Below are 101601 nucleotides of genomic sequence, written 5' to 3'. Positions count from 1 at the left end.
GTCGCCGTGACGCCCTCGAAGCCCTGTCCCGCCAACCCCGCCGCGACATCCGCCGGCAGCGGGACGACCTGGCGGGTGTTGCCCGCGCTGTCGAGCCGGACCAGCTTGTTGCCCGCGCCTGTCGTGCCCTCCACCGCGAGCCAGAAGCCGCCCTGCTTACGGGCGTGGATGCCCTCCGCGTCGTAACCGGTCGGTCGGCCGTCCGTCCCCTTGACCGTCAACGACCGTGCGACGACCGCCGGTTGGCGGGCCGCGTCGGGCCGGTTCTGGAAGACCGGGTAGGTGGCGGTGCGGTCGAAGGCGACCGGCCGCCGCGAATCCTGGTGTGCGCTCGCCGCGCCCGTCCCGGCCAGCAGACCGGCGGCGACCGCCACGGCTACGAGCGCGGCGCAGGTTCTCTTCGGGGGCATTGTTTCTCCGTTGCGGGACAGTGGGAGGCAGGATCGTCCCACCCGCGCGCGAGCACGGAACGGCGTCCGGATGAACAGCCGCGGAAGGTCATCGGGGGCGGTACGCGGCGAGCCGGCGGTCTTCGAGGACCGCCGCGACCACGTACGCGCCGCCGCCCGCGAGGGTGAGGACCCAGTAGAGGCCGGGGGTGCCGAGGAAGAGCGCAGCCGTCGAGGTCAGGGCCAGCCAGACACCGAGGGTGTAGTGGAGCGTGTTGCGGCGTACGGCGCCTTCGGCCAGATAGAGGAGGCCGACGACGAGACCGGAGCCGGTGGGCCAGAGCACCGATTGCAGGTCGGGCAGGTCGAGGCTGTTCGTCAGCCCGGTGATGGCGAGGAACAGCGCGGCGAACGCGACCACCCAGGACGCGCCGAGCAGCTTGCCGGAGAGTATGTCGGGCCCGGTCGCGGCGCGTTGGGCGCGGGCGGCGGCGAGGGTCGCGTTGACGGTGCCGGCCGCGAGCCCGATTCCGAGGAGCGTCATGGGCAGCCAGCCGGGCAGGGCGAGCAGGGGGTCGCTGCCACCGGAGACGGCCGCGGCGCCGTGGCCCAGTACGTAGGCGAGTCCGAAGCTGACGTATGTCGCACGGTTGTCGACCTCGCCCGTACGGGGCGCGCCTGCCGGGGACTTGGGCGTGGACGGTGCGACGGCAGTGGCAATGGACATGGTGGAGACCTCCGGAGTCGAAGTGCGGTGGGGTGCGGTGGGATGCGGTGGGTTTCTGTCCTGTCCACCGGACAGGACCTACGCAAGCGGCCCGCTTCCCAGCCGCCCGATGCGTGACAGCGAGGCCACGAAGGGCCGTACGAGATCGGCGGGCCACGGGAAGGCGTGGGCGATGCTGAGTTGGTGGGCGAGTCCGTGCAGGCCGAGCCAGAGCGCGAGCGCGTCGGCGCGGGGATCGGTGCTGGTGGAGTGCCCGGCGGTGACGCACTCGGCGAGGGTGTCGGCGAGGACGCGCAGCGCCGGCCCGCCCAGAGTGGCGGGGTCGTCGGTGGCCGGGAGTTCACCGGACATCGCGCGATAGCGCTCGGGATGGGCCGCGGCGAAGTCGAGATACGCGAGGCAGGCGGCGTAGAGCCGGTCGCGAGGATCGTCCCCCGCACGCGCCACCGCTGACCGGAGCCGGCCGGACAGTTCGGCGAAGGCTTCGCGGACGATCGCGAGCACGATGGCCGACCGGTCGGGGAAGTGCGGATAGATCGACGGGGCGGTGATCCCGGCCCGCCGGGCCACGGCCCTCAGCGTGACGGCCCGTTGGTCGCCGCGGTCGAGCAACTCGGTCGCGGCGGCCAGGATGTCCGTACGGAGGTTGCCGCCCTGTCCTCGGCGGTTCCGCGAGTGCGTCCGCGCCTTCGGCTCAGCGAGTGCGTCCGCGGGTTCCGCGAGTGGATCCGCGCCGGTGGAGTCGACGGCGCCGATGGCGTCACGCATCCGGGACGAGGATGACCTTGCCCGCGACGGTGTGGGACTCGGCGAGCGACAGCGCGGACGCGACCTCGCTCAGCGGGATCCGCGCGGCGATCTGCGGGGTGAGGACGCCCTCCGAGACCAGCCGCAGCACCTGGGTGAGGTCCTCGCGCAGCCGGGCACGGAAGGTCGCCGGGCGACGCCGGCCAGCCCAGAAGTTGTAGAAGTGCGCGCTCTTGCCGTTGGGCAGGTAGTTCCAGGCGAGGAGCCGCGCGAAGACCTTCAGTACGGGCAGCTGCGAGTTGCCCTCGTCGTCCTTCGTCGCCGCGCTGCCGTACGAGACCAGCGTCCCGCCCTTGCGCAGCAGCCGCCACGACCGCACCAGTCCGGCGCCGCCGACGTGGTCGAACACCGCGTCCACGCCGCCCGGGGCGAGCTCGGCGATCCGGCCGTACAGGTCGGGGTCGCGGTAGTCGACCGGGGTGGCTCCCAGCTCACGTACCGCCTCCTGGTGGCGGGCCGACGCCGTACCGATCACCGTGATCCCGGCGTGGCGGGCGAGCTGTACGAGCGTGGAGCCGACGCCGCCGTTGGCGCCCAGCACCACGATCGTGCCGCCGGAGCGGACCTTGGCCATCCGGTGCAGCATCTGCCAGGCGGTGATCCCGTTGACGACCACGGTCTCGGCGGCGACGGCGTCCACGTCGTCGGGTACCGGGAGCAGGTCATCGGCGTCGAGCAGCAGATGGCTGGCCCATGCGCCGGTCTTGGTGACGGCGGCGAAGCGGCGTCCGGGCAGGGCGGTGTCGACGCCAGGGCCGGTCGCCGTGACCGTACCGACCACGTCGTAGCCCGGTACGAAGGGGAAGGCCGGCTGGTCGTAGTACTTGCCGCGGCGCATCTGCTGCTCGGCGAAGGAGACGCCGGTCGCGTCCATCCGCAGGACGACCTGACCGGCGGCGGGGGGCGGCAGCTCACGGCTGTGGACCTTCAGACCGCTCGGCTCGACCTTGCCGGGCAGGACGATCTCGGTGACGTCGGTGGTGACGGTGCTGGTCATGGGGGGCTCCTCAGGGCTTCGCTCGTTTGCTTACGGTCGTAACACTACAAGCGTTAACTTGAGCCCGCAAGAGAATCCGACGATAAGCTTCGCGATGTAAGGTGACAGGGTGAAGAAGACGACAGCGGAAGCGGATACACCGGCGGAGGAGTCCGCTCCACCGAAACCCGCCCGCGCGCGCAACCGCCGCGGCGAGGGCGGGCGCCTGCGCGAGGACATCGTGGCCGCCGCGGTGGAACTGCTCGACGAGTCCGGCGACGAACGCGCGATCACGCTGCGCTCGGTCGCCCGCCGCGTCGGCATCGCCGCCCCGTCGATCTACCCGCACTTCCCCGACCAGCCGGCCATCATGCTGGCCGTCGTGCGAGGGGAGTTCGCCGACCTGCACAGAAATCTGCTGGCCGCCGTGGAAGCGGTCGGCGACGATCCGCGCGAACGGCTCTACGCCGCCTGCGACGCCTATCTCGACTTCGCGCGGCTTCATCCCGGGCGCTACCGCACCATGTTCGGCGGCCTCTGGCAGCCGACTCTCGGGGACAGCTCCCTGACCCACGACGATCTGGCGACGCTCGGCTCGGACACCATGCAGTTGATGGTCGACCTGTTCGGAGACTGTGTCGCCGCAGGAGAAGCCACCAGCACCGACGTGTCCAGCGACGCTGTGGCGCTCTGGCTGGGCCTGCACGGACTCGCACACCAACGCGCGGTCTCGCAGGCGTTCCCCTGGCCTGACGACATCGCCGACCGCATCATCACGACGCTCGCGCATCTGACCCCACGCACCTGACGCGCACCTGAACGACGGAGAACCGACGGGCCCAAGTCGCGGGTTGGGCCCGGAGCTGGGCCTTGGGGCCCATGCCCGGGAGGGTGTGCCGCCGTATGTTTCTCATGTCGCCAGCGAGACCGGCCAGGAGGAAGTCGGAAGCGCTGGGGACACCAAAGACTCGTACGAGTCGGCCGGAAGACGGCCGGCCGACACACAAGGGGAATCACATGTCGAACGTCACGCTGAAGGCCGCCACCAACGCCAAGCTCTACGTCGGCACCTGGGCGAACACCGCCGTCTCCGCGATGAAGCGTCGCAGCGACAAGGGCCAGGGCGCGGTCGAGTACGTCGGCGTCATCGTCCTGGTGGCCCTGATCATCGCCGCGATCGTCGGCTCCGGTGTCGCGGACGAGATCGCCGGCGGTCTGTCGGACAAGGTCGCCGAGATCCTGGGTGGCTGATCCTCGGCCGACCCCCACCGAGTAGGCGAGACAGGGCAGGCGCGGCACCATCCCCGGCCAGGGTGGTGACGACCCTGCCCCTCTCTCGTTTTCCGGACCACAGTGCCCCCCACCCTCTGCCCCGACCGCCCGAACGACCGGCGGTCGGGGCAGAGTCATGTGCGGGGGCAGAGTCATGTGGTCTTACGGGCGGGCCGCCGGCGCTACGACGTCGGGGGCCCGTCGGTCCCGTAGGGCCCTTTGGGCCCGCCCGGACCCTCAACTGACCGCCGGACAGGACCGACCCGCGATCAACGCGCGATCAACCCGCGACCGTGCCTCGAACGGCACCCCGGCGTCGCCGTCCGAGGCGGCGGAATGCCCGGTTCGGTAACTGCGGGCGTCGTCAAAGGTGTTGCCGGTCAACCAGAAGATGAACACCTCCCGGATCGGCCCTGAAGGAGCCACCGGTGGGTCCATGGACCCTGCCGAATGGGCCCTGACCAGTCCTTACGCTGCTCGCGCTCGGGGGCGGAGACGACAGCGCGAGGTGGGAGAACAGATGAAGAAGGGCCGCAGGTTCCAGTGGTGGCAGTCGCGCACGCACACACACAGATGGCGAGATCCGCGGCACCGTGACAGAGGGCAGAGCGGCGCCGAGTACGCCGCGGTGTTCGGAGTCGTGGCCGCGATCGTCGCCGCGATCGTCGGGCTCAGTGTGCCCGCCGAGACCGGGACCGGGCTGAAGAGCGCGGTGTGCCGGGTCATCCACCCGCTCAGCGACGCCAAGGCGTGCGCCACCGGCGACTTCGCGGACGGCGGTGAGGGCGGGGGCGAGGGCGGGGGCGGCGGCGGGGACGAATTCGTCCCGAACGGCGACCCGTTCGAGCCCACGAGGTGTCTGCTGGCCCAGGACCAGACGAAGACCACCGTCGTCGTCCAGATCTTCTTCATCAAGATCAGCAGTTCGGAGACGGTCAAGCTCCAGCAGTGGTCCGACGGCACCGTCACCCTGGAGCGGATCACCGAGACCGGCGGCGGTGTCACGGCCAGCATCTCCGCGGGCATTAAGGGCCTTGAGGACTGGGGCGGCAGCGCCAAACTGAGCGGCACCTATCTCGCGGGCAGCGGCAGCGGCGGACAGTGGCTCTTCTCCGGCAACAAGACCGGCGACACCCAGAAGGACCTTGAGCTCAACCTTGAGGACGCCAAGCAGTTCACCGAGTACCTCAAGGCCCAGGACGAGTGCAACAGCAGGCCCGCCGGCCCCCGTTCCTCCGAACTGGGCGCGATCTGCGGCTACCACGCGAACAAGAAGAAGCCCGACCTGCCGCCGGAGAAGGCACCGGACGTCGACATCACCAAGACCTCCATCGAGGCGTCGGGCAACGCGAACTTCGGCGGAAAGTTCAAGAGCAACGGCAAGAGCGGCAAGGACTCCAAGGATCTCGGCAAGATATCCGGCGAACTGGCCAACGGCACGATGACCGAGGACGTCGTCGTCATGCGGTCGCACAGCGGACCGAACGCCGGAAAGATCACCTTCGTCTACACCTTCAGCGTCAAGGGCGCGGCCGGCGCGGGCGGGATCGCCACCGGCGAGCGGATGCAGCAGGTGGCGGTCACCTACGACGCGGCGACGTACGACCAGGAGGAGGCGGACGGCAAGTCGCACCGCCCCGAGAAGCTGGTGGTCACCACCAGCCAGGAGGCCGGAGAGGGCGGCGGCGTCAAGGTCGAGGCAGGCGCCAACGCCGGTCCCGTGACCATCGATGTCGGTGGCGGCGGCGGATCCACCAACTCGCGTATCCACACCGAGACTTCGGAGCTCATCCTCGACAACGACGCCGACAGCACCGTCGTCGAGGACTGGCTGCGCGGAAACGGCGACCCGGCGAAGAACCCGCTGCCCTCGCCCACGGACTCGGCCAAGGTGCCCGGTCCCGACGCGAGCCCGCTCGAACGGCTCCTGCACGACAAGGCGAAGCTCAGCCGCCTCGACTACAACGCCAACACCGACTGGTGGAACGCCTCGCTGGGCATCGGATTCGGCATCTCCGCAGGGCAGTTCACCCTGGGGTTCAAGCTCTTCGGGATCGACATCACGCACGAGGAGAAGTCGCAGACGATCACCGGCAATCCCGAGTACGCCACCGGCCCCAAGAGCGGCGGCGCCCGCCCGTGGGTCGACTGGAAGAACTGCAGCAAGATCAAGCCCATCCCGACGTAACGGTGCCGGGTGACCGCCCCTCGACATCCGTCGGGGGGTGGCGCCCGTCGGCCTCGCGATCAGGCCCGCCGTCAGCCCCGCAGCTCGGCCAAGTCCCCCTCGCCGAGCGTGAGACCGTCCGCCCCGAGGTTCTCCTCCAGGTGATCGACATTGCCCGTCCCCGGGATCGCCAGCACCGTCGGCGAGGCCGCCAGCAGGGCGGCGAGCGCCACCTGCGGGGTGGTCGCGCCGATGCGGGCGGCGACTTTGTCCAGGCGCGTGGTGTCGAGCGGGTTGTGCCCACCGCCGAGCGGGAAGTACGGCACGTACGCGATGCCCGCCTCCTCGCACTCCGCGAGCAGCGCCAGATCGTCCAGATACTCGTTCTGCACCGCCGTGACGGGTGCGACGGCCCTCGCCTCCGCGAGCTGGGCGGCATCGACGTTGCTGACGCCCAGATGTCGGATCAGCCCCTCCTCACGGAGCTCGGCCAGTACCGCGAACCGTTCGGCGATCGACTCGCCACCCGGTCCGTGCGTCGCGCCCACCCGCAGATAGACCAGGTCGAGCCGGTCGAGACCGAGAGCGCGCAGATCCCCCTCGACCAGCCCGCGCAGCCGACCGGGCGTCGCCTGCTCGGTCGGCACACCGCTCGGCCCGAGCAGCGGGCCGACCTTCGTCGCGATCACCAGGTCGTCGGGGTACGGCGTCAGCGCCGTACGGATCATGTCATTGGCCCACACGTCCTGGCCGCCGTAGAAGCCGGCGGTGTCGATGTGGTTCACGCCCAGCTCGACGGCCCGCCGGAGCACGGTGACACCCGTCGCCGTGTCCCGCATCGGGCCCCCGAAGGTGCCCCTGGCCAGGCGCATCGCGCCGAAGCCGAGCCGGTTGATGGTCAGGTCCCCGCCCAGGGAGAAAGTCTTGATCGTCATGGCTTCATCGTGCCGCCGGCCACGGAGCCCGGCGAGTCCGTGGCAGCTTGCTGCCAGACTGGTGGAATGCGGAACGAACAAGTGTTTTCAGTACAGGGAGACGCCGAGCTCGTCGCTCGTGCCGGTCATCTCTTCGAATCCGCGCAGACCGAGTTCGTGTGCGCCGCGCGGGACCTCGACACCTGGTCGCAGCCGGAGGCGAGAGCGGGGATCGCGAGGCGGATGGGCGCCTCCGGCTCCCCCGGCCGCCTCACGGTCCGCAAGCTGCTCAGCCCGGTCGCGCTGGCCGACGAAGGGGCCAGGGCGCATCTTCGGGAGGTACGGAGCCAGGGCGCCCTCGTACGGATCAGCGGCTCGCTGCTTCCGCACGAGACGATCCTCATCGACCGGCGGGTGATGATCCTCGCCGGCCGGGAGACCCCCGCGTCGCCCACCGGCCGCGAGTACACGGTGACGACGTCGGAGACCCTGGTCGAGGGTGTCCACTCGATGTTCCGGGCGATCTGGGACACCGCCGTCGATCTCGACAGCTATCTGCGCGGCGATGTGCCGCACCTCGACGCCGAGGGCCGGGTGATCCTCGACGCGCTCGCCTCGGGGCTCACCGACGAATCGTCGGCCAGGCGGCTGGGGGTCTCCCTGCGTACGTACCGCCGGCGCGTGGCCGACCTGATGGCCGGGCTGGAGGCGGGCTCCCGCTTCCAGGCCGGGCTGCGGGCGGGCGAACTGGGGCTGGCCCGCCGGCCGTAACGGTCCGGTCCGGGGCGCTCAGGGGAGACGGCGGGCCGCGACGACCGCCGAACTCGCGGGCGTGGTCAGTACTTCGGTGGCTTCCAGCGCCGGATGCGTCAGATAGAAGACGCGGAGCTCGTCCACCCGGCCCTCGAAGCGGGGCGGCCAGTGGGGCGATGGGGTGAAGTCGTCCAGGATCAGCAGGCCACCGGGGGCGAGCAACTCGACGACTCTCCCGGGGTCGTCGCGCTTGCCGCCGCCGTCGCAGAAGAAGACGTCGAACGGGGCGTGCCGCTCAAGCAGCCGCCAGTCTCCGGTCATCACGCTGACGCGCTCGTCGTCCGCGAAGACGCCGGATGCCCGCCGGGCCAGTTCCTCGTCACGCTCCACGGTGACCAGGCGCGCGCCCGCGCCGAGGCCGCTGTGCAGCCAGGCGGTGCCCACTCCCGAGCCGGTGCCGCTCTCCGCGACGACCCCGTCGGGTTTCGACGCGGCGGCCAGCCTGAGCAGCCGGCCCACCTCGGGGAGGCAGCTCTTCGTGAACCCCGTCTCGGCGGCGATACGTTCCGCGGCCACGACGCGGGGCGGGACCGTACGCGCCGCCGACTTTCCGTCACTGATCACCACCGCACGGTAGCGCCGTACGCCCCGGAGCGCGACGGGCACTCCGGGGCGTACGGGCAGTCGTGGTCGGGCGGTGTCGTTGGGCCGGCGATCAGTCCACGATCATCGTGTTGAGCGGTACCGAGCCCGCCGTACGGGCGAACGCGCCGCCGAAGTAGCCCTCGACCTCGGCCTTTTCGGCCGCGTTCGGGTACGGGTTCTTGCACGAGGTGCCCGCGCTGGAGCCGGACATCAGGCTGGTGCACGGGCCGGGCTTACGGTCCGGGAGGCCCAGGATGTGGCCCAGTTCATGGGACGAGATACGGATCGTGTCGTGGCCCTCGTTCACCGCCTGGCGGCCGATCCAGACCGTTCCGTTGCCCAGCGACGTGGTGAGGGCGCGGGGCCAGCCGTTGTCCGCCAGGACCTGGATGTTGGCGCGCTGGCCGGCCGCGACCGGGCGCAGTTCGACGGCGTCGACGCTCTCGTTCCAGATCGCCGCCCCGCGGTCGACCGCGGACCTGAACTCCGCGGAACCGCCCGCGTCGTAGGTGACCACCCGCGCGGCGGCGACTCTGTCCTGGGCCGCGGCCGGAGCCGCCGTGGCCTGGCCACCCATCAGGGAAAACGTCACAGCCAGTGCGGCGACGAGCCCACCGGTCAGCTTACGGAAGTGCATGGTGTGCCTCCTTGGGGGGAGAGACAGTCGTGAACATGACACGAGTTCCCCTGCTCACTGCCCAGCGGCGCCCGGCATCAATCAGTCAATCCAACTGCCGTCCTACGCGGGCTACTTGGTGCGGCCCGCGCAGAGCTGCTTGTCGATGAGGTCGCTCGTCGCGTAGATGGAGCCCGGCATCGAGCCGTCGCCCGTGGCCTCCAGGATCACGACGCGGCGGCCGTCCGGGGTGGCGCCGGTGCGGGTCGCGTAGCCGGGGAGGTCTCCGGCGTGGCTGTAGTAGCCGCCGCCGCAGGTCAGCGGGAGCCGCATCAGGCCGAGACCGTAACGGGCGCCCGGCCAGGCCTCGTCCAGCTCGGTGGCCCGTACGGTCGTCTTCATCTCCTTCAGCTGGGCGGGCTTCAGCAGCCGGCCGCCCAGGAGCGCCTGGTAGAAGGTGGTCATGTCGCCGGTGGTGCTGATCATCGCGCCCGCCGCGCCGGCCGCGCTCGGGTTGAACTCGGTGATGTCGATAGCCGGAGCGGACTCACCGAAGGCGGAGTAGCCCTTCAGATGGGAGCCGGGGATACGGGAGGAGGTGGTGGGTGTACTGGTGTTGTGCAGGGCCAGGGGGCGCACGATGCGCTTGGTGACCTCCTGCTGCCAGGTGTGGCCGGTGACCTGCTTGATGATCATTCCGGCGAGGGTGTAATTGGTGTTGGAGTACGACCAGTTGGCGCCGGGCTCGAAGTTGGGCGCGTGGCGCATTGCGATGCCCACGAGCTGCTCGTCGGTCCAGGTGGTGTAGCGGCCGGCCTCGTAGGCGGCGATGCCGGTCAGTGCGGGGAAATCGGCGGTGTAGTTGAACAGGCCGCTGGTGTGGTTCAGCAGCTGCCGTACGGTGATCCCGCTGCCGTCGTTGCCGTTGCCGGACACGAGGCCGGGGAGATGGTCCTCGACGGTGTCGTCCAGCGAGAGCCGTCCCTCGCCGGCCAGTTGGAGCAGGACGGTGGAGACGTAGGTCTTCGTCGCGCTGGCGATACGGAACTTGTCACCCGGCCGCGCCTTCCGGCCCGTCTCGGCGTCCGCCACCCCGGCCGTCGCGTACTGGACTCCGCGCGGCCCCGTCGACCGCGCGAGCACACCCACGGTCCCGGTCTTCTGGACGGCGTCCACCTGCCGCTGAAGCGCCCCCTTCACCGACGAACCCCCCGACGACCCCGGCGTCGGGTCCGCCTGTTGCGCCGCGGTCGCCGCCGGCACCGCCACACCCAGCGCGGCGAGCGCGGTGACGAGCGTCGTGGTCAGCACACGGGAGGTGGTCCGGGTGAAGGTCTTGGTCGCCATGGTCCGCCGGCTCCTTGGGAGTTGATGGTGTCACCGCTCCGTGCGGTGTGATCACCAACCTAGAAAAACGGCCCGCCGGCCACGATCCGGCCAGCGGGCCACTCCGGGGTACAGCCAGCACCACCCCCGGGGTGCCCCCTCAGCCCTGCGACCCGGTCACCCGTACACCGTCACTCTCCCTGTCGGAGAGGAACAGCGCCAACTCCCGGCCCTGTTCGGCGACATCCGCGCGGTCCGCCCGGGAGAAACGGCGCAGCGGCGTGACCGTCACGGTGCCCGCCTCCACGGTCCATGTCGCGGCGACCCGGCCGTCGAGCAGGACCACGCGTGCGCCGGCGACCGACAGACCGCGGTGTCCGTCGTCGATGATCCGGCCGCGGTCGTGATAGCCGAGGATCGCGTTGTCGAACGCCGGCAGGTACCGGACCGGGGCCGGGGTGTCCGGGTCGGGGCGCGGGGCGCCGGGCAGGTCCAGCAGTTCCCGCCCGCGCTCGTCGCGGAAGGCGACCAGTTCCTCCCGCAGCGCGGCCACCGCCGCCGGCAGTCCGGCGAGCCCGCACCAGGCGCGCAGGTCGGCCGAAGCGGCGGGGCCGTACGCGGCCAGATAGCGCCGCAGCAGCGCCTGGCCCACCGGATCGGAACCGTCCGACGACAGCGGTGCGACCTCCCGGCCCAGCCAGGCGGTGAGCGGGACGCTGCGCACTCCCGCCCGCGTCCGCCACAGCCCGCGCGGCGGGAGCTGAACCGTCGGGATGAGCGCGGTGATCAGCATCTCCCCCAGCGCCCGTGTCCCGGCCGCCGGCCAGCGCTCGGCGACCGCCCGCGCCAGCTCGGTCATCGAGCGCGGCTCACCGTCCGCCAGCACCGCCCGGCCCGCCGCCGCGAGCTCTTCGAGGTCGGTCCCTTCGAGTTCACCGCGGTACACCCCCAGGACGCGCTGACGCAGCATGGCGTCGTGGCGGGACCGCCAGGCCAGGGCGTCCTCGGCGGTGACGAGATGGACCGTACGGCGCATGAGATGCGTACGAACCACGCGCCGCCCGGTCAACAGGTCGGCGAGCGCCCCGGGTTGGAACGCGCGCAGCCGCGAGAAGAGTCCGACGTACGGCTCCTGCGGTTCCTGCGCCTGGAGTCCGCCGAGGTGCGCGACGGCGTCGAGGACCGGCAGTGCGGAGCGGTCGAGCAGCAACTGCCGGGCGAGTGTGGCGCGGTTGAGCGCCCTGGTGCCGAGAACGGCCGTCATCAGGTCGACTTCTGCCCGTCGATCGACTCGCGCACGATGTCCGCGTGCCCGGCGTGCTGCGCGGTCTCGGCGATGACGTGCATCAGCACCGCGCGTACGCTGCGCACCGCTCCCGGCTCGTTCCAGGGCGCCTCCGGCAGGGGGTGGGTCACCGACAGGTCGGGGAGGGCGGCGACGATCTCCTCGGTGCGGGCGGCGACCTTCTCGTAACGGGCGAGGATCCCGGCCGACGTGTCGCCGGGCAGCATCCGGAAGTCGTTCTCCCGGTCGATCGCCCACCGCGGGTACTCCGTGGCGGTACCGGCGGCGAAGTCGGCCCAGGTGACACCGTCCGGCAGGGCGAAGCTCATCGCCGACGGGCCGTCGACCACGAAGCGCAGCCAGGCCTCCTCGGTGGAGGCGACGTGCTTGATCAGCCCGCCCAGGGACAGTTCACCGGCCGTCGGGCGCTCGCCGAGCTGCTCGTCGCTGAGGCCGCGCACCGTGGCGGTGAGGGCGGATCGCACGGTGGCGAGGGTGGCGAGCAGGTCGGAGCGCTCGGGGTCGGCGGCCGGGGAGGAGGAGGTGGCGTTCATCGTGGGCGGGCCCTTCCACTGGGTTCATCAGGCTGGTCGCCTGTCGTGGTCGTTCTGTCGTGCCGGCTTTCCGGCACAGGACAACCCTCCCAGGAGAAGAGGACAGGTTGTGACCGCTTCTCGGGCGACAATCGGCGTCATGCCGAAGACCTCAGCACGTCTGCTGTCGATGCTCTCGCTGCTCCAGGCCCGCCGGGACTGGCCTGGGGCGCTGCTGGCCGAGCGGCTGGACGTCAGCCCGCGCACCGTACGCCGCGATGTCGACCGGCTGCGCGAACTCGGCTACCCGGTGGTGGCCAGCAAGGGCCCGGAGGGCGGGTACCGGCTCGACGCCGGGACGGAGCTGCCCCCGTTGCTGTTCGACGACGAGCAGGCCGTCGCCCTGGCCGTGGCACTCCAGATCGCCGCCACCACCGGCGCGGGCATCGAGGAGGCCGCGGCACGCGCGCTGCACACCGTCCGGCAGGTGATGCCCGCGCGGCTGCGCCACCGTATCGACACCCTCCAGGTCACGGCCGTCGAGCCGCCCGCGGCGCGGGCCAACCCGCAGGCGGACAGCGGTGTGTTGATGGCGCTCAGCGCGGCGGTCCACGCGCGCGAGGAACTGCGCTTCGACTACACGAGAGCGGGTGACACGGGTGACGCCGGTGACGCCGACGTGCCACCGCCGCGCCGGACGCAGCCGCATCACCTCGTCACCTGGGGCGGGCGCTGGTATCTCGTCGCGTGGGACCTCGACCGGGAGGACTGGCGTACGTTCCGGGCGGACCGGATCTCCCCGCGTACGCCGACGGGCCCCCGTTTCACCCGGCGTGAACTGCCAGGAGGCGACGTGACGGCCTTCGTGACCAGCAGATTCCAGGGGATTTACGGCTCCGACGGCTCCGCCGGGTGGCCCTGCCGGGGCGAGGTGATCCTCGATCTGCCCGCCGCGGAGGTCTCCCGTTACCTCCGCGACGGACTGGTCGAGGAGTTGGGCCCGGACCGCTGCCGGCTGGTCACGGGCTCGTGGTCATGGGCGGGGCTGGCCGCCGGCGTCGGCAGGTTCGACGCGGACTTCGAGGTCGTCGGGCCGCCCGAACTCAGGGAAGCCTGCGCGCGGTTGGCCCGCCGGTACGCCGACGCCGCGGCCGGCCGGTGCCCTGACAGAACCTAGGTCCTGTCAGGGCGCCGGACCTACTTGACGGGCAGCAGGAAGTCGCCCGGCTTCAAGGCGCGGTCGACGATGCGGGTGTCGCCGATCCAGCCGTAGAAGCCCTGGCCGAACTGCTCGTTGAACTGGGTCCCGCCGATCGCGAACGGCTTGCCCAGCGTGGCGATGCCGGTGGCCCGCTGTGTCGGGTTACGGGCGATCTTCGACCCGTCCACGTACATCACCGTGCCACGACCGTCGTTGACGACCGCGATGTGCGTCCAGCGGCCCACGGGCAGGGCATGGCTCCACGAGGTGGGGTCGGCGTCCTGGACGTGCGGGTAGAGCACGAACTGGAGGAACCGCTCGGGCGTGATGTTGAGGCTGCACGTGGGCTCGTCCTTCGACCAGCCCGTCGTCTTGCCCGCGTCGCCGTTGCGCCCCTCCCAGCTGAGGATGCCCATCCAGGCGTGGTCGCCCTCGTAGGGGTCCGGCAGCTTGATGAACGTCTCGATGGTGAAACCGGACGTGAACCGGGCGCTGTTGAGCGGTGCCATGGCGCTCGTGGTGAGCACCGCGCCCCGGTCGGGTCCCTTGCCGCCGTCGAAGCGCAGGCTCGCGTGGGCCGGCTGGTGGGTGTGGTGGTCGGCGGACCGGGTGAGCACCTCCGCCGCGCTGTCGTGCAGGAGCTGTACCCGCAGGTCGTTGCCGTGGCCGGAGAGGTCGCGGGCGACGACGCCCTTGCCCACCGTGGACCCCGGTCCGCCGGGACCGGCGAGACCGTCGGAGTCGAACCGCCAGTACGCCACGGTGCCCCGTGGCATCACGCGGCCGGCCGGGCGCGGCTTCGGCGGGACGAGTCCGTCGAAGCCCTTGAAGCGCTCGGCGAAGTCGATGTCGAGGCTGAACCGGTCGACGTCGCCGGTCAGTTCGACCGTCTCGGCCTCCAGCGGCGTCCGCTTCTCGGGGTCGCGGCGCAGGAACCACGGCGAGAAGGTCTCGACGTCGACGACATCGCGCGCGGTGTCGAAGGCGTAGAGGCGGATCATGCCCGCGCCGCCGTAGTAGCGGTCCTGGTAGTTGGTGATGTGCACGTGCACGTCGTGACCGGCGTCGTTCTTGAGGACCGTACGGCCCGAGGGCCAGTAGTGCCCGCCCAGCGCGAGGAAGATCTGGTCGTTGCCCTTGATGAGGCGGTCCCAGAGGCGTTGGCCGTTGTCCGACAGATGCGCCTGGCCGTTGTCCTCGGCGTAGGCGATGTCATGGGTGGTCACCACGGCGGGCATGGTGGGGTGCTTGTCGAGGACGCTCTGGGCCCAGGCCAGGGCCTTGTCCGAGGCGCGCCAGTCGAGGGCGAAGATCAGCCAGCTCCGGCCGGCCGCCTTGATCACGTGGTACGTGTTGTAGCCGCCGGGGGACGCGCCGCCGAAGGTCGGCATGGCGCTGAACCGGGCGGGCCCGAAGGCCTTCAGGTAGGCGGAGTCGCCGCGCTGGTCGTCCTTGCTCCCGTCGATGTCGTGGTTGCCCGCCAGGACGCTGTACGGCACCTTGCCGTGGATGGTCCTGAAGGTCTTGGCGGCGAGGGTTATCTCCTCCTCAGTGCCGTGCTCGGTCACGTCACCGAGATGCGTCATGAAGGCGATGTTCGCCTCCTCGCGCTCCGACACGAGGTAGTCGAAGGTCTCCCGCAGGGGCTCCGGGTCGGCGCTGTCGGCGTCGAAGAGGTACTGCGTGTCCGGCAGCACCGCGAGCGCGAAGCGCGGGCTCTCCTCGTCGTAACGACCCCGTCCGGAGGCACCGGGCGTGCGGGACGTGGCATCCGCCGGCTGCGTGCCCAGGACCGAGGCGGCGGCTCCGACCGCGGGAACCGCTATCGCCGCTTGCAGCAGCGACCGGCGGTCCGGACCGGAAGTGATGGACTTGCTCATACGATCTCTCCCAGCTCTCGACACCTTGCGTGTCTGTGGGGATCGTGTGCCTCTCCGGCGACCGCCGGACAAAACCGCACTGAACGCCGGCCGTCGCGGACCCGTCCGAAGACCTGGCCCCTCGTCCCAAGAACTGAACATGTCTCCTGACCCGCCCACGTTGGAGTGACGTTTCGCCGCGACGGCTCCCACGTCGAGTAGTTCTTCACTGGTCCTGTCCGGCGCCACTCGACATCCCGGCGGAGAAACATCGTGTCTCGTCTGGCTCACTGGTGTTTCCGACGCCGCCGCTGGGTGGTGGCCGGCTGGCTGCTGGTCCTGGTCGGCACCGTCGCGCTCAGCCAGGTGTTCGGCAGCAGGTACAACGAGAGCGCGAGCCTGCCGGGCACCGACGCGCAGGCGGCCGTGACCCTCCTCGCCGAGAACTTCCCGCAGGCGTCGGGCGAGGGCGACCAGATCGTCGTCGAGGCCACCGGAGGCGCCACGGTCCGCTCGGACTCGGTGCGGAACCCGGTCACCGCGATGCTCGCGAAGGTCGCGGCGATCCCCGGCATCGCCTCGGTCGTCAGCCCGTACAGCGCGCGGGGCGCGAAGCAGATCAGCAGGGACGGCACCATCGCGTTCGCCGCCGTGAACTGGAGGATGCGGGCCGCCGACGTCACGAAGGCGGACGCCAGGACGCTGATCAACACCGCCAGGACCGCCGACGGCCCGAACGTCCATGTCTCGCTGGGCGGTCAGGCCATCACCGCCGAGGAGAGCTCGGGCCCCGGCCTTTCGGTGGCGGTGGGCGCGATCGCCGCGCTGGTCATCCTGCTGATCGTGTTCGGCGGAGCGCTGTTCGCCTCGCTGATGCCGCTGGTGACGGCGGGCGTCGCGCTGTTCATCGGCACCTCCCTCATCAGCCTGGTGTCCCACGTCATGGACACCCCGAGCGTCTCCAGCGACCTCGCCGTACTGATCGGGCTCGGCGTCGGCATCGACTACGGCCTGTTCATCATCAGCCGCCATCGAAGCGCGGTGAAGTCCGGGCTGCCGTACGAGGCGGCGGCGGTGCGGGCGGTCAACACCTCGGGGCGGACGGTGCTGTTCGCCGGGATCACCGTGTGCATCGCGCTGCTCGGGCAGTTCGCGCTCGGGATCGACTTCCTGTACGGGCTGTCGCTGGCGTCCGCGCTCACGGTCGCCCTGACGATGGCCACCTCGCTGACGTTCCTGCCCGCCATGCTCGGCTTCCTCGGTCCCAAGACCCTCTCCCGGCGCGAGCGCCGCGCGCACGAGGAGAAGGGGCCGGTCTCCGACGACGCCGCCGGATTCTGGCTGCACTGGGCGAGGTTCGTGGAGAGGGGCAGGATTCCGGTCGCGGCGCTCGCGCTGGCCCTGGTCGTCGTGGTCGCTCTGCCGCTGTTCTGGCTGCGCCTCGGGTCGTCCGGCGCCGCGAACGACCCCGCGGACTCCACCACCCACCAGGCGTACACCACCCTGGCCCGGGGGTTCGGGCCCGGCTTCAACGGGCCGTTCCAACTGGTGACCGAGATCAACTCACCGGCGGACGCGAGGGCGTTCGACACCTTCCTGGCCGCCGCGGCGAAGACGCCGGGGGTGGTGACCGTGACCCCGGCGACGCTCTCGCCCAACGGGAAGGTCGCGCTCGCGATCCTCTATCCGAGCACCGGTCCGGGCGCGGAGAAGACCGTGACCCTGGTGAGCACCATTCGCGACCTGGCGCCCGAGGCGGAGGGACCCGGTCATCCACCCGTCCATGTGGGCGGGGTGACACCGACGAACATCGACTTCTCACGGGTGCTGAGCGAGAAACTGCCGCTGTTCATCGCCGTCGTCGTGATCCTGGCGTTCCTGCTCCTGGTGGCGGTGTTCCGGAGTCTGCTGATCCCGCTGGTGGCGGCGGTGATGAACCTGCTGTCCGTCGGCGCCGCGCTCGGCGCGCTGAACGCCGTGTTCACCTGGGGCTGGGGTCTGTCGGTGCTCAACGTGCCGGTCGCCGGACCGGTCGACGCCTTCATCCCGGTCCTGCTGTTCTCGGTGCTCTTCGGGCTGTCGATGGACTACGAGGTGTATCTGGTCAGCCGTATGCAGGAGGAGTGGCACCACCGGCGGGCGGCCTCGACGCACGCGGACGAGGTCGAGGCCAACCACTGGGCGGTGACGCACGGTCAGGCGAAGACGGGCCGTGTCATCGCGGCGGCGGCCGGGATCATGATCCTGGTGTTCGGCTCGTTCCTGATCGGCGACAACCATGTGCTCCAGGAGTTCGGATTCGGGCTGGCCTTCGCCGTACTCGTCGACGCCCTGATCATCCGGGGACTGCTCGTCCCGGCCCTGATGCATCTGATGGGTCCGGCCAACTGGGCCCTGCCCGCGGGTCTGCGCCGGATCGTGCCGAACCTCTCCATCGAGCCGACGCGGAAGGACCCCCGCTGACGGGGAACGGACCGTTACTGAGGGGGAATCGGCGGACGGGGACCCGGCGGCTGCCGGTTCTCCTCCTTCATCGCGCGCGCCTCGCTCTTGAGGATCCGGGCCGACTTGCCCGCCGAACGGGCCAGATCCGGAAGCCTCTTGGCGCCGAGTACCAGAATCACGACGATCAGAATGATCGCCAGCTCACCAAGGCCGAACAACAGAACCTCCAGGCCGCGCGGGCGCGGCAGACGTTCGCACCGGAACGGGCCCGTACTGGTACGGGCCCGCGATCTACGCCAGAATCTACAGCACTGTAGAAGTTGACGGGAGACGGTGTGAGCGAGCGTGAGGGGCCGGACGAGCGTCGGCGCCGGGGGCAGGGAGAGCTGGAGTCGCAGGTGCTGGCCGCGCTCCGGGAGGCGCCGGGGCCGGTGAACGCCGGCTGGGTACGCGAACGGCTCGGCGGGGCTCTCGCGTACACCACGGTGATGACGATCCTGACCCGTCTCCAGGCCAAGAACGCGGTGACCAGGGAGCGTTCGGGCCGTTCCTTCGAGTGGCGCGCCGCCTCCGACGGGGCCGGCCTCGCCGCGCTGCGGATGCGCCGCGTGCTGGACGCGGAGTCGGACCGCGAGGCGGTGCTGGCGCGGTTCGTCACCGCTCTGTCGTACGACGACGAGCGGTTACTGCGCGACCTGCTGCACACCGCCGACGACGGGGCGGAGGGCTGACCGTGGGCGTCTTCGTCCTTCTGCCGCTGGTGCTGCCGCTCACGGCGGTGCCGGTCGCGCGGCTGGCCGAGCAGCATCTCCATCCCCGCCTGGCCACCCGCCTGTTGAGCGCGCTGGCCGTGGTGCTCGCGGTGTGCAGCACGCTGTGCCTGGGGCTGCTGGTGGTCGTCGGCACGGCCCAACTGCCGGGAAACCCGCTGCCCGACGGCTGGTCGGACGCGGAGGTGCGGGAGGCCGTCCCGTACGACGAGGTGGCCGGCAAGGCGGCGATCGTCGCCCTCGTCGTGGTGGCGGTGGGGTGCGGCGCGACAGGGCGGCGGCACCGGCGTGTACGGCGGGAGGCCTGGCGGGCGCTGCGAGGGCTGCCAGGTCAACGGCTCGTGGTCCTGCCGGACCCGGAGCCGTACGCGTACGCGCTGCCCGGACACGGGCGTCGAGGGGGCGAGGGGGCCGCTCAGGGGCGGATCGTCGTCTCCGGCGCGCTGCTGGGCCGCCTGACCCCGTCGGAGCGGAAGGCGCTTCTGGCGCACGAGGAGGCGCATCTGACGGGTCGTCACCATCGTTGCCTGCTCGCCGTACAGCTCGCGGCGCGGGCCAACCCGCTGCTGCGGCCCCTGCGGGCTGCCGTGGCCTACACCACCGAGCGCTGGGCCGACGAGGAAGCGGCCCGCACGACCGGCAGTCGCACAGTGGTCGCCCGCGCCATCGGCAAGGCGGCGCTCGTCTCACGAGGGGCCCCGACGCCGACGTTGGCCGGAATCGTCGGTGCGGGGCCCGTGCCGCGCCGGGTCGCCGCGCTGCTCGCGCCGGCGCCCACCGCGATGACCTGGCCCTCGGTCTTCACCACGGCGGGGCTGGCGGTCTGGGCGGCGACGGCGGGGACGGTCGGCTCGGCACTGTCCTCGGCGAACGCGACGGTGACGCTCTTCTTCGTGCTGAAGGCGGCGACTCCGCTGTAGTGGGCGCCGGGCCGGATCCGCCCGGCTTTCCTACTCCTCCTCGCCTTCCTCTTCTTCCTCGTCGCCCTCGAAGAAGTCGCCCACCTCGTCGACGACTTCGGCCGCCACCAGGCCGCCCGCCACGCCCACGGCCAGTCCGGCCGCACCGATGGCGACCGCCGTGCCCGTGCTGATGCCGGAGCCCGAGCCGGAGCCGTGCTTGGCACCGTGGCCGTGATCGTGATCGTGGTGACCGTGATCGTGGCCGTGGTAGCCGTGATCGTGATGGCCGTAACCCTGGTGAGCGGCGGCGAGTTGGTCGATCCAGCCCGTCACCACCGCGTTCCAGTCGGCGCGGGCCGGGTCGTCGAGCCCGACCGCGTGCCTGTTCATCGCGTCGTCCACGCCCGAGCCTCCGCGCCCGTCGGCCTCCAGGACGACCTCCGTCCCGCCGGGGTGGGCGAGGAAGGTCACCTCGACCTCGTTCAGACGGTGCGAGTACGCCGGCGCCGGGATCAGCTCGATCTCCTGGTAGAACGGCAACTGCTGGCCGCTCCCCCGGATGTGCCCGAGCTCCAGGTCCGCCGACCTGAAGGCGAAGCCGAGTTGTCCGAGCGCCTCAAGGACGGCCTCCTGCACCGGCAACGGCCGTACAGCGAACGGGTCGAAGTCGCCCTTGTCCCTGGCTCCGGCGACCTCCAGCTCCGTACGAACGCCCAGATGGATCCCGAGCGGTTCGCCGTGCAGCTCGGAGACGGGTGTCTCCCACGGCAGCGGCACCGCGAACGGCACCCTGTACGACTCCTCCTCACCCAGCCGGAAGCCGCCGCCGATGTCGTACCGCTCGAAGCCGACCAGCCCCTCGCTCTCCCCTTCCTCGTGCTCCGCCTCGACGCGGGCGACGAGTTCGAGGGTGAGCCGGTCGATGTCGTACGACGCGCTCCCGCCGGTGAGCCTGACCTCACCGCGCAAGGTGCCTCCCGGCAGAACCGCCCCGCCGTCCAGCACCGTCTCCACACTCGGCCCGCCGACACCGAGTGAACCGAGCAGCCGTTTGAACACCATCGAGGTGTTCCTCCTTCATTCCCGGACTTCTGATGCACGATTACTTCTACAGCCCTGTAGAAGCACGCACGATCATACGGAGCGCAGGGCGCCGTCACACGTTGACCGCGTCCTCGTCCTTCGCCGCGCGCTCGTTCTCGGCCACCGTGTGCTGCCGCGGCTCCGGCACAAGCGTGTGCCGAAGGCTCTCGCCCTCGATGTCGAGGTTGGGCAGGATCCGGTCGACGGGGCGCGGCAGCCACCAAGCGGCGCGTCCGAGCAGGGACATCACCGCCGGGACCAGCGCCATTCGCACGATGAAGGCGTCGACGAGCACGCCCACGGCCAGCGCGAATCCCATCGACTTGATGATCGGGTCCGGCATGAAGATGAACCCGCCGAAGACCGCCGTCATGATCAGGGCCGCGGCCGTCACGACACGGGCGTTGTGCCCCATGCCGCTGACGGTCGCCTCCTGTGCGCCGGCGCCGTGGACGAAGTCCTCACGCATCCGCGAGACGAGGAAGACCTCGTAGTCCATGGCCAGACCGAACAGGATGCCGATGAGCAGGATCGGCAGGAAGCTCACCAGCGGTCCCGGGACGTCGATGCCCAACAGGTCGGCGAAGTGGCCCTGTTGGAAGATCGCCACGGTGATTCCGAAGGTGGCGCCGATGGTGAGGAGGAAGCCGAGCGCGGCCTTCACCGGCACCAGGAACGACCGGAAGACGAGCATCAGCAGCAGGATCGACAGACCGACCACGAGCAGCAGATAGACCAGCATGGCGTCCGCGACCTTCTCGGAGACGTCGATGCCGACGGCCGTGGTGCCGGAGAGCCCGATCGTGGCGCCCTTCGCACCCGCGACACCCCCGTCCCCGATGTCGGCGACGCGGTCACGGACGGTGTGCACGACCTTCTCGGTGGCCTCGTCGGTGGGGCCTGCCTTGGGGATGACGGTGAGCAGTGCGGTGGTGCCCTGCTTGTTCAACAGGGGCGGGGCGACGGTGAGTACGTCCTTGGTGCCCTGGATCCGCGCGGCGGCCTCCTTCGCCGCGGCGGCGGTGGACGCGGCGTCGTCGCTGGAAACGACCGCGATCAGACGGCCGTTGAAGCCGGGGCCGAAGCCCTCGCTCGTCAGGTCGTACGCCTCGCGGGTGGCGGAACCTGCCGCCGCCGTGCCCGCGTCGGGGAGCGCCAGGCGCATGTCGGCGGCGGGGAGGGCGAGTACGCCGAGACCGAGGATGCCCACGAGGAGAACCGGGACGCGGAAGCGGGTGACCGTACGGCCCCAGCGGAAGCCGAAGCCCTCGCGGGGCTCCTTGGTGAGGTCGACGGCGGCAGCTGAGGGGTGGCCGGGGCGCTGCTTGCGGGGCAGTACACGGTGGCCGGCGAAGCCGAGCAGCGCCGGCAGCAGGGTGAGCGCGACCAGGACGGCGACGGCGACCGTACCCGCGGCGGCGAGGCCCATCACGCTCAGGAAGGGGATGTTGACGACGGTCAGCCCCGCGAGGGCGATGACGACGGTGGCGCCCGCGAAGACCACGGCCGAACCGGCGGTCCCGACGGCGCGGCCGGCCGCCTCTTCGGCGTCCATGCCGTCGGTCAGGTACTGCCGGTGCCGGGAGGTGATGAACAGCGAGTAGTCGATGCCGACGGCGAGACCCAGCATGAGCGCCAGGATCGGGGCGGTGCTGGTGAGTTCGACGGCGCCGCTCACGGCGAAGAGCCCGGCCATTCCCGCCGCGACGCCGACGAGCGCGTTCAGCAGCGTCATACCGGCGGCCACCATGGAGCCGAAGGTGACGACGAGGACGCCCGCGGCGATCAGGACACCGATCGCCTCGGTGGAGCCCACCTCGACCTCGGCGCTGAGGACTTCACCGCCGTGCTCGACCCGCAGCCCCTCCTCGGCGGCGCCCACCTTCTCGTACGCCGAGCGCTGCGCGTCGGTCACCTCTTCCTTGGCGGTGTCGAACTGCACCTGGACCAGGGCGTATCGGCCGTCCTTGGAGACCGTGCCGGCCTGGAACGGGTCCACCGCGCCGACCACACCGGGTACGGCGGCGGCGTCCCGTACGACCGGGGCGACCGCGGACTTGTCGAGCCTGTCGCCCTCGGGCGCGGCTATGACGATTGTGCCGGTCGTCCCGCTGGCCTGCGGGAACTGCTCCTTGAGGGAGTCCAGCGCACGCTGGGACTCGGTGCCGGGAATGGCGAACTTGTCGCTGGTGGGACCCATGAGGGTGGCGGCGGCTCCGCCCAACAGGGCGAGCAGGAGCAGCCATACGGCGACGACGCGCTTGCGCCGGCGGAAGGAGAACCGGCCGAGCCGGTACAGGAGGGAAGCCATGGCGGAGGTTTCTCTTCTCGGTGGTCGGCGGAGGCCGGGGTTGGGGGGCTTTCGGTACGAGGAGGTGCGATCAGCGGGTGGAGTGGGGCCCGGGGTCCCGGTCGGGCTCGGGGTCGGGCGTCAACTCCGGGTCGGGCTCGGGTCGTAGCGTGCGCAGAGCGCCGCGGATCAGCTCGGCGCGCAGTCGCTCGTCCGGTACGGCGATGTCGCTGGCGCCCGTGACGAAGACGGCCCCGAGGACCATGTGGGCCGCGACCACGTCCCGCGCTTCGGTGGACCGGCCCGTGAGCGCGTTCAGCAGGCCGTCGACGATGGCGGGGATGCTGCCGAGCGCCGGGTGCGTGGTCATGCCGGGGACGTCGGCGAAGAGGATCTTGACCTCGCGCCGGAAGCGCATCGCGAGATCGACGTATCCGGTGACGGCCGCCTCCACCGCCTCCTGCCCGTCGAGGGGGACGAGCCGGGCGTGCAGCGCGGCGAGTCCCTCGCCGGCGGGGGTCAGCAGCTCGGTGAGTATCGCGTCCTTGCTGGTGAAGTGGTACAGCAGCGACGCCTTCGAGCAGCCGACGGCCGTGGCGATGTCATGCAGTGACGTGCCTTCGTAGCCGCGCGTCGCGAACAGCTGCAACGCCGATTCCAGGATGTTTCCGCGCAGGGCGGAGGCGGGGCGTGCCATGCCCCCACCATAACTGTCCGATCGGTCAGCTATCGCGCGCGGGGGTCTCGACCACCCCGCGCAGGTGCGCCACTCCTGCACGGCGACGAGACGTCCGCGGAGTGGTCCGTCGTCCGCGGGGGACCTGGCCTCAGCCCTCCCACCGCCAGTCCGAGACCTCCGGCAGATCCACCCCGTGTTCGCGGATCCAGCTGTGGTGGCGGGTCCGGGTGTCCTCCATGACCTGGCGTACGTCGGCCGCCCGGACGCCGAGTCCCGGCACCCGGTCGATGACGTCCATCACCAGGCGGTAGCGGTCCAGGTCGTTGCGGACGACCATGTCGAAGGGCGTGGTCGTGGTGCCCATCTCCTTGTAGCCGCGGACATGCAGGTTCACATGGCCGGTGCGCCGGTAGGCGAGACGGTGGATGAGCCACGGGTAGCCGTGGTACGCGAAGATCACCGGCTTGTCCGTGGTGAACAGGTCGTCGTACTCGGCCTCCGTCATCCCGTGCGGATGCTCCTCGCGCGGCATCAGCCGGGTCATGTCGACCACGTTGACCACGCGGATCGTCAGCTCGGGCAGATGCCGGCGCAACAGACCCGCCGCGGCGATGACCTCCTGGGTCGGCACGTCCCCCGCGCAGGCCAGGACGGCGTCCGGCTCCCGGGTCCCGTCCTCCGTACCGGCCCACTTCCACAGCCCCGCGCCACGGGCGCAGTGCGCGCGGGCCTCGTCCATGGTGAGCCAGTCGAAGCCGGGCTGCTTGCCGGCGACCACGACGTTCACGTAGTCGCGGCTGCGCAGCACATGGTCGGCCACGGAGAGCAGGGTGTTGGCGTCCGGCGGCAGGTAGACCCGTACGACTTCGGGGCTCTTGTTGAGCACGTGATCGACGAAGCCCGGGTCCTGGTGCGAGAAACCGTTGTGGTCCTGGCGCCAGACATGCGAGGTCAGCAGGTAGTTGAGGGACGCCACCGGCCGCCGCCAGGCCAACTCCCTCGATGTCTTCAGCCACTTGATGTGCTGGTTGACCATCGAGTCCACGATGTGCACGAACGCCTCGTAGCAGGAGAACAGTCCATGACGGCCCGTCAGGAGGTAGCCCTCCAGCCAGCCTTGGCACAGGTGCTCCGAGAGGACCTCCATCACCCGGCCGTCGTGGGCCAGATGTTCGTCGGTGGGCAGGACGCGTGCCTGCCAGGCCTTGCCGGTGGCGTCGAAGAGGGCCTCCAGGCGGTTGGAGGCCGTCTCGTCCGGGCCGACGACCCGGAAGTCCCTGCGGTCGGCTGTGTCGGTCATGATCCGGGCGAGCATCGCGCCGAGAACTCGGGTGGGTTCGTGCAGAGCCAGGCCGGGCTTGTCCACCTGAACGGCGAAGTCGTCCAGCGGCGGGACCGGCAGATCGCGGACGAGCAGGCCACCGTTGGCGTGCGGGGTCGCGCCGAGCCGGCGGGTGCCGGCCGGGACGCAGGACAGGACCTGGGCGGAGGGGCGGCCGGCGCGGTCGAAGAGTTCCTCGGGGCGGTACGAGCGCAGCCACCTCTCCAACTGGGCGAGATGGTCCGGGTTCTCGCGTACCCCCGGGAGCGGGACCTGGTGGGAGCGCCACGTCTCCTCGACCGGCAGCCCGTCGACCTCGGCGGGACCGGTCCAGCCCTTGGGGGTGCGCAGCACGATCATGGGCCAGGCGGCCCGCTCGCGGGCGGCTCGGTTCCGGGGGCCGCCGTTCCGGCGGTCGCCGTCGTGGCCGGCGCCGTCCCGGGCGTTCCGCTGGATCGCGGCGATGCGGTCGGCCGCACGGTCGAGGGCCGCCGCCAGGGCACGGTGGACCTCGGCCGGGTCGCTGCCCGTCACGTACAGCGGCTCATGGCCGTATCCGCGCAGCAGAGCGTCCAGTTCGTCGTCGGGGACGCGGGCGAGGAGGGTGGGGTTGGCGATCTTGTAGCCGTTGAGGTGCAGGATCGGCAGGACAGCGCCGTCGTGGACCGGGTCAAGGAACTTGTTGGCGTGCCACGACCCGGCCAGCGGCCCGGTCTCGGCCTCGCCGTCGCCGATCACGCAGGCGACGAGCAGGTCGGGGTTGTCGAGGGCGGCGCCGTAGGCGTGCGCGAGGGAGTAGCCGAGTTCGCCGCCCTCGTGGATGGAGCCGGGCGTCTCCGGGGCGACATGGCTGGGGACTCCGCCGGGGAACGAGAACTGCCGGAAGAGCCGGTTCATGCCGGCCGCGTCCCGGGTCACGTCGGGATACGTCTCCGCGTACGAGCCCTCCAGCCAGGAGTTGGCGAGCACGGCCGGCCCGCCGTGCCCAGGGCCCCAGACGCAGAGGGCGGAGAGGTCCCGGTTCTTGATCAGCCGGTTGAGATGGGTGTGGACGAGGTTGAGGCCCGGGGATGTGCCCCAGTGGCCGAGAAGCCGAGGCTTGATGTGCTCGGGGCGCAGGGGCTCGGTGAGGAGCGCGTTGTCCATGAGGTAGATCTGGCCGACGGCGAGATAGTTCGCGGCCCGCCAGTGCGCGTCGAGTGCGGTCAGTTCTCCGTCGGTCAGGACGGTGGGACGCTCCGCACCCGACTTGCCCTTCCCGAACTTCGCCCTCGGCGTCCGCTTCTCCTGCCGCATGGTCTCTCTCCCGTCAGGTCGTCACTTTTCGTGCTCGTCCATTGCTCCCGGTCACCGTCGCACAGCGGGAGTGGGGTGGTGGTAGAGGCCGACCGGCCCGGTCGGGAGATGTTTGGCCCTTCGCCCGCGTACCCGGGACGCGCGGGCCCACGCGGCAGCGGTCAGCGGCAGACGAGTGGTGAGGGGTTCAAAGGCTTGGGTTCAACGGCTTGAGCGGTGAAGGTCTGAGCGGTGAAGGTCTGAGTGGCGAAGGGTTGAGCGGTGAAGGGTTGAGGCGGGCGAAGCCCTCCTGGCGCTCGTACGGGAAGTAGGGATACGGCGCCACCTTGGCGCTCGCCGCGTCGAGCCGGGCCACCTGCTCGGGCGCCAGCTCCCACCCCACGGCGCCGATGTTCTGGAGCAGTTGCGCCTCGTCGCGGGCGCCGATGATGACGGAGGAGACGGTCGGGCGGCGCAGCAGCCAGTTGATGGCCACCTGGGGAACGGTCCTGCCGGTCTCCTCCGCGATCCCTTCGATGGCATCGATCACGCGGAAGAGATGGTCGTCGTCCACGGGCGGCCCGAAGTCGGCGGTCCGGTGCAGACGGCTGCCATCGGGCAGCGGCCGGCCACGACGCAGTTTGCCCGTGAGCCGCCCCCACCCGAGCGGGCTCCAGACCAGCGCGCCGACGCCCTGGTCGAGGCCGAGGGGCAGCAGTTCCCACTCGTAGTCGCGGCCGACGAGGGAGTAGTAGACCTGGTGCGCGACATAGCGCGGGTAACCGTGCCGATCGGCGGCGGCCAGCGACTTCATCAGCTGCCAGCCGGAGAAGTTGGAGACGCCGACGTAACGGATCTTCCCGGACCGTACGAGCTGGTCGAGCGCCGACAGCACCTCGTCGACGGGCGTCCCGGCGTCGAACGCGTGCAGCTGGAAGAGGTCGATGTGGTCCGTGCCGAGACGGCGCAGCGCGTCCTCCGTCGCCCGGATCAGCCGCGAGCGCGAGGAGCCCGCGTCCGCCGGCCCGTCGCCCATGGGCAGGCTCGTCTTGGTCGACAGCAGCACCTCGTCGCGGCGCCCCTTGATCGCCTGGCCGAGGACGTCCTCCGACGCGCCCGCCGAGTACACGTCGGCCGTGTCGAACATCGAGATGCCCGCCTCCAGGCAGATGCCCACAAGCCGGCGCGCCTCCTGCGCGTCGGTGTTGCCCCACGCACCGAAGAGCGGGCCCTGCCCGCCGAACGTGCCCGCGCCGAAGCTGAGAGCCGGGACCTTGAGCCCGGACGCACCCAACTGCCTGTACTCCATGATCGACCCCTCCACGAGACCCTGAGATTACTAACGGGACTCACGTCCCTTTAAGATGGCCTCAACGTAACAGAGAAGCGCCACTAACGAAACCGGAGTCCCGTTATGAGTGAGCGGCGAGCCCATGAGTGCTGAAGAGATGGACGATGCCTGTGACGATCCGGGGACCGTCCGTCCCGGAGGCCGTACAGCAAGAGTGCGGGCAGCGGTGCTCCGCACCGCCGGGGACGCCCTCGCCGAACACGGCTTCGCCCGCCTCGACCTCGCCGACATCGCGCGGCGCGCGGACGTCGGCAAGTCGACGGTGTACCGGCGCTGGGGGACGGTGGCCGGCCTCGTCGCCGACCTGCTGAGCGACATGGCCGAGCAGTCGCTGCCCCGCGCGGAGACCGGTTCGCTGCTCGGCGACCTGCGGGCCAACGCCGAACTCGTACGGAGCACGCTCGCCGACCCGCGCCAGGGCGCGCTGTTCAAGGCGGTGATCGCGGCGGCGACGACGGACGCGAGGACCGCCGACGCACTGCACCGCTTCTACGAGATCCGGGTCGCCGAGTGGGCGCCGTGCGTCGAACAGGCGGTGCGGCGGGGCGAGTTGCCGGCGGGGACCGACCCGTACGAGGTGATCCGCGCGGTCTCGGCCCCGCTGTACTACCGCCTGCTGACCAGCGACGCTCCCCTGGACGAGGCGGCGGGGGTACGCGCGGCGGAGGCGGCTGCGGCGGCGGCGAGGGCGGGCGTGTACGCGTAGGGGGTGCGGCGGGGGCGGGCGGGGCCGGATCTGTACGGTCTCTCCTGAGGCGGCAGCCATCGGGCGTCAACAGGAGGTACGTGTCGTGATCGGCATCTCGGACATCGAAGCGGCGGCGCGACTGATCGCCGGACACGTCGTACGGACGCCGACGGTCGAGAGCCCCGGCCTTTCGGCGCTGCTCGGGGTCCCCGTCACCGCGAAGCTTGAGCTCTTGCAGCGCACGGGTTCCTTCAAGGCTCGCGGCGCGACGGCGAAGCTGCTGTCCCTGAACGAGGCCGACCGCGCGGCCGGGGTGGTGGCGGTGAGCGGCGGAAACCACGCCATCTCCGTCGCGGTCATGGCGGACGCGCTGGGTGTGAAGGCCACCGTCGTCATGCCGAAGTCCGCGCCCGCGCGCGCCGTCGAGATCGCGGAGGCGGCCGGGGCGACGGTGCGGCTGACGGACACGATGGACGGCGCTTTCGCGCTCATGTCGCAGCTCCAGGCCGACGGACTGAGCCTGGTCCATCCCTTCGACGACCCGGTCGTCGTGGCGGGCCAGGGCACGGTCGGGCTCGAATTCGCCGAGGATGTCTTGGGCAGCGGGAAGGGCTCCGAGGGTGAGGGTTCTGAGGGCGAGGGCCTGACCGACGTACTCGTCAGCATCGGCGGCGGCGCGCTGATCTCCGGCGTCGCGGCGGCTCTGCACGCGCGCATGCCCGGCGTCCGGATCTGGGGCGTCGAGACCGAGGGCGCGCAGGCCATGTCGGAGGCGCTGGCCGGCAAGGGTCCGCAGCCGGTGCGGCTGTCGTCGATCGTCTCCACGCTCAGCGCCCCCACGGTCTCGCGGCTCACCTACGACCATGTGTCGGCCCTGGTCGACGACGTACTCGTGGTCTCGGACGCCGAGGCCGTCCAGGGCACCCTCGACCTCGCGAACCACGCGAAGGTCTGGGCCGAACCGGCCGCCGGCTGCCTCCTCCCGGCCGCCCGCCTCGTACGGGAACGCGTCGACGGCGACATGCGCCTGGGCCTGGTCCTGTGCGGCGGCAACGCGACCACGACGGACGTTGTCTCCTGGGCCGAACGCTTCAACCTCCGCTGACCGAAGCCCCCTTGAACCCCCGCCCCGACCACGGGCGGGGGTTCTTTGCGTATCCGTATGTCGGCGTACCCGGATAGGCGGGCGGCGCGGGCGCACGTACTTTGCTGGCGATCCCCCCATGTACGGGGCCCGCGCGACGGGTCCAGGTCACACCCCCCACAAGGAGATATGTCATGCTCTCGTCACTCCGAAGAATCGCTGGGGCATCCGCCGTAACGGCCGCCCTTCTCTTCGCGCTCCCCATGTCGGCCAACGCCGTCGAGAACAGTGACACCGCCCGTCCCGCCGCCGTGACACAGGCCGCCCAGGCCTCCGTCGCCGACTCCACCCCCTCCCCCCGCTTCGAGACGGGCGACGTCTCGAACCTCCCGCCGGTGAGCGCCGCCAAGCGGGACGTCCGGGTACCGGCGTGGAGCTACCACATCACCTCGTCCTGCAGCGGCCGCGAAGGCGCGATACGCCAGGGCGCCAACTACTGGGGCAGCGCCACCGAAACGGCCTCCAGCGGCACCCCGGTCTCCTGCGTCGGCGGCTACATCCAGGGCTGCGGCGGCGGCAACGTCGTGGGCTGCAACTGGGGCGCGGGCCAGCGCATCGAACTCTCCACCCTGGTAGGCGACTTCGCCCTCCTGGCGGCCCACGAGTTCGGCCACAACTGGTACGGCCACTCGGGCACCGGCTGCGCCAGCTGGGCAAGCCAAGCGGACGTCATGCGCACCACGATGTGCAGCTGACCACCAAGCTGCCAAGGAGCGGGCCGACCACCGAATACGGTCGGCCCGCTCCTCGTTGCCCACCCGCTGGGCGGCACCGGGGCTGCGTTGACGCCGGCCCACCGCCCGCTGTGCGACCGACCCGCCCCGCTGCCCGCCGAACCCCAACAGACCAGCCCACCGGGGCCGTTCGGCCCTGGGCCCCGTACCGACAGGGACACCGCGGCGTTCGCGCCGACCAACGGGCCGCTGGCCCGACCGCCCGCCCCGCAGCTGGCTCGCCTGACCGCCAGGCCCCAACAGACCCGCCCACCCCGGCCGCTCGACCCTCGCCCCCGCACCCACAGGGATGCTCCCGGCGGCCGGCCCGCCCCGGCCGTTCGGCCCTGGGCCCCGTACCGACAGGGACACCGCGGAGTTCACGCCGACCCACCGGCCGTTGACCCGACCGACCCGCCCCCGGCTGGCTCGTCTGACCGCCAGGCCCCAACGCACCCATACCTCCGCACATTCAGACGACCCCGACCCCAACCGGCCAGCTCGCCCCGGCCCCGCCCCCAGCCGTCGCACCCCAACAGACCCGCCAGCCACGGCCGCTCGGCACCCGACCCCGTACCGACAGGGGACGCCCTGGCGGCCGGCCCGCCCCAGGCGCTCGGCGTGCTCGGCTTTGGCGTCCGGTCGTGGCCGGCCGCAGCGGCTCAAACGCCGTCGTCGCCCCGCCCCGCGCCTTCGCGGGCCCGTGAGACCTCGTGGGTCAAGCCCTGCCGGCTCGCGATGCCGAGCTTGCGCATCGCTCGGGCCACATGCTGTTCCACCGTGCGCGGGGAGAGATACAGGGTGGCCGCGATCTCGCGGTTCGTGAGGCCGGTGGCCGCCAGTTCCGCGACCTCACCCTCGCGTGGGGACATGCGCTCCGCGTAACCCGGCCGACCGGGAGGCCGGCGCGGCGCGGCAGGGCGGTACGCGCGGAGCGTCGCCCGTACGCGCGCCGCGTCCCAGACCGCTCCGAGGGCGGTCAACTCCCCAACGCAGCCCGTGAGTTCCCCGACGGCCTCGTCCACCTCCTCCCCACCGAGCAGGAGCCCGCAACGGCCCGCGCCCTCCGCCATGAGCGCACGCGCGTACGGGTGCGGCAGCCCGGCGTACGCCGCACCCGCCTCGCGGAAACGCGCCCGCGCCTCCGCCGGCTCGCCGTCCGCCTCCGCCAGCACCGCCCCGCACCAGAGGAGGGCCGCAGTCGCCGACGGGGCATCTCGTCCCGTCAGACCGGCCGCGAACTCCGCCACCACCCGCCGCGCCGACTCCCGCCGCCCCACGCGGGAATGGGCCTCCACCACCCAGGGAGCCAGTTCGGCCGCCCATACCCAGACACCCTTCCTGCCGAGCCACGCCCAGGCGGATGTCGCGGCTTCGGCGGCGGACTCCACCTCCTGCCGGGCCAGCAGGAGCCGGATATGTGCGCCCGCCGCAGTCGCCGCCACCGGGGCCTCGCAGGTCTCGTACGACGTGTCCGGCGGGTCGCCCGGCGGGAGCCAGTCCCGTACCGCCGCCCAGTCCCCCTTCGCCAGCGCCAGCAGGGCCAGCACCACCCGGGCATCGCTCGCGCTGCCGTCCTCGGCCACCAGGCCCGTGCACCGTTCCGCCAACCCCTCCCAACGCCCGGTCAGCCAGTCCCGGAACAGCGCCGTCCCCCGTCCCACCCGCTCCAGGAACGGCGCCCCGCTCCGCGCCGCCAGTTCGATGCCCTCCGTCAGCAGCTCGTCCGCCCGGCGGTGGTGGCCCAGATACACAGCGCCGCTCGCCGTGTTGCACAGGCCCCGCGCCACCTGCTGACGGGCGGCACGGTCCCTGCTGTCACGGGGCAGCCGTTCAACCAGCCGCCAGGCTTCCGGGTCGCCCGTGTTCATCAGCACGATCGCCCGGCAGGCGGCGGTCGCCGTCCGCGCCGCGCGGTCCCCCGACACCTCGGCCGCCGCCTCCGCCCGCTCCAGCCAGGCCACGTTCTCCGCCAGGGAGGCGCCGGGGAAGAACGGGTTCGCCAGCGCCGCCATCGCCAGCGCGGCAAGAGCCGGCCGCCCTGCCTCCGTCAACTCCTCGGCCGCCCCGCGCAGTTCCCCCCGCCCCTCCTCGAAGCGTCTCTTGCGGTTGTGGAGGAGCAGGCCCAGTTCGAGCCGTATCTCGCCCCGGTCGGCAGCGGGCAGCGCCGCGTCCTCGACTATCCCGCGCAGGACCCGTGCCGTCCCGTCCGACCGACGCCCCAGTACCGCACCACGGGCCAGCGTCAGCGCCAGCCGCCCCCGCTTCTCCGGCGGAAGGCCGCCCACCTCCAGCGCCTCTTCCAGCAGCGTCACCGCCGCCTCGTCGTCGTTCACCAGATGCTCCGCGGCCCGCAGCCAGTCCTCCGTCCGGCCCCCGCCACGCCAGTGGCGAGCGATACGGGCCCACGGCACCGGCTCCCGCGCCGCCAGCATCGCCGCGGCCCGGTCGTGCAGCCGCTCCCGCACCGGGCCGGGCAACTCCCCGTACACCGCCGACGCCGCCAGCGGTACGGCGAACCCGTACCGCCCCTCGCTCGTCTCCCACAGCGCCGAGCCCTCCAGCGCCGCGATCAGCGCCGCCCGGCCGGCCTCCCCGCCGAAGCCCGCCACCGCCGCCAGGTCCCCGGCGCCCGCCGGCTCGTCCAGCACCGCAGCCGCCCAGACGACCGGGCGGTACGGCTCCGGCAGCGCGGCGGTCCTGTCCAGCACCAACTCCGCCAGCCGGACCGGCACTCCGACCTCGTCCACGTCCCTGGCGGTGAAGCACTCCCGCCCGGTCCGCCCCGCGTCGCGGTCCCGGTCGGCGGCTGCGTCCCGCAGCATCCGCAACAGGTCCACGAGAACCTGCGGCACCCCGCCGGAACGCTGCCGCAGCCGCGCCACGAACTCCTGCGGACACCGCCGAGCCCCCAGCAACTCCCCCGCCACACCCCGCACCCGCCGCTCGTCCAACGGCTCCAGGCGCCACCGCACGGCCGACAGCCGCGCCGGATAATCAACCGCCGCCCCCAACGGCAGCCCGGCTCGGGGCAGTTGTGCTGGCCGGTAGGTCAGCACCGCCGCGAAGGGGGTCGGCGGCTCCCTCAGCAGACCACGCAGCAGGGCCAGACAGTCGTCGTCCGCGTGGTGGAGGTCCTCTGCGACCAGGAGAACGGGACGAGTTGAGGCAAGCAGCGTCTCCAGGGCCTGGTACGCGGTGATCCGCACCCCGATCGCAGCCGCGTCCGGCGCCGGCGCCTGTTCCGACCCCTCGCACGACTCGCGAGCCTCGTTCGCAGGCGACCGCACCCCGTCCACAACTCCCTGCTCGGCTCCGGCTACGGCTCCGCCCGAACCCGCACCGGTACCCGTGACACCCGGCCGTCTCCCAGACACCACCGAGCTGCCGGCGCGCGGCTCCGGACCGAGCGGATCGGCGACCACGAAGCCGCCCGACGCCTGAAAGGTCACCACCAGCCGCGCCGCCGCCCGCGCCTGCGGCAACTCCAGCAGACGGTGCACCAGTCTGCTCTTCCCCATACCGGCGTCGCCCTCGACCAGCACCAGCGTCGGCTCCCGCCCGGCACCGCCCCCCGCACCGGCACCACCGCAAGCACCGGGCAGCGCGGACATCAATCGCCGCTCCCACGCTTGTTCGTGCAAGGCCCACTCCTCACGGTCATCACGCACTGGTCGCCGAACCGGCCCGTCCGTGGACGGAATCGCGGACAACCTCCCTCCGGTCTTCGCTACCTATCACGCACCGACATGCACAGAACAGACAGCACCCGGCCAGCCCCGCCTACCGCAATCCCCCCTCGAACGACCACCCGCCACGGCCGGCCAACGGTGGGGCACCCGGCCGCATGACGCAGATGTGCGCGAATTTCTGGAACTCGTACGGGCGAATCCCGTTCCACTTTCTGCCCAAGACTCGTCCCCAGATGATTTCGTGGCGAGTTCTGGTCGTTGGTAGGAGCAGTGAAGCGGAAATGCTCCTGCTCGCTCGCGTCCGGATCCGGTGTGTCGCCACTGCGGGACGTGCAGAGCCACTTGCCGGACGGCGCCCCCCACCTCAGTCCTTGGAGCCACCCTGTGCCCGTGCCCACCGACGCGATCACCAGCTCACGCACCCCCCTCCCCGACGCCGCCCTCACCTTCCCGCCCCAGCCCACCGACGGAGGGACGGACGGCGGGGCAGACAACGCCGGTCAGCACACGGAGACGGAGACCGTCGAACACGAACTGACCTTCGGCGGGTTCCGCTACACCTGCCGCATCGCCCGCCAGGGCCGCCTCGACACCGAACCCATCGTCATCCTGGGCGGGTCCTCCCAGGACCGCCACTCGTGGCAACGCCACGAGAAGTGGCTCACCCCCCTCAGCTCCGTCATCACCGTCGACCTGCCCGGCTATGGGACCGCCGACTTCCTGCCCGCGAAGTACGGCGTCGACTTCCTCGCCGCCGCGGTACGCCATGTCGTCGACGAACTCCGCATCCCCCGCCTCAATCTGGTGGCCGCCTGCTACGGCGGAGCCATCGGCGTCCGGTTCGCCCAGCACTACCCTCACCTCCTCGAACGGTTGATGCTCGTCGGAATGACCACCGTCATTCCCGCCGACTACGCGATGGCCATGGAGCGTTGGGACGGCATGATCCGGCGTGGTGAGACGGAGCCCATCGCCCGTGAGCTCGCCGACCGGTTCATGTCGCCTCCCGGCACCGGTCATGTGCGCAAGAAGGCCGCCGTCGCCCGACTCGTCTACCAGCAGATCGCGGCGCAGAACCCCGAACAGTTGCGTATGTCCGCGGAGCACAACTCCCGGCTGATGCGCCACGAGTGGTATCGCCCGGAGCCGACCCCTGCCATCCCCAGCCTGGTCGTCACGGGTGAGCACGACACCCTGACCACACCCGCCATGGGCCGCACGATGGCCGCCTGCCTGCCGTCGGCCCGGTTCATGACCATCGAGGAGACGGACCACCTCGCCCCGGTGGAACGCATCGCCGACTTCGCGGACCTCATGGCTCGCTTCTGCACCGACCGCCCGTTGGAGGGCCTGCCCTACGCCACCGAGCCGGAGGTATTCGGCGCCCCCCAGCCGGCCTGACCGGCCAAAGGTCCGGCTCCACCACGCCCCGTCCGCTTCCCGGCCCGCTCCTTCCACCCATGTCCCTCACCCCTCCTGTCCGCCGACACCCGGCACGATCAGGCCCGATTCGTACGCCGCGACCACCGCCTGCGTGCGATCACGCAGGCCGAGCTTGTTGAGCACACGGCTCACGTGCGACTTGACCGTCTCCTCGCTGACGATCAGCCGGGCCGCGATCTCCGGGTTGGACAGGCCCTCGGCGATCAGCCGCAGCACATCCGTCTCGCGCGGGGTGAGCGCGTCGAGCCGCGGAGCGGGGGCCGCGGCCGGCTTTCGGCGCTGCCGAGCGAACTCACCGATGAGACGACGGGTGATCGCCGGCGCGAGCAGCGCGTCCCCCGCGGCGACCACCCGCACCGCGTCGAACAGCCGCTCAGCGGCGACGTCCTTGAGGAGGAAGCCGCTCGCGCCCGCGCCCAGGGCGTCGTAGACGTGCTCGTCCAGGTCGAAGGTGGTCAGGATGATGATGCGTGGCCCCGCACCTTCCCCTGCCTCGGCCACGACTCGCTCGGTCGCCTCGATGCCGTCCATGACCGGCATCCTGACGTCCATGAGCACGACGTCGGGGCGCTGTTCGCGGCAGACCCGTACCCCCTCGGCCCCGTCGCAGGCGGTGCCGGACACCGTGAAGTCGCTCTGTGTGGTGAGCAGTCCGGCGAAGCCGGCCCGCACCAGCTCGTGATCGTCCACGATGACGATGCGCGTACTCATCGGACTGCCTCCGGCACCGGTAGCGGCAGCCTCGCCTCCACCAGGAAGCCCCCACCGGGTGCCGCGCCCGCGCGAAGCTCGCCCCCGACCGCGGCGACCCGCTCGCGCATGCCCAGCAGCCCGTGCCCCGGGGACCGGCCGCCCGCTCCCGGCGCCGGTCCCGGCCCGTTGTCCCTGATACGCACTTCGAGCACCTCCGGGTGGTAGCGCAGTTCGACGTCGACGGCTGCCCCCGGAGCATGCCGACGGGCGTTGGTGAGGGCTTCCTGGACTATGCGGTACGTGGTGAGCTCGATGCCCGGGTCGAGCGTCGCCACCGGCCCACTGACGATCAGCCGCGTGGCGGCGCCGGTCGCCTCACGCGCGTCGTCCAGCAATTCGTTGAGCTGCGTGAGCCCCGGCTGCGGTCTTCGGGTGACGGGCGGGGTGCCCGCGTCCTCACGGAGCACGCCGAGCAGCCGGCGCATCTCCGTCAGCGCGGCGCGCGCCGTGTCACCGATGTCCAGCAACCGCTTCGCCCCGGCCTCGGGCATGCCGGCCGTCGTCAGCCGGGCGGTCTCCGCCTGCACGGAAATCATCGAGATGTGGTGCGCGACCACGTCATGCAACTCGCGTGCGATGCGTGCTCGTTCGCCACGCGCCACATGTTCGTGGAGCGTGTCGGCCATGGCCCTCTCGGTGGCATCGCGCGCCACCTCCTCGGCGCGCGACCGACGGCCTGTCGCGTCCGCGACGGCCGCCGCCGCGAGCACTGCCGTCACCACCCCGTACACCCGTATCCCGTTGATCTGCGGGCCCGCGAGCGCGGTCGCGACGTAGGGGAGCACCAGCAGCACGGCGAGCCGGCGGGAGCCGCGACCGCCGAGCCAGTGCAGGGCGAGCAGCTGCGCGACAAGCCCGGCGACGGTCAGCACATGGAAACTCACGAGCGACACGACACTCGCGGCCGTGAGGCAGAGTGTGGACGCGGTAGCCAGCTTCGTGCGCAGCAGGCCGACCGGTGTCGTGGTGCTGATCGCGAGCGTGAGCGCGAACGAGAGATCGGTGTCGATACTTCCCCCGCGCACCGCGGTTTCTCCGCACGCGAGCAGCGCGAGCACCGCCCCGACCGCCGCCTGCCGGTCGGGCGAGTCGGCGATTCGCTTCGCCACGCGCTTGATTTCTTCGCTCACGTCCACCATTGTCCCGGCGCCGAGACCAGTTGGCGTCCCCCTGACCAGCCCTCTTGGCATCCCCCACACGAGCGATAACGACGGCGGTTCCTCCCCCGTGCCAGGGGTGCCGAAGTGCGCTCTCTCGCGTGACGACCCGGGGCACCCTCGCTCCCTAGCCTTTCGAGCATGCAGGCAACCATCGAAATTCAGGGGCTGCGAAAGCAGTTCGGGCAGACGGTCGCGGTTGACGATCTGTCCTTCATCGTGCGACCGGGTCAGGTCACCGGCTTCGTCGGGCCCAACGGCGCGGGCAAGTCCACGACCATGCGTATGCTCCTGGGCCTCGACGCGCCCGATTCCGGGCAGGCGTTGATCGGCGGCCAGCGGTACGCGACGCTGCGTCGGCCGCTGACCGAGGTGGGGGCGCTGCTGGACGCTGGGGCCGTGCACCCGAGCCGGCGCGGCCGCGACCATCTGCTGTGGCTCGCGCACTCGCACGGTTTCGCGGCCTCGCGCGTCGACGAGCTGCTGGAGCGGGTGGGCCTCGCGTCTGTGGGCCGGCGCCGGGCGGGGAACTACTCGCTGGGCATGCGGCAGCGGCTGGGGATAGCGGCCGCGCTGCTCGGCGATCCGCCGGTGCTGGTGCTGGACGAGCCGGTCAACGGTCTTGATCCGGAGGGGATCCGGTGGATCCGTGGCTTTCTGCGCGGGCTGGCGCGCGAGGGACGCGCGGTGCTGGTGTCGAGTCATCTGATGAGTGAGCTGGAGGACTCCGCCGACCATCTCGTGGTCGTCGGGCGGGGCCGGCTCATCGCCGACACCTCCGTCGCCGAGCTGCTGGCCGCCGCCTCGGGCGAACGGGTCTCGTTGCGTACGTCCGCGCGCACGGAAGCCATGAGGGTGCTGGCCCGCGAAGGGGCGACGGTCACGGCGGACGGGCCGCGGTCGCTCACCGTCAGCGGCCTGCCTGCGGAGCGGATCGTCGCACTGCTGACCACGGGCGGGGTGCCGTTCTCGGAGATCGGAGCCCACCGGGCCACGCTGGAGGAGGCGTATATGGAACTGACCCGTGACGCGGCCGAGTTCCGCACGGTCGAGGCGGGCGCGGACACGGCGTCCGGCCCCGCACCGGCCACGGCGGCGGCGAATGAGGCGGAGGGGACGCGCTCATGACCACTCCCCCCACTGTCACCCCCTACCGCTCCGAACTCCCGCCCGCGCGTGACGGGTTCCCCCAGTTGCTGCACGCCGAGTGGACCAAGCTGCGCACCGTGCGCCGGTGGAGCTTGACGCTGCTCGCCTGCGTGGTGATCACGGTTCTGGTCTCGCTGCTCTCGGCCTACAGCGGCAGCAGCGATGTCTCCGGAGACCGCACTCCACCCCCCGTAGGGCCGCACGGAGGCGTCGTGTCCGACAGCTTCCCCTTCGTCCACCGGCCGTTGACCGGCGACGGCAGTATCACCGCCCGGGTCTCTCCGCTCACCGGCCGGGAGGAGCGACCGGCCGAGCCCTGGGCCAAGGCCGGAGTGGTGATCAAGGAGAGTACGAAGGCGGGATCCCCCTACGCGGCGGTCATGATCACGCCGGGGCACGGGGTCCGGCTCCAGTCGGGCTTCACCCATGACACCGCCGGTGGCACCGTCGCCCGTGACCGGCCGCACTGGCTGCGGCTGACCCGCTCGGGCGAGGAGTTCACCGCGTACGAGTCGGCCGACGGCTCGTCGTGGGAGAAGGTCGGCACGACGCGAGTGAATGGGCTGCCGGAGACCGCCCAGGCAGGTCTTTTCGTGGCCACCCCCGAAGAGACCATGGTGCAGAGGCAGTTCGGCTCCAACTCGGTCGGAGGGCGTCCCGCGCGGGTCACCGCAGCCTTCGACCACGTGACGGTGGACGGCGGACAGGGCGCCTGGCGCCAGGACACCGTCGGGGGCGGCGCCGGCGGAGGCCTCAGGGGACCACAGGACAGTTCCACGGAGAAGTCCGGCACCTGGACGCTGACGGGCTCGGGCAACGTGGCGCCCTACACACCGGATGTCGACATCACCCAGCAGTCCCTCGCGGGAGCACAGATAGGGCTGATTCCGCTGGTGGCCTTGGGCGTGCTGTTCATCACCGCCGAGTACCGGCGCGGCATGATCCTGACGACACTGACGGCAAGTCCGCGCCGGGGCAGGGTGCTGGTCGCGAAGGCCGTCGTCCTGGCCGGTGTCTCCTTCGTGGCCGGTCTTGTCGCAGCCATGCTGTCGTTCCTGCTCAGCGAGCCCGAGTTGCGCGACCGTATGCCCAATCCCCTCTTCCATCCCGATGTGGCCCTCACCGACACACCCGTGCTGCGCGCGGTTGTCGGCACCGCCGTCCTGCTGGCCGCCGTCGCCGTGCTGGCCCTGGCACTGGGCGCGATCCTGCGGAACACAGCCGTGGCCGTGACGTTGATCGTGGTCGCGCTCGTCCTGCCGCTCGTCCTTCTCTCGGGGCTGCCGATCGGCACCGCGCACTGGGTGATGAAGCTGACCCCGCTCGCCGGCTTCGCGGTGCAGCGGACGCTGCCCCAGTACGAGCACGTTGACGCGGTCTGCCTCCCCGAGAACGGCTGCTATCCGCAAGGCCCCTGGGCAGGGCTCTCGATGCTGTGCCTGTGGGCGGTCGCGCTCCTCGCGGTGGCGGTCTGGCGACTGGGCAGGAGGGACGCATGAGGGGCGCACTCCGCGCGGAGTGGACGAAACTCCGTACGGTGCCGAGCACATGGTGGCTGCTGTCCGCCGTGTCCGCGCTGACATGGGCGCTGGGTGCGGTGGCCACCGGGGCCGTGTCGGCGGACCAGTGTCCGTCGCCGCAGGAGTGCCACGAGGACACCGTCAAGCTCAGCCTTACCGGCATCTGGCTCGGCCAGGCAGCCGTGGCCGCGTTCGGGGTGCTGGCGATGAGCAGCGAGTACGGGACGGGGACCATCCAGGCCACGCTGGCAGCCGTACCGGGCCGAGGTCGTGTTCTCGCCGCAAAGGCGGCGGTCGTCACCGGTGCGGCACTGGCGGCGGGGATGCTCGCCGTCCTCGGGTCCCTGCTCGCCGGCCGGTTCATCCTGTCCGGCAACGGCTTCAGCTCGGCGTCGCTCTCCTTCTTTGAGGGACCGGTCCTGCGTGCCGCCGTGGGCACGGTTCTCTACTTGGGCCTGATAGCGCTGCTCTCGCTGGGCGTGGCTACGGTTGTCCGGGACACGGCCGGTGCGATCACGACGGTGCTCGGGTTGCTCTACGCGCTGCCCGCCCTGGTCGAGTTGGTGGGCGACGAGAAGTGGCAGGAGCGAATACGTGAGTGGGCCCCCGCCTCGGCGGGGCTGGCCGTTCAGGCCACCAAGAACCTGGACAGCGTGCCGATCGGCCCCTGGTCCGGCCTCGCGGTTCTGGGGGCGTGGGCGGGAGCGGGGCTGCTGGCGGGGGCCGCAGTGTTCAAACTCCGCGACGCGTGAATCCGCAGTGGACACCGACGGCCCCAGCTACAGCTCTGCTACGGCTCCGCTACGGGTCTACGGCGGGCTTCCCAACCCCGGCCCCCACAGCCCTACAGTACGAAGATCGTGCAAGCTGGATGAATCGGGGAATTCATGGCGCTTTTCGGGAACGCACACACCATCAATCCGGCCTCCGCCCAGCAGGACTACGCGCGGCTGCTGGGACAGGGTGAACAGGTGCATGCCGCCTACCAGTTGATCCGGGACAGCATCCTCTTCACCGACCGGAGGCTGATCCTCGTCGACAAGCAGGGGATAACCGGGAAGAAGACCGAGTACCACTCCATTCCGTACCGGAGCATCACGCACTTCGCCGTGGAGACGGCCGGCACCTTCGATCTCGACGCCGAGCTGAAGATCTGGCTCTCCGGTGCCTCGCTGCCGATCCAGAAGACCTTCACCAAGGGTGTCGACATCTACGAAGTGCAGGCCATCCTCACGCAGTTCGTCGCACGGTAGTAAGCGGCCGAGGGCGGGCGGCTCCGTCAGCGGGCGGCAGGTGGCTCCTTCGGGGTGATCAGCAGCGTCACGGTGCGGTTCCGGGGCGCGTTCGCCTCCGTCGCCGGGAAGGGGCCCCGCCGCTGGTCGGCGCTGACCAGCCGGAAATCCGTCAGCCGCAGGTCGCTGTCCTCCGCCAGATACCACGCCGCGACCCGGGCGCGTTCCAGCGCGACCACGGAGCCACCGCTCGGCGCCCCGCCGGGCACGGCGACCGAGTGGCCCACCACGGTGGTCTCCACCCCGGCCACCGCCCCCTCCCCGGACCCGGACTCCAGGTCGGCCAGCCTGCGGCCGATCTCCGTCAGGGCCGTGGCGCCCTCCCGGCTGATCACGGTGTCGTACGGGAACACCCCCGTACTGAAGACCAGTTGGATGTCGTCGGCGTGCCGCCGGAGCTCGACGCCCGGCATCACGAGGCTCTTCGCGACCTCGTCGAGCGTGCTGTGGCGGCGCTCCGCGTCCGCCTTGCTGTCGGATTCGAGTGAGGCCAGGCGCTCCTTGAGCTCGTCGGCGCGTTGCGACTCGGCCCGCAGCCGCTCCGACCCGGTGTCCGCCTCGGTCACCGATCCCGAGGCACGGCCGCCGTTGTCGTCGCCGTTCGAGACCAGCCGGACGGCGCCGCCGACCAGCGCGACTCCCGCCACCGTGGCGGCCAGGGCTCCGGCGATCACCGCGACCCGGCCGGTGTGGACGACCGGGCGGGCGTGCCGGCGGCCCGCGGTGATCTTGGCGAGCGTACGGCGGCCCGCGGCGGCGTCCGGATCGTCGGGCGCGAGCGCCTCCACCCGGGTCCAGCACGCGTCCGCCTCGGGCAGCTCACCGAGTTGGGCGTGCACCTTCGCCCGCAGGTTGAGGGCGGCCACCACGGTCGCCCGCTCAACTCCGGACACACCGCCGGACGCACCGCCCGAATCACCCCCGGAGCCGGGCTTCGCGAAGCTGACCCGCGCCGTGTCCAGGTGGCCGCCCGTGTCCAGTTCGTCCAGCAGCCGGGCGGCCTGGCCGAGGTCGCCCGCGCGCGCCGCCGAGTGCGCCCGGTTCACGGTCAGTTGAAGGCTCATGGCCCGTGCCCGCACCGAATCGGTCATCTCGCTCACGCCCTGCCCAGCCAGACGACCTTGTCCTGCTCATCCTTCGGAAGCAGCCGGTACAGCCGCTGGTTCACCGCGTCCAGGCCCTGCCGGTCGTTCGCCGCGATGGCCCGGTGCCCTTCCTGGATGAGCGGCCCGGCCTGCCCGGAAGCCCGCAGCATCTCCTGAAGGGTGTAGAAGAGCTTCACGGACCAGTCGGGGCTTCGCCGCTCCAGTTCGAACAGCAGCGACCCCGTCCGGTCGATGAGCCCGCGAACCGCCACCGAGTCCTGCGCGTTGATCGCCTCCTCCGCGCGGCTCTGGATCGCGGCCAGCTCCTGCCGGTCGGCCGTCTCGCCGTGCTGACGCACGAGTTCCTCGGCCTCGGCGAGCGCCGACCGCAGGTCCCGTACGAGACCGGGCAGCCCCACCGCGTCCGCGATGTCGTCCAACTCCGCCTGGAGATCGCGCAGTCGCTCCTCCGCCGTGGCCGCGGCGCCGTTGTCCACGGCCGACGCGTCCACCTGGTCGCGGGCGGTGCCGACGGACCGCTCCTCGTCCAGCTTCCGCAGCCGGCGCTCCGCGTCGGCCGAGCCCGCGTCCGCCACGTATCCGCGCAGCGTCGCCAGCCGTCCCTCCGCCTCGTCCAGGATGTCGCGCAGTTCCTCGGGCTCCTTGGCCCGGATGTCGTCCAGGTTGATCTCGGCCTCGAACTGCGCCTGCACCAGCGGCACATCGGCGACCACCGTGACCATGCTGGACGCGTCGACCTCGACGGTCACCTCGACCTCGCTGCCCGCCGGCAGGTCGATCCGGATGTCACGCGGCCGGATCTCCAGCATGCCCACGCCACGGTTACGGTCGGCCCGGCTGCGTTCGCCCTGGATGACCGGGATCCGGATCGTCGCGTCGCCCTCGGAGCGGCTCAGGGCCGCCGACGTACGGAACACCTCACGCACGGACGTCGGCAGAGTCGCGCCCTTGCGCAGCATCGGCGCGAAGACCTGCTCGGCGAGCTGGATGCCCAGCGAGTGCGCGAGCCGTACGCCGCCGAACTCCACGTCCCCGTGAGTGATCGACAGGGTGTTGGAGGCGAGTTCGCACCGGGTCCCCGACGGGTCGGTCAGCTCGACGGAGAACTTCGACGTCGTGTGCGGGGTGAGGACCACCTCGGTGATGAAGACGCCCTCCGCGTTCAGCGAGATGGCGCCGGAGTGGAACGGCGGCTGGCCGTCCGGGTTGTTCACGGTCACCGTGTAGCCCGTGAAGTCCGGCCCCGCTCCCGACTCCGCCCCCGACGAGCCGCGCACGCGCCCGCCGACGGTGGGCTGGAGGTTGGTGACGCTGGGCTCGTACGACAGCTCGACGGCGAACTGCCCGGCCGGGACCGGCGCCTTCGACCGCGGGATCCGGACCGTGCTGGCGAAGATCGCCGCGCCACGGGCGACGACCGTCGTCGGGTCGAGGCTGACGTCGAGTTCGATGCCGAGGCCGTGGCGCGGGTCGGCCAGCCGTTCGCGCAGTCCGGGAGAGAGCGTGACACCGCCGACGAGCAGCAGACGGTCGATGTCGTCAGGACCGAGGGCCGCTTCGGCGATGGCGTCACGGCACAGGTTGATGGCCCGGACGTAGAACGGCTCGGCGATCGCGTCGAGTTCGCCGCGTGTCAGCGTGTGTTCGAGGGTGAGGGGGTTCCCGTCGGCGTCGTTGAGGTCGATCAGCATCTCGACCTGGTCCTGCCGGGAAAGATGGATCTTCGCGTCCTCGGCCGCGCGCTTGAGCTTCGCGAAGTTCCTGCGCCACTGCGGGTTGTCCCTGCGCATGTCCGCCAGGCCGAGTTCGGCGGCGGCGGCGGGCACCAGCAGCCGCTCGATCAGCGCCCAGTCGATCAGTTTTCCGCCGAGGAACGGGTCCCCGGCGTGGTTGAGCACCCGCAGGTCGCCGTCGCGCTTGCTGACGAGAGCGGCGTCGAAGGTGCCGCCGCCGAAGTCGAACACCATCCAGTACGCGCGGTCGGTCGCGTCCTGGAAGCCGTACGCGAAGGCCGCTGCCGTCGGCTCCTGAACCAGCGGGCACGCGGAGGTGAATCCGGCCAGCTCGGCGGCCTCGATGGTCGCCTTGTTCTGGTTCAGCGCGAAGGCGGCGGGGACGGTGATCACCGCCGACTCGGGCGGGGTGCCGGTGTGGTGCGCGGCGTCCGCGCGCAGCGACCGCAGGACCTCGGCGGACAGCTGCGGCGGGCTGAGGGAGGCACCGGCCGTGGCGAAGGTCTTCCGCGAGTCGGCGAGGCCCATCTCCAGCTTGAACTCGGCCGTGGCGTTGGCCGGATCGTGCTCCACGCGGTCCCGCGCCTGGCGGCCGACGTGGACCCTGCCCTCCTTGGGGATCCACACCGCCGAGGGGGTGATGTCCCAGCCGTCGTTGTTCTTGATGACGGACACATTGCCGCCCTCGACGACGGCGATGGCGCTGTTGGTCGTACCCAGGTCGATACCGAAGTCGACGGTGTCACGCATGATCGGTCCTCTCGTGGTCCGAGCTGGACGGTGCTTCTGAGGCACGGGCAGGGGCGGATGTGGGGGCGGATACGGAAGGAGCAGTCGCGGGGACGGAGTCCTCGGGCGCCGGCACGGCGTCGGCAGGTTCAGGCGCGGGCCCCGGCGCCGACTCGGACACCGGCTCCGCCTCGGGTACGGGATCGGGTACGGGATCGGGCGCGGGCGCGGGCGCGGGCGCGGGCGGAGAGCCGACGATCACCTGGCCCATCTGGATACGGCGGCCGTTGAGATAGATCGTCGGCCTGATCGTCTCCAGGACCGTCTCGGCCGTCAGCGAGGGATCTTCCTCGAAGGTCAGCGCCTCCAAGGACAGCCCGGCGTGGAACGCGTCGCCCTCGTGTTCCTGTACGAGCAGACCGGCCTCGTCCAGCGCCTCGCGGCACGACCGCAGATAGCGGCTGGTCTGCCGCGAGCGCGAAGTCGCCGCCTCGCCCTGGCGGTTGAGCCTGCGCTGGGCGCGCCACAGATTCGTCGCGGCGTCGGCGAGCGCCTTCGCGTCCAGGGATTGCTCCTCGGCCGGACCGGCCGACTCGCCCGCGGTTACGGAACCGGCGCCGCCCTCCGAGACGCCCCCCGAGTCGGCCCCCGTATCCGCAGCCGTATCCACGGCCGCGGCCGACGCCGCCACCGACGCGAGCAACCGTTCCAGCTCCTCGCGCGACGGTTCGTCCCAGGGCAGCGGCGCGATACGGAAAGCCCGGTGGTGCCGGCGCTGCGCGAGGTCCGCCCTGAGCCGGGAGAGCCGCCCGCTCACATCATCACCCCCCGGCGCCACAGCGTGAGCTTGGACAGATAGCGGTCACGCAGGTATGGCGACAAGTTGACGGCCTCCTCCATGAGGTCGGCGGCGCGGTCGAGTTCCCCCGGCGAGCGGGCCAGTGCGAGTGCTTCTTCGGCCAGCCGCCGGGCACGTTCCGTGGGCGGCCTGTTGGGACGTTTGGTGGTGGCTTTGGGCGGCGGCCCGGTGGTCGAAGATGTCTCGCCGCCACCGGAGTTGGGGCCCGTCGCCCCCTCCCCCTTCCCGCGTCGCGCCGCCTCCGCCGCCTCGGCCGCCGCGCCGGCCATGGACTCCGCGCGCTCGCGCAGCGCGTCCGCGAGGAACTGGGCAGTGGCCGGCCGGTTCTGCGGATCGATCTCCAGGGTGGCGAGCACGATGCGGTCCAGGTCCGCGTCGACCTCGTCGTTGTAACTGCTCGGCGGCAGCAGCGACCGGTTGAACCGCCCGAAGGAGAACGACGAGAACTCCTCCCCGCCCCCGTGGAACGGAAAGCGGTTGGTCAGCAGCAGATACGCGATCACGCCGACCGACCACACGTCGCTGGCGCACGAATAGCCCTGGTTACGCATCACTTCGGGTGCCATGAAGGCGTACGTCCCCTGGGCACTGGCCAGATGAGTGAACGGATCGGCGCGCTTGGCCAGCCCGAAGTCGCTCACCCGCACGCGCATGCCCGAACCGTCGTAGCCGATCAGTACGTTGGCCAGAGTCACGTCCCGGTGCACGATCGGCGGGTCCTGGGCGTGCGCGACGGCGAGACCGCTCGCGATCTGGGTCATCACCTCGGCGACGAGATCCCTCGGGACCATCGACTTGTGTGCCGCGGCGAGGCGTTCAAGGCTGCCGCCCGCGACGTACTCCATTGTGAAGAAGCCCCGCAGTCCCTCGCGGGTGCGCACGGTGTTGGCGTCGAAGAGCCGGACGATGTTGGGGTGCCCGAGAGTCGACAGCAGCCGGGCCTCGTCCAGCATCCGCCGCGTCTCCTCCAGGGACGCGACCCGCTTGAACAGCTTCATCGCCTGCCAGCCGAGATACTCGTGGCGCACCCGGTGGACCTCGGCAAACGCCCCCTCACCCAAAGGGCGGTCGATCACGAGGGTGTCGCTGACCCTGTCACCACTGACGAGGAGTGTCATGCGGGGTCCGCCTTCCGACCGCCCGAGCCCGAACCGGGGCCGGAGCCCGAACCACGCCCACCAGACCCGGAGCCCGAGCCCGACCCGGCCCCGGAGCCCGAACCATCCCCGCCCGCGAGCACGTTGAGCCGGTACCCGATCCCCGTCACCGTCTCCAGAATCTTCGGATTCGACGGATCCGCCTCGATACAGCGCCGTACCGCCCGTACGACACCCGCGATGTCGGCCCTGCTGTACGACCGGTGCGGCGCCCACTCCTCGTTCGAGCCCCACAACGCCGTGATCAGCTCGGCGTGTTCACACGCGACGGCCGCGCCGCTCGTGCTGCGCCCCGCCATGTACCGCAGCAACTGATGCCCCTGCGGCCGCAGTCCGGTGATCAGCGTCTCCTCGCCGTCCTCGTTGCGGTACGCCCTCGCGGCGACCCAGTCGTACCGCAGGCACGGCCCCGTGTGGCGTACGTCCGAAGGCGAACCGAACGGCGCAGGCCGGGTGGTGTGCGGGTCCAGGAAGGTCAACTCCCAGTACACCGGCTCCCCTTCGGGATCCATGTCGCCCAGGATCAGCACCGTGTCCCCGTGCTGTATGCGCTTGCGCGCCTGGAGCCGCTCTATGGTGTCGCCGTGTCTCAGCAGCGTCCCGTTGACGCTCGCGTTGTCCGTCACCGACCACATGCCGTCGGCGAAGTCGAGGGTGCAGTGCAGCCGTCCGACCCAGCGCTGCGGATCGGGCCCGAGCCCGACGTCGGGGGCCCGCTCGGGCACCGCGCGCCCGACGGTGACCGACACGCCGCTCAGCTCGAAGACGGTCTGCGTGCCCTCCGGTGAACTCACCCGCAGAGCAGCCCCCTTGACCCCCACCACCCGTCTCTCCTCCATGGTCATCATCGGTAGTCTCCGGTCGGACGGGCGTGTCGTCACAGCCCGCCGCCCCAGAGGTTGTCACCCACGTAGGACACGGCGCACATCGCGTAGATCTGGGTGCTCAGACCGCTCCACCAGTCCTGGGCGGGATAGACGACGTGCAGCCGCATGGTGCTCGACACGCCTTTCGTCAGATCCTCGCACGCTGCCTCGGCCCGTGCGTAGACAGCTTCGTTGCCCGGCCACGGGGGGCGGTCGTCGACCTCGTACAGAACGGGATATCCCACGATCTCGGCCCAGTGGGACTCCTCGCAGGGCACGATGGGGAGATCGACCGACTCGGCGGAGAGATCCTTCTTGGACTTGACGCACGACCCCACCGGCGCGTTGTCCCGGACGAACTGGCTGAACGTGTCCATGAGCGCCGGTGCCTCCGTCACCCCCGCGTTCAGCGGTACCCGGTCCTCCTCCGTCATGGCCCCGTTGTCCGCCCGGTGCACCACACACGTCGTGTATTCGGCGCCCAGTTGGGATCTGACCGCCATTCCCCAGGCCTCCTTGCCGGGCACCGTGTGCGTCACCGCCAGTCCCGCCCCCTCCGTGCCGAGCCGGGCCAGCACGAGTTCGCACCGGAAGCGGGAGAGCGCCACCGCCTGGTCCGCTCCCGGGTACTTGCGCGTCAGATACGTGGAGTCCCTGCCGAGCAGCGGCTGGTAGGCCACCACCTCACCCCAGTGGGCGTCGTCGCACGGGACCGTATCCACCTCGCGTGCGCCTACCTCCCAGTCCGACTCCCGCTCTATGCACCCGCCCACCGGATCGTTCTCCTCGGCGTCGGCCGCCGACAGGACGAACGTGCCGGTCCCCGGCCGGGCTCCGCTGTCGCCGCTGTCGTCGTTGTCGAACACCCCCGTGAGCGCTCGCGCGAGGAGGATCAGCAGTACGACGGCCATGACCAGGGCGAACACCTTCCGGCTACGGCCGGGGGTGCCCGGGGTGCCGTAACTGCCCGAGCCGCTCCTTCTGTACGAGCCCGGCCAGTTGCGGAGATCGTCCATCATGCGGTCGATTTCCTCAGTGCCCGCGCCGCCCGCCAACTGGCGTTTGACGTTGAGCAGAAGGCTTCTGGCGAGGCTGATGCGGCCGGCCGCGACCAGTTGGTCGACCTGCGTCCTGATCTGGTTGAAGGTCTCCATCATGTTGCGCAGACCGTCGCGGTTCGTCCTGATGGTCTGCTGGGTGACCGGGTCCGTCGCCAACTCACCCGCCGTACGGAACCATTTGGACGCCTTCAGATTCGCCCCCGGGCCGAGCGCGTCCGTGGCGGCGGTGGCGCAGTTGTTGAGCAGGACCGCGACGTCGTTGCGGGCGGTCGAGGTGCGGCGGTGCCTGGCGTGGGGGACCAGGGCCTCCAGCTGTTTCAGCGCGGGCAGGGCGTGTTCGTACACCTGTGCCGCGGCGCCGTCCCAGTCCCCCCCTTCCAACTGGGACGACGCCCGTTTCGCGGTCGCACGGAGCGACTCGTAGTGAGGCGCGGCGGCCTCTTCCAGCTGGTCCTCGACCAGGCTGGAGGGTACGAGTGGCCAGCCGTGCGCCAGTTTGGTGAGCAGCAGGCGGTCGGCGGTGTTCGGCGCCGTCGACGCGAGCTCGATCAGTGGTTTGACCAGGGTGGCCGGCAGGGCGTCGCGGAGCGTGTCGATCACGGAGTCGTCGAGCTGCCGGTCGTCGAGGACGGCGATACGGTGCCGCACGTGGTCCCAGAAGACTGCGCGGCGCAGCACCTGGCCCCACAACCGCGAGGCGTCGGTCCACAGTTGGGTCGCCTCGGAGTCGCCCCACCCCGCGGACAGGTCGTCGACCGTCAGGTCGAGCGCCGCGCTGTGCGCGCGTACGGCGGCGTCGTGGTCGGTGTGCAGCGACTTGGGGCACTGGCAGGTGGGACCCTGCCCGCTCCCATTCCCGCTTCCGCTCCCGTTCACCGCTCCTTCGGCGTCCCAGAGCCAGAACAGCTCGTCGACCAGCCGGCGGCGCGGGTCGCCGAGTATCCGGTCGAAGGCGCCGCGGACGTCGTCGAGACCGACGGGGAGCGAGTGCCCGAGGTCGACGTCGGCGCCGAGTTCGAGCGCGGGCGTGATGCGCTGTTGCCGCTGTCGTACCGTCCGCCGGTCCGCGTAGGTGGGCAGCCCGGTGATACGGAAAGCGTTCCGCCGGTACATCTGCGGGCCTGCCGCCTCCAGCAGCCCCGCTGTCGTCTCGTCGATCACAGCACGCTCCGAATCGACCATGTCGAGGGTGGTTGTCCCTCTGGAAAGTATGGCGACCCCGGCTGCCGTGCTCCATGGCAACTGAATGGAATTCACATGGGCAACGCCCGCTGTGGCACGCTCAGTCGTCGTGTACGTGCGTGGACGAGGTGTCCTCCGGCGGCACCGTACGCCCGCCGTCGCGTCCCGAGGCGATCACCGCGACGAGTACGCCGATGATGGCCACGGCCGCCACACGACCCGTCAGCCGCAGGGTCCAGCCGGTCTTCGACCCGCGGTGCGCGCTCGGCGACGCGAGGCGTTCGGAGCGGCGGGCGGGGCGGAGGAGACGGAGCAGGAAGAGTGCGGCGATGGGGAGTTGGAGGAGCCATACGGTGTTGCGGAAGGCTCCGTCGTACCAGACGTTCGTGCCGTACAGCAGCGTGTGCCACACACTCAGGACGTAGACGACGAGCACGAAGCGGTGCAGGATCCGCCAGGTCTTCGGGCCGATGCGGTGGCGTACGTAGAAGAGCAGGCCGAGCGGGATCGCGAGATAGAGGGCCGCCTGGCCGATCGGCATGGCCCAGACGCCGGTGCCGGAGTTGTAGCCGCCGGGGATGAACGTCTCCAGGACGGCCCTGCCCAGGCGCGAGGGCCAGGAGTCGGTGTCCTGGTAGACCAACTCGGCGGCGAACAGCAGCGCGTGGGCGACGATGAGCGCGATCGTGTTGAGGCTGGTGGTGCGGTGCAGACGCTCCAGGCGGGGGCCGGAGAGCGGCAGACGGGCCGGGCGCGGGCCGGAGAGGAGCAGGCCGATGATGACGGTGCCCCAGGCCCAGAGGAGCGCGGCCCAGCCGAACGCCTGGCTGAGGTAGTACATCCAGAACTCGCTCGTGTCCGCCATGAACGGCATGACCGTCAGGGTGGACGATGCCTCCGACTCGATCCGTACGTAGAGGATGACGAAGACGGCGGCCGTCACCAGGAGGGCGACCGTGCCGTCGAGCCAGCTCGCCCGGAGGTCCGAGCGGAGGGTGACCCGGGGCGTGGTGGCGGCGGGGGCGGTGGCGGCGGGCGAGGCCGGGGTCGTCGTCTCTGCGTCGGGCGCGCCGGGCGTCGCGGGCGCGGGGGAGGCTTGGGGCGCGTCCTTCGCGTCGGGCGTCGCGGGCTCTGGGGGCGGATTCATCGGGCGGTCTCCGGTTCCGTCATCTGCCGTCGTACGGATTGGTGCACGGTCGTACAGTTGGAGGTGTCGGTGAACCGGGCCGAGAAGTTCCCGAGCACTTCATGTGAGCTGGATCACACCAACTCCTTGTCCGCGCAAAGCGCCTGAACATCCGATGTATACCCATCAGGTGGCCTTTCGCGACAGCCGTGTCACGCTGGCACCATGACGGCCATGGGAGCCGGACCCGCACTCCGCCTCGCGCGCACCGCAGTCTTCGCCGCCGTGTGCGTCCTGGTGTCCGGGCTCGGCCACGCCCTGTCGTCCGGTGGCCCGCTGCCACCGCGCGTGCTCGCCCTCGCCTTCCTGCCGGTGTGCGGCGCGGGCTGGCTGCTGTCCGGGAAGGAACGCGGCGGCGCCGTGATCGTCGGCGCGAGTGCCGCCGGCCAGTTGCTGCTGCACGCGGTGTTCAGCGGTCTGCATCCCGGTCCGCGCGGCGACCACGCCGGACATGGCAGCCATAAGGACGGCGGGACGGCCGGGGGCGGCGGCGAGCTGTCGCACGATGCCTTCGGTGAACTCCTCAGTCTGAACGGGCTGACCGGGCTGCTCGACAGCTCCGGCCTCACCTCGGGCATGCTCGGCGCGCACCTGCTCGCCGGCCTCGTCTGCGGCCTGTGGCTGTGGCGCGGCGACCGCGCCTTCGTACAACTGGTGGGCGTTCTTGAGCTGTTCGTGTACGACGTCCGCGACGTGTACGAGCGGCTCCGCTTCGCCCACGCGGTACTCAGCGGCGGGCGGCCGGCGGATCAGCCGTTGCTCGCGGCCCCCGTCGCATACCAGCCGGTCCGGCCACCGGCCCAACTCCCGGCCCTGCACGTCGTGTCGCGGCGCGGGCCGCCACTCCTCGCGTTCTGAGCGTTTCTCCGCTCTCCACCTTCACCGCTCTGACTCCACGGGCCGCCCACACGGCCCGGACGCGAAGGACTTCCCGTGATACCTGCTGCCCTGCGCACACCTGTGCCCGGACACATCACCCCCAGACCGGTCACTCCCAGACCGGTCGCCCCCGGACGCACAACACCCGGACTCACAACGTCCAAACACATACCCCCCACCCGCATACATCCGACGACCGGCAGAAGCGCACGCGCCGACGATTCCGAGATCACGGCGTGGGCCCTGGCCGCCGGTCTCGGTGACCGGCGGGCGGCCGAACTCTTCGTACGGGCCACGTATGACGACGTACGCCGCTTCGTCGCGCACCTCAGCGCCGACGTGCGCGGAGCGGACGACCTCACGCAGGAGACGTATCTGCGGGCGCTGGCGAGCCTCGCGCGGTTCGCGGGGCGGTCCTGCGCGCGTGTGTGGCTGCTGGCCATCGCGCGCCGGGTGGTCGTCGACCGGTACCGGCGGGCGGCCGTACGGCCCCGGATCGCCGACACCACGGACTGGGTGACCGTCGCGGACCGGGCTCAGCCACGGCATCTGCCGGGTTTCGAGGAGTCGGTGGCGCTCGCGGACGCCCTGGGCACGATGGAGCCGGGGCGGCGGCAGGCGTTCGTACTGACCCGGCTCGTCGGGCTCTCGTACGCGGAGGCCGCAGACGCCCTGGGCTGCCCCGTCGGGACGATACGGTCCCGCGTCGCCCGCGCCCGGCGGGATCTCGCGGAGGTGTGGCAGCCGGAGGGCGGGGACGCGGCGGTCACGGCCGTCCCCGTGTGACCCGGCCGTAGCCGCACATCAGCGCGGGGGGCGAGCATCGGCGAGCTCGCCGCCCGCGCGGCGGCGCGCGGTCCCGGCCACGTACATCACCAACAGCGCGGGCAGCAGCACCGCCTGCGCGGCGACGACCAGCCAGAACACCGGTACGGCCGAGGCCCGTTCGGCCGCCCCGTACAGTTGCCCGCCGACCACGGCCGCCGCGAACGCCCCGAGGCCCGCCGCCAGCCGCTGTCTGCCGAAGACGGTCGCGGACGGGGCGGTCGACCGGTCGAGCGCCTCCAGGTCGTTCTTCAGGAAGAGGACGATCTCGCCGAGGCAGAGCAGTACCGCGCCGGCCGCGATCCCCGCCCGGCCGCCGAGCGCGAGCACCGCCATTCCGGCCGCCATAGCGCCGAAGCCCACCCGCAGCGCCGCCGCGTACGGCAACGCCGCGAGCCGGCGGGCGAAGAGCGGCTGGGCGACGACGAGGAGGATCGCGTAGCCCATGAGGACGGTTCCGTAGAAGGCGGTGGAGGTGCGGGGCACGGCGTAGAGGGCGAGGTAGTGCTGGAAGAACATGAAGATGTAGACGGCGAGCACGGTGAACGCGAACGGGGGAAGGGTGAACGCGGGTGTAGTGAGGAGGAGTTGACGCCCGGAGGCCCCGGCGGTGTCCTCGCCCGTCCCCGCCTCGTCCGCGACCGCCTGGTCCGCCACCGACGGCAGCAGCGCGTGCCCCACCCCCACCAGCGCGAACAGCACGGCGACCGAAGTGAACAGCCCCGCCGGCGACGTCAGTACGAAGGGGGCGGCGGCCGGGGGCCCCAGCGCGATACCCGCGTTGAAGGCCGAACCGCTCGCCGCGAGCAACCCCGGCCGCCGCTCCTGCCCACAACCCGCCACCAGATAAGCCTTGTTGGCGGGCAGGTAGAGCGCGGCGCCGCACGACACCAGGAACAGCGCGCCCACCGCGACGACCGGCCGGGTCAGCCCCGGTACGAAGGCGGCGAAGCCCGCCGTACGTACGGCGAGTGCCACCAGCATCGTGGCCCGCAGTCCGATCCGGGCCGCCAGCGCCGCCCCGACGACACCGCCGGAGAACTGCACCAGCGACGCGACCGCCAGGACCGCGCCCACCACCCCGAGTCCGAGCCCGAAGCGGTCGTGGAGGAGTACCGACATGTACGGGAGTACGGCGAAGCTCCCGAGCGTGATGAGGAACGAGGCGCCGAGGAGGAAGAGTTGAGCCCACGTCAGGGCGCTGCCCAGGCCAAGCCGCCCCCTCACCTCCCCTTGCCCAGTCATCTCCCCTCGTGCCCTCACCTCCCCTCGGCCGTCTTCATCACCGGCCGCACCGTAGTCGCCGCGCTCCACGCCCGGTGCTGCGCCAGCTCCGCCGTCGCCGCCTCCGCGAGCACCATGCCCGTGCAGCCGCGCTGGTCGCCCACGTGCTGCACGGCGTCGCCCGGAGCCCGCACCGGATACCAACTCACCTTGCCCGGGAAGGCGTTGAGACCGTCGAGCCCGACCCACCCGTCGAGGACGCCGGGCTCGTCCGCGTACACGAGCACGAACGCGACGGCCGGCCCGGTCGGTCGCAGCGGCGCGTCCAGCAGGCGCGGGCGGCGTCCCAGCGTGACGTCGACCAGCGCCTCGTAGACGTCGACCTCCAGCGCCCGGCACATGGTCTCGGCGACGAGGGCGCCGCCGATCCTGCGGTTGATCTCGACCAGTTCCGGTCCGCGCCGGGTGAGGACGAACTCAACATGCGCGAAGCCCTGGTCGTGCCCTGCCGCCCCGAGGACGTCGCCCACCCACCGTTCGATCGCGGCCAGTTGACCGGTCGGCAAGGCCACCGGGAAGGCGGCGGCCTCCTCGCGTACGGCGGGACGGCGCGACGTCTGCCGGCTCAGCACACCCAGCAGCCTCGTGCGCCCCTCCCAACTCAGGGTCTCGGCGCTGTAGAGGGGCCCGGCGAGGAAGGGCTCGGCGAACAGGCTTCCGTTCAGCCCGCCCGGTCGCCGCGCCCCCTCCTCGGCCTCCGCGAGCGCCGCGCGCAGCGCCTCGTCGTCGTGCACGATCCACACGTCACGCGACGACGTCCCGGCGGACACCTTCAGCACGGCGGGCAGCCCGACGGCCTCGCGCACCAACTCGGCGCTGTCCGCCCGGGGTTCGACCACCAGGGATGTCCCGGCGCTCAACCCCGCCCGGTGCAGCGTCTGCCGCACGCGCGCCTTGTCACGAAGAAGTTTTACGGCCTCCGGATCCGGACCCGGCAATCCGAGTTCCTGTGCGAGGTCGGCCGCGGGCCCGCTCCAGGTGTCCGTCGTGTTGATCAGCCCGGCGAGGTCGGGCACGCTCGCGAGCGCGCGGCGTACGGCGTCCGGGTCGAAGGTGTCGACGTCGATGACCTCGATGGCATCGGCGCCGTCGGCACCGCCGTCCGCGCCGCCCGCCGTGGCCAGTTCGTGGCGGTAGACGCTCCGGTCGCCGGTCAGCAGGACGAACCGGTGCCCTGCCGCGCGGCAGGCCCGCGCCGTACGCCCGAGTCCGAAGGAGAGTGCTTCCAGAGCGGCGATCGTCATCGGCCGGCATCGCTCTCGGACGTGGCGTCGGCGCCCGGGGGCGCCGGCCGGCCCGCCCACTCCATCACGGCCCAGGGCGGGCGGAGTTCGGCCAGTTCATCGATACGCTCGGGTTTCAGCGCGCTCGGCTCGGACGCCTCGGTGTGCCGGGCGAACACCCGCTCGGCGTAGCGATGTCCGGTGTCGGCGCCGAGGACGAGATGCGTGCGGCGCGGATCGCGCGCCGCCTCCCAGCCGGCGACGAGATGCGCGGCGCCGGTGGACAGCCCCGCGAACACCGCGTGTTCCTTCAGCAGCGCGACGGAGCCGGCCATGGCGTGCCGGAAGTCGAGCCAGTGCACGGTGTCGTACAGCTCGTGCCGCACATTCCCGAAGGGGATGGAGCTGCCGATGCCCGCGATGATCGCGTCCGGATCGCTGAAGCCCTCGCTGCCGAACGTGACGCTGCCGAAAGGCTGGATGCCCACCAGCCGTACCGGGCGCCCGGCCGCGCGCAGCGCCCGTGTGAGTCCGCCTGTCGACGCGCCCGTGCCGACGGTGCCGACCACGGTCAGGTCGGCCCCGGGCAGCGCGGCGGCGGCGAGGTCGGCCAGCTCGTGGTAGCCGGTGTGGTGGACGCCGTCGTGGTACTGCCGCATCCAGTGGAAGTCCGGCCGGGAGTCGAGGAGTTGGCGTACGTGGCGGACCCGTCGTTCCTGGTCGAGCCGGAGGCTCTGCGAGGGCGGCATCTGGTCGACGGTCGCGCCCAGTACCTCCAACTGGGCGCGCATCGTGGCGTCCACGGTGGTCGAGGCCACGATGTGGCAGCGCAGGCCGTATCGATGGCAGGCCATGGCGAGCGCGAGGGCGTAGATACCGCTCGAACTGTCCACGAGGGTCTGGCCCGGTACGATCCGGCCGCGTTCGAGCAGCTCGCGCACGGCGCCGAGCGCCGCGTACACCTTCATGGTCTCGAAGCGGGCCAGCACCACGTTCTCGGAGAGCCGGAGGAACGCCGGGGCTTTCATGGCGTCGGTGATGTGGTCGTGCACGGGGACCGACAGGCGGGGGGTGGCGGGGCTGAGCTGGGGCATGGCGTACGGGTCCTCCGGGGAAGTGGAGCGTGGCGTACGGGAATCGGGGCGGGGCGGTCCGGGGCGGACCGCGCGGGCCCCTGACGCGGGGGTCGCCGGGTGTCACTTCTTCAGGCCCCGGACGATCAGTCGGCGCGAACTCTGGTCGTACGGGCCGCCGTCGAAGTCCCCGAAGCACTCGACGTCCGCGAACCCGGCAGCCACGAAGAGGTCGTGCAGTTCGGCCGCGCTGTAGAGGAAGGACCTGATGGACGCGGTGCGGGCGGTCTCGTCGCGTACGAGCGTCCAGTCGGTGCGCAGCCTGCGCCAGCTGTCCAGAACGGTGTCGCGCTGCACGACGTACGAACCGTCCGGCAGATCCACAGCCTGTGGACGGCCGATCCAGCCCGCGAGCACCTCCTTGCCCATCACGTCGACCAGCAGCCGGCCGCCGGGGGCGAGGCTCCGCCACGCGTTGCGCAGCACCTGGAAGTTGTCGGCGGCGTCCTCGAAGTAGCCGAAGGAGGTGAAGACGTTGAGGATCACGTCGTACGCCTCGGGGGCGGTGTACGTGAGCATGTCCTCGCGTACGAGGCGGACGTCGTCCTCGGCCGCCTCGCGGCAGGCGGCTTCGGCGCGTGCCAGCATGGCGGGACTCAGATCGACGCCGGTGACGCGGTAGCCGCGCGCGGCGAGGGGGACGAGGAAGAGGCCGGGGCCGCAGCAGAGGTCGAGGACGCGGGAGCCGGGCGGGAAGCCCAGCAGCGGGGCGGTCCTGACCAGTTCGGCGACGGTCTCGGCGCGGGCGCCGGAGAACATGGCCGGGGCGAAGTCGACCCACAGGCTGTCGTCGTCGTACCAGTCGTCGCGTGTCACATCGCCTCCACGTGTCGTCGTCCGCAGCGTCCTCATGAGTTGTCGCGGCGTGGCGGGTCCGAGTTCCCGGCGGATACGAAATGGCGAGAGGTAGCCACGACGGGCAGTGCGGGAACCCCGCGTCTCGCACCCGCCGTTCTCTCTTCGAAGCGGACAGGGTCGGAAAGGGGAGAGGCGCATGCTCGACTTGATCTCAGGCGGGAACGTTTCGCTGCCCGGCGGCGCGCTCGCGATCCGGGTGCCGGGGCCCTTCGACCTGTCCGTGCTGGTCACGGGAGAGGACGGCAAGGTCTCGGGCGACGGGGACTTCGTCTTCTACAACCAGCCGTCGGCGCCCGGCGCGCGGCTGCGGGACGACACGGTCACGCTGGATGTGGGGCGGCTGCGCGCGGGGGCGAGCCGGGTCACAGTGGTGGTGAGCGCGGCGGACCCGGCGGTCCCGCTCGGCCGGCTGCCGGTGCCGACGCTGACCGTGACGGGAATCGGCGGCCGGGGCCTCGCCCGGTTCACACCACCGCGCCCGACGCACGAGAGTGTGCTGCTGCTCGCGGAGATATACCGGCGGGGCGGCGGCTGGAAACTACGGGCCCTGGGCCAGGGTTACGTGGACGGGCTGGCCGGGATAGCCCGCGACTTCGGCATCGAGGTGGCCGAGGACGACCCCACGCCCGACGACGGTTTCACCGCCCTGGTCAACGCCGAACGCGCACGGTCCGGCGCGCCGCCCGTCACGGCCGACGCCCGTCTCACGGCAGCGGCCCAGGCGCACTGCACCGCCATGGCGGCCGACGGGCGACTCGGGTCCGCGCCCGGCCGGCTGGGAATGTCCCTCCACCAGCGGGTCACGGCCCAGGGGTACGCGTACCTGACGGTCGCCGAGCAACTGGTCTCCGGTCCTCGTACGGAGGCCGACTTCCTCTCGTACAGCCTCTCCGACGCGCGCATGGGCCGTACGGTGCGCGACCCCGCCCTCTCGGACGTAGGTGTCGCCCATGCCCCGGCTCCCGGTGGCGACATCTTCTGGACGGCGGTGTGGGCCGGCCCGCTGACCCCGCACGGCCTCGCGTCCTTCGTGTCCGACGTCGTCGCGCTCACGAACGCGGAGCGCGGGTCCGCCGGCCTGCGCCCGCTGGCCGGCGACCCCCGGCTGACCGCCGCCGCGCAGGCGCACAGCGACGACATGGTCGCGCGGGGCTTCTACTCCCACACCGGCCTCGACGGTCGGCAGCCGTGGGACCGGGCGGTCGCCGCCGGCTGCACGCACCGGGTCATAGGCGAGAACATCGCCTGCGGTCAGCGGTCACCGGCCGAGGTGGTCCGGGGCTGGATGGACAGCCCCGGCCACCGGGCCAACATCCTCAAGCCGGACTTCACACACATAGGCGTCGGCTTCCGCGGAGGCGGCGAGAGGGGGACGTACTGGACGCAGCTGTTCGGCATGGCGGGGTAGCACCGGGCGGCCCTGGGCACGGGGGCATTCAGAGGCTGCGGTATACATCCCGGCGGTTGCCGACAGTCATGACCCACACGATCAGTTGGCCGTCCTCTACGGTGTAGACGACGCGATAGTCCCCCACCCTCAGCCGCCAGCGGGCGTTGTGCCCCTGAAGGGCCTTGATGTCGAGGGCCGCAGTGCCTCCCGTATCCATCGCCTTCTGGAGTTCGGTGAGGCGGTGGAGGATCCGCAGAGCATCGGGGCGAGGGATCTTGAGCATGTCCCTTTGGGCGTGAGGGGTGAACCGCGTGACGTACCCCATGGGATCAGTCCTTGTGGGTACGGAGCCGGGCGGCCATCTCTTCGAGCGAGATCGCCCCTTCCACGCCTTCGGATTCCGCCTCATCAGCGAGGCGGTTGAGCCAGGACTCCTCCGCCCGCTCCGCCAGATCGCGCAGGCGCTGGTACTCCTCGATGTCGATCACGACGGCTTCCTGCTTGCCGCGCCGAGTGATGATCGTCGGGGTGTCCTCGCGTCGGGCACGGTCGATCACGTCAGCAAGGTGGCTTCTGACGTCCGCCATGGATTCGATCACCGGCTCACTCATACAGCCAACGTAACAGATGTACATTTACTACACCTGTCGCATCAGGGGATCTACCGGCCCGGCGCCCGGCCGAACCTCACGCAACCGGACGCCCGCACGTACCGGACTCTCGGGAGGGCGAGCAATCCTTCGGCACGACCGCCACCGGCTTCGAGCCGGTCCAGAGCCCCGCGCTTCCCGGCGTCGTACGGATCAAGCCGGGTGAGCGTGCCGAGGGATGCCTTGTCATCGAAATCAGCCAACAGGGCACGGTCATCGGCACGCTGACGTACTCGCCCGGCCGCAGCGGGGACATCGTCTGGAAGGTCGACTGACCAACCTGGGCGCCGTCACCAATCGCGTTCGGCGATCACCTCCTCCAGATCCGCGTCCGCGAACTCGTAGGCCGAAACCACAAACGCGAAGTCCCCGGCTATCTCTTCACGGGCCATGGTCTCGATCTCACTCCCGGCCGCCCAGAACTCTTCCTGAAGCAGGTTGAACTCCTCAGTCGCGACCGCGCTGAGCGCGTACAGCGCCGCCAGATCGGCCGGCCGCTCCGCCTCGATCCGCTCGCACAGGCGCAGCAGGATGTCCCGCCCCTTGTCGAGGAGCGGATCCGGGAAGTACTCGTCCGGATACAGCGCCCTCAGAAACGCATGCCCCGCCACCTGCTGGTTGGTGATCGACATGGACTTCCCATTCCCCTCGGAGTACCGATGCGCCGATCCTGCACCACGGGTCTGACATCGGGGCGTGAGCAGGGAGTTCAGCGGCGCGGCACCCGCGGTTCGGCCGGGAAGTGGATCAGTTGGGCCAACACGCCGCAAGAAGGCCAACAGAGCGATAATGTCGCGGCTTCAACCAATTGTCGCTTCTGGGGCGCCCGCGGGCGTGCCGGGGAGGAGCCGGAACTCAATGAGCCGCCGTTCTCACGGACTGATAGGTACCTGGGCGGAGATCCAGCAGCAACAACGGCGACAGGAAGAGGCACAGCGACGGTCGTGGGCGCAGGCGCAACGGGAGCAGGAGCGTCAGCAACGGGCCGCCGAGCGGGCCGCGTCGCGCAACCGGCGTGAGCAGCAGGCCGCCTACCGGCAGCGGCGGGAGGCGGACGCCCGGCAGCGTACCGAGGAGCTCGACCGGCGGGTCCAGGTCCTGGAGAACCTGCTGGCCACCGGGTGCGCGGCGGCGGCGTTCACGCCCGCGGCGCTGGCGAGACCCGAGGAGGTCGAGCCGTTCGCGCCGGGACAGCTCGGCGTGCCCGTACAGATGCCGGACCCGAACAACTACCCGCCTCAGCAGGGCGGTTGGGGGTTCGGGGCGAACCGGCAGGCGCAGGACGAAGCCCGTGCCCGGTTCGAGTACGACTGGCGGGCCGCGCAGGACGCGGAGGCGAGACGGCAGCAGCAACTCGCCGCGTACCGCGCGCAGTACCAGCGGTGGGCGGACGAGCAGCTGGCCGCGATACGGCGCCACAACGCGGGCATCACGGAGCTGGTCGCCACACTGAACCGGGGCGAACCGGGCGCCGTCGTCGACTACTTCACCGCCGCGCTGTACGCCTCGCAGGGCTGGCCGGAGGACATACCCCGGCAGGTCGCCGCCTCGTTCGACGCCCCGGCCCGACAGCTCATCCTGAACTGGGAGTTACCCGCGCTGTCGATCGTTCCCGACGCGTCACTGGTGCGGTACATGCCGGGTGCCGACCGGGACAAGGAGGTACGCCGTCCCGCCACCGAGCGCCGTACGCTCTACCGCGACGTCCTGGCGCAGTGCGTGCTCCTCGCGCTGCACGACCTGTTCTCGGCCGACCGGTTCGGCGTGCTCGACTCGGTGGTCCTGAACGGGTTCGTGGACGACACCGACCCCGCGACCGGCCATCGGGCGCAGAAGTTCCTGGCCACGGTGACGGTCTCGCGCGCGGCGTTCGACCAGGTGAATCTGGCCCAGGTCAGCCCCCCCGACTGTCTCGTGGACGGGTTGCGGGGCCAGCTCTCCGACCGTCCTGACCGGGGCACCGCCGTACGGCCGGGCCGGCTGCCCGGCGAGGCCGGGCGCAATGTGGTCACGCACGGCGGTGACGAGGAGCCCGATCTCTACGAGATGGATCCCCTGGAGTTCGAGGAGCTGGTCGCCGAGCTCTTCCGCGCGATGGGCATGCAGGCCGTCACGACGCAACGCTCGGGCGACGGCGGCGTGGACGTCGACGCGCTGGATCCCGAGCCGATCCGGGGCGGCAAGATCATCGTGCAGGTGAAGCGGTACCGCAACACGGTTCCGCCGAGCGCGGTGCGCGATCTGTACGGCACGGTGCAGGACGCCGGAGCCAACAAGGGCGTACTGATCACGACATCGGCCTTCGGTCCCGGTTCGCACGCGTTCGCCGTGGCGAAGCCGCTGACGCTGATCGCGGGCTCCGAACTGGTCGACCTGCTGCACCGCCACGGTCTGGGCGGGCGGCTCGGTGGACCCCCTCAGCAGGCGGTACGCGCGGATCCGGCCCCCGACGCCGACACCGGCGGCGGAAGCGACCCGGATCCCGAAGCCGACCTCGAACCCGAGCTCGATGACGCCAGCGTCCTCGGTCTTGCCTGGTCCGGGTCCGTCGCGCTGGACGTCTGCGCGCTCGTCTGCAAGGGCGGCCGGGTCCTCGCCGAGGACCAGTTCGTCTTCTTCAACAACCCTCGCACCCCCGACGACAGCGTGCAGATGATGCCGGGCTTCGGTGAGGACAAGGCCGCCGTCTGGGTGCGCTTCGAGCAGCTTCCCCAGGAGGCCGACCGGCTGGTGCTCGTCGCCGCCGTCGACCCCGAGGCCAACCCCGACGCCGACCTGTCCGGCCTCACCAACGCCCGTATCCGGCTCTCGGACCCGTCGGGAACGGGCATCGACGAGCTGCCCGTGTCCGACGGCAGGCCCGGCGAGACCGCGCTCGTCCTCGGCTCGTTCCGCAAACGGGCGGGCGGCGACTGGGACTTCGTCCCCGGCGGGAAGGGGTACCCGGGCGGGCTGGTCGCTCTCGTGGAGGAGTACGGGATAGACGTCGAGTAGATCCAGCAACAGCCCTGGGGGGCCGGGGGCCGGCGGTCAGGGAGAGCAGCAGTCGTCCGCCGGGGCCGCCGTGTCGAGGCGGCAGAAGCACGACGCGTCGACCGGTACGTCCGCGAGCGCCGTGGCGACCGTGAGCTGGTGGGCCACGATCTGCGCCTCGCCCGTCTTGCCGAGCCGTACGAGGCATTCGTGGAACCCGTGCAGCGCCCACACGTTCCCCGGGTGCCGGGAGGGTCTCGGGAGCGTGTTGTCGAGCCCGAGATCCGCCCGGTACACGGCTTCGGCCTCCGCGACGCGGCCCTGTTCGAGGAGCAGCGCCCCGTACGCGTGCCGGGTCGGCTGCATCCAGCCCCAGGGCTCGTCGAAGGGCAGGCTGTCGTCGAGCTCGATCGAGTGCTCCAGCGAGGCGAAGGCCTGGTCGTACTCGCCCTTGCGGTAGTGCAGTTCGCCGTCGAGCATCGCCGAGGCGACGGCGAGGATGTCCTGGCAGGTGTTGTTGAAGAGCATCCGGCTCTCGGGCACCCGCCCGACGGCGAGGCGGAAGGCCCCGCGCTCGGCCTCGGCCTCGGGGATCCGGCCGGTCGCCGAGTACGCCACGCCCCGGGCGTAACGGAGCATCGCGGTGGTGACGCGGTACAGATCGGCGTCGGCCGGCAGCGGCAGAGCGAGGATGTCCGCCCACCGGCCGAACCGGATCAGCACATGCACGCGCATGGCCAGGAAGGCTTCGAGCCAGTCCGCCATGGGCGGGCTCTGCACGCGCAGCAGTTCATCGGGGATGGAGGCTTCGAGCTGGGCGGCGGTCTCCAGGGCGGTCCCCGACTGTCCCAGGAACATCGCGCCGTAGATCTTGAAGTGGTAGTTGTGCGAGCGGTAGAGCGTGTAGAAGTTCATCGCGCCCGCCCGCAGCCGGTACTTCTCGTCGGCCCTGATGGCTTCGCTGTTGGCCGACACGACCCGCCGGTAGTCGCCGCACAGCACGTCGAGATGCGACGGCATGTGGTGCAGGTGCCCCGCGTCGGGCATCGATCCGCGCAGCCGGTCGGCCACCACCAGAGCGTCCTCCGGCGTCGGCGACATCTCCATCAGATGGATGTACAGATGCAGGGCGCCCGGGTGGTCGGCCCCTGCGTCGCTCAGCAGCGTCCGGTCGAGGACCGCCTTCGCCTCCAGCGTGCGGGCGCCGGCGGCGGGCTCGCCCGTGCGCAGGTCCCAGAGCCGCCAGGGGGTGAGGTTCATCAGCGCGTCGGCGTAGAGCGTGGCGATGTCGACGTCGTCGGGCGCGAGTTCATGGACGCCGCGCATGGCCTCGGCGTACGGGAGGTTCCAGACCGTGCAGTCCGCCGGGGCATCCGGCTGCGGGTAGCGGGCGAGCAGCGCCTCGATCAGGGCGCGCTCGGTCGGTGTCGCGTCGGCGTCGGCGCAGGCGCGCGCCCGCTCCACGGCGGCATGGGTCCTGCGGACGGTCCGCTCCAGGTCGAGCGGGTCGAACGAGTCCCACGGCTTGTTGTAGTTGGGCCCCAGCGCGTACGCGATCCCCCAGTGCGCCATCGCGCAGCCGGGATCGGCGGCCACCGCTTCCTCGAAGCAGCTGACGGCCTCTTCGTGGTTGAACGCGTACGTCCACGCCAGCCCCCGGTCGAACCAGCGCTGCGCGTCGGACGAACGCGTCGACACGGGCCGCGTGAGAGTCCCGAGGTCGAAGTACTCCGTCTCCGTGTGCCCCGTGTGCTCCATGGATGTCTCCTTCGAAGGGTGGGTGGGTGCGGCTTCCGGCGACGGCGGCGCGACGCGACGCGACGGCGCGCGCGTGATCTTACGGTCCCGTGACATGCCGTGCTTGGTCCTGACCGCTCCGTGATCGCGCGCCTAGCGTGGGCTCCATGCGTGTACTTGTCACCGGCGGAGCCGGGTTCATCGGGTCGGAGATCGCGGGCACCCTCGTCTCACGCGGCCATGAAGTGGTCGTGTACGACGCGCTGCTGCCCTCCGCGCACGGCGGGGCCCCGGCCCGGCCGACGCGGGACGGGGAACGGCTGGTCGTCGGGGACGTACGGGACCGGGACGCGGTCGGCGGCGCGCTCGACGGGGTCGACGCCGTGTGCCATCAGGCCGCGATGGTCGGGCTCGGCAAGGACTTCGCCGACGCGCCCGCGTACGTGGGGTGCAACGACCTCGGTACGGCGGTGCTGCTCGCCGCCATGGCCGACGCGGGCGTGCGTTCGCTGGTGCTCGCAGGGTCCATGGTCGTGTACGGCGAGGGGCGTTACGACTGCCCGCGCCATGGTGTGGTCCGGCCGGGGCCGCGGGCCGCCGCCGATCTCGACGCGGGACGGTTCGAACCCAACTGCCCTGTGTGCGGCGCGGAGTTGAGGCCCGGCCTGGTGGCGGAGGACGCGCCCGCCGACCCCCGTAACGTGTACGCCGCGACGAAGCTCACGCAGGAGCACCTGGCGTCGTCGTGGGCCCGCGCCACGGGCGGATGCGCGGTGTCCCTTCGGTACCACAACGTCTACGGGCCGGGGATGCCCCGCGACACCCCGTACGCGGGGGTCGCCTCCTTCTTCCGCTCCGCGCTGGCGCGCGGCGAGGCACCGCGGGTGTACGAGGACGGCGGCCAGCGCCGGGACTTCGTGCATGTACGGGACGTGGCCGCGGCCAACGCGGCGGCGCTCGACGCGGTGTCGGAGGCCGAGTGCTCCGGCTTCGCCGCGTACAACACCGGCAGCGGCGAGCCGCACACCATCGGCGAGATGGCCGCCGCGCTGGCGTCGGCGCACGGCGGTCCCGCGCCGGTCGTCACGGGGGAGTACCGGCTCGGGGACGTACGCCATGTCACCGCCGATTCAAGGGCGTTGCGCGAGGAACTGGACTGGAAGCCGGAGGTGGGCTTCGCCGAGGGCATGACGGAGTTCGCAACAGCACCGCTGCGTGAGCCTGCTTCTAGTGCCTGCCCGGCGGACAGGACCTAGCCCCGCCGGGACGCGTAGTCGATGAGCCGCGCCTGTAGCTCCGGATATGGCGTCGCCTCGGGAACCGTGCCGGTGCCCCGTACCGCTTCCGCGACCCGCACCGCCGCGTGGAGCGCGGCGCGGTAGGGCAGGGAGCCCGTACTCACGCGGCGTACGCCCAGCTCCCCCAGGTCCGCGGCGGAAAGCGCGGGGATCGGGAGGACGTTGAGGGGGACGGGGACGGCCGCGGCCAGTTCGCGCAGCACGGCCGGGTCCGTCGCGCCGGGGACGAACACGCCGTCCGCGCCCGCGTCGACGTACCGCGCGGCGCGGTCCAGGGTGGGGGCGATGCCGGCGTCCTGGTCCAGCCAGTACGTGTCGATACGCGCGTTGACGAACACCTCCGGGCAACGGGCCTTCACCGCCGCGACCTTCGCGGCGTGCGTGGCGGGGTCGACCAGGGTCTCGGCGGTGCTGTCCTCGATGTTGACCCCGGCGACGCCCGTGCCGGTCTGTGAGCCGTCGCGTGAGGCCGCGAGCGCCCAGACGTACGCGGCGACCTCGTCCGGATCGTCGGAGTACCCGTCCTCGATGTCCACGCTGACGTGCACGGGCAGCGGAGCCAGCGCACGGGCCAGGGCGAGATTCGCCCCGCGCGTCGCCCCGCCGCCGTCCGGGCGCCCGAGCCCGGAGGCGACCCCGAAACTGGTCGTGCCGACAGCGGCGAACCCGGCGTCGGCGAACGCGAGGGCCGAGGGGACGTCCCAGGCGTTGGGGAGGACCAGGGGCAGGCGCTGATGGTGCAGTTCACGGAAGCCGGGCCGGCCGGTGGGGGAAGTCGCGGAGGTCATACAGGCACGGTACGGAGCGCTCCCGCCCCTCCGCGTCTTCTGCGAGCCCGGGGCGATGGAGGAATGTTTCTTCTGCGCGGATCCGGTGGACGCCGGGCAGGTGTACGGCGTCGAGCGCGCCCCGGCTGCCTCAGACCGCGGGGAGCGTCACCTCGAAGCAGCAGCCGCCCGTGACGTTGCGGACAGCCGCGCGGCCCGCGTGCGCCTCCACGATGCCGCGCACGATCGCGAGGCCCAGGCCGGCCCCGGCCGGTGGCGTACGCGCGTCGCTGCCGCGCCAGCCCGTGTCGAACACGCGCGGCAGGTCCTCCTCCGGGATTCCGCCGCAGCCGTCGGTCACCGAGAGCACCACCCCGCCCTCGGAGTGACGCGCGGCGACGGCGACCGTACCGTCGGCCGGGGTCCGGCGGATGGCGTTGACCAGCAGATTGCCCAGGACGCGGCTCATCTCCCTGCTGTCGACCTCCACCGGCACGGCGTCTATCCGCTCCCCCACGAGCCGTACGCCCAACTCGCGCGCGAGGGGGTCGGCACCGGCCAAGGCGTCGCCGACCAGGTCGTACACGGAGATCCGGGTCGGGGTCAGGGTGAGGGATCCCGCGTGGATCCGGGAGAGTTCGAAGAGGTCGCCGACCATGTCGTTCATGCGCTCGACCTCGGTACGTATCTGCCGCAGATAGCGCGGGGAGTCGACGGCCATGCCGTCCTCCAGCGCCTCCGACATGGCGCGGAGACCGGCGAGGGGGGTCCGCAGGTCGTGCGAGATCCACGCGACGAGCTCACGCCGCGAGGTCTCCAGCGCGCGCTCACGCTCACGCGAACTGTCGAGCTTGGCGCTGGTGGCGGCCAACTCGCGGGTGAGTGCGGCGAGTTCGGCGGTGGCGGGCTCGACGGGCGCGGCGAAGACCCCGCCGTCGCCGAACGACCGGGCGGCCAGGGTCAGATCCTTGCTGCGGGCGACCATCCACCGCCCGAGGACGACGGCGGTGAGGAGGGAGACGACGGCGGCCATCGCGACGACGGTGGTCACGACGCTCAGATCGTGCGGAGACAGGAACATGGCCCAGGCGACGGCGAGGGTCCCGGCCAGCATGGCGGTCACGCCGACGCCCGCGACGACGGCGACGGACACGACGAGCGACCGCCGCCGGAGGATCCGCAGAACGAGCGCCCCGAGAAGCCCGGCGACGGCGGCCCCGAGAAACGCGAAGAGGGCGATGAGCAGCATGTCACTCATGGCAGCGGGGTTCTTGGGTGTGGGAGGGGGTGGTCGGCCCGGGGGCGATTGCCCCCGAGGGCGACGTGACCAGCCCGCCCGGCTCGGTGGGCGCGACCGGAAGGCCCGGGACGGCGCCTGCCGCTCCCGCGCCCGAAGTCCCCGACGTCGCGGGTCCGCCGGGCCGGATGGCGGCATCCGGAAGGCCCCGGACGGCGCGCCCACCGGCGCCCGGGTCGGCGGCGGCCGGGCCGAAAGCCGTCGGCCCGGGGGCGATTGCCCCCGACGGCGACGTGACCAGCCCGCCCGGCCCGGTGGGCGCGACCGGAAGGCCCCGGACAGCGCCTGCCGCTCCCGCGCCCGAAGTCCCCGAAGTCGCCGACGGCCCGAGGCCCTCGCCCGCTCCGGTGGCCGCGCCCGGCTCCGACATGCGGTAGCCCACCCCCCACACCGTCTGGATCAGGCTCGGGCGGGCCGGGTCCGGTTCGATTTTGGCGCGGAGGCGGCGGACATGGACCGTGACCGTGGAGAGGTCGCCGAAGTCCCAGCCCCAGACCTCGCTCATCAGCTCCTCCCGCGAGAACGCCCGCCCCGGGTGCCGCAGAAAGAACGCCAGTAGGTCGAACTCGCGCAACGTCAGGGGGAGTTCGGCGCCCTCGCGGGTGGCGCGGCGGGCCGTCGGGTCCAGGGTGAGCGTCGCCGTGCGCAGCACCTCCGCCGCCGGGGACGAACCCGGCGCGGGCGGCGCGAGGCGCGCCCGGCGCAGTACCGACTCCACCCGCAGCACCAACTCCCGCGGGCTGAACGGCTTGGTGACGTAGTCATCCGCGCCCGTCTCAAGACCGAGCACGCGGTCCTCCTCGTCCCCGCGCGCCGTCAGCATGATCACCGGTACAGGCCCGCCCTGTTCACGCATCCGGCGGCAGACCTCGAAACCGTCCATACCTGGCAGCATCAGGTCCAGGACGACCAGGTCCGGGCGCCGGTGTGCGAAGTGCGCGAGCGCGGACGGGCCGTCGGCCGCGCGTCCGACGTCATGGCCGGCCCGTTGGAGATAGCCGGCGACGACCTCCGCCACGGTCGGGTCGTCGTCGACCACGAGCACGTGGGCCGGCCCCAGAGGATTGTTCTGCATACGTCCACCTTCGCACTCCGCCGCCCGCACCGGTCCCGGCGAGCGCCCTCGACGGCTGGACGTCCGTGTTTCGTAAGGTCCAGAAGTCCGGAATGCCGCTTTACGATCCGTAGGGTGAGCGCCGTGACCCACTTCGCTGACCTCACCGCCGACGTCGTCCTGCCCTGCCTCGACGAGGCGGACGCCCTGCCCTGGGTGCTGGAACACATCCCCGTCGGCTGGCGCGCGATCGTCGTCGACAACGGCTCCACGGACGGTTCGGCGGACATCGCGCGCTCGCTCGGCGCGACCGTCGTGCACGAGGAGCGGCGCGGGTTCGGTGCCGCCTGCCACGCGGGCCTTCTCGCGGCGGACGCCGAGTACGTCTGCTTCTGCGACTGCGACGGTTCCCTCGACCCCGGTCTCCTGCCCCGCCTTGTACGCCAAGTCGCCCTCGGGCAGACCGACTTGATGCTCGGCCGACGTCGCCCGCAGGGCCGCGGCGCCTGGCCCGCGCACGCCCGCGCAGGGAATCTCGCCCTGTCCCGGATGCTGCGCCGCCGTACCGGAGTACGGCTGCGCGACCTCGGCCCCCTGCGTGCCGCCCGCCGCGCGGACCTGCTGGCGCTCGGCCTTACCGACCGGCGCAGCGGCTACCCGCTGGAGATGGTGGTGCGCGCCGCCGACGTCGGACTGAGGGTGGCCGAGACCGACGTGCCGTACCGGCCGCGTACGGGGAAGTCCAAGGTCACCGGCACCTGGCGGGGCACCTGGCACGCCGTACGCGACATGCGCGCCGTCCTGCGGCAGCCGCCCATCCATGCGAAGAACACGGCCCACGCGGAGGCCGCCAAGTGAGCTCACCGGCCACCACCACCCTCCTCGTCATCGCCAAGGAACCCCTCCCCGGCCGCGTCAAGACCCGTCTCACCCCGCCCTTCAGCCCCACCGAGGCCGCCCTCCTCGCCGAAGCCGCGCTCGCCGACACCCTGCGGACCGTTCTCGCTGTCCCCGCCCGCCGCCGCGTCCTCGTCCTCGAAGGCCGCCCGGGGCCCTGGCTGCCGCCCGGTATCGAGGTGGTGCCGCAGAGCGCGGGCGGGCTGGACGAGCGGCTGGCCGCGGCCTTCGAGCGGTGTACGGGGCCGACGCTCCTCGTCGGCATGGACACCCCGCAACTCACCCCCGCCCTCCTCGCCCCCGCTCTCGGCCTCACCCCTTCACCCCGCTGCGACGCCTGGTTCGGGCCCGCCAACGACGGCGGCTTCTGGGCGCTCGGCCTCGCCGCGCCCGAATCCGCCCCGCCGGACCTGATCCGCGGAGTGCCCATGTCCGTACCGGAGACCGGCGCCGTACAGCGCCGCCGGCTTGCCGACGCCGGGCTCACCGTGCGCGATCTGCCACCGCTGCGCGACGTGGACACGGCGGCCGACGCGGAGTACGTCGCGGCGCTCGCCCCGCACGGACGGTTCGCCGCCACGCTCCGCCGACTGACCCCGGTGGGCGCCCGATGAGTATGACGCGGACGACGACCGGCACCGCCGCGAGCACCAATCCGAGCACCGGCCCGAGCACCGACACCGAGTCCGCCGCCTGGAGCGACGACCCCTACTCCGACGCCCTCCGCGCCGGCCGCGGCCCGCTCTTCCTGCGCCGTACGGACGGCTGGCTGCTGCCCCTCGACGTCGAACGCTGGTGCTCACGCGCCGACGCCGCCGACCTCTCCGCCCTGCACCGCTGCGAAGGCTCCGTCCTGGACATCGGCTGCGGCCCCGGCCGCCTCGTCGCCGCCCTCGCGGCCCGCGGACAGCGCGCGCTCGGCGTCGACCTCAGCGCGGCGGCCGTCGAACGTACGCTGCGCCACGGCGGCACCGCCCTGCGCCGCTCCGTCTTTGATCCCCTTCCCGGCGAGGGGCGTTGGGGCACCGTCCTGCTCGTCGACGGCAACATCGGCATCGGCGGCGACCCGGCCGGTCTGCTCCGCCGGGCCGCCGCACTGCTCGCGCACGGCGGGCTGATCATCGCCGAGACCGCGCCCGTGGACATCGACGAGCGCGTCCACGTACGGGTGGACGACGGACGCCGGACCCAACCGGGGGCCCCGGGCTCGCACTTCCCGTGGGCCCGCCTCGGCACCCCCGCCCTGCTCCGTCACGCGCGGACCCTCGGCTGGCTCCCCGTCGATCAGTGGGAGGCCGACGGCCGCCCCTTCGTGGCCCTGCGCCGCAGCAGCGCCCGCGTCACCAGGCAGAGCGCCGAGCACACGAACAGCGCGGCGGTGACCAGCAGCCAGCGCTCCAGGAACCCGTCGGACGACAGGCCCGCGTACAGCTCGTAGCGCCGCCGTACCCGCCCCGTGATCAGCGGGAACCACACCAGCAGGAGCAGCAGGGACAGGAAGGCCGGTACGCGTACGAAGTTCACGAGCCGGCGCCGGGACGGCCCGAGCGCGGCGATCACCGCACGGTCGGCCGCGCCGTAGACCGGCAGCAGGACGAGGTCGTGCACGAGGGCGGCGCCGACGAACCACACCACGATCATGAACGTGTCGCCCTTCAGGAGCCGTACGCCCACATAGCCCGCGAACGCGAGGGTGCCGAGCAGCAGCACGATCTGGAACGGACTGCCCACCAGGGACCGGTACTTGGGGGCGAGACCGCCCCGTTCACTCATACGCATCAGACCGCTCCGAACGTCAGCTTGGCGACCCACTTCGTGTTGAGCACCCCGGGCGCGGCCGGGACGATGATCCGCGCCGGGAAACCGTGATCGAGCGACAGGTCCGCGCCGTTGACGCGCAGCGCCAGCAGTGAGCGCCCGTCCCGCACCTGGTTGTCGCGCAGCGCACCCGAGCGGAAGGCGCCTGCGCGCTGGAGGGACTCCACGAACACCCCCGGCGGACTGTCCGGATATCCGGCGAGCGCGGCAAGGTCGCGCAGGCGTACGCCGCGCCAGGACTGGTTCGACGTCGACCAGCCCTCCACGCAGGCGATCGGCAGCTCCGAGGTGTGCTGGGTCATGGCGAGGAGCTGCGCGCGCGAGAGATGGACGTCTCCGGCGGGACCGCTGACGGTCAGTCGCCAGGTGCCCGTAGCGTCGGCCGCCCTGACCCCGACGGATGCGGCGGTCTTATTGATCTGGAAGCCGTTCGGGCCGCCGCCCGGGTCCTCCCAGCCGTGCGGGGCGAGCAGCGCGGTACGGCGCAGCGGGCCGTCGATGCTCCGGCCCGCCGTCGTGAGCAGCATGAAGAGCGAGCCCGTGCCGACGAGGGCGAAGGCTCCGCGCCGGGAGATGGTCGGCGCGGCGGGCGTCGGCGATGCCAGATCGTCGTCGGCGAAGGAGACGGCGGCACGCGCACCCGCCCCACCACCGGCACCGGCACCGGCACCGGCACCAGGACGCGCACCCCCCGAGCGAAGCTCCCCGCTCCGGATCACCCGCAGCGCCTTCGGCATCTTCAGCACCGCATGGGCCACGAACCCCCCGAAGAACACCCACGCCCCGTAGAAGTGCAGCCGGTAGAAGGACCCCGGGAAGATGTAGTCCAACTGGACGTTGAGCACCCCGGTGACGAACTCGAACAGCGCACCCCCCACCAGCAGCACCAGCGAAAGCCGCTCCAGCGCGTGCGCGAGCGATTTGACCGGTGGCAGCGCGAAGAACCTCGGGATCACCGACCAGAGCTTCGCCAGCAGCACCGGGATCAGCGCGACGCCGACGGTGACATGGAAGCCCTGCGTGAGGCGGTAGAGCCAGTACGGGTGCGTGGGCCAGTCGAAGAGGTAGAAGCCCAGCCACCCCCGGTCCGGCGTCTTGTCGTTGACGGACGCGAGATCCGGGTTGTACGCCGCGTACGACAGCAGGCCCGTCACGAACAGCAGCGTGAGCCCGACCAGCAGGACGAGCCCGAGCGCCGCCGTGAACCGGACCCCGCGCACGGGGCTGCGCCAGAAACCCGGATCCGACGGCAGCGGAGGCAGACGACGCGGTGACCGCGCCGAAGACGGCTTCGAGGGCGGTGGGGGTTGATCCATGCGGCGACCGTAAGCCCGCGCACCCGTCCCGGACGTGGTACGACTTCTGACGAAACGGTGACGTGGCCCCGCCGTACCAACGAAACCCGACGCCCGCTGCTTACCGTGCCGGAGTGAAGACCGACGAACGCGGACAGCCCACCGACGAACGCCCGCACGCCCCCGGACAGCCGGGCGAGGTCCCCGGCGCACGCACGGGCCGCCCCCACCGCCGGGATCTCCTCGCTGCCTCCGCCGGCGCCGCCCTCGTCATCACCGCCGCGCTCGTCGGTACCTCGATCCAGCGCTCCGACGGCAGCCTCCGCGTCAACTGGCCGCCCCTGCTCGGCACCTGGGACCCCCGGACCGGCCCCGGCACCCCCGGCGCGCTCGTCGTCGCCGTCCTGATCATCGCGTACGGCCCCGGCCTCGCCGCCCGGCTGCCGTGGCGCGCGCTCCTCGTCACCACCTGGGCCGCCGCGCTGGCGTGGACGTTCTCACTGGCGCTCATCGACGGCTGGCACTGGGGCGTGGCGCGCCGGCTCACCACCAAGAACGAGTACCTCACCGTCATCGACCGCTTCTCCGACATCGGAGCGACGCTGCGCGGCTTCTCCGACCACATCGTGATCGGTGACCCCGGCAACTGGCCCGCCCATGTCGCGGGCCATCCGCCGGGCGCCACCCTCACCTTCGTCTGGCTCGACCGGATCGGCCTCGGCGGCGGTTCGTGGGCCGGGGTCTGGTGCGTCGTGATCGGCGGCTCGGCCGTGGCCGCCGTACTCGTCACGCTCCGCGCCCTCACCGACGAGCGGACGGCGCGCCGCGCGGTGCCGTTCCTGGCGCTGGCCCCGGCCGCCGTCTGGATGGGCACATCGGCCGACGGCTACTTCGCGGGCGTGGCCGCCTGGTCGCTCGCCCTGCTCGCACTCGCCGCGACCCGTACGGTGCGCTTCCCTGCGGCGGCGGCCCTGGGCGCCGGGCTGCTGTACGGGTTCACCTGCTACCTCTCCTACGGCCTGACCCTGATGGCGCTCCCCGGCCTCGGGGTCCTCGTGCTGGCCCGCACCGCACGCCCGCTGCCGCTGGTGCTGCTCGGCACGCTGGTGGTGCCGGTGGCGTTCACGCTCGCGGGGTTCAACTGGTGGGAGGCGTACCAGGAGTTGGTGGTGCGCTACTACCAGGGCGCCGGTGGCATTCGCCCGTACTGGTACTGGGTCTGGGCGAACCTCGCCGCGACAACCCTGGCTGTCGGTCTCGCCACGGTCGCCGGCCTCGGCCGGGTCCTGGCGCTCGCGCCCCGCGCCGTACGGGAACTGCTCCCCGGCCGGACACCGTCAACTCCCGCTCTCCGCCTCGCCGTTCTGGTCCTCGCGGCGCTGCTCGCGATCATCGCGGCCGACCTGTCCGGCATGAGCAAGGCGGAGACGGAACGCATCTGGCTGCCGTTCATGCTGTGGCTGCTCCCCGCCACCGCCCTGCTGCCCGGCCACCGGCGGGGCTGGCTGGCCGGGCAGGCGGCCGTCGCACTGCTGGTCAACCACCTTGTCTTCACCGGCTGGTGAGTACGCGTCAGACGACTTCCTGTCGACTACAGAACAGTCGTCGTCACCACCGTCACCACGACGATCGCCGTCAGCGCGTCCTCCGCCGCCTTGACCGCCCGGCGCACCGCCGATCCCGCCCACTGTCCGTGCGCGATCTTCTCCATGTTCGTCCTGGCGGTCGCCAACTGCGGCTTCTGGTACAGCAGTCCGTGCAGCTTCGCCCCGTGCAGCAGCGCCACCAGACTCGCCGTACGCTCGTCCGGATCAGCCCCGCGCATCACGACCTCGTCCAGCCGCTGCCGCAGCGCCGCCTCCACGGAGCCGTCGGCCTCCGGGTAGCGGCGTACGGGAAAGAGGCCGAGCACCTTCTTCTTCTCCTCGCGGAGCAGGCCCTTGCCCACGAGACTCTTGGTCGTCCCGGCCACCGCGCCCTTCTTCAGGTGCTCGATCCACTCCTTCGTCCTGCGCGGCTTGCGCTTCTGATCACCGGAGAGGTCGGCCAGCGCCGCGTCCAGGGTGGGATCGCCGAGCGGAGCCGCGTCACGGACGGTGACCTGGTCGTCGTGCACCTCGACGCGGCCCGCCAGCGCCAGTTCGACCAGTGACGCGGCCGCGATGGCGTACGAGACGTTCGCCGCCTGCTTCTCGACCCCGGACTCGTCGTCCAGCGACAGAAGGAGCAGTTGTTCTCCCAGTGTGGTCTCGACCGGCGTATTCAGGGCGAAGTTCATGACGCTCGTCTCTCCTCGAACCGTGGGGGTAATCGCACGTCTTCCCCGAAGGGACGCGTGAGGAACGTGAATGGCTCCCGGGCTCTCGATCGGTCCGGTTCATCGGTCCGGTTCATCGGCCTGGCCTATCGGTCTGGTTTTTCCGTCGGCGATCGGACCGGTACACCGTGCCGATCGGCGCCTAGCGTGAAGCCCGGAACACGGAGACACACACCTGGATCACAAGGAGTCACGTCATGCGACGACGCCGTATCGGCGGGCCGACCGGGCCCCTGGCCAGCGAACTGTGCCTGGGCGCCCTGCCCTTCGGCAGCAGCGTGGACGAGAAGACGTCCTTCGCGATCCTCGACCGGTTCGTCGAGGCCGGCGGCAATCTGATCGACACCTCCAACAACTACGTCTTCTGGGTCCCCGGCGCGACCGGCGACGAGAGCGAGACCGCCGTCGGCCGCTGGACGGCGAGCCGGGGCGTCCGCGACGAGGTGCTGATCTCGACCAAGGCCGGGGCTCGCCCCACCGTGCCCGGCACCGGTCTGGAGACGGCCGAAGGGCTGTCGGCCGCCGCGATCGAGAAGGCCGCCGCCGACAGCCTGCGGCGGCTGGGCACCGACCGGATCGACCTGTACTGGACCCATATCGAGGACCGTTCCGTCCCGCTGGAAGAGACGCTCGGCGCGCTCGACGGCCTGGTCACCAGCGGTCGGGTGGGCCTCATCGGCGCCTCCAACCACACCGCGTGGCGCACCGCGCAGGCGCGGGACATCTCGCGCGCCAACGGGTGGGCGGCGTACACCTGCGTACAGCAGCGCCACTCCTACCTCCAGCCGCGCTTCGACACGGGCCTGCCGGAGTCGGGTCATGTGCATGTGACCCCGGAGCTGCTGGACTACGTGCGCAGCGAGCCCGAGCTGACGCTCATGACCTATTCGGCGCTGATCTCGGGCGCCTACACCCGCGCGGACAAGCCGCTGCCCGCCGCGTACGACCACCCCGGCACCGCCGCGCGTCTCGCCGTACTGCGGGAGGTGGCCGACGAGTTGGGGGCGAGCCCCAACCAGGTGGTTCTCTCCTGGCTGATGGGGGCGGATCCGGCGGCGCTGCCGATCGTGGGGGTCAGCTCGGTGGCGCAACTGGACGAGGTGCTCGGCGCGTTGGAGCTACGGCTGCCGGCCGAGGTACGGGCGCGGCTGGACGCGGCGGGGGTGCCGGCGGAGCGGGGCTGACGTGCCGGAGCAGGGCTGATCAGCCGGCCGGGCCGCCGGCCTCGCGGATCGCGTCCGCCAGCCGCCGTACGGCTTCCGGCACCGACCGGTCGGCGAGATTGCCGTACCCGATCACAAGAACGCAGCCCCGGCCCGCCGCCTCTCCCGCCGCCGCCTCTCCCGCCGTGTACTCGGCCAGGTCCACGAGCCGCACCCCGCGCCGGGCGGCACCGCGGACCACGTCCCCGGCCGCGCACCCCGTGAGATGGAGCAGCAGATGGAATCCGGCGGCGGCCCCCGACACCCGGTGCACGGGCAGCCGTTCGGCGATCTCCGTGAGGAGGCTGTCGCGGCGCCGCCGGTAGCGGAGCCTGGACGCGCGCAGATGCCTGTCGTACGACCCCGACTCCAGGAACCGGGAGAACGCCGCCTGGTCGATCACGGGCGGCGGCGACCCGACGGCGTCCGCCGCGTACAGCCCGTCCAGCAGGTCCGGCGGCACGACAGCCCAGCCGATCCGCATCGCGGGCGACAGCGTCTTGCTGAGCGAGCCCATCAGGGCGACCCGTTCCGGCGCCATGCCCTGGAGGGTGCCGACGGGGTGGCGGTCGTAGCGGAACTCGGCGTCGTAGTCGTCCTCCATGATCAGCCCGTCCGACTCCCGTGCCCAGGCGATGAGTTCGGCCCGGCGGGGCGGGGTCAGCACAACGCCGGTGGGGAACTGGTGCGCGGGCGCCACGATCACCGCCCGTACGCGCGGCTCGCGTCGCAGCAGGTCGACGCGGAGTCCTTCGTCGTCCACGGGGACGGCGACGGCCGTCAGCCCCGCCGCCGTGACGGCGGTCCGCAGGCGCGACCAGCCCGGATCCTCCAGGGCCACATGGGTGTGCCCGGCGGCACGCAGGGCGCGGCTCAGCCGGAGCACACCGTCCAGCGTGCCGCCGCAGACGACGAGTTGTCCGGCGTCGAGCGCGGCACCCCGACCGCGTACCAGATAGGCGGCGACGTGCTGCCGCAGCCCGGGGTGGCCCGCCGGGTCGGGATGGCCGAAGTCGGCCGGGGTGAGGGTGCCGGTCGCCTCCCGTACGGCGTCGGCCCACCGTTTACGGGGGAACTCACGGAGGTCGGGTATCCCGGGCGCCATGTCGAACTCCGGCTGCCAGGAAGCCTGTTGGGGCGGTCGCCCGGACCCGGCCGCACGCCCGGCCGCCGCCCGGCGGACACGCGTCGCTGATCCGCCGCGCGCCTCGAAGTACCCCTCGGCGACCAGCTGCCCGTACGCCTCGGTCACCACCCAACGGGAGCAGCCGAGATCAGCGGCGAGCGCCCGGCTGGGCGGCAGGGCGCTCCCGGGAGCGATCCGCCCGTCGACGACGGCCGCCCGGAGGGCCCGGACAAGCCGCAGGTGCAGGGGCCCTGCGGCCCGTTCGCCCAGGTCGAGAAGGGTGCCCCAGGCGGGGTCGGTGCGTGGGTGCGCCATGGGGCGATGGTACGTACGCGCCCCGCGAGCCCCCTCACGCCTTGGGCTCGGGCCCCTTCACCGGCTCCGAGTCCGTCACCGGCTCCGGCTCCTTCAGCGACTCCGGGTTCTTCGCCAGCTCCGAACGCCGGTAGGAGTACGTGAAGTACACGACGAGCCCGATCGCGAACCAGACCCCGAACCGCACCCACGTCTGCCACTGCAAGTACGTGATCAGCCACAGCGACGCCACCACACCGATCGCGGGCACCACCGGCATCCCCGGACAGCGGAACCCGCGCGGCAGGTCCGGCTGCCGGTAACGCAGCACGATCACCGCCGTACAGACCACCGCGAACGCCAACAGGATCCCGATGTTGGTCAGTTCGGCGGCCTCACCGATCTTCACGAACCCGGCGATCCCCGCCGAAGCGAACCCGACGATCCAGGTCACCCGGGTCGGGACCTTCCGCGTCGGATGCGTCTTGGCGAACCACTTCGGCAGCAGCCCGTCGCGGCTCATCGAGAACCAGACCCGGGTGACTCCCAACATAAATGTGAACATGACAGTAAGAATCCCGATGATCGCCCCAACCGCGATGATGTCGGCGATCCCGTCAAGTCCGACCGAGGCGAAGGCGGTCGAGAAGCCGCTCTCCTTGTCGACGTCCTTGAAGTTCTGCATGCCGGTCAGCACCAGGCAGGCCAGCACGTACAGCACCATCGAGATCGCCAGCGAGTAGATGATCGCCTTCGGCATATGGCGCTGCGAGTCCTTGGACTCCTCGGCGGCGGTGCTCATCGCGTCGTACCCGAAGACCGCGAAGAAGACGGTCGCCGCGCCGGTGAACGCGCCGCCGACGCCGTACGGGAAGAACGGGTTGTAGTTGCTCGTATCGATGTGGAAGACGCCGACCGCGATGACGAGCAGCACCACCAGCACCTTCAGCACCACGACGACCATCTCGAAGCGGGCCGCGCTGCGCATGCCGAGCGTCAGCAGATACGCGATGAACAGGCAGAGCACAACGGCGAACAGGTCGACCTTGTGGCCCTCGCCCGTGCCGGGCGCGCCCAGCATCCACGCGGGCAGATTGCCGCCCATCGACTCGACGAGGAAGCTGAAGTACCCGGAGATGCCGATCGCGACGACGGCGACGATCGCCGTGTATTCGAGCAGCAGGTCCCAGCCGATGAACCAGCCGGCGAGCTCGCCGAGTACCGCGTAGCCGTACGTGTACGCGGACCCGGCCTTCGGGATGAGCCCGGCGAACTCCGCGTACGACAGGGCCGCCGCCGCGCTCGCGACGCCGGCGATCAGGAACGAGACGAGGACGGCGGGGCCCGCCGTGCCGTTCGCGATCGTCCCGGCGAGCGTGAAGATCCCGGCGCCGATGATGCCGCCGACGCCGATGGCGGTGAGCTGCCAGAGCCCTAGGGTGCGGGTGAGCTGTTCGCCCTCCGCGCCTTCGGAGTCCTGGATGGTGTGGATGGGTTTACGGCGCATGACGCCTTCGCCCGCACGGAAACCTGCCATGTCGCGACTCCTCTCGCTGCGGCAACGCGCCATCGTCGCGGATGCCCGGCGGCGGGCGGAAGGATGTGACATGGGCGGGCCCTGTGACTGGACCGTGATGTCCGGAGCTTGTTGGCCCGGTGCTGCGGAGATTAGGTTCGCCTTAGTTGCGTCCGGGCAGACTCCGGGCGGCTCTCAGGGAGGCTTCCGCGCTGTGTCGACACACCTCACTCGCCGTATCACCATGGCCGCGGCGGTCACCGCGTTCGCCGTCTCGCTCTCCGCGTGCGGCGGCAGCGACGGCGACGAGCCGTCGGACCAGGCCGGGGGCAAGAGCGGGTCGGGAGCGACGCACTCCGTGCAAACCGCCATGGGCGAGGTGAAGGTCAAGAACGACCCCGAGCGCGTCGTCGTCCTCGACACGGACGCGCTCGACTCCGCGGTCACGCTCGGGATCACCCCGGTCGGCGCCACGACCGCTGTCGCGGACACGCCGTTCTCCACGTACCTCCCCGAGGACAAGCTCAAGGACATCAAGCCCGTCGGCCTGATCGCGGAGCCGAATCTCGAAGCCATCGCCGCCCTGAAGCCCGACCTGATCCTGAGCAGCAAGGTCCGCGACGAGAAGAACTACAAGTCGCTCTCCGAGATCGCCCCGACCGTCTTCTCCGACACCACGGGCCCCAACTGGCGCGCCAACTTCGAGCTGCACGCCGACGCGCTGGGCAAGACCGCTGAGGCGAAGACGATCGCCGCCGGGTACGACACCCGGGTGAAGACCCTGACCACGGCCCTCGGCGGCCCGGCGGAGGCGAAGAAGACGACGTTCGGCTTCGTCCGCTTCGTGGAGGGCGCCGACACGCGCCTCTATCTCAACGACACGTTCGTCGGCTCGGTCTTCGGCGACCTCGCCGTGGGCCGCCCTGCCAACCAGGACAAGGACGGCTTCTCGCTCGACGTCAGCCCGGAGAAGATGGACGAGGCGGAGGCGGACGTCATCTTCTACTCCACCTACGGCGACGCGAAGAAGGCCAAGGAGACCGAGATCCTCGGCGGCCCGCTCTGGAAGAACCTGACGGCGGTGAAGGAGAAGACGGCCTTCAAGGTCGACGACAACCTCTGGATGCTGGGCATCGGTTACACGGGCGCGGGCCTGGTGCTGGACGAGATCGAGAAGAACTACGGCGGGGCCGCGGGCTGATCGGGGAATTCACGGAGGCACCACCGCCGAGCCGGGGTCCGGGTCCGGGTCCGGGGCGCCGAAGGTCGTCCAGGCCGAGCGGGGCGGGAGCCGCAGGACCCGGCGGTCCGCCACCGCGTTGAGGATTGTCGCCGCGCGCCAGGCGCCCAGGGTCAGGTCGGGGGCGCCGACACCATGGGTGTGGAGTTCCGCGTTCTGGACGTACAGGCGGCCCGGGACCCGCGGGTCCAGTGCGACGCGGTAGTCGGCGTCTATCCGGTAGCGGCCCTTGTCGTCCCAGTCCACCAGGGCGCCTAATCCGCCCCGGCCGCCGAGGAAGGCCGGGCGGGACGCCGTGTAGCCGGTGGCGGAGACGATCGCGGACGTGCGGATCTCGAAGAGCGCGTCCTGCTGGGTGTGACGGCACGTCAGTACGTATTCGTCGCCGGACACTTCGGCGGCGACGACGGCAACTCCCGGATGCAGAGCGGCCCTTGGCTCCGCCCCGCCGATCGTGCGCTCGTACAGCTCGTCGTGCAGCTCGCCCAGTGTCTGCTCGCTGACGCCCTTGTAGAGCTGCCACTGCTCGCTGACGAGCTGTTCGCGGCGGGCCTCGGGGAGGGCGCGGAAATAGCGTATGTAGTCGGGCGTGAAGTGTTCGAGCCCGATCTTGGAGTACTCCATGGGCGCGAACGCGCTCGTGCGGGCCAGCCAGCGGACGTACGGTCCGCCCGCGCCGTCGCCGTCCTGGTGACGCAGCAGATCCAGCGCGACCTCCGCGCCCGACTGCCCGGCGCCGATCACGGTCACGTCGTCGCGAGCGGCGAGCCGGGCGCGGTGGGTGCGGTAGTCGGCGCTGTGCAGGACGCGGCCCGCGTGGGCGCTCTGCGCGATCAGCGGGCGCAGCGGCTCGGGCACGACCGGGTGCGTCCCGACGCCGAGGACGACCTGGCGGGCGAGCACCCGTGTGAGGGTTCCGTCGGACGCGCGGTGGGTGACGACGAACGCCTCCCGTTCCTCGTCCCAGCCCAACTCCTCGACGTGCGCGTCGAATTGGCAGGACCCCAGCGACTCGGCGACCCAGCGGCAGTAGGCGTCGTACTCGCGGCGCGGTATGTGGAAGCGCTCGGAGAAGAAGAAGGGGAACATCCGGTCGTGTTGGCGCAGGTAGTTGAGGTACGACCACGGGCTCGTGGGGTCGACCATCGTCACCAGGTCGGCCAGGAAGGGGACTTGGAGAGTCGTGCCTTCCATCAGCAGACCGGGGTGCCAGGAGAACGCGGGCTTCGCGTCGAGGAACAGCGTGCGCAGTTCGGGCGCGCCGTCGGCCAGCGCTGCCAGCGAGAGGTTGAACGGGCCGATCCCCACACCGACCAGGTCGTACATATGGGCCACAGCCGACTCGGACTCGGTCACCGCTTCTCCTCCGCCTCACCCGCCGCCACCACCGCGTGCAGCAGCCGCTCCACCTCCGCCACCGTCGTATGCGGATTCAGCAGCGTCAGCTTCAGCCGGACGCGCCCCGGACCCTCGCCCGGCAGTTCGGTACGCCCCACCACCGCACCCCCCTCGCGCAGCAACCGCCGTCGCAGCGAGGCGTTCACCTCGTCGGTGCGTGCCCCGTCCGCCGGCCTCTCGGGGACGTAGCGGAACAGGAACGCCGTCAGCGCCGGGTCCCCGGCCTCCTCCCCGTGCAGTTCAAGTCGCGGGTGCGCGGACACCGCCCGTGCCCCCGCCACCGCGAGTTCGTGGCACGCGTCGACCAGCCGCCCGAGGCCCTCGCGGCCCAGCGTCCGCAGCGTCACCGCGATCTTGAAGGCGTCCGCGCGCCGCGTCGTACGCAGCGAGAGACCCAGCAGGCTCGGATAGCCCGCGTCCTCGTCGTCCGCCGGGTTCAGATAGACCGCGCGGCGGGCGAGTGAGGCGTACGTCTCCGACTTCCGCACCAGGAAGACGCCCGCGGCGGCCGGCTGCCAGCCCAGCTTGTGCCAGTCCAGGGAGACGGAGTCGGCCAGTTCGATGCCGTCGAGCAGCGGCGCCAGCCGGTCGGACAGCAGCGCGCCGCCGCCGTACGCGGCGTCCACGTGGAGCCACGCCCCGTACTGTGCCGCCAGCTCCGCGCATTCCCGCAGCGGGTCGATCGCACCGGTGTCGGTCGTGCCGGCGGTGGCGACGATCGCGACCGGCAGCTGCCCGCGTTCGACGCACGCCTCCAGGGTCGCCGCCAACGCGCTTGGTTTCATACCGAGTTGGGTGTCCACCGGCACCGGGATCACCGCGTCCTCGCCGAGACCCAGCAGAGCTGCCGCCCGCTGCACCGAGAAGTGCGCGGCGGCCGACGTCAGGATCCTCGGCCGCGCGCCCGCGCCTGCGCCCACACCGGCCCTCGGCACCCCGGTCAGCTCGATCTGCCGGCCGCTCGCGGCGCCCAGCACTCGGTCCCTGGCCAGCATCAGACCCATCAGGTTCGACTCCGTGCCACCCGAGGTCAGCACGCCGGCCGCCTCGGTGGGGTCGTACCCGAGCATGCCGGCCAGTTCCTCAAGGAGCAGTGTTTCCAGGGCAGTCGCGGCTGGCGCCTGGTCCCACGAGTCCTGGGAGGGGTTCAGCGCGGACACCGCCAGGTCGGCGGCGACGGCGACGGCCAGCGGCGGGCAGTGCAGATGGGCCGCGCACGCGGGGTCGGCCGGGTCCGCGCTGCCGTACGCGAGGAGTTCGGTGAGCCGGCCGAGCGCGGCGGGACCGCGCGCGGTGCGCAGGGCATCGGCGACGGCCGCCGTGATCTCGGCGGGCGCACCGGGCGGGACGGGTCCGCCGCGCCGGGCGGCGCCCTCGGTGAGCGCGCCCAACACCTCGCGTACCAGGGGCTCCAGGGCTGCGGCTCCGCCCGTCCCGCCCGACAGGCCCGTACCGGTCGCGGGTCGGAGCGCTTCGTCCACGGCGGCGCCCAACGCGTCGGTGGTCACGCCGCACGCCCCGAAACGCCGGTGGAGTCCGACGCCTTCGACGTCTGCTGCGCCTGCGGCGCGTGCGACGCCTCCGTGATCGCGTCCGTCAGCCGCTCCAGTACGGATTCGGCCTCCTCGTCCGTGATCACCAGCGGTGGCAGCAGCCGCACCGTCGACCCGAACCTGCCGCCCAGCTCCAGGATCAACCCCCGTTCCAGGCAGGCCTCCTGGACCCGCGCCGCCACCTCGGGCGCCACCGGCCGGGCCCCGCACGAGTCCAACGGCCCCTCGGGGTCGACGATTTCGACGCCGATCATCAGCCCGCGTCCGCGTACGTCGCCGATCACCGGCAGTTCGGACCGAAGCCCCTCCAGCCGTGCGGTCATCCGCGCGCCGACCGTCGCCGCCCGCTCCGCGAGCCCCTCGCGCGTGACGTACCTGAGCGTCGCCGCGCCCGCCGCCATCGCCAGCGTGTTGCCCCGGAAGGTCCCGGTGTGCGCGCCGGGCAGCCACCCGTCGTACTCCTGGTCGTACACGATCACGGCCAGCGGCAGCCCGCCGCCGATCGCCTTCGACATCACCATCGCGTCGGGCACGATGCCGCTGTGCTCGACCGCCCAGTAGGCGCCGGTGCGCCCGACGCCGGTCTGCACCTCGTCCACGATCAGCGGGATGCCGCGCCAGCTCGTGATGCGCCGCATCTCCCGCAGCCACCCGTCCGGCGCGGGCACGGCCCCGCCCTCGCCCTGGACGGCCTCCACGATCATCGCCGCCGGCCGTACGACCCCGCCCGACGGATCGTCCAGGAGCCGTTCTGTGTACGTCGCGGCCAGCTCCGCGCCGCGCTCGCCGCCGACGCCGAACGGGCAGCGGTACGCGTACGGATACGGCAGCCGCGTCACCTCACCACCGGCCGCGCCCCCGCCCGGCACCGGCTCCTTGACGGCCACGCTGCCGGTCGCGGCCAGCGCGCCCGCCGTCATCCCGTGGTACGCGCCGGTGAACGCGAGCACCCCGCGCCGCCCGGTCGCCGTCTGCATCAGCTTCAGCGCGGCCTCGACCGCGTCCGTCCCGGCGGGTCCGCAGAAGTGCACGCGGGCCCGGTCTGCGAACTCCGCCGGCAGCGTCTCGAAGAGCGCGTCCGTGAAGTCGTCCTTCTCGGGGGTCGCGAGGTCGAGTACATGCAGCGGGGCGCCGCTGTCGAGCGTGCGCTGGAGGGCTTCGCGCACGACGGGGTGGTTGTGGCCGAGCGCGAGCGTTCCGGCGCCGGAGAGGCAGTCGAGATAGCGGCGTCCGTCGGTGCCCTCGATCGTCATGCCGTGGGCACGGGCCGGGACGATCGGGAAGGAGCGGGCGTACGTACGCGCGGACGACTCCCTGGCACGCTGGCGCTCCAGGATGGAGTCGGCGGCGCTCGCGGTGGCGGGAACGGTCATGGAACGGCTCCGGAAGTAAGAGGACAGGGAGAGGAGGCTCAGTGCGGGTGGCGGAACCGCCCGGGTGCCGGCACCGGCTTCACCCCCACGGGTGGCCCGTCGGACGCGGCGAGTTCACCGAAGCGGGCCCGTTCCGGCGGTCGCCGGCTGTCGGCGCCGGATCGGGTCCGGCAGGACGCCCGCGGGAGGGGCCCCGGGCGGCGCTGCGGATGGCGGGAACTGGACGGACACGGCGGCCTCGACCTCGGTTGGGTGGCGGGGAATCGACCCGGTTGCGGCATCAGCGTATGAGGGCCCGCGCGATCATCGCGTGCGGGCGCGGGCCCGGGAGCCCGGCGGTCGACTGCCGTGCCGGGCGGGCGGGTTCGCGGGCCGCTTGGGGCGTCGGCATGGGTCAACTCCGGATCAGGACACAACGGCCGACAGTGTCGGCGCACACCACCAGAACGGCCAAAATGACTTAGGCGAGCCTAACCTAATGGTTCACCGAGGGGACACCAAAGCCCCCCGCCCACGGGGGAGGATTTCCGGACACGGAATCCATGATCACGCGGGTCCCGGATCACGCCGGCTCCCGCCGCTCCGTGACCTCGATGTAGTCGCACAGGGTCCGACGGGTGCGGACGAGCATGTCGATGTGATCGTCCAGCCCCCGCAGCCGCGCCCGCAGCATGTCCAGCAGACCGGGGCAGGGTTCGAGATCGGGCGCGTCACCGGAGGCGCAGGGCAGCAGGATCGCGATCTCCTCCGTCGAGAGACCGGCGTCGAGCAGCTTCCTGATCTGGGTCACGGTCGTGACGGCATCGCCGCCGTACTCGCGGTAGCCGTTCGCGCCACGACCGGGTTCGAGCAGGCCCTGCGACTCGTAGTAGCGCAACTGATGCGCGTTGACGCTCGTACGCCGGCTCAACTCCCCGATCAACACGTCAGCTTCCTCATCTCCCCTTGACCTTCATACCGGTATGAACGTTGAGGCTACGTGAAGCCGATCGAGCAGTTCCGCACGCCCCGACGATTTGGAGCCGGACATGACCACGACCCCACCGTTCAACCCGCGCACGCTGCTCGCGGAGAGCCGCCTGGCCGTCCTCGCCACGATCAAGTCGAACGGCCTGCCCCAGCTCTCCCCGGTGATGCCCTTCTACGACGAGGAGGCCGACGTCCTGTACGTATCGATGACGGAGGGCCGCGCCAAGACGACAAATCTCCGCCGCGATCCCCGCGCGGCCCTGGAGGTCACCAGCCAGGACGGCTGGTCCTGGGCAACGGCTGAGGGGCCGGTCACCCTCACGGGCCCCGGCACGGACCCCGCGGGCCCTGAGGTCGAGGCCCTGGTCACCTACTACCGCCGCGCGGCCGGCGAACACCCGAACTGGGCCGAGTACCGCTCGGTGATGGTCTCGGACCGCCGGGTCCTGATGACGATGCGGGTGACCCGTGTCTACGGCGAAAGGATCGCCTGACACCGGCCCCACTCCCCGCCCGCCCGGCTCGGGCGGGCGGATACGGTCAGCGCCCCTGGTACGACGCGCCCTCCGCCCATGCCGGGCCGCGCGTCGGGATCGCGCCGAGGACCTCGACCGGGATCACCGCGCCCGTGTCCGTGGCCTCCGGCCTCGTCAGATGGATCGCGAGGTCCGCGATCTGCTGGGCCCGTTGCGCGCGGGCCAGGCGGGAGCCGCTCTGCGCCGCCCCGTACGTGATCACGTTGACCGTCACGTCCGAGCCCCGGCACTCGTGGACCAGGTGCCAGGCCAGGCTCATCAGGTCCGCGTGCGGGGCGCCGCCCGCCAGGGTGGAGCCGCGGCCGAGGCCCTTCGTGGACGCGATCAGGACGATCCGCCCGTGCCCGGCCTCGCGCATGCCCGGCAGCGTGCGCCCGATGATCGCGTTCGCCCTGGCCCGGGTCCCGGCGGCGGTTGAGACGGAGGATTCATCGGTGTGGTGCTCGTGCCGGTCCGCGTCCACGACCAGGACGTCGACCGTTCCGTGCCCGGTCTCGAACTCGGATACGGCGGCGTCCAGTTGGAGTGCGTCGCTCACATCGCACCGTACGTTGTAGAGCTCGTCGGGAGGCGTCCCGCGCTCGTAGAGGAACCCGACCCAGTCGTCCTGGCGGGCATACGCGGCGGCCACGCTCTCCGCGCTCCCGCTCGCCCCGCTGACGACCAGCACCGAACGGCTCACGTCTGCCACTCCCCCACTGCGCGTGACGTCACGGTCGCGTACCGACACCCGCGGCTCCGCGTTCGTCGGCCGGTACCAGGCTGTCCACCTGCGGGCGCGCGAGGAGCGCGGGAGGCGGTGCCCCGCGCCAAGTGTTCTGTCCCCGTGGCGCGCGCCGGCCAATGCCGGGACCGTCTCGTGCGCGGGCTCTCGCGCGGGCTCATCGGATGCGGTGCTCCTCAATGCGTCCACTACAGCCTCTCCAAGACGGGTTGGTCAGCGCCCATCGGGCCGTGCCCACCAGACAGCGATCCAAGAGTTGGTCGTACGGTCACGTCTGCGCGCCGAGGCAGGGCGCCTCGGCGGGAAGGGTGGCCGAGGCCGCCCAACTGCCCTGTTGCGCGACAATGTTGACCTGGGCTCCGCACCGTTGTGTCAGAACCTCCGCCAGGCTCGGGCCGCCGTCGTCCGGCCCCTCGTCCGGTCCTTCGGCCGGACGCCCCGAAGGTCCCCCGATCAGCTCGTCCGAACGGCTCTGCGCCGGCACCGTCACCGTCTCGGTGGGCGCGTCCAGGATCGTGACACTGACCTTTATGGCGACGGCGTCCTCCGGTCCGGTGCGCTTCGTCACCCCGAGGTAGTAACCGCTGACGCCCACGACACCGATCGCGTGCCTGGCCAGCTGCGCCGCCACCTCTTCGCAGGCGGCGATTTTCGCCGGTGGCCAGCCGAGACCGGCCAGTTCCTTGCGCACGATGCGCCGTGCGACCTGTATCTGCTCCGGAACGGCCGGTAGTGAGACGTGCATGGCATCGGTTCTCCGTGACCCCCCGCCCCTCACACCTCGGCAGCGTGTCGGCGGGGTCGGTACCCGGCCCTGGCGCGGCTGGCTGGGGGGTGCCGCGTAGGGGAACTCCGGCCTCCATCGTAGCCACGACGCGGACACTCTGCAACGTGACAGAGTTCGATACGACGGTATCGTGGTCCGCTGAACGGAGAGGTGAACGGAGAGGAAGAGACCCTCCCCATCCGCGGACGCGAGGAGGGCCCGGTGAGCCAGCCAAGATCCGGCCCCACCGTCGCCCTGCGTTGCTTCGGGGCCGATCTGCGCCGTCGCCGCGAAGCCGCGGGCATGACCCTCCAGGGCGTGGCGGACGTGATCAAGAAGGACCGGGCGACGCCGGCCCGCTGGGAGAACGCCGAAACCGTGCCGAATCCGCGCATGGTCGCCGTGCTGCTCGACCTCTACAAGACGCCCGTCGCCGAGCGGGGCGAGGTCCTTCACGCGCTGGAGGAGGCGAAGAAGCCCGGGTGGTGGCACCCCTGGCGCGAGGTCGCCGAGGTCGGTGTCATCGATCTGGAGTCAGCGGCGACCGGCATCCGTTCGTACGCCCCGGGCGTGCTGCCGGATCTGCTCCAGACCACGGAGTACGCGGAAGCCCTGATGAGTCTGCGCAACCCCTACGAGGACCCCGCCGTACGGCGCCTGCGGCTGGAACTGCTGGAGGCTCGCAAGGAGCACACCATCGAGGGCAAGGCGAGCACCGGCAACGGCGACCGGGCCGGGCTCTGGGTGCTGCTGGAGGAAGGGACACTGCGGCGCCGTGTCGGCGGAGCCGGGGTGATGGCCCGTCAACTGGACTACCTTGAAGCCCATATCGCCGATGTCGGGTCGTCGGTGGCCATCCAGGTCATTCCACCCGGCGTACCGCACCCGCTGGCCATCAGTCTCTGTGGCCATATCGAGATCCTCCGCTTCAAGGAGTTCGGCATGGGAGAGAGACTGATCCAGATCGGCCTCCACCCGGCCATGACGCTCATCACCGACGACTCCGACGCGGTGGAGAACTACCGGATGGCGGTGGACGTGACCAGTGGGTTCGCACCGCCTCGTTTCACCCCCCTGCCCCTGACGAGTAAGGACTTCGGATGAGCGACTCCGTACGCCCCGGAACCAATGTGATGCCCACTGTCCCCAACTCCGCGCGGATCTGGAACTACGCCCAGGGCGGCCAGGACAACTACCAGCTCGACCGCGATCTCGCCGACGTGATGATGGGCGACTTCCCGGAGATCAAGACCGCGGCCATGGAGTCACGGGCCTTCCAGGAGCGGGTGGCGGACCATGTCGTCCGCGAGGGCGGGATCCGCCAGCTCCTGGACCTGGGCACGGGCATTCCCACCGGGCGCGGCACCCACGGCATGGCGCAGCGGGCGGCTCCCGAGTCGCGCGTCGTGTACGTCGACAACGACCCGGTCGTCCTCAACCACGCGAGCTCGCTGCGGAGTTCGCCCGAGGGCAAGATCCACTATCTCCAACAGGACTTCCGGCTGGTGGACAAGGTCCTTGACGACGCCGCGCAGACGCTGAATCTGGACGAGCCTGTCGCCCTTCTGGTGCTCTCCACGCTCGGGCACTTCCCGCCCGCCGAGGCTGCCGACCTGGTCGAGCGGTACACGAGCCGGCTCGCCTCCGGCTCGTACCTGGCGGTGTGCGACACGATCGAGACGCCGGGCGTGCTCAGGATGCAGGAGCACTACCGGGCGGCCGACCCCGAGGGCGCCTACCTCGCCCGTACGCCGGACCAGATCGCGGACTGCGCCCGTGGGCTGACCCTGCTGCCGCCTGGTCTCCGCCCGCTGCCGGAGATCCTCGTACCGGCCGGGGAGGACATTCCGGCCGGGGCCGCGGACTGTGTGCAGTGGGGGTTCCTGGCGATCAAGCCGTAGCTTCGGAAGGGGTGTTGGGTGGGCCGCACGGCTAATGTCGGGTCTGTGAACACGACTTGGGAGCCCACGGCCGCGGGCGTGCTGCGGCTGCCGTCCGGTCGGCTCGTACGCGGCCGGGGACTGCGCCACCCCCTCCCGGCCGGCCCCACGCCCGCCTTCGCACTCCATCTGCTGGGCAAGGAGCCGCCCGCCGTCGAGTGGGAGGCCCGCTGGGTCCGCTGGCCCGACTTCCGGCTGCCGTCCGACCGGGCGGGGGCCGCGGAGGCGTTGCGGGAAGCCTTGTCGCGGTCCTCCGACGAGCGCGTCGAGGTCGCCTGCGGCGGCGGGCGGGGCCGTACCGGTACGGCCCTGGCCTGCCTCGCCGTCCTCGACGGGGTGCCGAACGCCGAGGCGGTCGCCTATGTGCGCGCGCACTATTCGCGGCACGCGGTCGAGACGCCCTGGCAGAAGCGGTACGTCGCACGCTTCGGCGCGTAAACGGCGCGGGCCCGGCCGGCGCGGGGCCTCAGCTCACCACCGCTCCCGACGCCAGCAGCAGATCCGGCAGCGTGCCCTCGAACTCCGGTATCAGCCGCAGCGCCAGCGCCCAGCCCTCCGGATTGTCCGACAGATGCTCCGCCGCCAGCGCCGCGACTTCGCCGCGGGCCTCGCGTATCTCGTCGGTCGCGGGCGCGTCCTCCTGGCCCAGCGCCCTGGACAGGAACGCCACCACCGGCTGCGCCGGATAGCCGGACCGCACCGCATCGGGCAGGGTGATCTGCCCCAGATGGTGCGCCTTCTCCAGCCAGCGGCAGCCGCCGCTGTCCAGCTGGAGGGGGTACTTCATCAGCAACTCCGTGGCCGTCGGCGGCTTCCCCGTCCGGCGGGGCCGGTAATGGGGATGCGACAGACGCAGAGCGGCGACGGCCGACATCTCGGCGAGCTCGGCCGGGCAGCCGTCCAGTGCGGCCAGCCGGACGAGAAGCCGGTCGTGCAGGGGCTTCGCGCGGTGCGTCGCCGCCAGCTCGGCCCATGGCAGCGGCCCCGGACCGATCTCCTCGGCGAAGAGGTCGATGGCCTTCGCCAAGTCGTCGTCCTCGCTGCCCGCCCCCTTGTCGCACAGGAAGTCGGCCCGCCCCGCCGGGCTCGCGGCGCTCTCGTACGCGGCACGCAGCAGGGCGGCTCCGTCCTCGGGCCCCTCGGTCTCCAGCGCCGCACGCCCCGTCTTCAGCGTCGCCGGTGACAACGGGTGCCTGGTCTGCCGCTTACGGCCCGGGAAGTCCGTCTCGTCCAGCAACTCCCTTACGGCTTCTGGCCCGTGGCGCTCCCAGAGCCGTAGCAGCATGTGCAGCTCCAGCGCCGACGTGTGGACCTTCGCCCGGGGGCTGCCCAGCAGGATCCGGCACAGCAGCGGGTCGCCCGAGTCGCAGCACGCGAGCAGCCATGGCCGGCGCGCGCTCTCCCGCACCCCCTCCACCAGGGGCTCCGTCAGCGGGATCCGCTCGGCGGTGGGGGTGTCCGCCGACCGGCCATCCCGCCAGCGCCGGCCGGAGAGGATGTGCCCGCGCTGGTCGAGGGTGAGGTCGGTGTGGAGGAAGAGCGCGGCGTTGACCTCGGCGTCGTTGTACGTGATCAGGTCCTCGATCACCTCCGCCGGGGTCGTCCAGTCGGACGCGATCCCCGCGAGGGCGGGTGCACCTCGCAACTGGATGATGTGAGCGCGCAGTTCAGGGCTCGGCGCGTGCCAGAGCAGCAGCTGCTGGATGGCCCGCAGGTCCATGTGCGCGGCGAGCGCGCACCGCGTCCCGTGGTCGGCCGCGTCGTACAGATGCAGCCACGCCGACCGGCCGCCCTTCTGCCTGCGGCTCGGGAACTCCGGTCCCATCGGCCTCGGCCACGGCTGGCCGCTGTGCTTCGGCACCTCGGCGAGCGCGGCGTCGATCAGCTCGGTGACGCTCCCGGCGAAGCGCGGGAGCAGGGTGTACAGGGCCCGCCAGGGCGCGAAGTCCGAACCGAGCCTGGCCACTTGGGCGGCCAGGGCGGCCCGTACCTCTTCGTGGTCGTGCGGCAGCCCGCACAGGACCTTGCGCGCCGGGACGACCTCCCGCAGGACGCGGTCGGCCGGGAAGACACCGGACGGTATTCCGGGTACGAGGAGTTCGGCCAGGCGGTCCTCCTCGGCGGCGGCCAGCATCGGCCAGTGGAGGTTGCCCTCGATCCGCAGTCCGCGGTTCGCCTTGAAGGCGGCGAGGGCCAGCTCCTCCGGGCAGTCCGGGTGCGTCCGCAGTTTGCGCAGGCCGTTGGCGGTGAACGGCGTGCCGCGATGTTCCTCGACCAACTCGTCCCAGTGCAGAGCCCCCGGGGCCGGCGGCAGCTCTATGTCACCGTGGTGGGTCGCGTCGTGGAGGTGCTCGATCAGCTCCTTCGTCGTGCCGGGTGCGGGCGTCGACGACCGGCCCGGCCGGGGGGCGCTGTTCTTCGGGCGGGCGGGGGCCGGGGCAGGCTTCGCTTCGAGGACGCGCCGCGCGAGCGCCACCAGTTCGGGGAAGGGGGAGAGCAGGGCCGGCTCCAGCAGTTCCCGGGACCTGGCCTCCATCAGCCTCCTCGGCAGCGCGCCCTTCGCGTGCCAGGCGGGGTCGTCGGCCGTGGCCGCCGCGCCCTCCCACACCGCCGCGCGCTCGTCCGCGTCGCGCTCCCAGTCGCGGTCGCCGTAGAGATGGACGGCCAGCGCGGGATCGCCGAGCGCGGCCAGCCGGCGGAACACGTCGCGGTGGTACCGGCGGGCCGAGAGCAGCGCGGTGCGCAACTCCGGGTCGGGCGAGGAGAGCACCTCGTCCAGCAGGACCGGCGGCACCGGGGCACCACTGCCCAGCAGCGCGAGCGTCTCCTCCCGTATCCGCGGGATCAGCGCGCGGGTGAGTGTCCGGTCGGCGAGTGCGTAGGCGGCGGACACGACGGTGTGGTCGGCGAGGCGCATGGCGTGGGGTCCGGGCTTTCTGGAGGAGGGAGTGGGTGGTGGTGGGGCGGGGGCCGTGTCAGGACGGCGCCGCGGCGAGCTCCTTCATCCGGGCCAGCGCGCCGACCCAGAAGCTCTGCCGGGCGGGTGTCTGCCCGACGAGATACGTGGCGCGCAGCTTCGGCGGCAGCTGCCGCAGCGCTCGGGCCACCACGTCGCCGTGCCGCTTGAGCTGGGACAACTCGGCGTTGGCCAGGGCCCGGTGCACAAGGTCGGTGTCGTTGGTCCCCTCCGTCGAGACCTCCGAAGCGACGGCGAGCCGCTTCTCCCAGAGGTCGATGTCCCGCACCAACTGCTTGAACCCCAGGGTCACTTCATCCCCGACGCCCGCCAGTCTGGCTTCGAGCGCGGTCAGCGGCACCGGCGCGAACTCGCCGTCGCCCAGGTAGATCAGACCCGATATCAGTGGCTGGCCGGCCAGATGCAGCTTGATCAGCCGCTCCAGCGTCCGCTTGGTGATCCAGTCGCGGGCCTCTTCGTCGATGTCGTTCTTCCACCATTCGAGGACGGTCTCGGCCACCTCGCCGTACGCGGCGATGAGCCATTCGTTCGCCGGGATGTCCTCGGGCCGCACCTCGTAACTGATCGTGAAGCGGCTGGCCTGCGCCACGTTGTTCCGGCTGACCTGGAGTTTCCTGCCGAGGTGGTACGGCGGGTTCTGGAGCGCGATCTGGGCGCGCAGCCCCTCCACCGGCCGCCCTGCCAGCGACCACTCCTGGGTGATCTCCATCAGCTTGGCGAAGGCGGCCTTGTCCTTGGGCCGGTTGTACTCGTCCCAGATAATCACCTTCTCCCCCGGGCCCGAGAGCGACCCGGTGAGCAGCGTGTCCAGCCGGCCGCCGGGGGTGGGCACCGGCACGCACAGGTCCTCGACGTTGGTCACCGGGAGCGAGAAGTACACCGGCTCCGCGCCGAGTTCGTCCCTTACGACGCTCTTGGTGATCTCCGTCTTCCCGCAGCCGGGCGGCCCCTGAAGCAGCACCGCCCAGTTCTCCCGCAGGGCGGTGCGCAGGATGCGGCGTACGGGATCGGCGACCGTGCTCGGATTGGCCGCGCCCACGGCGCTCGCGATGGCGTCCAGGGTCTCCGCCGTACGGTCGATTCCCTCCCCGCCGTCCTTGCGCCGGTCCCGCAGCCGCAGCCGGACCCCGCCCACGAGCGGGAGCCCCCAGCTCAGCGGCAGCCCGGCACGGGCGCAGTCCAACACGTGCTCCAGGGTGCGCGGGGAGAGCAGCGAACGCAGCTTGGGCGTCAGCGCGGCCCAGATCCGGAAGACCTCGCCGAGGTCCCAGTCGGGGTAGCGGGCGGCGAGGGTGTGGCGCCAGGCCGTGTCGTTGGACGTGAGGCGCAGTGTGACCATGCGGTCGAGCACCGCGAGGTCGCTGCGGACGGAGCCGGTCTCCGTCCGGGACTCGTTGTCGCAGAGGAAGACGCCGACGCAGCCGAGCGCGCGCAGGTCGTGTTCGCCGAGGGTCCAGTCGCAGGCGATCTGCATGAGCTGGGACTGGATCATCTCGCCGGCCTGGAGCGAGTCGTCGATCAGCAGCACGAAGGGCTCGCCGGGGTCGAGCTGGCTCATGATCAGCTGGGTGAGGACGAGTTGGCCCGTGCCGTCGTCCCTTACGGGGGCGTTCATCAGCAGGTCGTCGGGGGTGAGATTGGCGGCGGGGACGAGGACGACGCGTGTGCCGGGGTGGGCCTCGGGGATATGACCGAGGAAGGTGGAGGTCTTGCCGATGCCGTGCTCGCCGAAGACCTGGCCGGTCTGGCCCATCGTGATCATGGCGTCGATGAACTCCGCGAGGCGCGTGCCCGGTTGGGGGCCGGACGGCCGCTCCGGGTAGGTGGCCGTGACGGGCCAGGCCGCCTTGTCGCGGGCGCTGTGGTCGTCGCGGGCACTGCGGGCGCTGTGGTCGTCGCGGCCGGAGGTGCGCGCCGCGCGGTTCGGATCGGTCTTGATCACGGTGATGGGGTCCAGTCCTCGTGCGTGCGTACGCGGGGATGCGCGATGCGTTCGGGGTGAGCCGGGGCGCGCGCAGGCGCGCACCGCCGTACATGCGAGAGAGGCCCGCGGGCTCAGCTGTCGCCGGTCGTCACGCGGTGGCAGGCCATGGGCGGGTCGTGCCGCTCGGGCCAGTCGTCGCCGCCGTCGGTTATCAGCCAGATCCAGCTCTCGGGCCGGGCCGGGGTCACCTGAGGCGCATGACCGTCGGTGACCATGATCACCGCGTCCGGCCGCACCTCGCACCGCCTGCCGCCGACTTCGCGGCGCCCCTCCACGTACTCCACGACGTTGCCGAAGTCCGTACCGCCGCCGCCTCTGACCCGCTCTCCCGCGACGAACGGCATGACCTCGCCGTCGAAGCTCAGCCAGTGCGTCTCGACGCCGTCGGTGCGGCCGATCAGCGTCATCAGCCAGTCGATCACCCGCTGGGACATGGAGCCGGAGGTGTCGATGGCGACGACCACCACCTTCGTACGCTCCTTGCCGCGCCGCGACAGCATCGGATCGTGGCCGAGCGCGAGCAGCACCGCGCCGTGCTTCCTGGGATAGATGAGCCGTTCGCCGTCGCGGAGTTTGGAGGCGAGCGTGTCGGACAGCCAGCGCTTCCACCATTCGACCCGACGCGTGGGCTCGGTCCGGCCGCGCAGCGCGCCGAGGCCGAGGCGCCCCCACATCTTGGTGACCCGGTCGCTGCCGCCCTCGGAACGGTCGGCGAGATGCAGGATCTCGTCGCGCGCGGGACCCTCGCCGCGCAGGGCGGCCCGCAGCACGTTCGCCAGGACGCCCTCCACTACCTCGCCCACTGTCTCCTCGTCCAGGGGGAGTCCGTCGACGAGCAGATGCGGGCAGACCGCGCCGGCGGGCACGGGCGGGTCGCTCATCCGCTTCAGCTCGCCGTACACACTCATGTCGGTCTCGGTGAAGTGCGCGTACGACACCGGCTCAAGGCCCTGGGCGCGCAGATCCTCCTCGTACAGGGCGTGGATCTCGTGCGGATCGATCCCGACCGGCTCCCGTACGCCGCCCTCCGCCGGGTCCCCCGTCAGACGGGTGGGCAGCTTGCTGCGCAGCCGCCGCATCACGACATGGTTGATGGAGACCTCGGCGGCCAGCTTGAACACCGGGTCCTCGCGCAGCTCCGCGGCCATGTACAGATGACGGTGTATGAGATGGCGCGCCTCGTGGAAGAGCACGAACCGCACTCCGTCCGCGCCGATCGCCTCGAAGAACTCCGGGTTGTAGAGAAGCACGCAGCTGCCGTCGCCGGTGGCGACCACCGCCGCCGTGTCCACGGCCAGGGTGGGGATCTGCTGGTGGCACTTGGTGTAGAGCCAGGAGGCGATCGCGCTCTCGCGCACCCCGAAGTCGAGCATCGCGGCTTCCTTGAGCCGTCGGCCCTTCTCGGTGACACCGGGGTCCGGCGGATCGGCCAACAGCCGCCGCCAGTCCCGCAGTTCGACGGCGCGCTGGGGCGCGGTCACGGACGCTTCGGTCATGGGAAAACACTAGCGGCGGGGTCTGACATCCCGTCCGGCGTCACCCGGGCCTGTGGATAACCTCGGCGCGGACGGCGCCGACGGCGGGGCAGCCGGACGGCGTCAGGCGGGCCACTCCCACGACATGCCGTGTATCCCCGCCGGGCACTTCGGCGGCAGCATGTGCGCCGAGTGTGAGACGTCCAGGGCGATCTGCCGGCTGCTGGCCTTCTCGGCGCCGATCCGCTCGCGGTAGTAGCGGTGGCAGCTCACGGGCAGGGCGTCCGGGTGGAAGTAGACGTGAAGCAGATACTCGCGCAGGCTCACCCGCGTACGGCGCTCGTGGTACGTCGAGACCTCGCGGCTCGGAGTGAGCGAGATGGTGTAGTCGGTCACCACCGTCTCGTTCTTGGCCAGTTCGCCGCCGAAGAGGATCTCCGTCACGATGCTCCGCCGCTCCGGCAGGAACTCCACACGGCCGAGCTTGCCGCACCGTACGGTGACGTCGACCGACGCCGTCGCCGGGTCGTCGATGACATGCACGGCGGTCATCCGGCTCGCGCCGTCGCGCGTCGCGCGCAGCACCTGGTTCACGGACAACTGCCGTATGCAGCGCTCCTCGTCCAGATGGACCGTCTCGTGGATGACGAGGGAGGTGACGTCCTCGTTGAAGCGCGCGAAGTCCGGGCCGAGGGCCTGTTCCACGTCGGAGTTCTCACCGAAGACACGGTGGGACGCGGACAGGTCGAGCAGCTCCGACGTCGTGCGGCCGCGTGGCCTGCCGGGGCGCAGCAGCGAACGGAGCGCGCCCGCCGGGAGGGCGAGGATGGACTCCAGCGCGTCCACGGCGCGCAGCGACCGCGCACGCTCGGGCTGGCTCCGCCCGCGCTGCCAGTAGCTGAGGGTGGCGAGGCTGACGCCGATGCCCTGGGCTTCGAGCCGGTCGCGTACGCGCTCCAGGGAGAGCCCGCGGCGGCGCAGCGCGTCACGGAAGACCTCGGCGAACGTCACCTCGGCGTCCGGGTCCGCCCCGTCTTTGCCTGCCCCGTCCCCATCGGCCCCGCCCAGGTCCATGTCCGTGTCCACGTCGGTCATGGCAGCAGCTCCGATCGAACTCCGATACTTCCGTCCGATGGTAAGCGGACGACGAAAGCCGCCCACCGGTAAGGGTGAGCGGCTCCGTCGCCGTCTCTCCGGGGGCATCGGAGAGAGCAGTGGCCCGGCCGGCGTCGGTCGGTGCCGGATGAGGTCAGGCGACGTTCAGGGTGAGCTTGTAGTGCGTGAGCGCGTCAGTGAGCGGCTGGAAGTACGAGGAGCCGCGGCCGTTCACACCAGTGCAGTTCTGGCCGATCGGGCCGCCGGATGTCATGCCCTGCGCCTGGTTGCCGGAGATGTACGCGCCGCCGCTGTCGCCGCCCTCGGTGCAGACGGTGGAGCTGCCGAGGCCGGTGACGACCGTGTCCGGACCGCCGCTGGCGTCGGTGTAGGTGACGGTGACGTTGTACGAGCCCACGGTGCCGCACGTCCAGCCGGTGGTCTGGCCGGACTTGCACATCGCCGAACCCTGCGACGCGCGCGTGCTGCCCTTGACCGCGACGTTCGCGGCCTCGCCGTACGTGGTGACCTGGGTGCCTATCGAGTCCTCGGCGTCGACCGCCGCGATGCCCATGTCGACGCTGCGGGTACCCACGGCGAAGCGGGAGTTGGTGCCCTTGGCGAACTTGACGTTGTTGTACGCCAGGTTCGGCAGGTCCTCGATGCAGTGGCCCGCGGTCACCAGATACTGCTTGCCCGCCGCGTCACGCGCCCCGAAACCGACGGAGCAGATGTAGCCGTTGAACGTCATCCGGCTGCCCGGCGGCACCACGGTCTGGGTCTCAAGACGCTCCTGGCCCCGCACGACACGGACGGCGTCGCCGTGCTTGCTCGCGGCCTTGATGAACGAGCGGGCGGCGGCGCCGCTGTCGCTGTTCACCTCCACCGTGACGGTGTCGGACGCGAGGTCGACCGCCCACGACGAGACACCGGCGGGAACCTGCTTGACGGCCTTCGCGTCCAGCTCGCTCTTGATCCGGTCCAGCGCGGACTTGCCGTGCTCGGGGACACGGGCGGTGAGGCCGGCGTCCTCCACCCGGGCGGCGGATCTCGCGTCCGGCGCGTTCACCGTGAGCGTGCCCGCCTTGGTGAAGAAGGCGCCGTCCGTCTTGATGCCCTGCTTGTTCACGGCGGCCAACTCGCGCTGCTGCGCGGCCTCGTGGTCGAGCCGGTCCACGGCCGCCTGCTCGCTGCCACCGAGCGTCTTGGCGAGTGCCGCCACCATCTCGGGCTGGTACCGGGGCGCCTGGGCCGCGGCACCGGACGGGTCGGCGGCCTGCGCGCCGGTCACGGCGGAGGCCGAGAGCAGGACGCCGGTCACGGCGGCGACGAGATATTTGCGGGAAACCTGCACAGTGCTTCCTCTCGTTATCGGAGGCAGCGCCGAACCGCACCGCGTCAAGCCCCTGGGGAGGAAGGGTGTTTGACGCGGGGGTTCATGGGAGGGCGCTTGTCCGGCGACGTGGATGGGGGGTGTGTGGGGCGTCGCGGGATGAACTCTCGCCGAACGCTCCCTTTCCGGACAAGCCCTGGCCAGGAAGCTATTTTCAACAGAGTTGCGGATAACTGTTGAGGGACGCGGCACCGGCCGGCTGTTGAGGGACGCGGCACTCGTCAGCTGTCGACGGACCCGCTACCCCGTGTCACGACGACCGCCGCCTTCAGGTCGGCCCAGAACTCCGGGGTGACGGCGACCCCGTAGCCCAGCCGGTAGACGGTGGTCGTGGCGCGCCGCCGTACGCGCAGTCGTACCTCCGTCGGGCCCGGGTGCGCCTTCAGGATCTCCTTGAGCTGGCGGACCGAATCCGGCGTGACGTGCGACTCGTGCATGTCGAGTCGTACGGGCGCGTGCGCGCCGACATCGCTCAGGTCGGGAACGCGCATCTCCATCGCGACAAGGCGGGGGACGTCCTCGCGCTTGTCGAGACGGCCCTTGACGAAGACGACGGTGTCCTCGACCAGTTGGGTGGCCACCAGTTGATACGTCGCGGGGAAGAACATGCACTCGATCGAGCCCGCCAGATCCTCCACGGTGGCGATCGCCCACGCGTTGCCCTGCTTGGTCATCTTGCGCTGGAGGCCGGAGATGATGCCGCCGATGGTGACCACCGCGCCGTCCGCGTGCTCGCCGCCGGTGAGCTGTGAGATCGCCGCGTCCGACTTGTCGGACAGGACGTGCTCGATACCGAGGAGCGGGTGGTCGGAAACGTACAGGCCGAGCATTTCCCGTTCCTGCGCGAGCAGATACGACTTGTCCCACTCCACGTCGGAGAATTCCACGTCGAGCCCGAAGCCCGGACCCTGCTCGGAGGACGGGCTACCACTGTCACCCGCGTCGCCGAAGAGGTCGAACTGGCCCTCCGCCTCCTTCCGTTTGATCTGTACGACGTTGTCGATCATCGGCTCGTGGTGGGCCGCCAGCCCTTTCCTCGTATGCCCCATCTCGTCGAACGCGCCCGCCTTGATGAGCGATTCGACGGTGCGCTTGTTGCAGACGACCGCCTCGACCTTGTCCAGGAAGTCGGGGAACGTGGCGTACTTCCCCTTCGCCTTGCGCGACCGGACGATCGATTCGACGACGTTCGCGCCGACATTCCGGACGGCCGTCAGTCCGAAGAGGATCACGTCGTCGCCCTGCGCGGCGAAGTTCGCCACCGACTCGTTCACATTCGGCGGCAGCACCTTGATGCCCATCCGACGGCACTCGTTGAGATAGACCGCCGACTTGTCCTTGTCGTCGCGTACGGACGTGAGGAGCGCGGCCATGTACTCGGCGGGGTGGTTCGCCTTGAGATACGCCGTCCAGTACGAGACCAGCGCGTACGCCGCCGCGTGTGCCTTGTTGTACGCGTATCCGGCGAACGGGACCAGTACGTCCCACACCGCCCGTACCGCGTCGTCCGAATAGCCGCGCTCCCGGCAGCCGTCGCGGAACGGCACGAACTCCTTGTCCAGGACCTCTTTCTTCTTCTTTCCCATGGCCCGGCGGAGCAGATCCGCCTGCCCGAGCGTGTAGCCGGCCAGCACCTGCGCCGCCTTCTGGACCTGTTCCTGGTAGACGACCAGGCCGTAGGTGATCCCGAGGACGTCCTTGAGCGGCTCCTCCAACTCCGGGTGGATCGGGGTGATTTCCTGCTGCTTGTTCTTGCGCAGCGCGTAGTTCGTGTGCGAGTTCATGCCCATCGGGCCCGGCCGGTAGAGCGCGGTGACGGCGGTGATGTCCTCGAAATGGTCGGGCTTCATCAGCCGCAGCAGGGCGCGCATCGCGTTTCCGTCGAACTGGAAGACACCGAGTGTGTCGCCCCGGCCGAGGAGTTCGAAGGTCGGCCGGTCGTCGAGCGGCAGCGACAGCAGCTCCAGGCCGATGCCTTTGTTCGTCCGCACCATGGTGACGGCGTCGTCCATGATGGTCAGATTCCGCAGACCCAGGAAGTCCATCTTCAGCAGACCGAGCGACTCGCACTGCGGATAGTCCCACTGCGTGATCGTGACGCCGTCGGTGTGCCTGACCCAGACCGGCACATGGTCGGTGATCGTCTCGCTGGACATGATCACGCCGGCCGCGTGCACACCCATCTGCCGCACCAGACCCTCGACACCCTTCGCCGTGTCGATGACTTTCCGCACGTCGGGCTCGTTCTCGTACATCGCCCGGATCTCGCCCGCCTCGTCGTAGCGGGGGTGGGCCGGATCGGTGATGCCGGAGAGTTCGATGCCTTTGCCGCCGACATCGGCGGGCATCGCTTTCGTGAGCCGGTCACCCATCGCGTACGGATAACCCAGCACGCGCGCCGAGTCCTTGATGGCGTTCTTCGCCTTGATCTTTCCGTAGGTCCCGATCATGGCGACCTTGTCGGCGCCGTATTTCTCGGTCACATAGCGGATCACTTCCACCCGTCTGCGCTCGTCGAAGTCGATGTCGACATCGGGCATCGATACGCGCTCGGGATTGAGGAACCGCTCGAAGATCAGACCGTGTTCGATCGGGTCGAGGTCGGTGATGCCCATCGCGTACGAGACAAGTGACCCGGCCGCGGAGCCCCGCCCCGGTCCCACGGCGATGCCGTTGTTCTTGGCCCACATGATGAAGTCGGCGACGACCAGGAAGTACCCCGGGAACCCCATCTCGATGATGATGCCCATCTCGTACTCCGCCTGGCGCCGGTACTGCTCGCCCACACCCCCCGGAAAGCGGGTGCGCAGGCCTTTGGCGACTTCCTCGCGGAACCAGGTGACTTCGGTAAAGCCGTCGGGGATGTCGAACTTGGGCATCAGGTTCCGCTCCTGGAACCAGCCCTCCGTATCGATCTGCTGCGCGACCAGAAGCGTGTTCGCACACCCCTCCTGCCAGGCGTCCGACGAGTCGACCGCATACATCTCGTCCGTCGACTTCAGGTAATAACCCGTCCCGTCGAACCGGAACCGGTCCGGATCCGACAGATTCTTACCCGTCTGAATACACAGCAGCGCATCATGCGCCGTCGCCTCGCCCGCATACGTGTAATGCGAGTCATTCGTCACCAGCGGCGGGATCCCCAGCTTCTTCCCCACCTCCAGCAACCCGTCCCGCACCCGGCGCTCGATCTCGATCCCGTGATCCATCAACTCCAGGAAATACCGGTCCTTGCCGAAGATGTCCTGGTAATCCGAAGCCGCCTGCATCGCCTCGTCGAACTGCCCCAGCCGCAACCGCGTCTGCAACTCACCCGACGGACACCCCGT

General features: G+C 71.3%; 84 protein-coding genes and 1 pseudogene. 31 read left to right on the top strand and 54 right to left on the bottom strand.

Annotated elements, in window-relative coordinates:
- From ACFWV8_RS20665 to ACFWV8_RS20650, 4 genes are all read right to left on the bottom strand, one after another.
- Positions 1–410 (bottom strand): esterase-like activity of phytase family protein (locus tag ACFWV8_RS20665; protein ID WP_384203999.1); only part of this gene is annotated, 410 nt, incomplete at its 3' end.
- A gap of 88 nt (positions 411–498) precedes the next feature.
- Entirely contained in the window at positions 499–1116 is a 618-nt protein-coding gene (locus ACFWV8_RS20660; RefSeq protein ID WP_384203997.1) for an ABC transporter permease, read from the bottom strand.
- A gap of 78 nt (positions 1117–1194) precedes the next feature.
- On the bottom strand, positions 1195–1884 hold the full coding sequence (locus ACFWV8_RS20655) for a TetR/AcrR family transcriptional regulator (protein ID WP_384203994.1): 690 nt from the start codon (positions 1882–1884) through the stop codon (positions 1195–1197).
- On the bottom strand, positions 1877–2920 hold the full coding sequence (locus ACFWV8_RS20650; RefSeq protein WP_384203991.1) for a medium chain dehydrogenase/reductase family protein: 1044 nt from the start codon (positions 2918–2920) through the stop codon (positions 1877–1879). The genes ACFWV8_RS20655 and ACFWV8_RS20650 overlap by 8 nt, the downstream gene beginning before the upstream one ends.
- A gap of 109 nt (positions 2921–3029) precedes the next feature.
- Between ACFWV8_RS20650 and ACFWV8_RS20645 the strand changes: the two genes are divergently transcribed.
- The 3 genes from ACFWV8_RS20645 to ACFWV8_RS20635 all read left to right on the top strand — a co-directional run bounded on the left by ACFWV8_RS20645 (position 3030) and on the right by ACFWV8_RS20635 (position 6359).
- Complete coding sequence (locus ACFWV8_RS20645; RefSeq protein WP_384203988.1) at positions 3030–3707, top strand: TetR/AcrR family transcriptional regulator; 678 nt, start codon at positions 3030–3032, stop codon at positions 3705–3707.
- 209 nt (positions 3708–3916) lie between these two features.
- Positions 3917–4150, top strand: a complete 234-nt coding sequence (locus ACFWV8_RS20640) for a hypothetical protein (RefSeq protein ID WP_384203985.1) — start codon at positions 3917–3919, stop codon at positions 4148–4150.
- Between the two features lie 541 nt (positions 4151–4691).
- Positions 4692–6359 (top strand): hypothetical protein, encoded by a 1668-nt coding sequence (locus ACFWV8_RS20635; protein WP_384203983.1) that lies wholly within the window; start codon positions 4692–4694, stop codon positions 6357–6359.
- A gap of 71 nt (positions 6360–6430) precedes the next feature.
- Here ACFWV8_RS20635 and ACFWV8_RS20630 read toward each other — a convergent pair whose 3' ends face one another.
- Positions 6431–7273 carry an oxidoreductase gene (locus ACFWV8_RS20630; protein ID WP_384203980.1) on the bottom strand — a complete coding sequence of 281 codons (843 nt, stop codon included), beginning with the start codon at positions 7271–7273 and terminating at the stop codon, positions 6431–6433.
- 66 nt (positions 7274–7339) lie between these two features.
- On the opposite strand from ACFWV8_RS20630, the gene ACFWV8_RS20625 reads away from it, so the two are divergent.
- Positions 7340–8023 carry a DNA-binding response regulator gene (locus ACFWV8_RS20625; protein WP_384203977.1) on the top strand — a complete coding sequence of 228 codons (684 nt, stop codon included), beginning with the start codon at positions 7340–7342 and terminating at the stop codon, positions 8021–8023.
- An 18-nt stretch (positions 8024–8041) separates the two neighbouring features.
- On the opposite strand, the gene ACFWV8_RS20620 is transcribed toward ACFWV8_RS20625, so the two are convergent.
- From ACFWV8_RS20620 to ACFWV8_RS20600, 5 genes are all read right to left on the bottom strand, one after another.
- Positions 8042–8629, bottom strand: coding sequence for an O-methyltransferase (locus ACFWV8_RS20620; protein WP_384203974.1), 588 nt, complete (start codon positions 8627–8629; stop codon positions 8042–8044).
- Between the two features lie 91 nt (positions 8630–8720).
- Positions 8721–9287 carry a snapalysin family zinc-dependent metalloprotease gene (locus ACFWV8_RS20615; protein WP_384203971.1) on the bottom strand — a complete coding sequence of 189 codons (567 nt, stop codon included), beginning with the start codon at positions 9285–9287 and terminating at the stop codon, positions 8721–8723.
- Positions 9288–9398: 111 nt separating this feature from the next.
- On the bottom strand, positions 9399–10613 hold the full coding sequence (locus tag ACFWV8_RS20610; RefSeq protein ID WP_384203968.1) for a serine hydrolase domain-containing protein: 1215 nt from the start codon (positions 10611–10613) through the stop codon (positions 9399–9401).
- 139 nt (positions 10614–10752) lie between these two features.
- Positions 10753–11856, bottom strand: coding sequence for a winged helix DNA-binding domain-containing protein (locus ACFWV8_RS20605; protein ID WP_384203965.1), 1104 nt, complete (start codon positions 11854–11856; stop codon positions 10753–10755).
- Positions 11856–12431 carry a DinB family protein gene (locus ACFWV8_RS20600; protein ID WP_384203962.1) on the bottom strand — a complete coding sequence of 192 codons (576 nt, stop codon included), beginning with the start codon at positions 12429–12431 and terminating at the stop codon, positions 11856–11858. The genes ACFWV8_RS20605 and ACFWV8_RS20600 overlap by 1 nt, the downstream gene beginning before the upstream one ends.
- Positions 12432–12570: 139 nt before the next feature.
- On the opposite strand from ACFWV8_RS20600, the gene ACFWV8_RS20595 reads away from it, so the two are divergent.
- Entirely contained in the window at positions 12571–13587 is a 1017-nt protein-coding gene (locus ACFWV8_RS20595) for a helix-turn-helix transcriptional regulator (RefSeq protein WP_384203959.1), read from the top strand.
- 20 nt (positions 13588–13607) lie between these two features.
- Here the strand turns inward: ACFWV8_RS20595 and ACFWV8_RS20590 are convergent, their stop codons facing one another.
- Positions 13608–15491 (bottom strand): LamG-like jellyroll fold domain-containing protein, encoded by a 1884-nt coding sequence (locus ACFWV8_RS20590; protein ID WP_384203955.1) that lies wholly within the window; start codon positions 15489–15491, stop codon positions 13608–13610.
- 252 nt (positions 15492–15743) lie between these two features.
- On the opposite strand from ACFWV8_RS20590, the gene ACFWV8_RS20585 reads away from it, so the two are divergent.
- A complete protein-coding gene (locus tag ACFWV8_RS20585) occupies positions 15744–17933 on the top strand; it encodes an MMPL family transporter (protein WP_384203952.1) in 2190 nt (729 codons plus the stop codon).
- 14 nt (positions 17934–17947) lie between these two features.
- Here the strand turns inward: ACFWV8_RS20585 and ACFWV8_RS20580 are convergent, their stop codons facing one another.
- Entirely contained in the window at positions 17948–18133 is a 186-nt protein-coding gene (locus ACFWV8_RS20580) for a twin-arginine translocase TatA/TatE family subunit (RefSeq protein ID WP_384203950.1), read from the bottom strand.
- A gap of 117 nt (positions 18134–18250) precedes the next feature.
- On the opposite strand from ACFWV8_RS20580, the gene ACFWV8_RS20575 reads away from it, so the two are divergent.
- Both ACFWV8_RS20575 and ACFWV8_RS20570 read left to right on the top strand, forming a co-directional pair.
- On the top strand, positions 18251–18646 hold the full coding sequence (locus tag ACFWV8_RS20575; RefSeq protein ID WP_329384423.1) for a BlaI/MecI/CopY family transcriptional regulator: 396 nt from the start codon (positions 18251–18253) through the stop codon (positions 18644–18646).
- A gap of 2 nt (positions 18647–18648) precedes the next feature.
- Positions 18649–19605, top strand: coding sequence for a M56 family metallopeptidase (locus tag ACFWV8_RS20570; RefSeq protein WP_384203947.1), 957 nt, complete (start codon positions 18649–18651; stop codon positions 19603–19605).
- Positions 19606–19635: 30 nt separating this feature from the next.
- Here the strand turns inward: ACFWV8_RS20570 and ACFWV8_RS20565 are convergent, their stop codons facing one another.
- From ACFWV8_RS20565 to ACFWV8_RS20545, 5 genes are all read right to left on the bottom strand, one after another.
- Positions 19636–20649, bottom strand: a complete 1014-nt coding sequence (locus ACFWV8_RS20565) for a sporulation protein (protein ID WP_384203944.1) — start codon at positions 20647–20649, stop codon at positions 19636–19638.
- A gap of 94 nt (positions 20650–20743) precedes the next feature.
- The gene (locus ACFWV8_RS20560) at positions 20744–22981 is read right to left on the bottom strand and encodes an MMPL family transporter (RefSeq protein WP_384203941.1); all 2238 of its coding nucleotides are present in this window, start codon (positions 22979–22981) and stop codon (positions 20744–20746) included.
- Positions 22982–23051: 70 nt separating this feature from the next.
- Entirely contained in the window at positions 23052–23657 is a 606-nt protein-coding gene (locus tag ACFWV8_RS20555; protein ID WP_384203938.1) for a TetR family transcriptional regulator, read from the bottom strand.
- Between the two features lie 130 nt (positions 23658–23787).
- Positions 23788–26256 carry a phosphoketolase gene (locus ACFWV8_RS20550; RefSeq protein WP_384203935.1) on the bottom strand — a complete coding sequence of 823 codons (2469 nt, stop codon included), beginning with the start codon at positions 26254–26256 and terminating at the stop codon, positions 23788–23790.
- Positions 26257–26443: 187 nt separating this feature from the next.
- Positions 26444–27544, bottom strand: a complete 1101-nt coding sequence (locus ACFWV8_RS20545) for an aldo/keto reductase (protein WP_384203934.1) — start codon at positions 27542–27544, stop codon at positions 26444–26446.
- 124 nt (positions 27545–27668) lie between these two features.
- Here ACFWV8_RS20545 and ACFWV8_RS20540 point away from each other — a divergent pair, with 124 nt between their 5' ends.
- The 3 genes from ACFWV8_RS20540 to ACFWV8_RS20530 all read left to right on the top strand — a co-directional run bounded on the left by ACFWV8_RS20540 (position 27669) and on the right by ACFWV8_RS20530 (position 30113).
- Complete coding sequence (locus tag ACFWV8_RS20540; RefSeq protein WP_384203930.1) at positions 27669–28292, top strand: TetR/AcrR family transcriptional regulator; 624 nt, start codon at positions 27669–27671, stop codon at positions 28290–28292.
- A gap of 85 nt (positions 28293–28377) precedes the next feature.
- The gene (locus tag ACFWV8_RS20535; protein ID WP_384203927.1) at positions 28378–29379 is read left to right on the top strand and encodes a threonine/serine dehydratase; all 1002 of its coding nucleotides are present in this window, start codon (positions 28378–28380) and stop codon (positions 29377–29379) included.
- A gap of 173 nt (positions 29380–29552) precedes the next feature.
- Positions 29553–30113, top strand: coding sequence for a hypothetical protein (locus ACFWV8_RS20530; RefSeq protein WP_384203925.1), 561 nt, complete (start codon positions 29553–29555; stop codon positions 30111–30113).
- A gap of 680 nt (positions 30114–30793) precedes the next feature.
- Here ACFWV8_RS20530 and ACFWV8_RS20525 read toward each other — a convergent pair.
- The gene (locus ACFWV8_RS20525; RefSeq protein WP_384203922.1) at positions 30794–33775 is read right to left on the bottom strand and encodes a helix-turn-helix transcriptional regulator; all 2982 of its coding nucleotides are present in this window, start codon (positions 33773–33775) and stop codon (positions 30794–30796) included.
- Positions 33776–34213: 438 nt separating this feature from the next.
- Here ACFWV8_RS20525 and ACFWV8_RS20520 point away from each other — a divergent pair, with 438 nt between their 5' ends.
- The gene (locus tag ACFWV8_RS20520; RefSeq protein ID WP_384203919.1) at positions 34214–35224 is read left to right on the top strand and encodes an alpha/beta fold hydrolase; all 1011 of its coding nucleotides are present in this window, start codon (positions 34214–34216) and stop codon (positions 35222–35224) included.
- 66 nt (positions 35225–35290) lie between these two features.
- Here ACFWV8_RS20520 and ACFWV8_RS20515 read toward each other — a convergent pair whose 3' ends face one another.
- Both ACFWV8_RS20515 and ACFWV8_RS20510 read right to left on the bottom strand, forming a co-directional pair.
- Positions 35291–35977 carry a response regulator gene (locus ACFWV8_RS20515; RefSeq protein ID WP_384203916.1) on the bottom strand — a complete coding sequence of 229 codons (687 nt, stop codon included), beginning with the start codon at positions 35975–35977 and terminating at the stop codon, positions 35291–35293.
- Entirely contained in the window at positions 35974–37149 is a 1176-nt protein-coding gene (locus ACFWV8_RS20510) for a sensor histidine kinase (protein WP_384203913.1), read from the bottom strand. Before ACFWV8_RS20510 ends, ACFWV8_RS20515 begins: the two co-directional genes overlap by 4 nt.
- 168 nt (positions 37150–37317) lie before the next feature.
- Between ACFWV8_RS20510 and ACFWV8_RS20505 the strand changes: the two genes are divergently transcribed.
- The 4 genes from ACFWV8_RS20505 to ACFWV8_RS20490 all read left to right on the top strand — a co-directional run bounded on the left by ACFWV8_RS20505 (position 37318) and on the right by ACFWV8_RS20490 (position 41098).
- The gene (locus ACFWV8_RS20505; RefSeq protein WP_384203911.1) at positions 37318–38304 is read left to right on the top strand and encodes an ABC transporter ATP-binding protein; all 987 of its coding nucleotides are present in this window, start codon (positions 37318–37320) and stop codon (positions 38302–38304) included.
- The gene (locus tag ACFWV8_RS20500) at positions 38301–39824 is read left to right on the top strand and encodes an ABC transporter permease (protein ID WP_384203908.1); all 1524 of its coding nucleotides are present in this window, start codon (positions 38301–38303) and stop codon (positions 39822–39824) included. Before ACFWV8_RS20505 ends, ACFWV8_RS20500 begins: the two co-directional genes overlap by 4 nt.
- Positions 39821–40597, top strand: a complete 777-nt coding sequence (locus ACFWV8_RS20495) for an ABC transporter permease (RefSeq protein ID WP_384203905.1) — start codon at positions 39821–39823, stop codon at positions 40595–40597. Before ACFWV8_RS20500 ends, ACFWV8_RS20495 begins: the two co-directional genes overlap by 4 nt.
- Positions 40598–40732: 135 nt before the next feature.
- A complete protein-coding gene (locus ACFWV8_RS20490; protein WP_329384464.1) occupies positions 40733–41098 on the top strand; it encodes a PH domain-containing protein in 366 nt (121 codons plus the stop codon).
- A gap of 26 nt (positions 41099–41124) precedes the next feature.
- Here the strand turns inward: ACFWV8_RS20490 and ACFWV8_RS20485 are convergent, their stop codons facing one another.
- The 7 genes from ACFWV8_RS20485 to ACFWV8_RS20455 all read right to left on the bottom strand — a co-directional run bounded on the left by ACFWV8_RS20485 (position 41125) and on the right by ACFWV8_RS20455 (position 50977).
- On the bottom strand, positions 41125–42228 hold the full coding sequence (locus tag ACFWV8_RS20485; protein ID WP_384203902.1) for a hypothetical protein: 1104 nt from the start codon (positions 42226–42228) through the stop codon (positions 41125–41127).
- Positions 42229–42233: 5 nt separating this feature from the next.
- A complete protein-coding gene (locus ACFWV8_RS20480; RefSeq protein WP_384203899.1) occupies positions 42234–44726 on the bottom strand; it encodes an Hsp70 family protein in 2493 nt (830 codons plus the stop codon).
- The gene (locus ACFWV8_RS20475; RefSeq protein WP_384203896.1) at positions 44719–45522 is read right to left on the bottom strand and encodes a hypothetical protein; all 804 of its coding nucleotides are present in this window, start codon (positions 45520–45522) and stop codon (positions 44719–44721) included. The genes ACFWV8_RS20480 and ACFWV8_RS20475 overlap by 8 nt, the downstream gene beginning before the upstream one ends.
- A complete protein-coding gene (locus ACFWV8_RS20470) occupies positions 45519–46682 on the bottom strand; it encodes a serine/threonine-protein kinase (RefSeq protein ID WP_384203893.1) in 1164 nt (387 codons plus the stop codon). The genes ACFWV8_RS20475 and ACFWV8_RS20470 overlap by 4 nt, the downstream gene beginning before the upstream one ends.
- On the bottom strand, positions 46679–47566 hold the full coding sequence (locus ACFWV8_RS20465; RefSeq protein WP_384203890.1) for an FHA domain-containing protein: 888 nt from the start codon (positions 47564–47566) through the stop codon (positions 46679–46681). The genes ACFWV8_RS20470 and ACFWV8_RS20465 overlap by 4 nt, the downstream gene beginning before the upstream one ends.
- Positions 47567–47598: 32 nt before the next feature.
- The gene (locus ACFWV8_RS20460; protein WP_384203888.1) at positions 47599–49830 is read right to left on the bottom strand and encodes a septum formation family protein; all 2232 of its coding nucleotides are present in this window, start codon (positions 49828–49830) and stop codon (positions 47599–47601) included.
- Positions 49831–49930: 100 nt separating this feature from the next.
- Positions 49931–50977 carry a ferric reductase-like transmembrane domain-containing protein gene (locus ACFWV8_RS20455; protein WP_384203885.1) on the bottom strand — a complete coding sequence of 349 codons (1047 nt, stop codon included), beginning with the start codon at positions 50975–50977 and terminating at the stop codon, positions 49931–49933.
- A 204-nt stretch (positions 50978–51181) separates the two neighbouring features.
- Between ACFWV8_RS20455 and ACFWV8_RS20450 the strand changes: the two genes are divergently transcribed.
- Entirely contained in the window at positions 51182–51874 is a 693-nt protein-coding gene (locus ACFWV8_RS20450) for a hypothetical protein (RefSeq protein WP_384203882.1), read from the top strand.
- A 189-nt stretch (positions 51875–52063) separates the two neighbouring features.
- Entirely contained in the window at positions 52064–52681 is a 618-nt protein-coding gene (locus ACFWV8_RS20445) for a sigma-70 family RNA polymerase sigma factor (protein ID WP_384204004.1), read from the top strand.
- An 18-nt stretch (positions 52682–52699) separates the two neighbouring features.
- Here the strand turns inward: ACFWV8_RS20445 and ACFWV8_RS20440 are convergent, their stop codons facing one another.
- The 4 genes from ACFWV8_RS20440 to ACFWV8_RS20425 all read right to left on the bottom strand — a co-directional run bounded on the left by ACFWV8_RS20440 (position 52700) and on the right by ACFWV8_RS20425 (position 57119).
- Positions 52700–53965, bottom strand: coding sequence for an MFS transporter (locus ACFWV8_RS20440; RefSeq protein ID WP_384203879.1), 1266 nt, complete (start codon positions 53963–53965; stop codon positions 52700–52702).
- 14 nt (positions 53966–53979) lie between these two features.
- The gene (locus ACFWV8_RS20435; protein ID WP_384203876.1) at positions 53980–55248 is read right to left on the bottom strand and encodes an ATP-grasp domain-containing protein; all 1269 of its coding nucleotides are present in this window, start codon (positions 55246–55248) and stop codon (positions 53980–53982) included.
- Entirely contained in the window at positions 55245–56321 is a 1077-nt protein-coding gene (locus ACFWV8_RS20430) for a pyridoxal-phosphate dependent enzyme (protein ID WP_384203873.1), read from the bottom strand. The genes ACFWV8_RS20435 and ACFWV8_RS20430 overlap by 4 nt, the downstream gene beginning before the upstream one ends.
- Before the next feature lie 102 nt (positions 56322–56423).
- Positions 56424–57119, bottom strand: coding sequence for a class I SAM-dependent methyltransferase (locus tag ACFWV8_RS20425; RefSeq protein WP_384204001.1), 696 nt, complete (start codon positions 57117–57119; stop codon positions 56424–56426).
- Positions 57120–57354: 235 nt separating this feature from the next.
- On the opposite strand from ACFWV8_RS20425, the gene ACFWV8_RS20420 reads away from it, so the two are divergent.
- Complete coding sequence (locus tag ACFWV8_RS20420) at positions 57355–58626, top strand: CAP domain-containing protein (RefSeq protein WP_384203870.1); 1272 nt, start codon at positions 57355–57357, stop codon at positions 58624–58626.
- Positions 58627–58654: 28 nt separating this feature from the next.
- On the opposite strand, the gene ACFWV8_RS20415 is transcribed toward ACFWV8_RS20420, so the two are convergent.
- The 3 genes from ACFWV8_RS20415 to ACFWV8_RS20405 all read right to left on the bottom strand — a co-directional run bounded on the left by ACFWV8_RS20415 (position 58655) and on the right by ACFWV8_RS20405 (position 59890).
- Positions 58655–58933 (bottom strand): type II toxin-antitoxin system RelE/ParE family toxin, encoded by a 279-nt coding sequence (locus ACFWV8_RS20415; RefSeq protein WP_384203867.1) that lies wholly within the window; start codon positions 58931–58933, stop codon positions 58655–58657.
- A 4-nt stretch (positions 58934–58937) separates the two neighbouring features.
- Positions 58938–59219, bottom strand: coding sequence for a type II toxin-antitoxin system Phd/YefM family antitoxin (locus tag ACFWV8_RS20410; RefSeq protein ID WP_384203864.1), 282 nt, complete (start codon positions 59217–59219; stop codon positions 58938–58940).
- 329 nt (positions 59220–59548) lie between these two features.
- Positions 59549–59890 (bottom strand): DUF5713 family protein, encoded by a 342-nt coding sequence (locus ACFWV8_RS20405; RefSeq protein ID WP_384203861.1) that lies wholly within the window; start codon positions 59888–59890, stop codon positions 59549–59551.
- Between the two features lie 226 nt (positions 59891–60116).
- Between ACFWV8_RS20405 and ACFWV8_RS20400 the strand changes: the two genes are divergently transcribed.
- Positions 60117–62252, top strand: coding sequence for a restriction endonuclease (locus tag ACFWV8_RS20400; RefSeq protein WP_384203858.1), 2136 nt, complete (start codon positions 60117–60119; stop codon positions 62250–62252).
- Between the two features lie 36 nt (positions 62253–62288).
- Here ACFWV8_RS20400 and ACFWV8_RS20395 read toward each other — a convergent pair whose 3' ends face one another.
- On the bottom strand, positions 62289–63989 hold the full coding sequence (locus tag ACFWV8_RS20395) for a tetratricopeptide repeat protein (RefSeq protein ID WP_384203856.1): 1701 nt from the start codon (positions 63987–63989) through the stop codon (positions 62289–62291).
- 146 nt (positions 63990–64135) lie between these two features.
- Here ACFWV8_RS20395 and ACFWV8_RS20390 point away from each other — a divergent pair, with 146 nt between their 5' ends.
- Complete coding sequence (locus tag ACFWV8_RS20390; RefSeq protein ID WP_384203853.1) at positions 64136–65224, top strand: NAD-dependent epimerase/dehydratase family protein; 1089 nt, start codon at positions 64136–64138, stop codon at positions 65222–65224.
- Here the strand turns inward: ACFWV8_RS20390 and ACFWV8_RS20385 are convergent.
- The 3 genes and pseudogenes from ACFWV8_RS20385 to ACFWV8_RS20375 form a co-directional block, all read right to left on the bottom strand.
- Entirely contained in the window at positions 65221–66054 is an 834-nt protein-coding gene (locus ACFWV8_RS20385) for an isocitrate lyase/phosphoenolpyruvate mutase family protein (RefSeq protein ID WP_384203850.1), read from the bottom strand. The genes ACFWV8_RS20390 and ACFWV8_RS20385 overlap by 4 nt on opposite strands.
- Positions 66055–66184: 130 nt before the next feature.
- Positions 66185–67291, bottom strand: a complete 1107-nt coding sequence (locus ACFWV8_RS20380) for a sensor histidine kinase (protein WP_384203847.1) — start codon at positions 67289–67291, stop codon at positions 66185–66187.
- A 394-nt stretch (positions 67292–67685) separates the two neighbouring features.
- Positions 67686–68405: pseudogene (locus ACFWV8_RS20375) on the bottom strand (response regulator transcription factor); the annotation flags it as partial.
- 114 nt (positions 68406–68519) lie between these two features.
- Between ACFWV8_RS20375 and ACFWV8_RS20370 the strand changes: the two are divergent.
- From ACFWV8_RS20370 to ACFWV8_RS20360, 3 genes are read left to right on the top strand one after another with little or no spacing between them, the layout of a single operon-like run.
- Positions 68520–69242 (top strand): glycosyltransferase family 2 protein, encoded by a 723-nt coding sequence (locus ACFWV8_RS20370; protein WP_384203844.1) that lies wholly within the window; start codon positions 68520–68522, stop codon positions 69240–69242.
- Entirely contained in the window at positions 69239–69895 is a 657-nt protein-coding gene (locus ACFWV8_RS20365) for a DUF2064 domain-containing protein (protein ID WP_384203841.1), read from the top strand. The genes ACFWV8_RS20370 and ACFWV8_RS20365 overlap by 4 nt, the downstream gene beginning before the upstream one ends.
- Positions 69892–70719: a class I SAM-dependent methyltransferase gene (locus ACFWV8_RS20360; protein WP_384203838.1), complete on the top strand. Its 828-nt coding sequence runs from the start codon at positions 69892–69894 to the stop codon at positions 70717–70719. The genes ACFWV8_RS20365 and ACFWV8_RS20360 overlap by 4 nt, the downstream gene beginning before the upstream one ends.
- Positions 70720–71059: 340 nt before the next feature.
- Here ACFWV8_RS20360 and ACFWV8_RS20355 read toward each other — a convergent pair whose 3' ends face one another.
- Complete coding sequence (locus ACFWV8_RS20355; RefSeq protein WP_384203835.1) at positions 71060–72415, bottom strand: molybdopterin-dependent oxidoreductase; 1356 nt, start codon at positions 72413–72415, stop codon at positions 71060–71062.
- Between the two features lie 113 nt (positions 72416–72528).
- Between ACFWV8_RS20355 and ACFWV8_RS20350 the strand changes: the two genes are divergently transcribed.
- On the top strand, positions 72529–73959 hold the full coding sequence (locus ACFWV8_RS20350; protein ID WP_384203832.1) for a hypothetical protein: 1431 nt from the start codon (positions 72529–72531) through the stop codon (positions 73957–73959).
- Between the two features lie 26 nt (positions 73960–73985).
- On the opposite strand, the gene ACFWV8_RS20345 is transcribed toward ACFWV8_RS20350, so the two are convergent.
- Positions 73986–74672 (bottom strand): GPP34 family phosphoprotein, encoded by a 687-nt coding sequence (locus tag ACFWV8_RS20345; protein WP_384203830.1) that lies wholly within the window; start codon positions 74670–74672, stop codon positions 73986–73988.
- Positions 74673–74908: 236 nt separating this feature from the next.
- On the opposite strand from ACFWV8_RS20345, the gene ACFWV8_RS20340 reads away from it, so the two are divergent.
- On the top strand, positions 74909–75895 hold the full coding sequence (locus ACFWV8_RS20340; RefSeq protein ID WP_384203827.1) for an aldo/keto reductase: 987 nt from the start codon (positions 74909–74911) through the stop codon (positions 75893–75895).
- Positions 75896–75914: 19 nt separating this feature from the next.
- On the opposite strand, the gene ACFWV8_RS20335 is transcribed toward ACFWV8_RS20340, so the two are convergent.
- Entirely contained in the window at positions 75915–77354 is a 1440-nt protein-coding gene (locus ACFWV8_RS20335) for a PLP-dependent aminotransferase family protein (RefSeq protein ID WP_384203825.1), read from the bottom strand.
- Between the two features lie 34 nt (positions 77355–77388).
- Complete coding sequence (locus tag ACFWV8_RS20330) at positions 77389–78870, bottom strand: amino acid permease (protein WP_384203822.1); 1482 nt, start codon at positions 78868–78870, stop codon at positions 77389–77391.
- 193 nt (positions 78871–79063) lie between these two features.
- On the opposite strand from ACFWV8_RS20330, the gene ACFWV8_RS20325 reads away from it, so the two are divergent.
- Positions 79064–80050, top strand: a complete 987-nt coding sequence (locus ACFWV8_RS20325) for an ABC transporter substrate-binding protein (RefSeq protein WP_384203819.1) — start codon at positions 79064–79066, stop codon at positions 80048–80050.
- Positions 80051–80059: 9 nt separating this feature from the next.
- Here the strand turns inward: ACFWV8_RS20325 and ACFWV8_RS20320 are convergent, their stop codons facing one another.
- The 4 genes from ACFWV8_RS20320 to ACFWV8_RS20305 all read right to left on the bottom strand — a co-directional run bounded on the left by ACFWV8_RS20320 (position 80060) and on the right by ACFWV8_RS20305 (position 85338).
- Complete coding sequence (locus ACFWV8_RS20320; protein ID WP_384203816.1) at positions 80060–81445, bottom strand: lysine N(6)-hydroxylase/L-ornithine N(5)-oxygenase family protein; 1386 nt, start codon at positions 81443–81445, stop codon at positions 80060–80062.
- Positions 81442–82995 (bottom strand): pyridoxal phosphate-dependent decarboxylase family protein, encoded by a 1554-nt coding sequence (locus tag ACFWV8_RS20315; protein WP_384203814.1) that lies wholly within the window; start codon positions 82993–82995, stop codon positions 81442–81444. Before ACFWV8_RS20315 ends, ACFWV8_RS20320 begins: the two co-directional genes overlap by 4 nt.
- On the bottom strand, positions 82992–84413 hold the full coding sequence (locus tag ACFWV8_RS20310) for a diaminobutyrate--2-oxoglutarate transaminase (protein ID WP_384203811.1): 1422 nt from the start codon (positions 84411–84413) through the stop codon (positions 82992–82994). Before ACFWV8_RS20310 ends, ACFWV8_RS20315 begins: the two co-directional genes overlap by 4 nt.
- A gap of 562 nt (positions 84414–84975) precedes the next feature.
- Positions 84976–85338 carry a MerR family transcriptional regulator gene (locus ACFWV8_RS20305; RefSeq protein ID WP_384203808.1) on the bottom strand — a complete coding sequence of 121 codons (363 nt, stop codon included), beginning with the start codon at positions 85336–85338 and terminating at the stop codon, positions 84976–84978.
- 103 nt (positions 85339–85441) lie between these two features.
- Between ACFWV8_RS20305 and ACFWV8_RS20300 the strand changes: the two genes are divergently transcribed.
- Entirely contained in the window at positions 85442–85876 is a 435-nt protein-coding gene (locus tag ACFWV8_RS20300; RefSeq protein ID WP_384203805.1) for a PPOX class F420-dependent oxidoreductase, read from the top strand.
- A gap of 46 nt (positions 85877–85922) precedes the next feature.
- On the opposite strand, the gene ACFWV8_RS20295 is transcribed toward ACFWV8_RS20300, so the two are convergent.
- A complete protein-coding gene (locus ACFWV8_RS20295) occupies positions 85923–86600 on the bottom strand; it encodes an SDR family NAD(P)-dependent oxidoreductase (RefSeq protein ID WP_384203802.1) in 678 nt (225 codons plus the stop codon).
- A gap of 310 nt (positions 86601–86910) precedes the next feature.
- Positions 86911–87387, bottom strand: coding sequence for a hypothetical protein (locus tag ACFWV8_RS20290; RefSeq protein WP_384203799.1), 477 nt, complete (start codon positions 87385–87387; stop codon positions 86911–86913).
- A gap of 243 nt (positions 87388–87630) precedes the next feature.
- Between ACFWV8_RS20290 and ACFWV8_RS20285 the strand changes: the two genes are divergently transcribed.
- Genes ACFWV8_RS20285 through ACFWV8_RS20275 form a run of 3 tightly spaced genes read left to right on the top strand, consistent with a single transcriptional unit; the run spans position 87631 to position 89786 of the window.
- Positions 87631–88512: a helix-turn-helix domain-containing protein gene (locus ACFWV8_RS20285; protein WP_384203796.1), complete on the top strand. Its 882-nt coding sequence runs from the start codon at positions 87631–87633 to the stop codon at positions 88510–88512.
- Entirely contained in the window at positions 88509–89309 is an 801-nt protein-coding gene (locus ACFWV8_RS20280; RefSeq protein WP_384203793.1) for an SAM-dependent methyltransferase, read from the top strand. Before ACFWV8_RS20285 ends, ACFWV8_RS20280 begins: the two co-directional genes overlap by 4 nt.
- A gap of 45 nt (positions 89310–89354) precedes the next feature.
- Positions 89355–89786: a protein-tyrosine phosphatase family protein gene (locus ACFWV8_RS20275; protein WP_384203790.1), complete on the top strand. Its 432-nt coding sequence runs from the start codon at positions 89355–89357 to the stop codon at positions 89784–89786.
- Positions 89787–89814: 28 nt separating this feature from the next.
- Here the strand turns inward: ACFWV8_RS20275 and ACFWV8_RS20270 are convergent, their stop codons facing one another.
- The 6 genes from ACFWV8_RS20270 to dnaE form a co-directional block, all read right to left on the bottom strand.
- Positions 89815–92265 carry a hypothetical protein gene (locus ACFWV8_RS20270; protein WP_384203787.1) on the bottom strand — a complete coding sequence of 817 codons (2451 nt, stop codon included), beginning with the start codon at positions 92263–92265 and terminating at the stop codon, positions 89815–89817.
- A gap of 58 nt (positions 92266–92323) precedes the next feature.
- Positions 92324–94267, bottom strand: coding sequence for an AAA family ATPase (locus tag ACFWV8_RS20265; protein WP_384203784.1), 1944 nt, complete (start codon positions 94265–94267; stop codon positions 92324–92326).
- 113 nt (positions 94268–94380) lie between these two features.
- Positions 94381–95805, bottom strand: coding sequence for a hypothetical protein (locus ACFWV8_RS20260; protein ID WP_384203782.1), 1425 nt, complete (start codon positions 95803–95805; stop codon positions 94381–94383).
- Positions 95806–95907: 102 nt separating this feature from the next.
- A complete protein-coding gene (locus tag ACFWV8_RS20255; RefSeq protein WP_329384580.1) occupies positions 95908–96879 on the bottom strand; it encodes a helix-turn-helix transcriptional regulator in 972 nt (323 codons plus the stop codon).
- Between the two features lie 154 nt (positions 96880–97033).
- Positions 97034–98233 (bottom strand): S1 family peptidase, encoded by a 1200-nt coding sequence (locus ACFWV8_RS20250; RefSeq protein WP_384203778.1) that lies wholly within the window; start codon positions 98231–98233, stop codon positions 97034–97036.
- Positions 98234–98493: 260 nt separating this feature from the next.
- A partial coding sequence (gene dnaE, locus ACFWV8_RS20245; protein WP_384203775.1) for a DNA polymerase III subunit alpha occupies positions 98494–101601 on the bottom strand: 3108 nt, incomplete at its 5' end.

It is taken from the genome of Streptomyces sp. NPDC058665 (genome assembly GCF_042714995.1).
GTDB lineage: Bacteria > Actinomycetota > Actinomycetes > Streptomycetales > Streptomycetaceae > Streptomyces.
This window is presented reverse-complemented; position numbering and strand designations above follow the sequence as displayed.

Bases quoted from the DNA above. Each gene is read 5' to 3' on its own strand.
- ACFWV8_RS20660 (WP_384203997.1), bottom strand. From the start codon at position 1,116: ATGTCCATTGCCACTGCCGTCGCACCGTCCACGCCCAAGTCCCCGGCA.
- ACFWV8_RS20655 (WP_384203994.1), bottom strand. From the start codon at position 1,884: ATGCGTGACGCCATCGGCGCCGTCGACTCCACCGGCGCGGATCCACTC.
- ACFWV8_RS20650 (WP_384203991.1), bottom strand. From the start codon at position 2,920: ATGACCAGCACCGTCACCACCGACGTCACCGAGATCGTCCTGCCCGGC.
- ACFWV8_RS20640 (WP_384203985.1), top strand. From the start codon at position 3,917: ATGTCGAACGTCACGCTGAAGGCCGCCACCAACGCCAAGCTCTACGTC.
- ACFWV8_RS20635 (WP_384203983.1), top strand. From the start codon at position 4,692: ATGAAGAAGGGCCGCAGGTTCCAGTGGTGGCAGTCGCGCACGCACACA.
- ACFWV8_RS20630 (WP_384203980.1), bottom strand. From the start codon at position 7,273: ATGACGATCAAGACTTTCTCCCTGGGCGGGGACCTGACCATCAACCGG.
- ACFWV8_RS20625 (WP_384203977.1), top strand. From the start codon at position 7,340: ATGCGGAACGAACAAGTGTTTTCAGTACAGGGAGACGCCGAGCTCGTC.
- ACFWV8_RS20615 (WP_384203971.1), bottom strand. From the start codon at position 9,287: ATGCACTTCCGTAAGCTGACCGGTGGGCTCGTCGCCGCACTGGCTGTG.
- ACFWV8_RS20610 (WP_384203968.1), bottom strand. From the start codon at position 10,613: ATGGCGACCAAGACCTTCACCCGGACCACCTCCCGTGTGCTGACCACG.
- ACFWV8_RS20605 (WP_384203965.1), bottom strand. From the start codon at position 11,856: ATGACGGCCGTTCTCGGCACCAGGGCGCTCAACCGCGCCACACTCGCC.
- ACFWV8_RS20600 (WP_384203962.1), bottom strand. From the start codon at position 12,431: ATGAACGCCACCTCCTCCTCCCCGGCCGCCGACCCCGAGCGCTCCGAC.
- ACFWV8_RS20595 (WP_384203959.1), top strand. From the start codon at position 12,571: ATGCCGAAGACCTCAGCACGTCTGCTGTCGATGCTCTCGCTGCTCCAG.
- ACFWV8_RS20590 (WP_384203955.1), bottom strand. From the start codon at position 15,491: ATGAGCAAGTCCATCACTTCCGGTCCGGACCGCCGGTCGCTGCTGCAA.
- ACFWV8_RS20565 (WP_384203944.1), bottom strand. From the start codon at position 20,649: ATGGTGTTCAAACGGCTGCTCGGTTCACTCGGTGTCGGCGGGCCGAGT.
- ACFWV8_RS20560 (WP_384203941.1), bottom strand. From the start codon at position 22,981: ATGGCTTCCCTCCTGTACCGGCTCGGCCGGTTCTCCTTCCGCCGGCGC.
- ACFWV8_RS20555 (WP_384203938.1), bottom strand. From the start codon at position 23,657: ATGGCACGCCCCGCCTCCGCCCTGCGCGGAAACATCCTGGAATCGGCG.
- ACFWV8_RS20550 (WP_384203935.1), bottom strand. From the start codon at position 26,256: ATGCGGCAGGAGAAGCGGACGCCGAGGGCGAAGTTCGGGAAGGGCAAG.
- ACFWV8_RS20545 (WP_384203934.1), bottom strand. From the start codon at position 27,544: ATGGAGTACAGGCAGTTGGGTGCGTCCGGGCTCAAGGTCCCGGCTCTC.
- ACFWV8_RS20540 (WP_384203930.1), top strand. From the start codon at position 27,669: ATGAGTGCTGAAGAGATGGACGATGCCTGTGACGATCCGGGGACCGTC.
- ACFWV8_RS20530 (WP_384203925.1), top strand. From the start codon at position 29,553: ATGCTCTCGTCACTCCGAAGAATCGCTGGGGCATCCGCCGTAACGGCC.
- ACFWV8_RS20515 (WP_384203916.1), bottom strand. From the start codon at position 35,977: ATGAGTACGCGCATCGTCATCGTGGACGATCACGAGCTGGTGCGGGCC.
- ACFWV8_RS20505 (WP_384203911.1), top strand. From the start codon at position 37,318: ATGCAGGCAACCATCGAAATTCAGGGGCTGCGAAAGCAGTTCGGGCAG.
- ACFWV8_RS20500 (WP_384203908.1), top strand. From the start codon at position 38,301: ATGACCACTCCCCCCACTGTCACCCCCTACCGCTCCGAACTCCCGCCC.
- ACFWV8_RS20495 (WP_384203905.1), top strand. From the start codon at position 39,821: ATGAGGGGCGCACTCCGCGCGGAGTGGACGAAACTCCGTACGGTGCCG.
- ACFWV8_RS20490 (WP_329384464.1), top strand. From the start codon at position 40,733: ATGGCGCTTTTCGGGAACGCACACACCATCAATCCGGCCTCCGCCCAG.
- ACFWV8_RS20485 (WP_384203902.1), bottom strand. From the start codon at position 42,228: ATGACCGATTCGGTGCGGGCACGGGCCATGAGCCTTCAACTGACCGTG.
- ACFWV8_RS20480 (WP_384203899.1), bottom strand. From the start codon at position 44,726: ATGCGTGACACCGTCGACTTCGGTATCGACCTGGGTACGACCAACAGC.
- ACFWV8_RS20470 (WP_384203893.1), bottom strand. From the start codon at position 46,682: ATGACACTCCTCGTCAGTGGTGACAGGGTCAGCGACACCCTCGTGATC.
- ACFWV8_RS20465 (WP_384203890.1), bottom strand. From the start codon at position 47,566: ATGACCATGGAGGAGAGACGGGTGGTGGGGGTCAAGGGGGCTGCTCTG.
- ACFWV8_RS20460 (WP_384203888.1), bottom strand. From the start codon at position 49,830: ATGGTCGATTCGGAGCGTGCTGTGATCGACGAGACGACAGCGGGGCTG.
- ACFWV8_RS20455 (WP_384203885.1), bottom strand. From the start codon at position 50,977: ATGAATCCGCCCCCAGAGCCCGCGACGCCCGACGCGAAGGACGCGCCC.
- ACFWV8_RS20450 (WP_384203882.1), top strand. From the start codon at position 51,182: ATGACGGCCATGGGAGCCGGACCCGCACTCCGCCTCGCGCGCACCGCA.
- ACFWV8_RS20440 (WP_384203879.1), bottom strand. From the start codon at position 53,965: ATGACTGGGCAAGGGGAGGTGAGGGGGCGGCTTGGCCTGGGCAGCGCC.
- ACFWV8_RS20435 (WP_384203876.1), bottom strand. From the start codon at position 55,248: ATGACGATCGCCGCTCTGGAAGCACTCTCCTTCGGACTCGGGCGTACG.
- ACFWV8_RS20430 (WP_384203873.1), bottom strand. From the start codon at position 56,321: ATGCCCCAGCTCAGCCCCGCCACCCCCCGCCTGTCGGTCCCCGTGCAC.
- ACFWV8_RS20425 (WP_384204001.1), bottom strand. From the start codon at position 57,119: ATGTTCTCCGGCGCCCGCGCCGAGACCGTCGCCGAACTGGTCAGGACC.
- ACFWV8_RS20420 (WP_384203870.1), top strand. From the start codon at position 57,355: ATGCTCGACTTGATCTCAGGCGGGAACGTTTCGCTGCCCGGCGGCGCG.
- ACFWV8_RS20415 (WP_384203867.1), bottom strand. From the start codon at position 58,933: ATGGGGTACGTCACGCGGTTCACCCCTCACGCCCAAAGGGACATGCTC.
- ACFWV8_RS20410 (WP_384203864.1), bottom strand. From the start codon at position 59,219: ATGAGTGAGCCGGTGATCGAATCCATGGCGGACGTCAGAAGCCACCTT.
- ACFWV8_RS20405 (WP_384203861.1), bottom strand. From the start codon at position 59,890: ATGTCGATCACCAACCAGCAGGTGGCGGGGCATGCGTTTCTGAGGGCG.
- ACFWV8_RS20400 (WP_384203858.1), top strand. From the start codon at position 60,117: ATGAGCCGCCGTTCTCACGGACTGATAGGTACCTGGGCGGAGATCCAG.
- ACFWV8_RS20395 (WP_384203856.1), bottom strand. From the start codon at position 63,989: ATGGAGCACACGGGGCACACGGAGACGGAGTACTTCGACCTCGGGACT.
- ACFWV8_RS20390 (WP_384203853.1), top strand. From the start codon at position 64,136: ATGCGTGTACTTGTCACCGGCGGAGCCGGGTTCATCGGGTCGGAGATC.
- ACFWV8_RS20385 (WP_384203850.1), bottom strand. From the start codon at position 66,054: ATGACCTCCGCGACTTCCCCCACCGGCCGGCCCGGCTTCCGTGAACTG.
- ACFWV8_RS20380 (WP_384203847.1), bottom strand. From the start codon at position 67,291: ATGAGTGACATGCTGCTCATCGCCCTCTTCGCGTTTCTCGGGGCCGCC.
- ACFWV8_RS20360 (WP_384203838.1), top strand. From the start codon at position 69,892: ATGAGTATGACGCGGACGACGACCGGCACCGCCGCGAGCACCAATCCG.
- ACFWV8_RS20355 (WP_384203835.1), bottom strand. From the start codon at position 72,415: ATGGATCAACCCCCACCGCCCTCGAAGCCGTCTTCGGCGCGGTCACCG.
- ACFWV8_RS20345 (WP_384203830.1), bottom strand. From the start codon at position 74,672: ATGAACTTCGCCCTGAATACGCCGGTCGAGACCACACTGGGAGAACAA.
- ACFWV8_RS20340 (WP_384203827.1), top strand. From the start codon at position 74,909: ATGCGACGACGCCGTATCGGCGGGCCGACCGGGCCCCTGGCCAGCGAA.
- ACFWV8_RS20335 (WP_384203825.1), bottom strand. From the start codon at position 77,354: ATGGCGCACCCACGCACCGACCCCGCCTGGGGCACCCTTCTCGACCTG.
- ACFWV8_RS20330 (WP_384203822.1), bottom strand. From the start codon at position 78,870: ATGGCAGGTTTCCGTGCGGGCGAAGGCGTCATGCGCCGTAAACCCATC.
- ACFWV8_RS20310 (WP_384203811.1), bottom strand. From the start codon at position 84,413: ATGACCGTTCCCGCCACCGCGAGCGCCGCCGACTCCATCCTGGAGCGC.
- ACFWV8_RS20300 (WP_384203805.1), top strand. From the start codon at position 85,442: ATGACCACGACCCCACCGTTCAACCCGCGCACGCTGCTCGCGGAGAGC.
- ACFWV8_RS20290 (WP_384203799.1), bottom strand. From the start codon at position 87,387: ATGCACGTCTCACTACCGGCCGTTCCGGAGCAGATACAGGTCGCACGG.
- ACFWV8_RS20280 (WP_384203793.1), top strand. From the start codon at position 88,509: ATGAGCGACTCCGTACGCCCCGGAACCAATGTGATGCCCACTGTCCCC.
- ACFWV8_RS20270 (WP_384203787.1), bottom strand. From the start codon at position 92,265: ATGCGCCTCGCCGACCACACCGTCGTGTCCGCCGCCTACGCACTCGCC.
- ACFWV8_RS20260 (WP_384203782.1), bottom strand. From the start codon at position 95,805: ATGACCGAAGCGTCCGTGACCGCGCCCCAGCGCGCCGTCGAACTGCGG.
- ACFWV8_RS20255 (WP_329384580.1), bottom strand. From the start codon at position 96,879: ATGACCGACGTGGACACGGACATGGACCTGGGCGGGGCCGATGGGGAC.